This is a genomic window from Maricaulis sp. (assembly GCF_034670125.1).
Taxonomy (GTDB): domain Bacteria; phylum Pseudomonadota; class Alphaproteobacteria; order Caulobacterales; family Maricaulaceae; genus Maricaulis.
In genome coordinates this window covers 111,043-222,347 of the sequence record NZ_JAXMOC010000005.1, presented here as the reverse complement: position 1 = coordinate 222,347, position 111,305 = coordinate 111,043, and the positions used below count along the sequence as shown (strand labels likewise).

General features: G+C 63.7%; 117 protein-coding genes and 2 tRNA genes (2 of these 119 only partly in view). 53 read left to right on the top strand and 66 right to left on the bottom strand.

Annotation, left to right across the window (positions count from 1 at the left end):
* The 5 genes in view from VOI18_RS11525 to VOI18_RS11505 are tightly spaced (at most 2 nt apart) and all read right to left on the bottom strand, a layout consistent with a single transcriptional unit that may run on beyond the window.
* On the bottom strand, positions 1-101 hold the 5' end (the start) of the coding sequence (locus tag VOI18_RS11525; RefSeq protein ID WP_323762563.1) for a Na(+)/H(+) antiporter subunit B. 358 nt of this gene lie to the left of the window's left edge; the window shows 101 of its 459 coding nt (coding positions 1-101); its start codon is at positions 99-101; its stop codon lies off the left edge, out of view.
* A gap of 2 nt (positions 102-103) precedes the next feature.
* A complete protein-coding gene (locus VOI18_RS11520; protein WP_323762562.1) occupies positions 104-673 on the bottom strand; it encodes a DUF4040 domain-containing protein in 570 nt (189 codons plus the stop codon).
* On the bottom strand, positions 670-1,041 hold the full coding sequence (gene mnhG, locus VOI18_RS11515; RefSeq protein WP_323762561.1) for a monovalent cation/H(+) antiporter subunit G: 372 nt from the start codon (positions 1,039-1,041) through the stop codon (positions 670-672). Before mnhG ends, VOI18_RS11520 begins: the two co-directional genes overlap by 4 nt.
* Positions 1,038-1,355, bottom strand: a complete 318-nt coding sequence (locus VOI18_RS11510; RefSeq protein WP_323762560.1) for a monovalent cation/H+ antiporter complex subunit F — start codon at positions 1,353-1,355, stop codon at positions 1,038-1,040. The genes mnhG and VOI18_RS11510 overlap by 4 nt, the downstream gene beginning before the upstream one ends.
* Complete coding sequence (locus VOI18_RS11505; RefSeq protein ID WP_323762559.1) at positions 1,355-1,861, bottom strand: Na+/H+ antiporter subunit E; 507 nt, start codon at positions 1,859-1,861, stop codon at positions 1,355-1,357. Before VOI18_RS11505 ends, VOI18_RS11510 begins: the two co-directional genes overlap by 1 nt.
* A gap of 407 nt (positions 1,862-2,268) precedes the next feature.
* Here VOI18_RS11505 and VOI18_RS11500 point away from each other — a divergent pair, with 407 nt between their 5' ends.
* Complete coding sequence (locus tag VOI18_RS11500) at positions 2,269-3,141, top strand: diacylglycerol/lipid kinase family protein (RefSeq protein WP_323762558.1); 873 nt, start codon at positions 2,269-2,271, stop codon at positions 3,139-3,141.
* Positions 3,138-3,923, top strand: coding sequence for a metallophosphoesterase (locus VOI18_RS11495; protein WP_323762557.1), 786 nt, complete (start codon positions 3,138-3,140; stop codon positions 3,921-3,923). Before VOI18_RS11500 ends, VOI18_RS11495 begins: the two co-directional genes overlap by 4 nt.
* Positions 3,924-4,079: 156 nt before the next feature.
* On the opposite strand, the gene VOI18_RS11490 is transcribed toward VOI18_RS11495, so the two are convergent.
* Together VOI18_RS11490 and VOI18_RS11485 are read right to left on the bottom strand one after the other, a co-directional pair.
* Complete coding sequence (locus tag VOI18_RS11490) at positions 4,080-5,171, bottom strand: DUF2336 domain-containing protein (RefSeq protein WP_323762556.1); 1,092 nt, start codon at positions 5,169-5,171, stop codon at positions 4,080-4,082.
* A gap of 76 nt (positions 5,172-5,247) precedes the next feature.
* Positions 5,248-5,679 carry a DoxX family protein gene (locus VOI18_RS11485; RefSeq protein WP_323762555.1) on the bottom strand — a complete coding sequence of 144 codons (432 nt, stop codon included), beginning with the start codon at positions 5,677-5,679 and terminating at the stop codon, positions 5,248-5,250.
* 135 nt (positions 5,680-5,814) lie between these two features.
* Here VOI18_RS11485 and VOI18_RS11480 point away from each other — a divergent pair, with 135 nt between their 5' ends.
* Genes VOI18_RS11480 through VOI18_RS11470 form a run of 3 tightly spaced genes read left to right on the top strand, consistent with a single transcriptional unit; the run spans position 5,815 to position 9,834 of the window.
* Complete coding sequence (locus VOI18_RS11480) at positions 5,815-7,128, top strand: MFS transporter (RefSeq protein ID WP_323762554.1); 1,314 nt, start codon at positions 5,815-5,817, stop codon at positions 7,126-7,128.
* A gap of 4 nt (positions 7,129-7,132) precedes the next feature.
* On the top strand, positions 7,133-7,540 hold the full coding sequence (gene msrB / locus VOI18_RS11475; RefSeq protein ID WP_323762553.1) for a peptide-methionine (R)-S-oxide reductase MsrB: 408 nt from the start codon (positions 7,133-7,135) through the stop codon (positions 7,538-7,540).
* 23 nt (positions 7,541-7,563) lie between these two features.
* The gene (locus VOI18_RS11470) at positions 7,564-9,834 is read left to right on the top strand and encodes a S9 family peptidase (RefSeq protein WP_416374881.1); all 2,271 of its coding nucleotides are present in this window, start codon (positions 7,564-7,566) and stop codon (positions 9,832-9,834) included.
* A gap of 203 nt (positions 9,835-10,037) precedes the next feature.
* Here VOI18_RS11470 and VOI18_RS11465 read toward each other — a convergent pair whose 3' ends face one another.
* The 11 genes from VOI18_RS11465 to VOI18_RS11415 all read right to left on the bottom strand — a co-directional run bounded on the left by VOI18_RS11465 (position 10,038) and on the right by VOI18_RS11415 (position 19,748).
* Positions 10,038-10,379 (bottom strand): GIY-YIG nuclease family protein, encoded by a 342-nt coding sequence (locus tag VOI18_RS11465; RefSeq protein ID WP_323762551.1) that lies wholly within the window; start codon positions 10,377-10,379, stop codon positions 10,038-10,040.
* A 196-nt stretch (positions 10,380-10,575) separates the two neighbouring features.
* On the bottom strand, positions 10,576-11,193 hold the full coding sequence (locus VOI18_RS11460; RefSeq protein ID WP_323762550.1) for an energy transducer TonB: 618 nt from the start codon (positions 11,191-11,193) through the stop codon (positions 10,576-10,578).
* 220 nt (positions 11,194-11,413) lie between these two features.
* Complete coding sequence (locus VOI18_RS11455; RefSeq protein WP_323762549.1) at positions 11,414-12,892, bottom strand: hypothetical protein; 1,479 nt, start codon at positions 12,890-12,892, stop codon at positions 11,414-11,416.
* A gap of 213 nt (positions 12,893-13,105) precedes the next feature.
* Entirely contained in the window at positions 13,106-14,623 is a 1,518-nt protein-coding gene (locus tag VOI18_RS11450) for a tetratricopeptide repeat protein (protein ID WP_323762548.1), read from the bottom strand.
* A 156-nt stretch (positions 14,624-14,779) separates the two neighbouring features.
* Positions 14,780-15,397: an energy transducer TonB gene (locus VOI18_RS11445; protein WP_323762547.1), complete on the bottom strand. Its 618-nt coding sequence runs from the start codon at positions 15,395-15,397 to the stop codon at positions 14,780-14,782.
* Between the two features lie 14 nt (positions 15,398-15,411).
* Complete coding sequence (locus tag VOI18_RS11440) at positions 15,412-15,813, bottom strand: biopolymer transporter ExbD (protein ID WP_323762546.1); 402 nt, start codon at positions 15,811-15,813, stop codon at positions 15,412-15,414.
* A gap of 11 nt (positions 15,814-15,824) precedes the next feature.
* Positions 15,825-16,232: a biopolymer transporter ExbD gene (locus VOI18_RS11435; protein WP_323762545.1), complete on the bottom strand. Its 408-nt coding sequence runs from the start codon at positions 16,230-16,232 to the stop codon at positions 15,825-15,827.
* Complete coding sequence (locus tag VOI18_RS11430; protein ID WP_416374880.1) at positions 16,229-16,765, bottom strand: MotA/TolQ/ExbB proton channel family protein; 537 nt, start codon at positions 16,763-16,765, stop codon at positions 16,229-16,231. The genes VOI18_RS11435 and VOI18_RS11430 overlap by 4 nt, the downstream gene beginning before the upstream one ends.
* 14 nt (positions 16,766-16,779) lie before the next feature.
* Positions 16,780-18,168 carry a MotA/TolQ/ExbB proton channel family protein gene (locus tag VOI18_RS11425; protein ID WP_323762543.1) on the bottom strand — a complete coding sequence of 463 codons (1,389 nt, stop codon included), beginning with the start codon at positions 18,166-18,168 and terminating at the stop codon, positions 16,780-16,782.
* A gap of 22 nt (positions 18,169-18,190) precedes the next feature.
* A complete protein-coding gene (locus tag VOI18_RS11420) occupies positions 18,191-18,973 on the bottom strand; it encodes a DUF3450 domain-containing protein (RefSeq protein ID WP_323762542.1) in 783 nt (260 codons plus the stop codon).
* 700 nt (positions 18,974-19,673) lie between these two features.
* Positions 19,674-19,748: transfer RNA gene (locus tag VOI18_RS11415), tRNA-Gln, on the bottom strand.
* 237 nt (positions 19,749-19,985) lie between these two features.
* On the opposite strand from VOI18_RS11415, the gene VOI18_RS11410 reads away from it, so the two are divergent.
* Together VOI18_RS11410 and sppA are read left to right on the top strand one after the other, a co-directional pair.
* A tRNA-Pro gene (locus VOI18_RS11410) sits at positions 19,986-20,062 on the top strand.
* A 201-nt stretch (positions 20,063-20,263) separates the two neighbouring features.
* Positions 20,264-22,051 carry a signal peptide peptidase SppA gene (sppA, locus tag VOI18_RS11405; protein WP_323762541.1) on the top strand — a complete coding sequence of 596 codons (1,788 nt, stop codon included), beginning with the start codon at positions 20,264-20,266 and terminating at the stop codon, positions 22,049-22,051.
* Positions 22,052-22,150: 99 nt separating this feature from the next.
* On the opposite strand, the gene VOI18_RS11400 is transcribed toward sppA, so the two are convergent.
* Both VOI18_RS11400 and VOI18_RS11395 read right to left on the bottom strand, forming a co-directional pair.
* Positions 22,151-23,377 (bottom strand): DUF3667 domain-containing protein, encoded by a 1,227-nt coding sequence (locus tag VOI18_RS11400; protein ID WP_323762540.1) that lies wholly within the window; start codon positions 23,375-23,377, stop codon positions 22,151-22,153.
* Between the two features lie 75 nt (positions 23,378-23,452).
* Positions 23,453-25,087 carry a peptide ABC transporter substrate-binding protein gene (locus VOI18_RS11395; RefSeq protein WP_323762539.1) on the bottom strand — a complete coding sequence of 545 codons (1,635 nt, stop codon included), beginning with the start codon at positions 25,085-25,087 and terminating at the stop codon, positions 23,453-23,455.
* 131 nt (positions 25,088-25,218) lie between these two features.
* Between VOI18_RS11395 and VOI18_RS11390 the strand changes: the two genes are divergently transcribed.
* Together VOI18_RS11390 and VOI18_RS11385 are read left to right on the top strand one after the other, a co-directional pair.
* On the top strand, positions 25,219-25,821 hold the full coding sequence (locus VOI18_RS11390) for a hypothetical protein (RefSeq protein WP_323762538.1): 603 nt from the start codon (positions 25,219-25,221) through the stop codon (positions 25,819-25,821).
* 15 nt (positions 25,822-25,836) lie between these two features.
* Positions 25,837-26,592, top strand: coding sequence for a hypothetical protein (locus tag VOI18_RS11385; RefSeq protein WP_323762537.1), 756 nt, complete (start codon positions 25,837-25,839; stop codon positions 26,590-26,592).
* Positions 26,593-26,826: 234 nt separating this feature from the next.
* Here VOI18_RS11385 and VOI18_RS11380 read toward each other — a convergent pair whose 3' ends face one another.
* Positions 26,827-27,732, bottom strand: coding sequence for an ABC transporter permease subunit (locus tag VOI18_RS11380; protein WP_323762536.1), 906 nt, complete (start codon positions 27,730-27,732; stop codon positions 26,827-26,829).
* Positions 27,729-28,664, bottom strand: coding sequence for an ABC transporter permease (locus VOI18_RS11375; protein ID WP_323762535.1), 936 nt, complete (start codon positions 28,662-28,664; stop codon positions 27,729-27,731). Before VOI18_RS11375 ends, VOI18_RS11380 begins: the two co-directional genes overlap by 4 nt.
* Positions 28,665-29,028: 364 nt before the next feature.
* On the opposite strand from VOI18_RS11375, the gene VOI18_RS11370 reads away from it, so the two are divergent.
* Together VOI18_RS11370 and VOI18_RS11365 are read left to right on the top strand one after the other, a co-directional pair.
* Complete coding sequence (locus tag VOI18_RS11370; RefSeq protein ID WP_323762534.1) at positions 29,029-29,979, top strand: hypothetical protein; 951 nt, start codon at positions 29,029-29,031, stop codon at positions 29,977-29,979.
* A complete protein-coding gene (locus VOI18_RS11365) occupies positions 29,976-30,890 on the top strand; it encodes an MBL fold metallo-hydrolase (RefSeq protein WP_323762533.1) in 915 nt (304 codons plus the stop codon). Before VOI18_RS11370 ends, VOI18_RS11365 begins: the two co-directional genes overlap by 4 nt.
* Before the next feature lie 7 nt (positions 30,891-30,897).
* Here the strand turns inward: VOI18_RS11365 and VOI18_RS11360 are convergent, their stop codons facing one another.
* The gene (locus VOI18_RS11360; protein WP_323762532.1) at positions 30,898-31,329 is read right to left on the bottom strand and encodes a helix-turn-helix domain-containing protein; all 432 of its coding nucleotides are present in this window, start codon (positions 31,327-31,329) and stop codon (positions 30,898-30,900) included.
* An 89-nt stretch (positions 31,330-31,418) separates the two neighbouring features.
* On the opposite strand from VOI18_RS11360, the gene VOI18_RS11355 reads away from it, so the two are divergent.
* The gene (locus VOI18_RS11355) at positions 31,419-32,069 is read left to right on the top strand and encodes a hypothetical protein (RefSeq protein WP_323762531.1); all 651 of its coding nucleotides are present in this window, start codon (positions 31,419-31,421) and stop codon (positions 32,067-32,069) included.
* A 367-nt stretch (positions 32,070-32,436) separates the two neighbouring features.
* On the opposite strand, the gene VOI18_RS11350 is transcribed toward VOI18_RS11355, so the two are convergent.
* From VOI18_RS11350 to pdxH, 3 genes are all read right to left on the bottom strand, one after another.
* Complete coding sequence (locus tag VOI18_RS11350; protein ID WP_323762530.1) at positions 32,437-33,144, bottom strand: hypothetical protein; 708 nt, start codon at positions 33,142-33,144, stop codon at positions 32,437-32,439.
* Between the two features lie 190 nt (positions 33,145-33,334).
* The gene (locus VOI18_RS11345) at positions 33,335-34,126 is read right to left on the bottom strand and encodes a DUF1499 domain-containing protein (RefSeq protein ID WP_323762529.1); all 792 of its coding nucleotides are present in this window, start codon (positions 34,124-34,126) and stop codon (positions 33,335-33,337) included.
* A gap of 25 nt (positions 34,127-34,151) precedes the next feature.
* Positions 34,152-34,820 (bottom strand): pyridoxamine 5'-phosphate oxidase, encoded by a 669-nt coding sequence (gene pdxH, locus VOI18_RS11340; protein WP_323762528.1) that lies wholly within the window; start codon positions 34,818-34,820, stop codon positions 34,152-34,154.
* 426 nt (positions 34,821-35,246) lie between these two features.
* On the opposite strand from pdxH, the gene VOI18_RS11335 reads away from it, so the two are divergent.
* The 6 genes from VOI18_RS11335 to VOI18_RS11310 all read left to right on the top strand — a co-directional run bounded on the left by VOI18_RS11335 (position 35,247) and on the right by VOI18_RS11310 (position 41,118).
* Entirely contained in the window at positions 35,247-36,719 is a 1,473-nt protein-coding gene (locus tag VOI18_RS11335) for a P-loop ATPase, Sll1717 family (RefSeq protein ID WP_323762527.1), read from the top strand.
* 201 nt (positions 36,720-36,920) lie between these two features.
* Positions 36,921-37,448, top strand: coding sequence for a hypothetical protein (locus VOI18_RS11330; RefSeq protein WP_323762526.1), 528 nt, complete (start codon positions 36,921-36,923; stop codon positions 37,446-37,448).
* Positions 37,449-37,497: 49 nt separating this feature from the next.
* Positions 37,498-38,589: a chorismate synthase gene (gene aroC / locus VOI18_RS11325; RefSeq protein WP_323762525.1), complete on the top strand. Its 1,092-nt coding sequence runs from the start codon at positions 37,498-37,500 to the stop codon at positions 38,587-38,589.
* A 210-nt stretch (positions 38,590-38,799) separates the two neighbouring features.
* Positions 38,800-39,612, top strand: coding sequence for a hypothetical protein (locus tag VOI18_RS11320; protein ID WP_323762524.1), 813 nt, complete (start codon positions 38,800-38,802; stop codon positions 39,610-39,612).
* A complete protein-coding gene (locus tag VOI18_RS11315; protein WP_323762523.1) occupies positions 39,609-40,139 on the top strand; it encodes a glycine zipper domain-containing protein in 531 nt (176 codons plus the stop codon). The genes VOI18_RS11320 and VOI18_RS11315 overlap by 4 nt, the downstream gene beginning before the upstream one ends.
* Positions 40,140-40,326: 187 nt before the next feature.
* Entirely contained in the window at positions 40,327-41,118 is a 792-nt protein-coding gene (locus tag VOI18_RS11310) for a hypothetical protein (protein ID WP_323762522.1), read from the top strand.
* A gap of 35 nt (positions 41,119-41,153) precedes the next feature.
* On the opposite strand, the gene VOI18_RS11305 is transcribed toward VOI18_RS11310, so the two are convergent.
* The 14 genes from VOI18_RS11305 to VOI18_RS11240 all read right to left on the bottom strand — a co-directional run bounded on the left by VOI18_RS11305 (position 41,154) and on the right by VOI18_RS11240 (position 53,343).
* Positions 41,154-41,888: a TlyA family RNA methyltransferase gene (locus tag VOI18_RS11305; protein ID WP_323762521.1), complete on the bottom strand. Its 735-nt coding sequence runs from the start codon at positions 41,886-41,888 to the stop codon at positions 41,154-41,156.
* A gap of 443 nt (positions 41,889-42,331) precedes the next feature.
* The gene (gene dxs / locus VOI18_RS11300) at positions 42,332-44,257 is read right to left on the bottom strand and encodes a 1-deoxy-D-xylulose-5-phosphate synthase (protein WP_323762520.1); all 1,926 of its coding nucleotides are present in this window, start codon (positions 44,255-44,257) and stop codon (positions 42,332-42,334) included.
* 14 nt (positions 44,258-44,271) lie between these two features.
* Positions 44,272-45,159, bottom strand: coding sequence for a farnesyl diphosphate synthase (locus tag VOI18_RS11295; RefSeq protein ID WP_323762519.1), 888 nt, complete (start codon positions 45,157-45,159; stop codon positions 44,272-44,274).
* Between the two features lie 60 nt (positions 45,160-45,219).
* A complete protein-coding gene (locus tag VOI18_RS11290) occupies positions 45,220-45,573 on the bottom strand; it encodes a tRNA-binding protein (RefSeq protein ID WP_323762518.1) in 354 nt (117 codons plus the stop codon).
* Positions 45,570-45,824 carry an exodeoxyribonuclease VII small subunit gene (locus VOI18_RS11285; RefSeq protein ID WP_323762517.1) on the bottom strand — a complete coding sequence of 85 codons (255 nt, stop codon included), beginning with the start codon at positions 45,822-45,824 and terminating at the stop codon, positions 45,570-45,572. Before VOI18_RS11285 ends, VOI18_RS11290 begins: the two co-directional genes overlap by 4 nt.
* A 102-nt stretch (positions 45,825-45,926) precedes the next feature.
* Positions 45,927-46,526: a histidine phosphatase family protein gene (locus tag VOI18_RS11280; RefSeq protein WP_323762516.1), complete on the bottom strand. Its 600-nt coding sequence runs from the start codon at positions 46,524-46,526 to the stop codon at positions 45,927-45,929.
* Positions 46,527-46,611: 85 nt separating this feature from the next.
* The gene (locus VOI18_RS11275; RefSeq protein ID WP_323762515.1) at positions 46,612-47,547 is read right to left on the bottom strand and encodes a histone deacetylase family protein; all 936 of its coding nucleotides are present in this window, start codon (positions 47,545-47,547) and stop codon (positions 46,612-46,614) included.
* 66 nt (positions 47,548-47,613) lie between these two features.
* Positions 47,614-48,021, bottom strand: coding sequence for an SET domain-containing protein (locus VOI18_RS11270; protein ID WP_323762514.1), 408 nt, complete (start codon positions 48,019-48,021; stop codon positions 47,614-47,616).
* Positions 48,022-48,429: 408 nt separating this feature from the next.
* Positions 48,430-49,167: a DUF4386 domain-containing protein gene (locus tag VOI18_RS11265; protein WP_323762513.1), complete on the bottom strand. Its 738-nt coding sequence runs from the start codon at positions 49,165-49,167 to the stop codon at positions 48,430-48,432.
* A gap of 120 nt (positions 49,168-49,287) precedes the next feature.
* Positions 49,288-50,466 carry a helix-turn-helix transcriptional regulator gene (locus tag VOI18_RS11260; protein ID WP_323762512.1) on the bottom strand — a complete coding sequence of 393 codons (1,179 nt, stop codon included), beginning with the start codon at positions 50,464-50,466 and terminating at the stop codon, positions 49,288-49,290.
* Positions 50,467-51,064: 598 nt separating this feature from the next.
* On the bottom strand, positions 51,065-51,937 hold the full coding sequence (locus tag VOI18_RS11255) for an NAD(P)-dependent oxidoreductase (protein WP_323762511.1): 873 nt from the start codon (positions 51,935-51,937) through the stop codon (positions 51,065-51,067).
* A gap of 106 nt (positions 51,938-52,043) precedes the next feature.
* A complete protein-coding gene (gene lepB / locus VOI18_RS11250; protein ID WP_323762510.1) occupies positions 52,044-52,796 on the bottom strand; it encodes a signal peptidase I in 753 nt (250 codons plus the stop codon).
* Positions 52,797-52,804: 8 nt separating this feature from the next.
* A complete protein-coding gene (locus tag VOI18_RS11245; protein ID WP_323762509.1) occupies positions 52,805-53,125 on the bottom strand; it encodes a YbjQ family protein in 321 nt (106 codons plus the stop codon).
* The gene (locus VOI18_RS11240; RefSeq protein ID WP_323762508.1) at positions 53,122-53,343 is read right to left on the bottom strand and encodes a hypothetical protein; all 222 of its coding nucleotides are present in this window, start codon (positions 53,341-53,343) and stop codon (positions 53,122-53,124) included. Before VOI18_RS11240 ends, VOI18_RS11245 begins: the two co-directional genes overlap by 4 nt.
* 198 nt (positions 53,344-53,541) lie before the next feature.
* Here VOI18_RS11240 and VOI18_RS11235 point away from each other — a divergent pair, with 198 nt between their 5' ends.
* Positions 53,542-53,925, top strand: coding sequence for a hypothetical protein (locus tag VOI18_RS11235; protein ID WP_323762507.1), 384 nt, complete (start codon positions 53,542-53,544; stop codon positions 53,923-53,925).
* A 106-nt stretch (positions 53,926-54,031) separates the two neighbouring features.
* Here VOI18_RS11235 and VOI18_RS11230 read toward each other — a convergent pair whose 3' ends face one another.
* Positions 54,032-55,789, bottom strand: coding sequence for an acyl-CoA dehydrogenase (locus VOI18_RS11230; protein ID WP_323762506.1), 1,758 nt, complete (start codon positions 55,787-55,789; stop codon positions 54,032-54,034).
* A 154-nt stretch (positions 55,790-55,943) separates the two neighbouring features.
* On the opposite strand from VOI18_RS11230, the gene VOI18_RS11225 reads away from it, so the two are divergent.
* The 5 genes from VOI18_RS11225 to VOI18_RS11205 are packed head-to-tail and all read left to right on the top strand — an operon-like array spanning position 55,944 to position 60,189.
* Positions 55,944-56,549, top strand: a complete 606-nt coding sequence (locus VOI18_RS11225) for a YceI family protein (RefSeq protein ID WP_323762505.1) — start codon at positions 55,944-55,946, stop codon at positions 56,547-56,549.
* Between the two features lies 1 nt (position 56,550).
* Positions 56,551-57,129, top strand: a complete 579-nt coding sequence (locus VOI18_RS11220) for a cytochrome b (protein ID WP_323762504.1) — start codon at positions 56,551-56,553, stop codon at positions 57,127-57,129.
* Between the two features lie 5 nt (positions 57,130-57,134).
* Positions 57,135-57,683: a YceI family protein gene (locus VOI18_RS11215; protein WP_323762503.1), complete on the top strand. Its 549-nt coding sequence runs from the start codon at positions 57,135-57,137 to the stop codon at positions 57,681-57,683.
* A 50-nt stretch (positions 57,684-57,733) separates the two neighbouring features.
* The gene (locus VOI18_RS11210) at positions 57,734-58,717 is read left to right on the top strand and encodes an L-threonylcarbamoyladenylate synthase (protein ID WP_416374879.1); all 984 of its coding nucleotides are present in this window, start codon (positions 57,734-57,736) and stop codon (positions 58,715-58,717) included.
* 26 nt (positions 58,718-58,743) lie between these two features.
* Entirely contained in the window at positions 58,744-60,189 is a 1,446-nt protein-coding gene (locus tag VOI18_RS11205; protein ID WP_323762501.1) for an FAD-binding oxidoreductase, read from the top strand.
* 142 nt (positions 60,190-60,331) lie between these two features.
* Here the strand turns inward: VOI18_RS11205 and VOI18_RS11200 are convergent, their stop codons facing one another.
* The gene (locus tag VOI18_RS11200; protein WP_323762500.1) at positions 60,332-60,814 is read right to left on the bottom strand and encodes a hypothetical protein; all 483 of its coding nucleotides are present in this window, start codon (positions 60,812-60,814) and stop codon (positions 60,332-60,334) included.
* Between the two features lie 491 nt (positions 60,815-61,305).
* On the opposite strand from VOI18_RS11200, the gene yaaA reads away from it, so the two are divergent.
* From yaaA to VOI18_RS11140, 12 genes are all read left to right on the top strand, one after another.
* Positions 61,306-62,097: a peroxide stress protein YaaA gene (gene yaaA / locus VOI18_RS11195; RefSeq protein ID WP_323762499.1), complete on the top strand. Its 792-nt coding sequence runs from the start codon at positions 61,306-61,308 to the stop codon at positions 62,095-62,097.
* 501 nt (positions 62,098-62,598) lie between these two features.
* Positions 62,599-63,399, top strand: coding sequence for a 3-hydroxybutyrate dehydrogenase (locus VOI18_RS11190; RefSeq protein ID WP_323762498.1), 801 nt, complete (start codon positions 62,599-62,601; stop codon positions 63,397-63,399).
* Positions 63,396-63,797, top strand: coding sequence for a VOC family protein (locus VOI18_RS11185; protein ID WP_323762497.1), 402 nt, complete (start codon positions 63,396-63,398; stop codon positions 63,795-63,797). The genes VOI18_RS11190 and VOI18_RS11185 overlap by 4 nt, the downstream gene beginning before the upstream one ends.
* The gene (locus VOI18_RS11180; RefSeq protein ID WP_323762496.1) at positions 63,794-64,264 is read left to right on the top strand and encodes an NUDIX hydrolase; all 471 of its coding nucleotides are present in this window, start codon (positions 63,794-63,796) and stop codon (positions 64,262-64,264) included. Before VOI18_RS11185 ends, VOI18_RS11180 begins: the two co-directional genes overlap by 4 nt.
* 8 nt (positions 64,265-64,272) lie before the next feature.
* A complete protein-coding gene (locus VOI18_RS11175; RefSeq protein WP_323762495.1) occupies positions 64,273-64,749 on the top strand; it encodes a TIGR02301 family protein in 477 nt (158 codons plus the stop codon).
* Between the two features lie 268 nt (positions 64,750-65,017).
* Positions 65,018-65,485 carry a hypothetical protein gene (locus VOI18_RS11170; RefSeq protein ID WP_323762494.1) on the top strand — a complete coding sequence of 156 codons (468 nt, stop codon included), beginning with the start codon at positions 65,018-65,020 and terminating at the stop codon, positions 65,483-65,485.
* Positions 65,482-65,694, top strand: a complete 213-nt coding sequence (locus tag VOI18_RS11165) for a helix-turn-helix transcriptional regulator (protein WP_323762493.1) — start codon at positions 65,482-65,484, stop codon at positions 65,692-65,694. Before VOI18_RS11170 ends, VOI18_RS11165 begins: the two co-directional genes overlap by 4 nt.
* A 109-nt stretch (positions 65,695-65,803) precedes the next feature.
* Positions 65,804-66,829, top strand: a complete 1,026-nt coding sequence (locus tag VOI18_RS11160; protein WP_323762492.1) for an efflux RND transporter periplasmic adaptor subunit — start codon at positions 65,804-65,806, stop codon at positions 66,827-66,829.
* Positions 66,830-66,930: 101 nt separating this feature from the next.
* Complete coding sequence (locus VOI18_RS11155) at positions 66,931-67,626, top strand: ABC transporter ATP-binding protein (protein ID WP_323762491.1); 696 nt, start codon at positions 66,931-66,933, stop codon at positions 67,624-67,626.
* Entirely contained in the window at positions 67,623-68,780 is a 1,158-nt protein-coding gene (locus tag VOI18_RS11150) for an ABC transporter permease (protein WP_323762490.1), read from the top strand. The genes VOI18_RS11155 and VOI18_RS11150 overlap by 4 nt, the downstream gene beginning before the upstream one ends.
* 10 nt (positions 68,781-68,790) lie before the next feature.
* On the top strand, positions 68,791-69,972 hold the full coding sequence (locus VOI18_RS11145) for an ABC transporter permease (protein ID WP_323762489.1): 1,182 nt from the start codon (positions 68,791-68,793) through the stop codon (positions 69,970-69,972).
* A gap of 127 nt (positions 69,973-70,099) precedes the next feature.
* Positions 70,100-70,507: a hypothetical protein gene (locus VOI18_RS11140; RefSeq protein ID WP_323762488.1), complete on the top strand. Its 408-nt coding sequence runs from the start codon at positions 70,100-70,102 to the stop codon at positions 70,505-70,507.
* Positions 70,508-70,559: 52 nt separating this feature from the next.
* Here the strand turns inward: VOI18_RS11140 and VOI18_RS11135 are convergent, their stop codons facing one another.
* From VOI18_RS11135 to VOI18_RS11120, 4 genes are all read right to left on the bottom strand, one after another.
* Positions 70,560-71,321, bottom strand: coding sequence for a hypothetical protein (locus VOI18_RS11135; RefSeq protein WP_323762487.1), 762 nt, complete (start codon positions 71,319-71,321; stop codon positions 70,560-70,562).
* A gap of 76 nt (positions 71,322-71,397) precedes the next feature.
* On the bottom strand, positions 71,398-71,790 hold the full coding sequence (locus VOI18_RS11130) for a DUF6165 family protein (protein WP_323762486.1): 393 nt from the start codon (positions 71,788-71,790) through the stop codon (positions 71,398-71,400).
* A gap of 38 nt (positions 71,791-71,828) precedes the next feature.
* Positions 71,829-73,166 (bottom strand): dihydroorotase, encoded by a 1,338-nt coding sequence (locus tag VOI18_RS11125; protein ID WP_323762485.1) that lies wholly within the window; start codon positions 73,164-73,166, stop codon positions 71,829-71,831.
* The gene (locus VOI18_RS11120; protein WP_323762484.1) at positions 73,163-74,119 is read right to left on the bottom strand and encodes a glycosyltransferase family 9 protein; all 957 of its coding nucleotides are present in this window, start codon (positions 74,117-74,119) and stop codon (positions 73,163-73,165) included. Before VOI18_RS11120 ends, VOI18_RS11125 begins: the two co-directional genes overlap by 4 nt.
* 65 nt (positions 74,120-74,184) lie before the next feature.
* Here VOI18_RS11120 and VOI18_RS11115 point away from each other — a divergent pair, with 65 nt between their 5' ends.
* Positions 74,185-75,006, top strand: a complete 822-nt coding sequence (locus VOI18_RS11115) for a hypothetical protein (protein ID WP_323762483.1) — start codon at positions 74,185-74,187, stop codon at positions 75,004-75,006.
* Between the two features lie 272 nt (positions 75,007-75,278).
* Complete coding sequence (locus VOI18_RS11110; protein ID WP_323762482.1) at positions 75,279-75,857, top strand: DNA-3-methyladenine glycosylase I; 579 nt, start codon at positions 75,279-75,281, stop codon at positions 75,855-75,857.
* A 414-nt stretch (positions 75,858-76,271) separates the two neighbouring features.
* Here the strand turns inward: VOI18_RS11110 and VOI18_RS11105 are convergent, their stop codons facing one another.
* Positions 76,272-76,544 carry a hypothetical protein gene (locus VOI18_RS11105; RefSeq protein ID WP_323762481.1) on the bottom strand — a complete coding sequence of 91 codons (273 nt, stop codon included), beginning with the start codon at positions 76,542-76,544 and terminating at the stop codon, positions 76,272-76,274.
* Between the two features lie 87 nt (positions 76,545-76,631).
* Between VOI18_RS11105 and VOI18_RS11100 the strand changes: the two genes are divergently transcribed.
* Positions 76,632-76,874: a hypothetical protein gene (locus tag VOI18_RS11100; RefSeq protein ID WP_323762480.1), complete on the top strand. Its 243-nt coding sequence runs from the start codon at positions 76,632-76,634 to the stop codon at positions 76,872-76,874.
* 166 nt (positions 76,875-77,040) lie between these two features.
* Here VOI18_RS11100 and fghA read toward each other — a convergent pair whose 3' ends face one another.
* A complete protein-coding gene (gene fghA, locus VOI18_RS11095) occupies positions 77,041-77,898 on the bottom strand; it encodes an S-formylglutathione hydrolase (protein ID WP_323762479.1) in 858 nt (285 codons plus the stop codon).
* 190 nt (positions 77,899-78,088) lie between these two features.
* Between fghA and VOI18_RS11090 the strand changes: the two genes are divergently transcribed.
* On the top strand, positions 78,089-79,279 hold the full coding sequence (locus tag VOI18_RS11090) for a DUF5694 domain-containing protein (RefSeq protein WP_323762478.1): 1,191 nt from the start codon (positions 78,089-78,091) through the stop codon (positions 79,277-79,279).
* 12 nt (positions 79,280-79,291) lie between these two features.
* Here the strand turns inward: VOI18_RS11090 and VOI18_RS11085 are convergent, their stop codons facing one another.
* From VOI18_RS11085 to VOI18_RS11075, 3 genes are all read right to left on the bottom strand, one after another.
* Positions 79,292-79,708 (bottom strand): type II toxin-antitoxin system VapC family toxin, encoded by a 417-nt coding sequence (locus VOI18_RS11085; RefSeq protein WP_323762477.1) that lies wholly within the window; start codon positions 79,706-79,708, stop codon positions 79,292-79,294.
* A gap of 8 nt (positions 79,709-79,716) precedes the next feature.
* Positions 79,717-79,944, bottom strand: a complete 228-nt coding sequence (locus tag VOI18_RS11080; RefSeq protein WP_323762476.1) for a FitA-like ribbon-helix-helix domain-containing protein — start codon at positions 79,942-79,944, stop codon at positions 79,717-79,719.
* A gap of 1,023 nt (positions 79,945-80,967) precedes the next feature.
* Positions 80,968-82,074 (bottom strand): S-(hydroxymethyl)glutathione dehydrogenase/class III alcohol dehydrogenase, encoded by a 1,107-nt coding sequence (locus VOI18_RS11075; RefSeq protein ID WP_323762475.1) that lies wholly within the window; start codon positions 82,072-82,074, stop codon positions 80,968-80,970.
* A 161-nt stretch (positions 82,075-82,235) separates the two neighbouring features.
* Between VOI18_RS11075 and VOI18_RS11070 the strand changes: the two genes are divergently transcribed.
* Complete coding sequence (locus tag VOI18_RS11070; protein WP_323762474.1) at positions 82,236-83,351, top strand: beta-ketoacyl-ACP synthase III; 1,116 nt, start codon at positions 82,236-82,238, stop codon at positions 83,349-83,351.
* Between the two features lie 510 nt (positions 83,352-83,861).
* Here VOI18_RS11070 and VOI18_RS11065 read toward each other — a convergent pair.
* Complete coding sequence (locus VOI18_RS11065; protein WP_323762473.1) at positions 83,862-85,070, bottom strand: ammonium transporter; 1,209 nt, start codon at positions 85,068-85,070, stop codon at positions 83,862-83,864.
* Between the two features lie 242 nt (positions 85,071-85,312).
* Here VOI18_RS11065 and VOI18_RS11060 point away from each other — a divergent pair, with 242 nt between their 5' ends.
* Genes VOI18_RS11060 through VOI18_RS11050 form a run of 3 tightly spaced genes read left to right on the top strand, consistent with a single transcriptional unit; the run spans position 85,313 to position 87,951 of the window.
* Positions 85,313-86,431, top strand: coding sequence for a beta-ketoacyl-ACP synthase III (locus VOI18_RS11060; RefSeq protein WP_323762472.1), 1,119 nt, complete (start codon positions 85,313-85,315; stop codon positions 86,429-86,431).
* On the top strand, positions 86,428-87,402 hold the full coding sequence (locus VOI18_RS11055; protein ID WP_323762471.1) for a hypothetical protein: 975 nt from the start codon (positions 86,428-86,430) through the stop codon (positions 87,400-87,402). Before VOI18_RS11060 ends, VOI18_RS11055 begins: the two co-directional genes overlap by 4 nt.
* Positions 87,403-87,432: 30 nt before the next feature.
* Complete coding sequence (locus VOI18_RS11050; protein WP_323762470.1) at positions 87,433-87,951, top strand: RDD family protein; 519 nt, start codon at positions 87,433-87,435, stop codon at positions 87,949-87,951.
* A 1,429-nt stretch (positions 87,952-89,380) separates the two neighbouring features.
* Here VOI18_RS11050 and VOI18_RS11045 read toward each other — a convergent pair.
* Positions 89,381-89,755, bottom strand: coding sequence for a hypothetical protein (locus VOI18_RS11045; RefSeq protein ID WP_323762469.1), 375 nt, complete (start codon positions 89,753-89,755; stop codon positions 89,381-89,383).
* A 174-nt stretch (positions 89,756-89,929) separates the two neighbouring features.
* On the opposite strand from VOI18_RS11045, the gene VOI18_RS11040 reads away from it, so the two are divergent.
* The 6 genes from VOI18_RS11040 to nadC all read left to right on the top strand — a co-directional run bounded on the left by VOI18_RS11040 (position 89,930) and on the right by nadC (position 95,949).
* Entirely contained in the window at positions 89,930-90,559 is a 630-nt protein-coding gene (locus VOI18_RS11040; RefSeq protein WP_416374883.1) for an HD domain-containing protein, read from the top strand.
* On the top strand, positions 90,556-91,524 hold the full coding sequence (locus VOI18_RS11035) for an NUDIX hydrolase (protein ID WP_323762467.1): 969 nt from the start codon (positions 90,556-90,558) through the stop codon (positions 91,522-91,524). The genes VOI18_RS11040 and VOI18_RS11035 overlap by 4 nt, the downstream gene beginning before the upstream one ends.
* 5 nt (positions 91,525-91,529) lie before the next feature.
* Positions 91,530-92,213 carry an RluA family pseudouridine synthase gene (locus VOI18_RS11030; RefSeq protein ID WP_323762466.1) on the top strand — a complete coding sequence of 228 codons (684 nt, stop codon included), beginning with the start codon at positions 91,530-91,532 and terminating at the stop codon, positions 92,211-92,213.
* Between the two features lie 133 nt (positions 92,214-92,346).
* On the top strand, positions 92,347-93,486 hold the full coding sequence (gene nadA, locus VOI18_RS11025) for a quinolinate synthase NadA (RefSeq protein WP_416374878.1): 1,140 nt from the start codon (positions 92,347-92,349) through the stop codon (positions 93,484-93,486).
* Positions 93,487-93,491: 5 nt separating this feature from the next.
* The gene (locus VOI18_RS11020; RefSeq protein WP_323762464.1) at positions 93,492-95,087 is read left to right on the top strand and encodes an L-aspartate oxidase; all 1,596 of its coding nucleotides are present in this window, start codon (positions 93,492-93,494) and stop codon (positions 95,085-95,087) included.
* Between the two features lie 10 nt (positions 95,088-95,097).
* A complete protein-coding gene (nadC, locus tag VOI18_RS11015; RefSeq protein ID WP_323762463.1) occupies positions 95,098-95,949 on the top strand; it encodes a carboxylating nicotinate-nucleotide diphosphorylase in 852 nt (283 codons plus the stop codon).
* Positions 95,950-95,968: 19 nt separating this feature from the next.
* Here the strand turns inward: nadC and VOI18_RS11010 are convergent, their stop codons facing one another.
* Both VOI18_RS11010 and VOI18_RS11005 read right to left on the bottom strand, forming a co-directional pair.
* Positions 95,969-96,382: a hypothetical protein gene (locus VOI18_RS11010; RefSeq protein WP_323762462.1), complete on the bottom strand. Its 414-nt coding sequence runs from the start codon at positions 96,380-96,382 to the stop codon at positions 95,969-95,971.
* Entirely contained in the window at positions 96,379-96,957 is a 579-nt protein-coding gene (locus VOI18_RS11005) for a phosphoribosyltransferase (RefSeq protein ID WP_323762461.1), read from the bottom strand. The genes VOI18_RS11010 and VOI18_RS11005 overlap by 4 nt, the downstream gene beginning before the upstream one ends.
* A gap of 97 nt (positions 96,958-97,054) precedes the next feature.
* Here VOI18_RS11005 and VOI18_RS11000 point away from each other — a divergent pair, with 97 nt between their 5' ends.
* A complete protein-coding gene (locus VOI18_RS11000) occupies positions 97,055-98,065 on the top strand; it encodes an alpha/beta hydrolase (protein ID WP_323762460.1) in 1,011 nt (336 codons plus the stop codon).
* Between the two features lie 7 nt (positions 98,066-98,072).
* On the opposite strand, the gene VOI18_RS10995 is transcribed toward VOI18_RS11000, so the two are convergent.
* The 6 genes from VOI18_RS10995 to VOI18_RS10970 form a co-directional block, all read right to left on the bottom strand.
* Positions 98,073-98,714, bottom strand: coding sequence for a hypothetical protein (locus VOI18_RS10995; protein WP_323762459.1), 642 nt, complete (start codon positions 98,712-98,714; stop codon positions 98,073-98,075).
* Between the two features lie 163 nt (positions 98,715-98,877).
* Positions 98,878-99,216 (bottom strand): hypothetical protein, encoded by a 339-nt coding sequence (locus tag VOI18_RS10990; RefSeq protein ID WP_323762458.1) that lies wholly within the window; start codon positions 99,214-99,216, stop codon positions 98,878-98,880.
* 102 nt (positions 99,217-99,318) lie between these two features.
* Complete coding sequence (locus tag VOI18_RS10985) at positions 99,319-99,789, bottom strand: response regulator (protein WP_323762457.1); 471 nt, start codon at positions 99,787-99,789, stop codon at positions 99,319-99,321.
* A 10-nt stretch (positions 99,790-99,799) separates the two neighbouring features.
* A complete protein-coding gene (locus tag VOI18_RS10980; protein WP_323762456.1) occupies positions 99,800-100,759 on the bottom strand; it encodes a sensor histidine kinase in 960 nt (319 codons plus the stop codon).
* A gap of 27 nt (positions 100,760-100,786) precedes the next feature.
* Positions 100,787-103,111 carry an ATP-binding protein gene (locus VOI18_RS10975; protein WP_323762455.1) on the bottom strand — a complete coding sequence of 775 codons (2,325 nt, stop codon included), beginning with the start codon at positions 103,109-103,111 and terminating at the stop codon, positions 100,787-100,789.
* 235 nt (positions 103,112-103,346) lie between these two features.
* Positions 103,347-103,817 (bottom strand): NUDIX domain-containing protein, encoded by a 471-nt coding sequence (locus VOI18_RS10970; protein ID WP_323762454.1) that lies wholly within the window; start codon positions 103,815-103,817, stop codon positions 103,347-103,349.
* A 185-nt stretch (positions 103,818-104,002) separates the two neighbouring features.
* On the opposite strand from VOI18_RS10970, the gene VOI18_RS10965 reads away from it, so the two are divergent.
* A complete protein-coding gene (locus VOI18_RS10965; protein ID WP_323762453.1) occupies positions 104,003-104,992 on the top strand; it encodes a calcium/sodium antiporter in 990 nt (329 codons plus the stop codon).
* 12 nt (positions 104,993-105,004) lie between these two features.
* Here VOI18_RS10965 and VOI18_RS10960 read toward each other — a convergent pair whose 3' ends face one another.
* From VOI18_RS10960 to VOI18_RS10945, 4 genes are all read right to left on the bottom strand, one after another.
* Positions 105,005-106,060: an SDH family Clp fold serine proteinase gene (locus VOI18_RS10960; protein WP_323762452.1), complete on the bottom strand. Its 1,056-nt coding sequence runs from the start codon at positions 106,058-106,060 to the stop codon at positions 105,005-105,007.
* Positions 106,029-107,555: a hypothetical protein gene (locus VOI18_RS10955; protein WP_323762451.1), complete on the bottom strand. Its 1,527-nt coding sequence runs from the start codon at positions 107,553-107,555 to the stop codon at positions 106,029-106,031. The genes VOI18_RS10960 and VOI18_RS10955 overlap by 32 nt, the downstream gene beginning before the upstream one ends.
* A gap of 169 nt (positions 107,556-107,724) precedes the next feature.
* Positions 107,725-108,738: a serine hydrolase gene (locus tag VOI18_RS10950; protein WP_323762450.1), complete on the bottom strand. Its 1,014-nt coding sequence runs from the start codon at positions 108,736-108,738 to the stop codon at positions 107,725-107,727.
* Positions 108,739-108,844: 106 nt separating this feature from the next.
* Complete coding sequence (locus VOI18_RS10945) at positions 108,845-109,558, bottom strand: DUF4197 domain-containing protein (RefSeq protein ID WP_323762449.1); 714 nt, start codon at positions 109,556-109,558, stop codon at positions 108,845-108,847.
* 148 nt (positions 109,559-109,706) lie between these two features.
* On the opposite strand from VOI18_RS10945, the gene VOI18_RS10940 reads away from it, so the two are divergent.
* Positions 109,707-110,912 carry a DUF418 domain-containing protein gene (locus VOI18_RS10940; RefSeq protein ID WP_323762448.1) on the top strand — a complete coding sequence of 402 codons (1,206 nt, stop codon included), beginning with the start codon at positions 109,707-109,709 and terminating at the stop codon, positions 110,910-110,912.
* A 162-nt stretch (positions 110,913-111,074) separates the two neighbouring features.
* Here VOI18_RS10940 and VOI18_RS10935 read toward each other — a convergent pair whose 3' ends face one another.
* Positions 111,075-111,305: the 3' portion of a dihydroneopterin aldolase gene (locus VOI18_RS10935; protein WP_323762447.1), read on the bottom strand. The gene runs 171 nt beyond the window's last position; only the last 231 of its 402 coding nucleotides appear in the window; its start codon lies off the right edge, out of view — the gene reads right to left on this strand; the stop codon is at positions 111,075-111,077.

Sequence of the window (111,305 nt, the reverse complement as noted above, 5' to 3'; positions counted from 1 at the left end):
CCCGGGCCGTATTCACCATGGAATTGCACATAAAAGCCGAACACTACGATCAGCGGGATCAGGAGCTTGGCGACAACCTGCAGGATAAGGTGCGGAGACATGATCAATCCTCCTCCTCTTCACGCCGGCGCGCGCCGGTACCGAAGCCCAGCAACAGCATCACGCCCAACGCCGCCGAGAAGACGACGACAACTTCGCCCAGCGTGTCGAAACCGCGATAGCTGGACAGCACCGCGGTGACCACGTTCGGGATCGAGATATCGTGCGGCACCTGCTCGAGATAGTCGCGGCCGACATAGGCGTTGGCCGGGCTGTCCGGGTCGCCATAGACCGGCATGTCCGGGATGGCGAAGAAGAGCGCCGCCCCGGCGGCGGCGACCACCACGAACGCCGCCCAGTGCCGACCGGCACCGGCCGGCTCGCTCTCGCGGGCGGTGAGCAGCATCGCGCCCAGCATCAGCACGGTGGAGATGCCGGCACCGACGGCGGCTTCGGTGAAGGCCACATCAACCGCGTCCAGCGAGACGAACCAGGCGGCGCAGAGCAGGGAATAGACCCCGGTCAGCATCACCACGGCGAAGAGATTGCGTAAACGGACAATGGCAAAACCGACCGCGAGCAGCATCGCGATCAGCAGATAGTCCAGATACTGGGTCAGGTCGGCATGGTTCATTTCTGCCCCTCCGACGCGCCGGCATCGGCCGGGTGTTTCGGTTTGAAGTGCGACAGGTCCGGCTTTTGCCCGGCCCGGTGCGCCGCATTGGCAATGGCGTGGGTGGCGGTCGGGCTGGTCAGGAACAGCAACAGGCCAACCAGCGCCAGCTTGGCCGCCGTCTGCCAGTCTCCCGCCTGGGCGATCAGGCCCAGAATGATAAGCTCGGCGCCGAGCGTATCGGTGACGCCGGCCGCATGCATCCGGGTGTAGAAATCGGGCAGGCGCATCACGCCGGTGGCGCCGGCGATCACGAACACCAGGCCGACGGCCATGGCACCGATCGCGAACACGTCACGGGCATGCTGGAAGATCTCGGCGGGGCTCATTTCTCGTACTCCCCATCCAGCGCCTTGCGCAGCGACATCTGCGCCAGGGCGATCTCCAGCGAGCGATAGCGGAAGAATTTCAGGATCGCGATGGTCGCCACGAAATTGATCAGCGCGTAGAGCAGCGCGATGTCGATGGCGTCCTGGCGGCCGACCAGGGCGGCGAAGACCAGCAGGAAGAGGACCGTCTTGGTGCCGAAGGAATTGGCCGCCAACACGCGGTCATACAGGGTCGGCCCGGCAAACAGGCGTGCCAGCATGATGGCCATGGCAACCGCCATTCCGATGGCGACGAGAAAGATCATGAAATGCATCAGTCCGTCCTCTTCTTCCTGCCATCCGAAGCCGTGTCCGAGCGGGCGCCCATCTCGGCAAAGCCGGCCGGGTCGGTAAAGGAGTTGTCCAGCGCGTGGACCAGGAAACCGTCATCCTCGACATCCACCGTCACGGTACCCGGGGTCAGGGTGATCGAATTGGCGAAGACACAGCGCCCGAGCTCGGAACGCTGGTCGGACGGAACCCGGATCAGGCGCGGTTCGACCTCGATTTCCGGCTTCATGACCAGGCGCAGGACAGCCAGGTTGGCCTTGACGATCTCACCGCCCAGCCAGCCCCAGTAGGCAAACAGGGGAACCGCCGGTGCCACCGGTACGGTCTCGCGGTCAACGATCCGCATGCGATAGGTCAGATAAACCGTTGCGATGATGCTGATCACGCCCAGCCCCATCACGATGGGATAATCCCCTGACAGGGTGAACGGGCCGGACAAGGTGAGCCAGAGCGCCACCAAAATGGCGGTCAGGCTGATGCCATAGAACATGGAAACTCCCCGCGCGATAACGCTTATGCTTCGGTAATTAGCCCGACAGGCGAGCCTTGACCAGATGAAGCGGCGGGGAAGATGCAGACAGAAACTGTGTGGGTATCGATCTGACCGCTCCGCGGTGTCGGGGCGCGGAACCGTGACACGCATTCTTGTCACCCCTGCCACCCGCCTGCGCGGGCGCAGGTTCCCGCCCGGCGCAGGCCGGGCGAAAGTCAGGGGCCTAACTTTTGGCCACATGTTGGTCCCCGCCTTGCGTCCGGCCTTCGCCGGACAACCAGCGGGGATGACAAGCGATGCGGCGGCCGCGCAGGGTCGAACAGTGCCGCTTGAATGGCCCACACGCACTGGACCCGACCCGCAACACGCCCCACCTTGTCGGCAGGCCTGACAGGAGTGCCCCTGTGAAACGCATTGCCATCGTCATGAACCCGCGCAGCGGCACGCTCGCCCGGTCCGGCGACGGGCTGGTCGAGGCGCTGCGCGATCATCCGTCCGTGTGCCGGATCGACGACCTCGTCGAGGGCGGTGACGGCGCGCTGACGGCGGCAATGGACAGCGAGGCCGATGCCATCGCCATTGCCGGTGGCGACGGGACGATCCGGGCGGTGACCGAACAGGCGCTGGACGCGAACTGCCGGCTGCCGCTCATCCCGCTGCCGCTGGGCACCGCCAACCTGCTGCCGCGGGCGCTCTATGGCGACCGTGACGCGCTGACCATACTCGATGAAGTCGACGGGTATGACCGCCACGACCTCGCCGCCGGATCGCTGGACGGCAACCTGTTTTTGATTGCGGCGGCCATCGGCTTTCCGACCGCCCTCGCCCGGGCCCGCGAAAGCCTGCGTGATGACAGCCGGCGACACCCCCTGTCCGGCGCCCTGCGCGGAACGGCGGCAGCGCTGGGTCAGGCCTTCCGGCCGCGGCTGAGCTGCCGGTTCGACGGCCGCAAGGTGTCCGGGCGCGCTTCCGGGCTCTATGTCACGCTGGCCACCGACCCGCTGCACGAAACCCTGACCGACACGCCCGATGCGCGCTTTGCTGCCGTGCTGACCAGCTGGCGCCATATCGGCGACATGGCAGCGGCCCCGGTCGACACGCTCACCCGTACCGACAATCCTGACGCCCGCACCCGCCCCGCCTGTTTCGACACCGCCGAGATCCGTTCGCGCAAGCCACTGGCGGCGATGGTGGACGGTGAGCCACTCACCCTGGGCCGCCTCGCCCGCATCACCCGCCTGCCAGACCCTGTCACAGTCCTGAAGCCGACCGCATGACCCGCATCATCCATATTGCCGATCTTCATTTCGGCGCCGAAGACGCCGAGCTGGTCGCCGGTTTCGAGGCGGCCTGCGCCGAGCTGGAACCGGAGCTGATCATCGCCGCCGGTGACTTCACCCAGGCCGCCCGCTGGCGTGAGCTTCAGGACGCCGCCGCCATGTTCGAGCGCATCGGCCGGCCCGTTGTCGGCCGTCCCGGCAATCACGACGTGCCCGTCTATTCACCGGGCGAACGGGCCTTCCGTCCCTGGCGGCGCTATGAAAAGGCGCTGGGCGAGCAGGTCCGACCAGGCTGGTCCGGCCCTTCGGTTCAGGTGGAAACACTGCACACGGCCCGCCGCGCCCAGTGGCGGCCGGACTGGTCACTGGGGCGTGCCGCGCCGCGCGATGTCGATGCGGCCCTCGACGCTTTTTCGGCCGCCGGTGCGAAAACCCGCATCCTCGCCTGCCACCACCCGCTGGTCGCGCCCGACCCGGCCGACGCCCGCGCCGCGACACATGGCGCCGCCGAAGCGGCCCGGCGCCTGTCGGCCGCCTGCGACCTGGTCCTGACCGGCCATCTGCACGAAACCTTCGTCCTGCCCTCTCCCGATCCCGACCAGACCTGCTGGTTCATCGGCACCGGCACCACGTTCTCGCGGCGGACAAGACAGGAAAGCGCCAGCTTCAACCTGATCGAGGTCGATCAGGATGGCATCCGCATGACCCGTCAGGAAAGTGATCCGGCGGGCCGGTTTGGCGCCGGGCGGGTCTGGGAGCTGGAGCGGGGGGAGCGGTAGCTCCAAACCTTGTCACCCCCGTCGGATGTCCGGCGAAGGCCGGATGCAGGACGGGGACCTAACGGATTGCAACATATAGGTCCCTGACTTGCGCCCCGCCTTCGCGGGGCGTCCATCCGGGATGACAACGTGCGGGTAACTCGGCACCGAAGCCGGCTATTTTCCGCCCTTGTCTTCCATCGACAGGTTCCAGTAACGCAGCACGGTCTGGGCCTTTTCAACGGACAGGCTGTCGAAGACCTTGCGGGCCTGGGGGACCGGCTCGCTGGTCAGGGAGCGGCCGAGTCCGCGCCAGACATGCTCGAAACTCGGCCATTTCAGGCCGGTCGCCTTGCACAGGACCGCGATCGGCTCTCCGGCCATGTCATCGAGCATTTGCAGGACCAAGCGGCGATCGACATTGGCGAGGGTCGAGATTTCGGTGACGATTTCCGGCAGCGCACCATCCATGGCCATCGCTTCCAGCGTGCCTTCCAGCGAGCCATAGGGGCTCAGCTCGGCCGCGTCCCGATTACGCTGGCGCCGGTCGATATAGCGCAGGATACGGGTGACCATCGGGTCGGCCCATTCCTCGGCGGCAGCCATCGGAAAAATATCCTCGGACGCGTCGATCAGGATGGTCCGGTCGACGGCGAAGCGTTCCAGTATCTGAGCGCGATCAACATGTTCACAGGCCCAGAACAGGCGGAAAGCCTGGGTCGGACGCAATTCCTCGCGCTTGATCAGAAGATGGGAGAGCTTGCCGACTTCGGCCGCCATGCCGACCAGATGGTCGACCGTCGGCAAAGCCAGGACACAGGTCTTGTTGCGCAGCAGGCGCTCGATCACCGGCGTTTCGCCGGCGGCCGCCAGCGAGGCCGAGACCGTCGCCGACAGGTTCTCGCGATTGGCGAGGGCCAGGCGGTGCTGCAGCTTGCCGACCCGGGCGATCTCCATCATGTCGAAATCCGACAGGGCAAGGCAGTCGGACAGGATCGGCTCGGCAACCTCGAACTCGTCGCAGGCCAGGGTCCGCAGCAGGCGACTGGGCGCATCGGTCAGGCCAGACAGGCGTTTGGCGCAACGCTTGCGCAGCTCGACATCGCTGGCCCGGATCACATCAAACAGCAGATCGCCCACGATCCAGCGCTCGCGCGGCGTGATGCGGCTGGACGGCAGGCCGACAATGTCGGCCAGCCGCTTGGCCAGCACGGCGCGGGTGCGCGTGGTGACGGGCTCGCTGAGCTCAAAGGGTTCGGCATTCGCCATGATGGGGCCTGTCAGATCCGGTCTGACCGACAGGATGACGCCTGCGCGTTAACGAATCGTGGGTGGGACGGCGCCCTCAGCCCTTGCCGATGACTGGCAGCTTTTCCCGGTCCATCCAGGTCAGAACGGCCGAGATAGCGCCAAAGACAACCGCCATGCCGAACAGCATCGGCGAGCGCTCATAGCCGCCATCGGCGGTAAAGGCGACGGGCGCATTGATGCCCAGCCACGGCGACAGGTGGAAGACAATCGCACCGCCGATGACGGCCAGCGACAGCGCCGCGCCAAGACCCTCCAGCCGTTTCAGGAAGACGCCGGCCAGCAGCAAGACCGCAGCCAGGATTTCCAGCACACCGGTCAGCATCCGCACCTGCGGCTCGAAAAAGCCCATCCCGGACGCCTCGGCGATATGGCTGAAGACCGGGTTGGCGGCGCCAAATTTCTGCAACCCCATGAAGACCAGGAAGGCAGCAAGAAGGAGGCCGAGGCCGGGTTTGATGAATGTCATGATGGGCACCATTTGGCTGTGTTTCGGGGCAGGCAGATTTGCTTAAGGCCAACATGTTGCTAGACAAGGCGCAATACAAATCACGCCGGATCACGTAAACGGCGATCCTCCATCCGCACGAGCCCAGATCACACCTTGCCCGTCTTTCGTCCCCTAGCCGGCAATCGCAAGCTTCGCATGCCGCCCTTCGGCGCCTATCTGGTGCTGGTGGCTGGCTGGTTCTTCGGCTTTGGCCTGCAAACCACCCTGTTTCCCGGTGTCATCACTTTCACCCTGCAGGAGAGCCCGGAACGCCTCGGCCTGGCGCAGGCGGCGCTGACCGCGCCGATGATGCTTCTGCTGCCCTTTGCCGGTGTGCTGGCCGAACGCAAGGACCGGCGCGGCATCGTCTTCTATTTCTACATCTTCGCCGGCCTGTCGGCGGCGGCGCTCGGCTTGATGCTGCTGACCGGTCACCTGACCTATTGGGTGATGGTCTGCTTTGCCTTGCTGATCGGGGTCGCCGGCGGTTTTGTCATGCCGGCCCGTGACAGCGCCATCAATCCGGTGGTGCGGATCTCGGCCCGCACGCGGCATGGCGGGATCGAGCTGCAGCGCGCCGTGGTGATGGCCTCGGCGGTGCAGTTCGGCGCCCAGATCGCCGGCATGGCGGTCGGCTATTTCGCCGCCTATACCGGCCCCGGCGCGCTCTTCCTGATGCAGGCGGCGGGCCTGTGCATTGGCGGCATTTCCGCCGCCTTCCTGCCGCGCCTGGGCTCGAAGCGGGACAAGTCCACCGCCCACCCGATGGCCGATCTGGCCGATGGCGTGAAGGCGGTCTTCACCTCGCCGGTGCTGATGCCGATGACGCTGATCATGATCGCCCTGGGCATCCTGGTCGTCGGCGGCTCCTTCCTGGTGCTGATCCCGCTGATCATCCGCGAGAGCTATGGCGGCGGCTTCCCGGAGATTGCCAGCCTGATGGTGGCGTTCTGGGTCGGTGCCCTGGTCGCCAATGTGGCGCTGGTGAAGTTTGGCCAGATCGAGCGGCCCGGGCGGGCGCTGATCCTGGCCCAGGCGGTGACCGTGATGGCGACGGGCGCCTTTTATTTCCACCTGCCCTTCTGGTCGCTCTACCTGCTGGTGTTCGGCTGGGGGCTGGGCGCCGGTGTGGCGATCTCGCTGTCGCGATCGGTGGTCCAGGAACAGGCCCCGCCGGACAAGCTGGCGCGGGTCATGTCGGTCTATCAGCTCGGTTTGTTCGGCGGCATGCCCGCGGGTGCCGTGCTGATGGGTGTGGTGGTCGGTCAGCTGGGGCCCAATGTCTCGGCGCTGATCCCGATGTTCGGACTGGGCGTGGTGTTGTTGGTCATCTGCCTGACCACCCCCATATTGTCGGTGAGGCGCGGCCAGCCCCATGCCCTGTCTTCGCCCGACACCGCCGCCACGCCCCCCGCCACGCCGGAGTGACAACATGCCGAGACTGAGCGCTGCCGAGATCGAGGCCCTCAAGGCCAAGCTCGACCCGAACACCCATGCCATCGCCTTCGAGGAAGGCACCGAGCACGCCTTCTCCCATCCGTTCAATGCGGAAAAGCGCGAAGGCCGCTATCACTGCAAGGTCTGCGACATTCCGTTGTTTGCATCGGACCACAAGTATGACAGCGGCTCCGGCTGGCCGTCCTTCTGGCAACCGGTCGAGGGCGACAACATCGAAACCAAGACCGACCACAAGCTGCGCCTGCCGCGCACCGAAATCCATTGCGCCAATTGCGGCGCCCATCTGGGTCATGTCTTTCCCGACGGACCCCGCCCGACCGGGCAACGCTTTTGCACCAATGGCGGCGTGCTGGACTTCCAGCCTGCGGCCAGCGAAGAATAGCCGGGAATCTTGAGGGGACATTTATGCGTAATTTACCGCTTGCCGGGCGGATCGGCGCGGGCCTCCTTGGCCTCGCCCTTGCCGCCTGTAGCCAGGAGACTGCCATGACGACCGACACTTCGGCCGCCAACACCCCATCCGTCACCACCCACGGTGCCCTGATCACCCGCGCCCAGGGCCTCGAGGCACCGCGCGCCGAGCAGCGCCCGGTGACCATCGAACAGGTCGGCTTTACCCGGGTCGACGAATATCAGTGGATCAAGGACGACAACTGGCAGCAGGTGATGCGCGAGCCCGACGTTCTGGACAGCGATGTCCGTGAACTCCTCGACGCAGAGAACGCCTATCTCGATGCCGTCATGGCGCCGACCGAGGCGCTGCAGGAACGGATTTTCCAGGAGATCCGCGGCCGCATCAAGGAAGATGACAGCTCGGTACCCGAGCGCGACGGCGACTATGCCTACTACACCCGCTACCGCGAAGGCGGCCAGTATCCGGTCTTCGCCCGCCGGCCGGTCAATCCGGAAACCGGCGAACCGATGGGTGACGAGGAAGTCCTGGTCGACGGTGACGCCGAAGCCGCCGATTTCGATTATCTCGACTTTTCCGACATGGAGCACTCGCCGGACCACCGCTATGTCGCCTTCGGCGTCGATGTGCGCGGTTCGGAGTATTATGAAATCCGGGTCAAGGACGTCGCTACCGGCGCCATCGTCGCGACCCTGACCGATGAAAGCTCGGGCGACTTCACCTGGGCCAATGACAGCGCCACCCTGTACTGGGTCTGGCGCGACGATAATGGCCGCTCCAAGCGCGTCTATCGCCAGCCGGCCAATGGCGGCCCGTCCGAACTGGTCTATGAGGAACCCGATGACGGCTTCTTCGTCTCGGTCGGCCTGAGCGACAATAACAACCACATCGTCATCAATGCCGGCGGTCACACCTCCAACGAGATGCGCCTGATCGACGCCAATGACCCGGCCGCCGAGCCGGTGCTGATCGCGGCGCGTGAGGATGATGTCGAATACTATCTCACCGAAGCCTCGGACCGCTTCTACTTCCGCACCAATATCGACGGCGCGGTCGACTACAAGATCATGTCGGCCCCGCTCGACAATCCGGCCCGCGAAAACTGGGAAGAGTTCGTTCCGCATCGCCCGGGCACGCTGATCAATGGCGTCATCGGCCTGGCCGACTGGCAGGTCCGCGTCGAGCGTGAGAACGCCCTGCCGCGCATTGTTGTGCACGAATACGCGACCGGTGAGGAATACAATATCGACTTCGACGAGGAGGCCTATTCACTCGGCGCCTCGGCCGGATACGAGTTCGCCACCGACATGCTGCGCTTCTCCTACGAGAGTCCGTCAACGCCGGAAGAGACCTATGACTTCAACCTGCGCAGCCAGGAGCGCACGGTCCTGAAACGCCAGGAAGTCCCGTCCGGTCACAATCCGGACGATTATGTGGTTCGCCGCATCATGGCGCCGGGTCATGACGGTGCCCAGATCCCGGTCACCATCCTGCATCACCGCGACACGCCGATCGACGGCACGGCCCCGCTGCTGCTCTATGGCTATGGCTCCTACGGCATCACCATTCCGGCCGCCTTCCGCGTCACCCCGCTATCCTTGGTCGATCGCGGCATGGTCTACGCCACCGCCCATATCCGCGGCGGCATGGCCAATGGTTATCAGTGGTATCTGGACGGCAAGCTGGAGCAGAAGATCAACACCTTCCGCGACTTCGTTTCGGCCGGTGAAGCGCTGTCCGAGCTGGGCTATACGTCGCGCGGCCAGATCGTCGCCTATGGCGGCTCGGCCGGCGGCCTGCTGGTCGGTGCCGCGATCAATCTCCAGCCCGACCTGTTCGCCGGTGCCATCGCCGCCGTTCCCTTTGTCGACGTGATCAACACCATGTCGGACCCGGAACTGCCGCTGACCCCGCCGGAATGGCCGGAATGGGGCAATCCGATCGAGAGCGCCGACGATTACCAGACGATGATCGAGTACTCGCCCTACGACCAGATCGAGGAGATGGCCTATCCGCACGTCCTCGCCACGGGCGGTCTCACCGATCCGCGGGTCACCTATTGGGAGCCGACCAAATATGTCGCCCGCCTGCGCGAGCGCCGTACCGATGACGGCCTCACCCTGCTCAAGATGAATATGGGTGCCGGCCATGGCGGCGCCTCCGGCCGCTTCGACAGCCTGCGCGAAACCGCCCTCAACTGGGCGTTTGCATTGATGGTCGTCGGCCTCGCCGATGATGAAGTGGACGCCATCGCGGCGGAGTAGCCGCGGCGCGTGTGAGTGAAATGGAAGAAGCCCGGGCCAAGGCCCGGGCTTTTTCTTTGCCACACCATCTAATACCCTTGTCATCCCCGCTGAATGTCCGGCGAAGGCCGGACGCAAGGCGGGGACCCAACTGGTTGCAATCACATAGGCCCCTGACTTTCGCCCCGCCTTTGCGGGGCGTCCATCAGGGATGACAGACGGGATCAGACCTTTTCGCTTTCCCATGCCCGCATGCCGTCCGGCACGACCTCGCGCGGATCAACGCCGCCCATCTCCCAGTAGATGTCACGCCAGCCGGGATTGGTCGTCTCGATCAGATTGACCTTCCAGGCCCGCCGCCAGCGCTTGATCCGCTTTTCCCGCGTGATCGCGTTATTGACGAGCTCATGGCTCTCGAACCAGACCAGCTGATCCACGCCGTAGCGGGCCGTGAACCCGCCCGCGTTCCGAACCTTGTGCGCATAGACCCGCGCCAGCAACTCGCGCGTGACCCCGCAATAGAGCGTGCCGTTCCTGTGGGAAGCGAGCAGGTATACGTGAAACATGAATGCAATTATAAATTGCAGTATGTGTTTTGTCATCCCTGATGGACGCCCGGCGCAGGCCGGGCGCAAGTCAGGGACCTAGATGTTCGACCAGTTAGGTCCCCGTCCTGCGTCCGGCCTTCGCCGGACATCCGACGGGGATGACAAAACCAGGAGGGGTGGCGTGGGGGGCTCAGCCGCCCGCGCGCCCTGTCATCTACCCATCAAGCCGATAGTCCAGCCGTGTTGTGGCGCCGCGATAGAGGATGGGTTCGCCATTCTCGATTTGCGGGTTGTAGTGCCAGCGGCTGACGGCGTTCATCGTTGCCTGCTCGAAAGCGCGACTATCGCAGTCGAGGGCCCGGATATTGGTGGTCCGGCCTTGCGGCGTGATGTCGAAGATCACGGTACAGCTGCCGGAATTGCCGCGCGAGGCTTCCCGGGCCGGATAGACCGGCTCGATCCGCAGGGTGGGAGACGGATTGCGGTCGATCCGGATCGGACCGTCTCCGCCTCCCACGACAGGAGGATCAACCGGCGGCAGGGCGTAGATGACGCCATCGCCCGGACCGGCGGGGACCGACCGGTCGACGGTCAGGCGCTGGACCGGTGGCGGCGGCTCGACGGGCGGGATTTCAGTGATCGGAATCCGGACTTCCGGATCGATCGGTGTCACCTCGACGTTGATTGCATAGCTTGGCGGATCTTCCACCGCCTCCCGCTCCACACCCGGAACGGCGATCAGGTCTTTCATCATCAGGAAGAGTCCGATGGTGACCGCGCCGGCTATCGGCAGCACCATCGGTGTACGCAAGTGTTGGATCATGGCTGTCATTGAACAGGCCTCCCCACGGGCGTGTTCTGCATGGCCTCACAGAGGTATGCCCCAAATCCCGGCCAGTGGCCCGGCGCCGTTCACCGGCGACGGGTTGGCCGGTGCGGGTCGGCCTCACAACACGAGGCCTCGCCGCACTGTCAGCCTCGGCCGGGGTCAGGGCAGAAGCGGGGCGCAATCGCGGTCAATTGGGGCGATTGCAGGGTTATCGCTTGGCGGTTCAGGTCGGCTGCGTCACCGGCAGGCGGTTCCCTTGACGGTCGAACCAGGGCTCGCAGCGCTCTGGAATGTCGAGGACTCGATTGCCCGCAATGTCATACCCGGCCGGCGAGACGACAATCTGCCGGCGGGCCCGTTCGACCTCGATCTCGCAGTCCTCGATGGTGATCTGGCGCTCCAGCTCCGCTGCAGCTGCGAGGATGGCGCGCTTGCTGGCGATGAATTCGAGCCAGCCTTGTGCGCCAGCGCGGGAATACTCCCACTCCAGGGCCCGGTGGAAGGCCCGCGCCGCCCCGCCCAGATCGTCCTGTTCCATGCGGGCATTGCCGATATAGGTCCAGATGTCGCCGGGCCGGGACAGGCCGCCGCGATTGAGGGCCTGGACGAAGATGGCTTCGGCCTCGGCAAAGCGCCCGGCCTGGTAGAGCGCTTCGCCATACGCCTCGAAATCGGTCCCGGCGCCGGATGTTGTGGCCACCCGCTCCAGCACCGGCAACGCCCGCTGCCACTCGCGCGCATGGCGCCAGAGATTGGCCAGCAATTGCATGTTGGCAGTCGAGCGTTCGACCCGACCGGCATTGAGCTCACGCTCCAGCATCACGGCTCCGCCATAGGGATAGTCATACCAGGAGTAATACTGGGCCAGACGGACCAGTTCGGCGCTGGAAGTCAGCATGCCACCCAGATACATGATCCGGTTGACCTCAAAAGCGTCGGCCTCGCGGCCGGCTTGGGCGAGCAGGCTGGCATAACTGGTCCAGTTGGCCTTCTCGGCCGGCCAGCGCGCCACCATGTCCTCGATCAGGGCGAGCTGGTCCGGCAGCATCGCCAGTTGCTGGTAATAGTAGAGCAGCAGGGAGAAGGTCTGGCGGTCCGCCCCGCCGGCCTCGGCCTCTTCGGCCCGCGCAAAGGCGAAACGGGCATAGGGCAGACCACCCTCATGGTCCTCGATGCGGGCATGGGCCTGGGCCAGGCGGGCGGCCAGATCGCCGTTCAGCGGCACGCCGCGGGCAATCGCCGCCTCGATCAGAGTGATGCCGCCCCGATAGTCGTCGACTACCATCAACAACTGGCCGGTATTGATGCGCAGCGCATTGGCATCCTCGTCGGGCAACGCGCCCAGGGCGATGACCGCGCGCCAGTCGGCAATGGCGCCGGTCAGGTCTTCCAGTTGATAGCGCGCGCGGCCGCGCTGGCGCAGCAGGATCGCGCGCTCATAGGGGGTCAGGGAGCCGGTGGCGATCAGGGCGGTGTAGCCGGCTTCGGCATCGCGCCAGGCACCCTCGCCTTCCAGATGGATCAACTCCAGCAAGCGGTTGCCGACCGCAGGCGACAAGATGCCGGGCGCTTCATTGCGAACGGTGGCGTGGGCTGTTGGCAGGGTCAGCGCGCACAGCGCCCCTGCCAGTACCAAGACAGGCCCGGCCTTCGAGATGCGCTGCCATCCGGCCACGAGGGCCGCTCTGATTGAAAACTCCATGTGCCTCTCCCCAATCCATGACGCGACCTCCCCAGCCCGCATGACCGTCATGTCATGAAAGCTTCGGCGCGGTTCGCGGCGGGAATGGGGCGATTTGGGGTTGTTTTGATGGCAGGGCGATCCGGGGATTGCGCGTCCGCGCGGCATGGGGCCAAAGAAAAACGCCCTGGCCGGTGGCCAGGGCGTTGATCACATCAGACCGGTTCGTCGGGATCAGCCGGCGTCGGTCTCGTTGGCTTGTGTTGCGGCAACTTCGCTCAGCCGCTCACCATGGATGTTGTACAGGTCGGAGCAACGCTCCGGCACATCGACAACAATCCGGCCACTCTCGTCGACATCACCCAGCAGGGTGGCGGTTTCGAGAAGGTCGCTGATCGAGAAGCGGCACTCGTCCTGACGGACCCGCTCGCGGATCTGCACGCGCTCGCGCGCCGCCCGCTGACGGTTGGTGATGAAGGTCGCCCAGCCATTGGCGGTGCGGCGGGAATACGGGTAGCGCGCACCTTCACGGAAGGCGGCCAGGGCCGACTCTTCGCGACCCAGCTCGGCCCGCACATTGCCCAGCAACGTCCACGCATCACCCGGACGGTCGAGACCACCGCGGTTGAGCGCTTCGGTGAAGGCATCCTCGGCCTCGTCGAGCTGACGACGCTGCCACAGGGCTTCGGCCAGCTTGAGGAAGTCATCGCCATCGCCGGTCAGCTGAGCCAGCTGACGCAGGACCGGGATCGCCCGCTCCCACTCACGCGACTGGCGCCACATGTTGGCGAGGAGGTTGAGGTTGTTGCGGGTCCGCTCGACAACACCGGCATTGAGCTCACGCTCCAGAATGATGGCGCCGCGATAGGGGTATTCATAGAAGGAATAGTACTGGGCCAGCGCCACGATCTCACGGCTCTCGGTGAGCATGCCGTTGATATACATGATCTTGTTGGCTTCAAACGCATCCTGCTCGCGACCCGTCTGGGCCAGCAGGGAGGCGTAGGAGCGCCAGTTGTTCTTCTCGGTCGGCCAGCGCCCCACCATCTCCTCGATGATGCGGAACTGGTCGGGAACGCGTTCGAGCTGCTGGTAGAAGAACAGCATCAGCGAGTAATCGCCGCGGACGCGTTCTGCACGCGGCTGGGCATTCCAGTAGCGTTCGGCCCAGACCACACCATCACGATAGCGTTCACCCTGGGCATAGGCCTGGGCGAGCATCCGCATGATGCGCGGGTTGAGACCTTCATTGCCGAGCACGGCAACCGCAGCTTCAAGCGCCTGGATGCCGCGGGTGTAGTTGCCTTCGGAAATGTAGAGCTGGCCGATATTGATGCGCAGATCGGCGATTTCCTGGGGCAGCATGGCACCGGTGGCGATGGCCGCTTCCCAATCCTGGATGGCCCGCATCACCTGTTCCATCTCGTAATAGGCACGGCCACGCATCTGCAGCGAGATCATGCTTTCATACGGGTTGATGCTGGAATTGCCCAAGGCCCGCGTCAGGGCCGTGACCGATTCCTGGAACTGGTCATTGGCCTGGAACTCCTGGGCTTCGAGCACGATCTGGCCGATCGCCGCCGAGAACACACGCTCGGCCTGGTTCTGCTCGGAGTCTTCCTCGTTATTGTTGTTCCGCCGGCGCTGGGCATCGGCGTCGGTAATCATCACCCCGGCCATGGTCACGGCGAGGGCAAGTGTCGCGACAGAGCGCAGCAGGCCCGATGTATCGAAACCGTTGAAACGGATCATCGATGGCTCCTTCATACCGCCCCCAACTCCCCGGGGTCGGCTTTCCAAAAACTCACGGGGATGCGGACCGGTGCGGTCCTGGTTCATCCCTGGCGACGGTTCAGCCCCGGCGGCCAGTGGAGCGCGGCAGACCTGCGGTCCGCCGCGCCCGGATCACTATTCGGCCAATCGGAAGTCGAAGCGGGTTTCCACGCCACGACGGGCGACGGGAACACCGTTCTCGACTTTCGGGTTGTACCGCCAACGTTCGACAGCCCGGGTCGATGCGCGCTCGAAGAACGAGCTGTCGCACTGATAGATGTCGATATTGGTCGGCGTACCGTCCGGCGTCACATCGAAGCGGACGTAACAGCTGCCCTCGATACCACGTTCCGCAGCGCGGAGCGGGTATTGCGGCTCGATCCGGACCAGCGGCTGGGCATCACGGTCAGAGACCGAGAAGCTGACGCTGTCCGAGTTCAGCTGCGGTGCCTCGAAGTCCGGAATGGCACCCATGACGGTGGCCAGGCCTTCGGACGGCTGCTCGGCACGCTGCCGCTCGATCTGCGGCGGCGGGGGTGGCGGGTCGACCTGTTGCACATCATCGATCGTGGTGTCGCGGACGCGGGCTTCCACCTCGGCCACTTCATCATTGATCGAGAAGGTGACGTCATCGACTTCATCGGGCTGATCAACTTCATCAACCTTGATGAGATCCTGCATCACATAGAACAGGAACACCGTGACGATGGCCGCAACCGGAACGCCGATAACGAGACGTATGAAACTTCCCATTTTCTTTCCTCCCGCTACTGCAACGTCGAAATCTTCACTTCGACTTCCATCTCCGAAAGGAGCTCCTGGACGTCGAGGATCAGACCGATATTGGCACCTTCATCACCCTGGATCATGGCCTTGCCCAGCGGGTTCTCTTGCAGCAATTGCTCGATAACCCCGCGGAGTTCGTTCATCTCATAGACCCGGCGGTTCACCCAGATCTCGTTGTCCGCGGTCACGGCAACAAGCATGGACGGGTTCTCGTCATCTTCGGTCACGGCGTCGGGGCGGACAGTGTCCACACCCGGCTCCTTGATGAAGACAGAGGTGACGATGAAAAAGATCAGCAGGATGAAAACAACGTCCAGCATGGGCGTCATGTTCAGCTCGACATCTTCCTCGTCGGTATTCACGCGGCTTGCACGTCTAGCCATGTCTACCTCCCCTATCCGTCGTTCTGACGCTGGATCGAAACCGGAACGCCATTGGCGCCCATTTCGTCCCAGATCTGAACGATGATGCCGTGATGGGCTTCGTCATAGACCTCGAGGAGGACCGCGGAGTTCGGCTCTTCCGCCCGGAAGCGGTTGACGGCCGAAAGCACGCGGTCGACATCGGTGCGGACCTGATTGACGAAGATCTCATTGTCCCCGTCGACCTGGATGACAATCGGCGGAGCCGCATCGGGTGGCGGATCGTTCGGATTGTCCTGCGGCGGCCTCATGTCGATGCCTTCTTCCGACAGGAAGGTGGCGGTGACGATGAAGAAGATGAGCAGGATGAACACGATGTCGAGCATCGGCGTCATGTTCACTTCGGCCTGGTCATCCTGGTGTTTTTGACGACGCCTCATTCCACTGCCCCCTGACCGATCTCGAGCTCATCAGCCAGCTTCGACACGCGACGCTTGGCGAGGATTTCGATCTGGTTGGCGAAGATGAGGCCCGAAAGGGACGCCACCATGCCAGCCATGGTCGGGATCGTGGCCCGGGACACACCGGCCGACATGGCCTGGGCGTCCGAGGAACCCGAAATCGACATGACGTCGAAAACCGAGACCATGCCGGTCACTGTTCCCAACAGTCCGAAGAGCGGAGCGACAGCGACGAGGGTTTTCACCAGCTCGACATTCTGATCGCAACGCGATTTGACCTCCGAGATGAGTTGGTCGCGGATGGCGTGGGCATACCAGCTGTTCCGGTCTGCCCGCGCATTCCACTCCCTCTTCGCCGATTTCGCAAAGCCCTCATGGGCCATGTAGAAATAGGCGAAGCGCTCGAGGATAAAGGCCCACATCACAAATGTTGTTGCCATGATGACAACCAGGACGGGGCCCCCGCGCTCGAGGAACTCCTGAAGGCCGGTTTGTACGGCCTGGAAATCCATAACGCTTCCTCCGATTAGCCTTGTGCGCGTTCTTCAGCGTGGCGGGCAATCATGCCTGCCGCCTGCTCTTCGAGCACCTGCTGAACGCCGCGCGCGAAGCTTTGCGCGAAGCTGTGGATGAACAGAAGCGGGATCGCCGCGATGAGACCCAGAACCGTGGTCATCAGGGCTTCGGAGATACCACCGGCCATGATGCGCGGATCGCCCGTACCGAACAGGGTGATCTGGGTGAAGGTCTTGATCATACCGGTCACGGTACCCAGAAGACCCAGCAGCGGTGCGATACCGGCAGCCAGCTTGAGGAAGTTGAGACCGAATTCAAGCTTCGGCGTCTCCTGCAGGATGGCTTCGTCGAGCTTCAGCTCCATGGTCTCGACGTCTTTGTCCTTGGCACCTTCATAGGCCAGCATGACGCGGCCCAGCGGGTTGCCCTTGGAACCGGACGACTTGCGCTTCTGGCCCGACACGGCGGCCTGGGTCATCAGCAGCGAGAACATGCGGAAGAAACCGAACAGGGCGGAGATGATCAGCAGGCCGATGATGACCTTACCGACATTGCCCGACTGCTCGATCCGCTCGTTGAGATCCGGAACGTCCTTGTAGATGTTCAGGAGCGCGCCGCGCGACGGGTCGACGACACCTTCAACGATTTCACCCGTGTCCGCATTGAACAGGGCCGAGGCGGCGGCGACGAAGTTGGCCGGCGGCTGGGCTGCCATGTCGGTCAGCGAGTAGGCACCGGTGTTTTCACTCTGGCTCCAGAGCGCGAAACGCTGGTTGTTGTTGTAGTTGGTGAAGGCAACAAACGGACCGACGCGGGTGATCGGCACGGCTGCGCCATCGCCCAGACCGGTAACCCGGCCGTTGAAGGTCACGACCTGCTGCTGCTGGATCATCTCTTCGATGACACGGCGCGGGATGAAGTCGAGTTCCGCACGGGTCGGCAGGGTCCGTGAGTTGGACAGGGTTTCCAGCGCATCGGCACGACCCGGGAACTGACCCGAGATCACCGACTGGTCGATGATGGCGGCAAATTCGCCGGCGGCCTGACGGGCGGCACCGAACAACTCACCAAACGCACCCTGGCGCTGGCGCAGCTCGGCATCGAGTTCGTCAATGCGGAGCTGGTTGTTCTCGAAATCAGCCGACAGCTGGGTCGCCTGACGCTCGAGCGAGGCCAGTTCGGCACGTGCGGTGTTCAGCTGGGCCTGCTGGTTGTTGGTGGAGGACTGGAACTCACGCAGGCGGGCGGCATTGTCGGCGCTCGCTTCACGGGCGTCGGAACGCACGCGGTTGAGGAGTTCGTTGAGGGAACCGGCGGGCTGGGTCTGGGCCACAGCACCGGCGGTAAGAGCCACGCCAAGAGAAACGGCAGCGGCGAGCATCTTCATTGTGGTTTTCATCTTAACTCTCCGTTCCAAGCCGTTACTGGGCGACCTGCGGGCCAGGCAGCGGCACGAGGAAGATCGACGGCGTCGTCACTTCGTCGGCGATGCGGATGGCACGCGTCACGTTGGCAAGATAGCTGTTCGGCAGGGCTTCCCAGTCAGACGAACCGTTGTGCAGGATCGTCATGGAGTTGTCCGGATAGCGGCGGATCATCGCGACACGACCGATCTGCAGGACTTTCACCTGAACCGGAATGCCGTCTTCCAGCACTTCCTCGTCATACGCGTTCACACCGCGGCCGTAGGAGGCTTCGATGTCATAGGCGTTGAGGATGACGCGGTAGCGTTCAGCCGGGGAGATATTCGGATTGTCGATCAGCTCGTAAAGACGCTCGATGCGCGCCAGACGGCCGGCTTCGCCTTCAAGGCGGAACGGCAGGTCGAGGGTCACGAACTCTTCGAGGAGCACAACCATTTCACGCATCATCGGCGCGAGATCACGCTCGATATTGTCAACGCGACCGATCTGCTGCTCGAGCGAGGCGATCTCGTTTTCCTGCGAGCGGAGGAATACCTGCTGCTGCTCGACGAACAGGCGCTGCGACTCGATCTGCTCGAGCAGTGCGCGATATTCCAGTTCGATGTCCGTGCGCTGGTCGTCCAGCTGTTCGATGCGGGTCTGGGTCTGCGCCCCGTTCGCCGTATCACCACGCGCGACTTCGAGCGTTTGGTTCAGCTGCGCAACGGCGGCCCCCCCAAAGGCGCCCGCCGCCACAGTCGCCATAAGCGACGCGCGAACCAAATTCTTCAAGTTCACCATTTCTCGCCTCACAATGGTCTATGCGGGTTTGTCCCGAAAGACTCCCCGCCCCAAAAAAACTTCGATGCTGAGCCAGCAAAACCTGCTGGCCTGGCCCCCTGCACTTCATTCAAGCGGCCTAGCCTGGTCGTTCAAGCGGCCTAGCCGGGTCACCGATAACAGCGACCTAACGTCCCAAGTCTGCACGAGTGGTTACCGCAACTGCGGTTCACCCGGTCCGTGACGGTTGCCCCGTCATCTCGTCGACGCAGATGCGCCGCTTGAAAATCCGTTGAACGCTAACACCAGCGTTACACTACGATCAATACATCTTTGTGGCTGGAATGCGGCCCGAACTGATAACAATAAGGCAAGATTCGCGTCTCACGATCATCCCCTCACCGCAGTTCGCGCAAGGATAGCAATGGCTACCCCATGAAGTTGCGTCCAAATACCGACTGTCGGGCGAAACTCACGCGCCATCGCCGCGCCCTCACAATCCGGTGATCGGTCCACCGCTGCACAGCGCACCACCGGGCGGGTCACGGACAGGTCACGGGGGGTGCGGGCCGCGGCGGCCCGGCCGGACCGCTCCTTCACCAAAGCGATTCGCGCAGGCCCGCCCCGCCGGACGGCGCATCGTGCGGGACCGGCCAAACAGCAGTCACCGGACCTGCCGGTTGCCGGTCTCACGCCGACAGGCGGATATTTCTGGAGAAGATGGCTGGGGCGCCAGGATTCGAACCTGGGAATGCCGATACCAAAAACCGGTGCCTTACCACTTGGCGACGCCCCAACCGGAGCCGTCTAAGACGGCGAGCGGCGTAAATACATAACCCCCGGGAGGGATGCAACGGCCCTGTGCGGTTCATCTCAGTTCGACCCGCACATTTTGCAGTGGGTGATGGCCGGGCGGACCGTATCGGCAAGGCTGCGCAAGCCATCCCGCAGGCCGGCGCGACACGCACTGTGCACGCCTGTCTTTGCCGCGTTGCACGGGACAGAAGAGTTGGCTATAAGCCGCGCCTCGGTTCGGAGTATAGCTCAGCCTGGTAGAGCACCGTCTTCGGGAGGCGGGGGTCGCAAGTTCGAATCTTGCTACTCCGACCATTCTCTTTCCCGCCTCATGAATCCCGTCACCCTGAAGCCCTTCGGGGCGACGCCAGGGCCGCGAGCAATTGCGGCACCGGGGATCAGGCAACTGCACATCCCTCGACCCATTCGCGCCAACGCCCTACATAATGGTCCAAACAGGACCGCAACTTGCAGGGCCTGCCACATGTCATGAAAGCGCGGGGCGAAAGGGCTCTAATGAAACAGTTCTGGATTACTTTCTTCGGATCCATCGTCGGCGTGGTTGTCGGATCGCTGCTGACCCTGGTGCTTGGCATCGTCCTCATCGGCGCCATGATCGGCGCCCTCGTGGAGGGCGCACAGACCGAAACCGCCCTGCCCCAGACCGCCATGGTTCTGGAACTGGACCTGAGGGATGGTCGCCTCGACAGCCCGTCGCGCTCGCCCTTCGGCTTTGCCGAACCGCTGTCCACCGTCGAGGTCGTCCGCACGCTTGAGCGGGCCGAGACCGACAACCGGGTCGCCGGCCTGTTCATCCGCGCCAATGAGTTCGGCATGTCGCCAGGTGCGGCGGAAGAATTGCGCGGTGCAATCGAGGATTTCCGCGCTGCCGGAAAATTCGTCATCACCCACGCCCAGGGCTTTGAAGGCACGAGCGTGACCGGCTATTTCGCCGTTGCCGGTTCCGACCAGATCTGGCTGCAGGACACGACCAGCTTCACCGCGGCCGGCCTCGCCTCTGAAACCATGTTCCTGGGCGGTCTGTTCGCTCATTTCGACGCCGTCCCGCAATTCGAGCAGTTCCACGAATACAAGGGCGCCGCCAACACCTACACGCAAAGCGACTTCACCGAGGCGCACCGTGAAGCGACCGAATCCTTCCTGGGGTCGATCTATGACACCGCTGTCCGCCGCATCGCAGAGGATCGCGGTCTCGATGAGGCCGCACTGCGCGCCATGTTCGAGTCGGCGCCGCATTCGGCCGAGGAAGCCCGGACACTGGGCCTGGTCGATCAGCTGGGCCAGGTCATCGAAGCCCGCGAAGCCGTCCGCGCCCGCCTCGACGGCGAGGCCAGCTTTGTCGAGATCGCCCAATACCACGCCCAGTCGGCACCGGCCTGGAACAATGGTCCCGTCATCGCCCTGATCGAGGGCCAGGGCGCCATCGTCACCGGCACGCCCACCGGCAGCCCGTTCGGTGGAGAGGAAATGATCGGCGGCGACTTCATGTCAGAAGCGATCCTGGCAGCCGCCGACGACGCGTCGGTCCGGGCCATCGTGATCCGGGTTGATTCGCCCGGCGGCTCGGCGATCGCCTCCGACCAGGTGTGGCACGCTATCACCCGGGCCCGCGAGGCCGGCAAGCCGGTCGTCGTGTCGATGGCCTCGATGGCGGCTTCGGGCGGCTACTATATCGCCGCACCGGCCGATTATGTGCTGGCCCACGAAACCACGCTGACCGGTTCAATCGGCGTGCTCGGCGGCAAGATCGTGCTCGACGGCACCTTTGACCTGGTCGGCCTGAATGCCGAAACGATCGCGGTCGGCGGCGAATTCGCCACCGCCTTTTCGGCCCAGCAGGAATGGACCGACAGCCAGCGCGCAGCCTACCGCTCGCAAATGTCGGACATTTACGACGACTTCACCCAGCGCGTGGCCGATGGTCGCGACCTGCCGCTCGAGCGGGTGCTGGAAATCGCCCGCGGTCGGGTCTGGACCGGAGCCCAGGCGCTGGACCTGGGGCTGGTCGACGAGATCGGTGGCCTGCGCGACGCCATTGGTGCCGCACGCGAGTTCGCCGGTATCGATGCCGAACAGCGCATCCGCCTGCGCCGTTACCCGGCCCAGCGTTCGCCGATGGAAGCGTTCCAGGAGCTGTTCGGCGTCTCTGCCGAGACCGCCCAGTCCGCGGCGCGCCTCAACGCGCTGATGGACATGCCGGAAGTGCGCGCCGCCCTGCAGGCGCGCCAGGAGATGAACCAGCCGGGCGTGCAGATGCGCTCGCGCACCGCCGTGCCGAACTGACACGCGGCCACACCCGAAACGACAAAAGGGCCCGCGCCAGCGGGCCCTTTTTTTTGTGTCTGGAATGGACGCATCGCGACCCGGTCCGAACACGCCATCTCAGGTGTTCATGACACTCACGATGAGCAGGCCCAGCAAGGCGAAACTCAGCAGGATGAGATAGGCAAAATCGAGCGTGACCAGACGCAGGATCGAACTGAAGCGACCGTGCGAATAGACCGTCCGGTGCAGGCGGTAGAGATACCAGTTCGACCAGACCAGCCCGATCATCACCGCGATCCAGCCCGGGATTACATGCGCCGCCAGTGACAGGCCGGTGATCAGGAAGAACATGAAAGCGTGGAAGTGCAGCGACACCACCAGGTGGTCGTAGAAGAAATAGCCCTTCTTGTAGAAGTGCATGGCGGCCAGCATCAGCGCATAGAGCGGTAGCAGGCAGAACATCATGGTCGGCGCCCAGCGCTGCATCTCCGCCGCCAGGGTCGCACCGCCGCTGTCGATGATGCGGTCCGCCCGGTCGGCCAGGTCCCGGCGGACCGGCAAGGGCAGGTCTTCCAGACCGTTCGGGTCGACCATCACCCCATCACCCACAGTGATGGGCCCGTCCTCGCCAGCGTCTTCGCCGGCAGTCTCGGCCGGAAAGTCCTCAGGGAGGATCGCTCGGCGCAAGGACAGTTTGATCTCGTCGCGATTGGCCTGCTCCTGCAGCGTCCGGACCTCCGGTGGCAGGTCCGGCGGGGCTTGCGCCTGATCGATTCCGGCCTCGGCCATGCGGGCGATATTGGCGCGCTGTTCCGGCGATATTCCGGCCTCGGCCAGCTGCGCATCCAGGTCGGCGAGGCCCGTTTCGACGCTCGCGACTTCGTCCGGGGTCGCCACCTCGGGCGTGCCGGAGTCGCCGCCGATACCGTCCAGGGCAAAGACGAGGAGGAAAAACAGCACGCTCGCCGTCAGATAGAGACGGAAGGGCATCACATAACGGGCGCGCACGCCGCTGAGATAGTTCTGGGTGATCTTGCCGGGCTTCAGCATCAGCGGCGGGATGGTGCGCCACAGGCGTCCTTCGAGACCGAACAGCCCGTCGAGGATATCGGTCAGCAAGTCCCAGATCGGTCGGTGATAGGTGTCGGCAGTCTGGCCACAACTGTGGCAGACCGGTCCGGACAGCTGGGTCGCGCAATTGGAACAGACGCCGGCCGGCGTCGGTGCCTGGAACACCGAGTAGCGATCGCGCTTCTTGCGCTTGGACGCCTGGATCGCGTCGCCGAGCTCGCCGGCGCCGCTGCCGGCCACGACGGCCTCACTGATGGGATCACTTCCGGTCATGAAAAAGCCCTGCCCCCTGGCGTTGTGCGAACACAAGCTAGGTCGGCAGGGCCTCTTCTGACAAGCGCGTCAGCCTTATTCGGCTGTGGCGCCACCGTCTTCCAGGTCCGCAAAGCACAGATAGCGCGAGCGGTGGATATTGGTGAGATTGTCTTCCCAGCCAGTGACCCGCGGGTTCACCAGGCTCTTGTTGACGTAGAAGACGATCGGGATGATCGGCATGTCATCGATCAGCATCTGTTCGGCATCCGCCATCATCTGCCCGCGCAACTCCTGGTTCAGTTCGCGGTTGGCCTCGGTAACGAGGCTGTCGAACTCCGGATTGTTGTAGCGGGCATAATTCATCGGCACCGACCGGTACTCCCCGAGGAACAGGAAGTTGTAGGGATCGTTATAGTCGGCGATCCAGCCACCATCGGCGACCTGGAAGTCGGAGGCGCGCAGATTGTCATAGTGGATCTGCGTGTCATTGACGATCAGCTCGGGCTGGACCCATTCGGCGATCGCCGACCAGTCGTTCTGCACGACCGGCGCAATCCGCGGGTTATCGCCGGTGGCGCGGTAGGTGTACTCGAACGCGAACGGATTGTCCGGACCATAACCGGCCGCCTCCAGCAGCGCGCGGGCGTTCTCGCGGCGCTGCTCGACCGGCAGCTCGGCCCAGTCCGCCTCGACGCCGCCCGGATAATTGGCCACGCCCGGCGGGATCATCGAATAGGCCGGCACCTGACCGGCCCGCAGGATCTCGTTGGCAATGAAGTCGCGATCGATTGCCATGCCCAGCGCATTGCGGACATTGGGGTCGTCGAACTGTTCCAGCGTCGTGTTCACCGAGAAATAAATGGTGCCCATGAAGGGGTGGACGCGGACATAATCGGGAATTTCGCGGCGCAGGAACTCCATCTGCTGGCCGGGGAATTCCATGTTCAGGTCAAGCTCGCCATTGCGCACCCGGCGTCCGGCCGCCGAATTGTCGACGGTCGGAAAGAAGTACACATCGTCGATGCAGACATTGGAATTGTCGTAGAAATTCTCGTTGCGGACCAGATGGACATAATTGTTCGTCCGCCAGTCCTCGAGCGTATAGGCACCGTTCGAGACCATGTTGCCCGGACGCACCCATTCATCACCATAGACCTCGACCACATGCTGCGGCAGCGGGAAGGTCGTGTAATGGGTCAAAAGGCCCTGCAGATAGGGCGCCGGATTGACCAGCTGCACCTCCAGGGTGCGGTCGTCGATGGCTCGCACGCCGATCGAGGACGGGTCGGCCGCGCCGGTCGCCGCTTCTTCCACGCCCGCAATCGGGTACAGCAAGGAGACGTATTGCGCGCCGGTGGTCGGCGTCGCAATGCGACGCCAGGCGAAGACGAAATCGCTGGCCTTGACCGGCTCGCCATCAGACCAGACGGCTTCGCGCAGGGTAAAGGTCCAGGTCAGGCCGTCCTCGGACACGTCCCAGCTTTCGGCCATGCCGGGAATCGGAGCGCCATCCGGGGCATCTGTGAACAGCCCCAGGAACATGTCGCCGATGATATTGTTTTCCCAGGTGCCGGACGCCTTGTGCGGGTCCAGCGACAGCGGCTCCGCATTATTGCCGCGGTTCAGCATGACCCGGCCTGAGTCTGCAGCATCATTGGCGCCACAACTGGCCAGGGCCAGCGCCGAGGCTGACATGAGGACGGTATTGAGAATTCTGGTGCGGATCACGGTTTCGGTCTCCCCTCCGAAGCAGCACGACGAGTCACTGATTGATGTTCTAGCTGAACATCATCGGCCGGTCGACACTGGCCGACCGGTCGCGCATAGTCGATTGAACAATGAGATTTACACGAGTGACCATGAACGCGCGATTACTGATTCTTCTGCCCGCCGCCCTGATGGCCGCCCCGGTGTTCGCACAGGGCGCCGGATCGCCGCTGGACCCCTTGTTCACCTGCCGCGACATCGCCGATGACGGCGCCCGCCTGGCCTGCCTGGATGCGGCCGTCGACGCCTTGCGCGGCGAGACCGAGCGCGGCGATGTCGTCGCCGTCGATCGCCAGCAGATCGAAGCCGCCGAGGAAGCCACCTACGGTCTGAGCATCCCGCAGCTGCGCCTGCCGGGCTTCTCCCTGCCTGGCGGCGGTGAGGATGTCGAGCTGGCCGCCCTCGAGGCGGAAGCGGCCTCGCCGGAGCGGACAATTATTCGTGATGAGCGCGGCCAGATCGAACGCATTGAAGGCCTGCGCGTGGTCGAGATTTCAGAGAATCGCTCGGGCGACCTGCGCATCCGTCTCGCCAATGGCCAGGTCTGGCAACAGACCGACAACACCCATGTCCAGCTGTCGCGCCGACGGGCCGACACCGACTATACGGCCACAATCTCCAACGGGGCCCTGGGCTCCCATTTCATGCGTCTGGACAATGGTGGCCGCCGTTTCCGGGCCGAACGTGTCGAGTAACCAATCGAGGGTCTCATGACAGTCTCACGTCACGCGGTGATCGCCGCGCTTCTTCTCTCCACAGCGCTGCCCGCCAGCGCCTTCGCCCGGCAGGATGATGATGCGGTGGACGGCATCCTGGCCTGCCGCGGCGTCACCGAGACCGCCGCCCGGCTGGCCTGTTTCGACAGCGCCGCCGAGCGCCTGGCCGGCGACCGCGACAGCGGTGAGCTGATGATGGTCACCCGCAGCGATGTCGCTGCCGTGGAAGGCGACAGCTTCGGCTTCTCGATGCCGTCCCTGCCGCGTCTGCGCCTGCCGCGCCTCGCGCTCGCCGCCGCGGACCGTCAGCACGACGCCCTCGAAGGCGCGACCAACACCGTCGACATGACCGATCAGGCTCCTGCGGCAACCGCCGAAGCGACCGCGCCGGTTCCCGCAACTGACACGGCCACGGCCGCCTCCACGGCCGCGACCGCGCCCGCTTCGCCCGCTACGGCTGCTACGACGAGTTCAGACGCCGCCGAAACCTCGGTCGCCATCCTCGAGCGTGATCATGACGGCGATGTCTTCCGCGTCGAGATGGAGATCGAGCGCACCCGCACAGTCGGCTACAACACGACCGTCTTTTACATGACAAACGGTCAGGTCTGGCGCCAGACCGACACGACCCGCGTGCGCATGCCGCGCGGCGAAGGACACACGGCCGAGATCCGCCGCGGCGCCATGACCAGCTATCTGCTGCGTATCAACGGTTCTGGCCGGGCCATCCGCGTCGAGCGCCAGCGCTAGGGCGAGCCCGCAAGACAAAATGCAAGGCCGTCGGAGCGATCCGGCGGCCTTTCTTGTTGTGTGCCGACCCAATGATTGTCATCCCTGTTGGACGCCCCGCGAAGGCGGGGCGCAAGTCAGGGACCTGGCTGGTGGCGACCCCATAGGTCCCCGCCCTGCGTCCGGCCTTCGCCGGACATCCCGCGGGGATGACAAGAGAGCGTAGGGGCCCTTTGATATCGCTGTCCGGCGCGCCTACCGATCCTTCGGATCGATCGCGTCGCGCAGGCCGTCGCCAATGAAGTTGAGGCAGAACAGGGTCACCATCATGGTCACGGCAGGCCCGATCAGCGTCCATGGCGCCGGTTCCATGTCCTGCGCGCCCGCCGAGATCAGGCGGCCGAGCGAGGTCAGCGGCTCCTGCACACCCAGTCCGAGGAAGGACAGGAAGCTTTCGGCCAGGATCACCACCGGGATCATCAGCGTGACATAGACCACGACCGGGCCGAGCACGTTGGGGATGATGTGGCGCTGGATGATGTTGGGCCGCGAGACACCGGCGGCATGGGCCGCCTCGACAAATTCCATGCCCTTCAGGGCGATGGTCTGGCCACGTACGATCCGCGCCATGGTCAGCCATTCGACGGCGCCGATGGCAACGAAGATCAGCACGATATTGCGCCCGAAGGTGACCATCAAAATGATCACGAAGAAGATGAAGGGCAGCGAATAGAGGATGTCGACAAAGCGCATCATCAACTGGTCGACGCGACCACCGATGAAGCCCGCCGTCGCGCCCCAGGTCACACCGATCACCAGCGACACGAAGGTCGCGACGATGCCGACCATCAGCGACACGCCCAGTCCGACCAGGATGCGCGCAACCATGTCACGGCCCTGGGCGTCGGTGCCGAGGAGATGCCAGTTGTCCAGGGTCGGCCCGATCCACACGCGGTCGCGGTAGATGGTGTCGTAGTCATGCACCCAGAGCAGCTGGCCGATCGTGGCCAGGAAGACCAGGGTCCCCAGAACGATCATCGACACCACGGCGGCGCGGTTGCGCATCAGGCGTGCCCGCGCATCATCCCAGAGCGACCGGCCCTTGACGGCGGCTTTTTCGAGCAGCTCGGCTTTTTCCTGAGGTGTGGTGAGCATGGTCATGACTCGTATTTCACCTTCGGATTGAGCACGCCGTAAAGCAGGTCAGCGAGCAGGTTCAAAACGATGATCAGGGTCGCATAGACGATGACCACGCCCATCACGACGGTATAGTCACGCTGCAGGGCGGCATCGACGAAATGCTTGCCGATGCCCGGCAGCTGGAAGACGCGTTCGATGACCAGCGAGCCGGAAATCACGGCTGCCGAGGCCGGTCCCAGGTAGGACACCAGCGGCAGGATGGCCGAGCGCAGGGCATGACGGACAATGACCGCCGGCGCCGACAGGCCCTTGGCCCGGGCGGTGCGGATATAGTTGGAGCGAACGACCTCGATCATCGAGGCGCGCATCAGTCGGGCGATGATTGCGATCTGCGGCAGGGCCAGCGTGATGACCGGCAGGATCAGACGGTCCGGCGTCATCCCGAAACGTGGATCAAGCCCGCCGGTCGGCACCAGTCCCAGATAGAGACCGAAAACCAGCGCCAGAATGGGACCCATGACAAAGGGCGGGATCGATATGCCCACCATGGCAAAGGTCATGACGGAAAAGTCGGTACCGGAATTCTGTTTCAGCGCGGCGATGGAACCGAGCAGGGTTCCAAGTCCGATCGCCAGCAACATCGAGAACAGGCCGATGGTGGCGGAAACCGGGAAACCTTCCGCGATAATCTCGGCGACATTCTTGTCGCGCAGCTTGAGCGACGGGCCCAGATCCCCCTGGAAGAGGTTCCCCATATAGTCAAAATATTGAAAAATCAGCGGCTTATCGAGGCCGTAGCTAGCCATGATGACCTGACGCGTCTCTTCCGGCATCGGACGTTCGAGATCGAACGGTCCGCCCGGAGCGACACGCATCATGAAAAAGGCGACCGTGATGATCACCAGAATCGTCGGGATGGCGACGCTGAAGCGTCTGAGGACAAATCCAAGCATAAATTGTACGGCTCAGTTCAAGGTTCGCGCAGTTTCTATGCGACGCGCCTGATGTCAATGAAGGGTCTGTTGCTGTAATGCAGCATCATCCGCCGCCAACGGGGGCAAGGGAGCCGTCCGCGACAGTGTAGGCTCGACTGTTGCCTCACTGATAAAAAACTGGGTCATGATCAGCGCCAGCAGGAGCCAGCCCAGCCGCAAGATGCGCTTGCCTAGAAATCGACCGGCGTTCACATTCCCCTCCCGTGACCAAGACGACATAACCCGGTTACGCAAAATCCGCGCCGCCCGTGATCCGGAGTGAATTGCAAGTGTCCGGCGAATGCCTAGGATGCGGCGCGGTTACGAGTAGAAAGGCCTATCCATGCACAGTGCGCTGTGGTGGCGAGATTTCGAGTTCCAGGACGGTGTCGTCACCGTCAAGAAGACGGGTGCCCGTCTTCCGCTCAAACTGGGACTGATCAGCGAGGTCCTGTCCTGGTTCCCGTTCTACTTCATCGTCGAGGGCTGGCGCATCAAGTCGGCCTTGCGGACCGACGGGCCGAAAATCTGGTTCGCGCCGGACCGGCCGCGCCCCTGGTATCTGATCTGGTCCGTCCTGCACGCCGCCGGCGCGCGCATCGCGCGGCAGCCCAGCGAGGCCGATGCGGTTTTCGTGTTTGACGATTCGACCACCTGCCAGCCCTGCCATGTTCCGCCCGGTGCACGGGTCATCAATCGTGACTGCCAGAGCATCGAAAAAAGCCATGTGGCGCGGGTGTTCGAGCAGTCTTTCGGCTATTCCCTGTCGGTCGACCCGACCCGCTGGACCGGTCCAATGGTGGAAAAGTCCGAGCTCAACGGTGCCCATGACGGGCGTGTCATCCAGGGCCCGATCGAGGCCGCCCGACCCGGCCGTGTCTATCAGCGGGTGATCGACAACACCGTGCCCGGCGGCATGGTCGAGGACCTGCGCTGCGCCACCATGGACGGTCATATCCCCCTGGTCATCCGCAAGCGCCGCAAGCTGGTTTCCCGCTTTTCCAATTCCAATGACGAGATCGAGTGCGCCGAGACCAATGATGTCTTCACCGCCCGCGAGCGCGAACAACTGGCTGCTTTCACCCACGCCATGGGGCTGGACTGGGGCGGGCTGGACGTGCTGCGCAATCGCGAGGATGGACGGCTCTATGTCGTGGATGTGAACAAGACTGATATGGGTCCTCCGGTCGCCATGCAGTTGGATGACAAGATCAAGGTCACCAGGCGTCTGGCTGCGGCATTTCTGGAATTCCTCGGCCACCCCAAACCGGAACCGATCAAGCAAGTCTCATGAGTTCAATTCCCTTCGTACGCGATTTCGACTTCGAATACGGGCGTTGTGACACGCTCTCCCCGCTGATCCGGCGCGTCGTGGCGCCCAATCCCGGCCCCTTCACCTACACCGGCACCGGCGTCTACATCATCGGGCATGGCTCGGTCGCGGTGATCGATCCCGGCCCCGTCGACCCGGCCCATATCGAGGCGCTCGACGCGGCACTGGCGGGCGAAACCGTCAGCCACGTCTTCGTCACCCACCACCATCTCGACCATTCACCGCTCGCCCACCCGCTGGCCGAGCGGCATGGCGCGAAAGTCTATGGCTTCGGCCCGCAACAGACAGCGCCGGCCGGCGGCGAGGTCCGTCTCGAGGCCGGCGACGATGTCGGCTTCCAGCCGGACATCCAGATCGTCGACGGGCAGACCTTCCAGGGCGACGGCTGGTCGCTGCAGGCCCTGCACACGCCCGGCCACACCTCCAACCATGTCTGCTATGCGCTGCTGGAGGAGAACACGCTGTTTTCCGGCGACCATGTGATGGCCTGGTCGACCAGCGTGATCAGCCCGCCGGACGGGCATATGGGCGACTATCTTTACCAGCTCGGCCGCATGCGCGACCGTGACTTTGACCGCGTCTGGCCGACCCATGGCCCCGCCATCGAAGCGCCGAGCGCCTTCATCCAGGCCTATATCGATCACCGCCTGGCCCGCGAGGACCAGATCCTGGCCTGCCTCGCCGATGGCCACACGACCATCCGCGAGATGGTCGAGGTGATGTATGCCGATATCGACAAGCGCCTTCACCCGGCCGCCGCCCATTCCGTGCTGGCACATGTGATTCACCTGGTCGAACTGGGCAAGGTTGCCAGCGACACGGTCGACCAGATCGATCTGACCGCGACTTTCAAGCTGGCCGAGGCCGCGTAGCCAGGGCTCAATCCGGACCCGGGCCGCTTTCATCCCCATCGAGTTGGGCCAGGATCGCCGCCTTCACACCGTCCGGGTTAACCTCATAAGCTTGCAAAAACCCGGGCGGCGTATTGGTCGCGGCGTCGTGGCGGGCGCTCCAGGCCGTGATTTCGAGCATGACCGGCAGCAGGTCCCGGCCTTTCGATGTCAACGCATAGACCTGGCGCTGCCCTTTCGGCCCGTGCCGCTCGATGATGCCGTGGGCTTCCAGCCGCTTCAGCCGCTCGGCCAGGATATTGGTCGATATCCCCTCGTCGGACTCCAGAAAGCCGCCATAGGTCTGCTTTTGCTTGAACATCAGGTCGCGCACGATCAACAGCGTCCATCGGTCGCCGAAGGTCTCGAGGACGAAGTTGATCGGGCAGTGCGAGCGGCAGGCGTCTGACGTGCGGGACATGTCTCTGCCTATCATTTCACTTGCTTTTTGCAAGTATATGATGCCTTGTCCGACTAAACTTGCATTTTGCAAGCAAAATGAGGATCGACATGCGCAGACCCCCTATCCGATTGATCGCCCTGGCCGCGATTGCCGTGCTGACGCTGGCCGCTTTCTGGAGCTATCAGTGGCAGGCCAACCCGTTGAGCCAGGCAGAAATCGACGCCTATATGGAGCAAATCGAGGCCCAGACCCGGCAACCCGGCGGCCGCCACGACCTGGCAGCCCTGCGCGGTTTACTGGAAAGCGATGACGGTCGCCCGGTCTATACGGTGAACCTCTACGAATTCCACGACCAGGCCGACTATCCGCCCGCATCGGGCTTTGGCGGCACCGGGGAAGAGGCCTATGCCCGCTTTGCTCAGGTGATGGTCCCGCTGATGCTGGAACGCGGCTCCCACCCCGTCTTCTCCAGCCAGTGGGCCGACCCGTCCAGCAATGGCTGGGACCGCTTCGTGATCGTTCGCTATCGTGATCGCCGCGCCCTGGTCGACCTGTTTGCGACCGACGCCTTCGCCGAAGGATCCTTGCACAAATGGGCGAGCATCCGCCGGCATGAGCGCCTTCTGGTGCAGGGCATCCACATTCCCGGTGGCGGCTGGGTGATCGCGCTGATCAGCCTTCTTCTGACAGCACTGATCGGATGGAGCCTGGCGTGGTCTTCCGGCAGGACAGCGCGCCCGACCCGCCAACGCGCCTGAAGCAACCCTTGTCATCCCCGCTGGATGTCCGGCGCAGGCCGGACGCAAGGCGGGGACCTAACTGATTGCAGGCACATTTGTCATCCCCGCTGGATGTCCGGCGCAGGCCGGACGCAAGGCGGGGACCTAACTGATTGCAACCACATAGGTCCCTGACTTGCGCCCCGCCTTTGCGGGGCGTCCATCAGGGATGAAAAGCGCCAGCTACCCGGCCTCACCCTCGCCACCCATCACCGCGAGAAACTGTTCGACGCGGCGGGCGTTGCGGCCGAGATCATGGACCGATGGCTGGGCTGGGAATGGATGTCGACGTAGCGGACAGCCTAAATTCTCGCGTGGCGGGAATTCCTGACAACTGTGGTCGAGCCTATGTCCGGCGTCTCTGACTGATGTGAACCCATGGGGTGGACGGAAAGAAGCCAGCGCTGCCCGGCATCTGCTCCCGGGTCTCACTGGGCCGAGGGAAGACAATACGCTCGGGCTCCCGACGGGGAATCTGCACATGTACACCTGTTCTTTGATAGACGTAGCGAGCGATCTCCTCATTGGGACCGTTCTCGACAACCTGAATGAAACGAACAGCGTACATTCCGTCATTGCGGCGATTGAAATTCATCCGAATTTCAGCGCCTGTCGCGGGATTCACATTGGTATAGATTGCAGTCTGCCAATGGCGCTCGATGAGACATCCGTCTTCGTCCCGAACTTCCTCGAAAGTCACGTCACCGAAAAATTGGTCTGAGCGCGGGAGATGGAAGCTCATCCCGTCTGCTTGGGGCTTTCCGACCAGCATTGGCGGCGCATTTCCAACATCACCACGCGACCTCGCGGCAACGAGATCGAAGCGACCCAGGTCCTGGAACACAAAAGACCAGTGGCAGCTATCGCCCTCCAATGCCTCGTCAACAACCTGATTGGTGTCTGGGGATATGCGCGGGCGTCGCTGCACGCTGGCGGTGGCTGCGCCCGTTTGCGCGGCAGCACTAAAGGTTTCGAGCAGACCCACAGACGGCGCGACCATCATTCCGCTAACGCCCACCATCAACGCAATCGCTGCATGCTTCAATGAAGTCATTGAACTCCCCTCAAATTACTTGAGCGAAATGCTAAAACACGAACTTATCCATGTCCATTCCGTTTCATTTCATTTTCGCCCACGCTGATTGATTGCCTCCTGTCGGGTCCAAGAAAACGCAATCATTCATTGCAAATCTGGCAAGAAAAGCGGCCGAACCCGCCCAAACCGGAGCAGGGTCCCTCGGGTCCTACCCGGCCTCACCCTCGCCACCCATCACCGCGAGAAACTGTTCGACGCGGCGGGCGTTGCGGCCGAGATCATGGACCGGCTGCTGCGCGAGGGAGCGGATGTCGATCTGCGTGCGTCCGTCCTCCAGCGCGCGCACACGCACCGAGATGTCGTCGCGGAAACCGTACATCAGGCTCTCGGCGCCAGCTTCGAACATGCCGGCGGAATCCGAGGCCGTGCCGATCCGCCAGCCGCTGTCGCGAGCATAGAGCAGGGCCTCGCGAAAGGCGCTGCTTGCGTCCTGCTCGATAACCAGGCTGGTGAGATGGGGATAATGCTCGGCCTGTGCAGCGGCGAAGGACGGGTCATAGTCAAGAGATCGTCGGGCATCGCCGCGACGCGACGCATAGGCGGCGGTGAAGTGCGGCGGCTCGGCGGCATCGGTTGTCACATCCAGGACCACCGGTCGGCTGGCGGAAAGGCCGTCATAGACATAGCGCCCGGCAAAACCGGCGCCCGCCACCACCAGGGCCAGGACCGGCAGGCTGACCATGCCGATCCAGCGGCGGGCCACAAATCGGTGGGTGATGAGCAGGGTCGTCATCAACAGGCCGGCGACCGCACAGGCCAGAACCAGCTTGGGGCCGGTCTCCAGCGTCATCCAGTCGAGACCGAACTCATAGCCCCAGAAACCCAGCTTGGTCCCCAGTGCAGCCACCAGAAACCACAGCGGCGTCACCAGCACCAACGGGGCCAGAATCCAGCCAAGCGTCTGGATCGCCAGGCGCAGGATGTTCGTCAAAGTGTCCACAGCTCGGCCCCCTCAGGCATCCTGTTCAGGGATACAACCGGGTCACCGTCCAAGTCGACCCCAAATCCGGCCTGTCAAAAAACATTCTGTCATGGAGACGGAAGGGCCGGTCGCGCCAGAATTCCAGGCTCAGCGGACGGATCCGGAAGCCCGACCAGTGCGCCGGCCGCGGCACCTCACCCAGACCGAAGCGCGCCGCCTCGCGGGCCACCGATTTTTCAAGCGCGAACCGGCTTTCCAGCGGCCGCGACTGTTTCGAGGCCCAGGCGCCGATCCGGCTGTCCCGCGCCCGGGAGGCGAAATAGGCATCGGCCTCGGCGGCGCTGACCGGCTCGACCGCCCCCCTCACCCGCACCTGGCGACGCAGGGATTTCCAGTGAAAACAGAGCGCTGCCTGCGGATTGTCGGCCAACTGCCCGCCCTTGCCGCTGTCCAGATTGGTGTAGAAGACGAAACCGTCGGCATCGAGCTCCTTCAAAAGCACCATGCGCACATCCGGCAGGCCGGACGCGTCCGCCGTCGCCAGCGCCATGGCGTTGGGATCATTGGGCTCTTTCTTCTTCGCCTCGGTCAGCCAGTCGGCAAAGAGGGCGAACGGCTCGTCACGATCAAAGATCTCCGCCGCATTTGCCTCGGCCGTCTTGGCATAGGCGTCGGCATCGGGGCTGGCGGGGATGAGTTTGTCGTCGGACATGAAGGGCGCTCCAGAAACACGTGCGCCTAGGTAAGCCCATGGCACGCCGCGTCAAGCTTTCCCGGTGTGTCGATGAACAAACCCTCGATCTGCAAACCGGGGCCTGAAGCATCAGATTGAGCCGGAGACCGGCGCGGCCCCGGTCGCGCTCGGCTATCCATGGATCGCTTGTCAGCCAGCAGGCCGTATCCGGTTCTTCAGCTCAAGGGTAAAACCGCGAAGCGGCCGCTCTGCGGCCCTTGACCTGAAGAACCGGATACGGCGATCTCTCGGCAAGCGAATTATGGTGGGGTTTGCGCCGGAGGGGCGGACGCCGGGGATTAATTGTGTCTGTCCCGATCCCACCAGGGCCGCACAAACCAGAGTGCATTGCTTCAACGCTCAAACCGCTTTAGGTTGTGATCCGCTAAACTAATCGAGATTGCTATGCCGCGCTTTGATGATGCCACCATCGAGAAACTTTTTGGCGCCGAAGATGCTGAGAATGAAGACGTTGAACGATTCAAAGAATACTTCGTCTCGAATCGAGCCTTTGAGAACCTTCAGAGCGATCTCCCAATCCGGGTCGTTGTCGGTCACAAAGGTGTAGGGAAGAGTGCGTTGTTGAAACGTGCATTTCTGAGCGACGGTGACACCGATCAACTTGCAGTGTGGATTCAGCCAAACGACATTGCCGGCCTAGGTGGATCCAAAGAAATTGAATTCAATCAAAGAATAGAAAATTGGAAAAATGGAATACTTAAAATTATCGCCGAAAAGGCGACTAATAAATTTATAGATAAAAATAGCGAAAAATATTTCGATAACATTGATCTAGCCAGAAATCCTATTAGGGCCATTACTGGTATTCTAAAAAGGATAAAGTCCGAAGAATTACAAATTACAAATGAAATTGTATTGGACAATTTTTTTGAGGAACAGGTCATATCGGTTTATATAGACGATGTTGATCGTGGATGGTCCGCTTCCTATACTGATATTCAAAATATTTCTGCGTTACTAAATGCAATTCGTGATTTGGCCGGGCAAGATAAGCGGCTCATGTTTCGTGTTGGCCTGCGGAGTGACGTTTATTTCCTCGTTCGGACGTCCGATGAATCCACAGACAAAATCGAACGGCAAATAATTTGGGTGGAATGGACCAACAATGAAATTCTCCGGCTCATTGCTAAAAGGATCGAAACTTTTTTTGATCCGGATGCAGATACCCAGCACATCGAAACTATGTCGCAAAAAGCGATTTCGAGTGAAATTTTGTCGAAAATTATGACGCCAAAGTTTGAGGGGCTAGGACATTGGAGCGACCGTTACATCCACCATGTTCTTCTTTCGCTTTGCCGAAAACGACCTAGAGATTTGGTGAAGCTTTTACATGCAGCGGCGAGAAATGCTTTTAAAGAAGATCAGGTAACAATAAGTTCAAATAATTTCGAGAAAGCCTTTGAGCCGTATTCGCATGAAAGAATGCAAGATGTGATAAATGAATTTAAGAGCGAACTTCCAAGTATTAAGTCATTATTGTTGTCCATGCGCCCAACGAAAAAGGGTCGAAAAACGGCTGAATCATTTTTATTTTCTAATGACTCGATGGTTATAAAAATCAAGGAAATTATTTCTCATAACAATCTATTTTTTAAGAACGGGAGCGCTGCCACGCCTAAAAGTATAATTCATTTTTTGTATAAAATAGATTTCATTACTGCGAGGCGCGATATTAAGGGTGAGGCTGACGCACTTGGGCCTCGAACCGGAAGAATTGACAGAAAATACTTTGACCAAAGCAGGTTCTTGGCGAATGAGTCCGTTGAATTCGGATATGGTTGGGAAATCCATCCCGCTTATCGATGGGCGCTCCAGCCCCAGGATGTTCACCAGGTTCTCGATTCACTCGGTGTGTAATATGCGCATTGTGAGCGGCGTGTACCTCCGATGCGCCGCGGTAAACTGTGCGATTGCGGAATAACCGGGGACACGTACCGTTTTCCCGACGCGTGCAAGTTGGACAAGTCCACACCTGCCGTCAACGAGCGCCTCGGGCGGAATAAGCCCCTCCCCCGCCGCGTCAACCTTTCAGGAATCTTCTCGTGCTAGATCAACCTCATGACATCGCGTGTTGTGAGTTTGGATGCGGCTTTCGCTGTCCTGGGGGTGGCCCCGGTGGACGGTGTTGCGGCGGCGCGTGCGGCGTTTCGGTCCCGCGTCAAACGCCTGCATCCCGACGTCACGCCACCGACTGCCGCGACGCTGGCCGAACTCGCCCACATTGTCGCCGCCATGGACTATATCCGCGCTTCGGCGCCGGTCTGCCTGGAAATCGAGATCACGGCGGCGCAGGCAGAACGTGGTCTGACCCGCACCCTGCGCCACGGCGACAAATCCCTGCTGGTTCGCATTCCGCCCGGCACACATGACGGGGCTGACCTGGCTGCCGTCGGAGAAGACCGTATCAGCGTGACGATCCGCGTGCAGTCCGCCGAGGAGGCGCCGGTCGATCCGCGATCCGACTTCTCCGATTGCCCCGATTTTCCCGATGCGGCAGACCTCGACGCCTTCATGCACGAATTCTCGCGCCCCTCGGTGACCACCCGCCTCGCCCGCTGGGTCCGCAAAGCGCAGTCGGCGGCGTGACCTGACGCCAAGCTGTGTCTAATCTGCCCGCACTCAAGGCGGATACACCATGTCACACAACACGTTCGGACATCTCTTCCGGGTCACCACCTGGGGCGAAAGCCATGGGCCTTCGATCGGCGCCGTCGTCGATGGCTGCCCGGCCGGCATTCCGCTGACCGAGGCCGACCTTCAGCCCTTCCTCGACCTGCGCCGTCCGGGCACTTCGCGCCATGTCACGCCGCGCCAGGAGCCCGACCAGGTCCGCATCCTGTCGGGCACTTTCGAGGATGACCGCACGGACGGGCCGGTGACGACGGGCGCGCCGATCAGCCTGATGATCGAGAATACCGATCAGCGCTCGAAGGATTACAACGCCATCCGCGACAAATGGCGGCCCGGCCATGCCGACTACACCTATGACATGAAGTACGGCATCCGGGATTATCGCGGCGGCGGTCGCTCCTCGGCCCGTGAAACCGCGATGCGGGTCGCCGCCGGCGGCATTGCCCGCAAGGTGCTGGGCGATGGCATCTCGATCCGCGCCGCCCTGGTGCAGGTGGGTGATCGCGCCATCGACCGCACCTGCTGGGACTGGGACGAGGTGAGCAACAACCCGTTCTTCTGCCCCGACGCGACAACCGCCGCCCTGTGGGAAGCCGACATGGACGCCCTTCGCCGGGCCGGTTCCTCCACGGGCGCCATTGTCGAAGTCGTCGTCTCCGGCGTTCCGGTCGGCTGGGGCGCGCCCGTCTATGCCAAGCTCGACAGTGAACTGGCCGCCGCGATGATGACCATCAATGCGGTCAAGGGCGTCGAGATCGGCGCGGGTTTCGGCTCTGCCGCCATGCGCGGCGAGGACGCCGCCGACGAAATGCGCATGGGCGAGGATGGTCCGGTGTTCGGCTCCAACCATAATGGCGGCGTGCTGGGTGGTATTTCCACAGGGCAGGACCTGGTGGTCCGCTTTGCCGTCAAACCGACCTCCTCGATCACCGTCGAGCGCAACACGCTGGACCGCAATTTCGAGGAAACCGTGATCGAGACCCGCGGTCGCCACGACCCGTGCGTCGGCATCCGCGCCGTGCCGGTCGGCGAGGCGATGGCGGCGCTGGTGCTGGCCGACCAGAAGCTGCGCCATGCGGGCCAATCCGCCTGGTGATCACAAAGGTGAACCCGGCGTTCATGTTCGGCTCATACGCGAATCTCTAGGTTCGGCGCAGATTGGCCGGGTCTGCCCGGCGACACCCGGAGACCGCCCGCATGCAGTTGCTCAAGCACAAATGGCTTTGCGCCTCACTCGCCAGCCTCATCCTTCTGCCCACAGCGTTCGTCACCGCGCCGGCCGAGGCCCAGCGACGCGGCGGTGGGGATGAAGTCCGAAGCTCGGATGGCAATGAGACCGGGCGCGGAGCCCGACGTGGCGGCAATCCGCAACGCCGTGAAGCCCGCAATGAACGTCCGCGCCGCGATGCAGCACCGGCCACCCGGCCTACATCGCGCGACCGCCCGGCTCCGACATCCCGCCCGGATCGGCCACGACGCCCTGACAGCCGCCCTGGTGGCCGCAGCCCGGACGCCCGTCCCGGCGGACGTGGTCCTGAATCACGGCCCGGCGGTCGAGGCCCGGACACCCGGCCTGACCGGCCCCGTCGTCCCGACTCGCGTCCGGACCGTCCCCGTCGTCCGGACTCCGGACCACGCGGTCGGGGACCGGACAGTCGTCCTGACCGGCCCCGCCGTCCCGACTCGCGTCCGGACCGTCCCCGTCGTCCGGACTCCGGACCACGCGGTCGGGGACCGGACAGCCGTCCTGATCGGCCCCGCCGTCCCGACACAGGTCCTGTTGGTCGCCGTCCCGATACCCGGCCTGACCGCCCTCGTCGGCCGGACAGTCGTCCCGGTGGACGTGGCCCCGACAGCCGGCCGGATCGCCGTCGCCGCCCGGATGGTGGCTGGGATCGCGACCGTCGTCGCCCCGATGGTGGCTGGGATCGCGACCGTCGCCGTCCCGACGTCCGTGGACCCGGCTCTCACCGACCTGGCGGCCGGCATGACTGGCGGCAATGGCGTGACCGCGACGATCGTCGCGACCGCCGGCGCTGGGAGCGGGCGCAACGGCGCTACAATTTCTATCGCGACCAACGCCGGCACCAGGCCCAGCGTCGCTGGATCCGCCACATGAATCACGGCTGGTCGAACTCGCGCTATTACGGCAGCTGGGGACCGTCGAGCCGCTGGCGCTACAACACGCGCTATTACGACTACGGTTATTCCAACCGTCAGTTCGCCTATTATGACGGTATCTGCCGCTACAATAACAATGGCGACGGCGCCGTGGTCGGAGCCCTGCTGGGCGCCATCATCGGTGGTGCCGCGGCTGGCGATGACAATGTCGGTGCGGGTATCCTGCTCGGCGCGGGCTTTGGTGCCGCCCTGGGCAGCTCGGTCAGCCGGTTCGATGATTGTGACCGCGCGCAGTATCACTACGCGATGAACTATGCCTTCGAATACGGACAGCCTTATTACTGGGGCAATCCCTATTCCGGCGTGCGCGGTGCGGTCATCATCCGCGAGACCTATTACAATGCCGGCGTCGAATGTCGCTGGGGTGATGCCGAGATCTACATGCCGGACGGGACCTATAATTACGACCGTGTGCGCATGTGCCGGGATGCCTATGGCGACTGGCAGGTCTCGCAATACCAGTAGGCCACTGGCCGAAAGACCCGTGACCCTGTGTGCGTGGGGTCACAAAGGAGAAAGGCCGATCCAGCCGGGTCGGCCTTTTTCTTGCGTATTGTTCATCGGGCCGTTCATGTGCGGCTCATCGACGGCGCGCTAGAACCGGCATCAACACCGGCGACATCCGTCGCGCAGCCCCAAGTCGGAGGTAGAGATGAAACTGCTGACCCCCACGCTTCTCGCCGCAACGGCACTGAGTGTCGCCCTGCCGTCCATGGCCCAGGCCCAGAGCTATCAGGCCCAGAATTATCAGGACTGCGAGTCCGAACGCCAGGGCCGTCAGGTCGCCGGCGCCATCATCGGTGGCCTGCTCGGCGCCGTGATCGGCAATGAATTGGCCGATGACAGCAACAACAACCGCCACAGCCGCGACAGTCATTATGGTCGCGGTGGACGCGGCGGACATGGCAGCTGGGGCCGCGGCCGTGGCCATCGCTACCAGCACCGCGATCGCGGCAATGCCGAGGAAGTCGGCACCATTGCCGGGCTGGGTGTCGGCGCGGTGATCGGGGCCGGCATCGCCGGCGGTGGCGACTGCAACACGGTCCGCGCCACTCCGCAAAACCCTTATCCGGGCAAGCCAGGCGGCTATTACGACAACAGCGCCTACAACCAGAATGACGCCTACTATGACGACCCGTACCAGGCCGGTTATGACGACAGCGCCTATTACGACGACAACGCCTACTACGCCGACAGCTATGGCTCGTCGGGCGAGCTGCTCGGTGGCGCCGAACGCGCTGACCACGCCCGCACCTACAATGCCTCGGCCTATGACGGCCAGTCGCAGAGCAGCGCCAGCTATCAGGTAAACTCGGCCACCGGTGCCTGTCACTGGTCGCAGACCCGCCGCATGGACGCTTACGGCCAGACGGTCACCGACCAGGTCTATATGTGCCAGGGCAGTGACGGCATCTGGCGTCCGGCCGACACCTACGGTCAATAGGGTCCATCCGACCCGGGACACGCGTCTCAGGGGATTCAGGTTTGAAGCGAACGGCTGGCGGCGATAAGGTATTCCCTGTTGCCGTCGCCGCCTTCGATCGGACTGTCCATGACCGCGCGTACCGAAAAGTTTTCCAGGCCCTCAAGGCCTGCCCGAACGGTTGCGACCGCATTGTCGCGCGCCTCATCGCTTTTCACCAGGCCGCCCTTGCCGATCAAGGCCTTGCCGACCTCGAACTGGGGTTTGATGAGCGCGATCAGGTCGCTGGTCGCAGCGCTCAGCGCCAGGGGCCGGGCGATGACCTTGAGCATCGAGATGAAGCTGGCATCGCAGACCACCAGCGAGGGTGGCTCGGACAACATCTCCGCCGCCAATGACCTGGCATCGGTCGACTCCAGTGACGTGACCCGCCGGTCAGCCTGAAGCGAGGCGTGCAACTGGTCGCGCCCGACATCCACCGCATAGACATGCCGCGCCCCGCGCGCCAGTAGGACCTCGGTGAAGCCGCCGGTCGAAGAGCCGACGTCGAGACAAACCCGATCCGCCGGATCCACCGCGAAAGCATCCAGCCCCGCTACCAGTTTGAGCGCTGCCCGCGACACCCAGGGATGCGCCGCCTCGGCCACGATCTCGGCCCCGTCCGGGATCTTCTGCGACGGTTTGGACACGGCCACCCCGTTCACCGAAACCTTCCCCGCCGCAATCGCCGCCTGCGCCCGCGCGCGGGTGTCGAAATGACCGTGTTCGACGAGGTAGAGGTCTGCGCGCATGGGTGGGGTCCGGTTGAGGGTTGGGGAGGATAGGAGTCAGTTTAGCGGGGGCTGCAGGGTGGGCCAGCTTGCGCTGCATGAAGGCCCCCACCAACAGGTCCTTCCCCTAACAAGGGAAGGTGGGCCGAGGCGCAGCCTCGGGTCGGATCGGGTGAAACGCGCAGCGTTCCGGAACTGACCGCCCGTCACCCACTCCGTCTCGCCGCTGTCGCGACGATCCACCTCGCCCATCAAGGGCGAGGACCTGTGAAACAAAGCGCACGGGCAACAGAGACAGGTGTGTTGTCCTGCTTTACGGATACACAACGCTTGTCATCCCCGTTGGATGTCCGGCGAAGTCCGGACGCAGGACGCGGACCTAACTGCCTGCAAAAACAGGTCCGGGACTTGCGCTCCGCCTGCGCGGGTCGTCCATCCGGGATGACAACTTGGACAGCCCGTCCCTACCCCGCGATCAGCGCCGCAGCCACACGCTCCGCCGCCGCATCATCCTTGCCCATGGCCTCCAGCGCCTTGGCAGCGATGTGGCGGGCGTTGAGGCCGGCGGTTTCGTACATGTCGAAGGGGGCTTCCTGATCCTGGAAGATGTCCGGCAGGGTCAGGGTGCGCACGCGCAGACCGCGGTCCAGCGCGCCCTTGTCAGCCAGCAGGTGCAGGACGAAGGCGCCAAAGCCGCCGACAGCGCCCTCTTCCACCGTGATCAGGACCTCATGCTCGCGGGCCAGGCGCAGGATGAGGTCTTCATCGAGCGGTTTGGCGAAGCGGGCGTCGGCGACCGTGGTCGAGAAACCCTGGGCGGCCAGCGCGTCGGCGGCCTTGAGGCTTTCCTCGAGACGGGTGCCCAGCGACAGGATGGCTATGCGCGAGCCTTCGCGCACGATGCGGCCCTTGCCGATCTCCAGCGGCTCGATCACCTCGGGCATCTCGACGCCGGTGCCATTGCCGCGCGGGTAGCGGAAGGCCGACGGGGTATCGTCGATCAGGGCTGCCGTCTTGACCATGCGCGACAATTCCAGCTCGTCGGCGGCGGCCATCACAACCATGCCCGGCAGCGCGCCGAGATAGCCGACGTCGAAACTGCCGGCATGGGTGGCCCCGTCGGCACCGACCAGACCGGCCCGGTCTATCGCAAAGCGCACGGGCAGCTTCTGGATCGCCACATCATGGACGACCTGGTCATAGCCGCGCTGCAGGAAGGTTGAATAGATCGCGGCGAACGGCTTCATGCCATCGGCAGCGAGGCCAGCCGCGAAGGTCACGGCGTGCTGTTCGGCGATGCCGACATCAAACATCCGGTCCGGGAAGCGCTCCCCGAACAGGTCGAGCCCGGTGCCGCCCGGCATGGCGGCGGTGACGCCGACGACGCGACTGTCGGCCTCGGCCTCGCGGATCAGTTGCTGGGCGAAGACCTTGGTATAGGACGGCGCGGCCGCCTTGGATTTTTGTTGCTCGCCGGTGATGACGTTGAACTTGGCGACGCCGTGATACTTGTCGTCGGCGGCTTCGGCGGGGGCATAGCCCTTGCCTTTCTGGGTCACGACATGGATCAGGACCGGACCATTGTCGCCGTCGCGCACATTGCGCAGCACCGGCACCAGCTGGTCGAGATCATGGCCGTCGATCGGGCCGACATAGCGAAAGCCCATCTCCTCGAACAGCGTACCGCCCATGGCCATGCCGCGCATGTACTCCTCGGCCCGGCGCGCGGCTTCCTCGACCCGAAGCGCTTTGGCGACGCCCTTGCCGAGCTTGCGGATGGAGCGATAGCCCTGCGAGGAGACCAGGCGGGCGAAATAATGGCTCATCGCGCCGACCGGCGGGGCGATGGACATGTCATTGTCGTTGAGGATGACGATCAGGCGGCCACCGATATGGCCGGCATTGTTCATCGCCTCATAGGCCATGCCTGCCGACATCGAGCCATCGCCGATGACCGCGATCACATTGCGCTGCTCGTCCTTGAGATCGCGACCGACGGCAAAGCCGAGCGCCGCCGAGATCGAGGTCGAGGCGTGGGCAGCGCCAAACGGGTCGTATTCGCTTTCCGAGCGCTTGGTGAAGCCGGACAGGCCGCCGGGCTGGCGCAGCGTGCGGATGCGGTCACGGCGACCGGTCAGGATCTTGTGCGGATAACATTGGTGGCCGACATCCCAGATCAGCGTGTCGGTCGGCGTGTCGAAGACGTGGTGGAGCGCGGTCGTCAGCTCGACCACGCCCAGACCGGCGCCCAGATGCCCGCCGGTGACGGAGACCGCGTCGATGGTCTCGGCCCGCACTTCGTCAGCCAGCGTCTTGAGCCGGTCGATCGGCAGATTCTTCAGATCTGCCGGTGAGTTGACGGTGTCGAGGATCGGGGTTTTCGGTACCATTGGCCTACAGCCTTTCACGAGCGCCGCGCCAGAATGAAGTCGACGGCCTCTCTCAAAACATCTGCCCGCGCACCAAAGGGATCAAGGTGTTCCTTGGCCTGTGCGGCCAAGTGCCGCGAGCGGTCACGCGCGCCCTCGATGCCCAGAATGGTGACAAAGGTGGCTTTTCCTTGACCGGCATCCTTGCCGAGCGCCTTGCCCGCCTCATCCTCATCACCCGTGGCATCCAGGAGATCATCGGTGATCTGATAGGCCAAGCCGAGATCGTGGGCAAACCCTTCCAGCGCCCGCCGGACCGGATCATCAACATCCTTGAGGATGGTGACAGCCTCCACGGCGTAGGAAATCAGTGCCCCGGTCTTCATCCGGTGCATGCGGGTGACGACGGAAATGTCGAACTGTTCGGTCTCGGCGCGGATATCGATCATCTGCCCGCCGACCATGCCATAGGGCCCGGACGCCCGGGACAGGCGCTCGACCAGGCGGGCGCGGACGCTGCCGCGCTGATGGGTATCGGGATGGGCCAGGATTTCGTAGGCGATCGACTGCAGTCCATCTCCGGCGAGGACCGCGGTCGCCTCGTCATAGGCCTTGTGGACGGTCGGGCGGCCCCGACGCATGTCGTCATCATCCATGCAGGGCAGGTCGTCATGGATGAGTGAATAGGCGTGGACGCATTCCAGCGCGCAGGCGGCGCGCAGGGCACCGCGCTCGTCGGCATGGACGAGATGCCCGGCCTCGATGGTCAGGAAGGGACGCAGGCGCTTGCCCGGTCCGAGGGCCGCATAACGCATGGCCGAATTGAGATGGGCTTCCGGCCCTTCAGCGCGCGGCAGCAACGCATCCAGCGCAACCGTCACGCGGTCGGCATGCTCGTTGAGTCGCTGTTCGAAATTCTCCATCTGCCCTGCCTGTCCTGTCCTTTGCGTCGCGTCATCGCAGACGCGGACCTGCTGCGATGCCTAGTGCAGACGAGCGCCGTCCGGCACCGACTGGTCCGGTGCCATCAGCACGATCTCTCCCATGCCATCAGAAACGCCGAGAGTCAGCACTTCAGAGCGCATCGGGCCGATCTGGCGTGGCGGAAAATTCACCACAGCCAACACCTGTCGGCCGATCAGCGCGTCGGGTGTGTAGTGCGTGGTGATCTGCGCCGACGACTTTTTCGTCCCCAGCTCGCCGCCAAAATCGATCCACAGGCGGATAGCCGGCTTGCGGGCCTCGGGGAAAGGCTCGGCGCGCACAACCGAGCCGACCCGGATGTCGAGCTTGAGGAAGTCCTCGATCGACGCGAGGCCGGACGAAAGGTCCGTCATGCCGGGTCGAGTCCGGCCGGTTCGGTTGCCGGCTGGCCATCCTCGCCGCGGACGATCTTCTCGACCTTCAGCTCGGCGCTTTTCAGCTTGCTGTCACAATAGGCGCGCAGCGCGGCACCACGCTCATAGATCTCGATCGAGCGTTCCAGTTCAACCTCGCCGGATTCCAGCTGGCGCACGATGCCTTCGAGTTCGGCGAGCGCCGCCTCGAAGCTCAGGGTCGCGATGTCGGCATGCGGTTCGGCGGCCATGCTCTCTCTCCGTATCCGGTTCGTTACGATCCCGGTCAGCCCGGTCATGATCTCAATGCGCGGTCACCATAGGAAGCCCGTGGCAGGGCCGCAATCGGCGCGTCAGTCGCCGCGATACTCATAGCGGCGCCAGGACCAGTAACTGTCCCCGCCATCACGGACACAGACCCAGCCGGAGGCCTTGAGATGCGGCCGCATCATGCGGTTGAACCAGCCATGGGCACAGCACACGACCGGGCCGGTCTCGGCGGCCTCGATCAGTCGGTTAACGGCGCGGGCGGCGCGCTGGTCGGCCTCGACACGGCTCTCGCGGCCACGCGACTGACCCAGCCACCAGGTACAGCGGGCAAAAACGCCCCAGGTCTTGGCCATGAATCGACCGGGCCAGGGCGGTGGCGGCAGTTCGGCTTCAACGAAATCATCCTCGATCACCAGCTCGCGCCCCGGTGCCACAGCCTGGGCGGTCTCGATCGCCCGGCGCAGGGTCGAGGCAAAGATCGTACGGGCACCGACCGCCTGGTCCTTCAGCGGCTCCGGTGCGACCTGGCCTGCGACCAGCGGCGCCGGCTGATAGGTATTGTCCCACCAGTCCTCATAACCGCGCCAGTCCATCATCGCCTCGCGATTGGCGAGCGGCTGGCCGTGGCGGGCGATGGTGATGTAGCCGGGCCGCCTGGCAGCCGTGGTGTCAATCTCGGTCATGCAATGTCACGGTCACGCGCGGGGGCCAGCGCGGGGCAAGCTCGGCAGCCGGCACGCCCCGTCGCAGCCTGGCAGAATTCGGATGTCACGCCTGCGACAGCGCGTCGACATAAGCCGACGCCGACCGCCCCAGGGCCGGACAGTCGTAGCCACCCTCCAGCACGGAAACAAGCCGGGAACCGGCAAATTCTCGGGCAATCCCAGCCAGCTGCCCGGCGGCCCAGGCATAGTCATTGCTGCGCAGGCCCCAGCCACCGACCGGATCATCCGCATGCGCATCAAATCCGGCCGAGACCAGGACCAGTTGCGGTCGCGCCCGACGCAGGGCCGGCAGTACCCGGTCCCCGAACCGTTGTCGCCATTGCGGACCGGTCACGCCATCGGGCATCGGGCAGTTGAGGACATTGCCGTTGAGGCCGGTCTCACCCTTCCCGCCCGTGCCCGGATAGAGCGGCGCCTGGTGCAGGGACGCGAAAAACACCCGTGCCTCCCGCTCAGCCAGGCATTGCGTGCCATTGCCGTGATGGACGTCGATATCGACGATGGCGACCGAGGTCAGGTCGTGCACGTCCAGGGCATGGGCCGCCGCAATGGCGATGGTGTTGAACAGGCAAAACCCCATCGGACGGTCCGGCTCGGCGTGATGACCCGGCGGACGGGCCAGCACGAAGGCCGCGCCTCCGGCCTCATCCGCGATCACCTGGTCCACTGCCGCGACCGCACCACCGACGGCGCCCAGCGCGGCCGCCACCGAGCGATCGCAGACCAGAGTGTCCGGGTCCAGTGCCTGCCACTCGCCGGCCGGAGCCTGCGCGCAGGCAGTCAGGACACGGTCGGCATGGGCGGCGCTGTGAAAGCGCGCCACATCGGTCATTGCCCCGGTCGGCGCCTCCCTCCAGTCGCAGCCCGGCAGGGCCAGCAAGGCCTCGCGGACCGCCTCATATCGCCCGACATGCTCGGGATGGCCGGGCGGGACGGCGTGGAGGCGGCTTGCGGGACTGTCGAAGATCGTGGTTTTCATGCCACCCACCTTGCGGCCAACGCGGCGCGCTTTCCAGCCCCGGCCGTGCGTTCCGACCGGGAATTCTCAGGCCGGCGCCGCGACCAAGCCGGGCCGGGCCGAGCTCGGCAGGAGCACGACATCCTCCATGAACTGGCTGTAGTCACACAGGATTTCCTCACCGAAATGGATATCGCGACGGGCCTCGCCATTGCCGTCGGCACGGAAATCGATATTCGGCTCGGCACAATGATTGAGAAACCGGGCATGGTCGCCATCGAGCAGATAGCCGTTCAGCCCGCGATCGAAATAGGCATAGCGCTGCATGTATTGACGATAGATCTGCGGCCGCTCGGCCAGCTGGGCCTCGGTCAGGATCAGGTCGACTGCCGGGTCGAGCACCCAGACCAGGGTCCCGGCCGGAATGAATTCAGACGCAAAGACGCCCAGCCCTTCCAGGGGGCTGGGAGCCAGATAGGTGTCCACGAGAAGCATGGATGGGTCACTCCGGCCGGCCGCGTCGACGGCTGGCGAAGGGTCAGCGGCGGTCCGCTTGTGGGCGACCGGCCGCAGAGTGCGACGCTCCAACTCCCATAGTGGCGAATTTTGAAAAAGCGCAAGCGGGATTTTGGGCTGCGCCCGTGGGCCTGACCGAAAGGGTCAGAAATTGTAGGGCGAGCCGCCCTGGATCCAGGCGATCGCGAAACCAATGGCCACGCCTGCTATCACCACCACACTGATCCACCCGCCACCTGATCGCGTCCTCATCGTCCCGCCCCTCATCGCATGGTCCCGAGAGACAGACCCTAATGGTAAATGCGATTCACCCAACCTCTAAGTTGTTAGAAATGACAACGAGTTACACAGGGTGTGACGGCCATCACACCCTGTGTTCGACGCCCGTCAGGGGGCCGCGGCACCGCGGACGGCCAGCGGAGACTGGCCGGTCCGGCGCTTCGTGTTGATCCCCGCAAAGAGCAACCACAACGCCACAACCCATTCAAACAGGGCACCCGGCATGAAGAATAGCATGACGTGCGATTGCACCGACGGGAACAAGATGATGGTCGCGGCCACGGTCCCGACGACCAGATAGGTGATCATGCCCCAGACCGCGAGCCAACGCGGGAGGAAGCGCGAGCGGAAGAACAGGGCGAAGAAAACAACGCCGCCCACGGCCATCGGGATCAGCAGGAAATAGATCGCCGACCCGTAGACATCGCGCAGGAGCGTCACCAGGGCGGAGCGTTCCTCACCCGAAAAGCCGGGACTCAGATCGGGGTTCACGATGGCGGCGAAGGCGGCATATTTGAAGATGATGAAGGTCGCCCCCATGGCGCTTTCGATCAGCCGGCAGAAGGCACCGACCAAGGCGCCGCCCTGGCTCACCGGCCTCAGCACCGCATACATGGCAGCTGCCGATATGACGACGAAGGTATACATCACCGCCTCGGCCAGAAGCCCCGTGCGAAAGAGAAATTCCAGCGACTGCGACGCCGCCTCCCCACCCGCCAGCGCACCAAGGCCCGGTATCGGTCCGAAAGTGATGTAGATCCCGGTGGCGGAATAGATGACGTAGGACAGGCCGGCCAGCCGGGCCATGCGGCGGGCGGACTGATCGGAATAGTGTATTGCGGACATGGCGTAAGCGCTCCCGTCGACCAAGCAGTGAACCAAGCCGGTGCGGTCACCGGCCCCCCGGTCATGCGGAATATCGGCCTGCCTGTCGTCCGAATGGGGCCATTCGGACATCGACGCGTGTCAGTGGAGGGCGTTTTCCATGTCCGGCGGCCCGGCGCTGCGCACCTCGGCCCGATACTGGCTCGGCGGTGCGCCGACATGTTTCTTGAACGCCGCGTTGAAGGTCGAACGGGAGTTGAACCCGACCTCGAGGGCGACTTCCAGCGTATTGAGCTCGGTCTCGCTCAAGAGCCGCTTGGCCTCGTCGGCGCGATGACTGTTCACAAAGTCAAAGAAATTGACGCCAAGATGCTGGGACAGCGTCTCGGAGATATGGTTCTTGGTGACGCCGGTGATGTCGGACAGCTTGCGCAGCGACAGCTCGCTGTCGGCGTAAAGCCTGTCGGCCTCCAGCGCGCCGACCAGCTTGGCGGCGGTCCGGCTCATGCGCTGCTCGGTCAGGATCGGGCGTCTGGCTGACGCGTCGGCTGTGCTCGCCCTGTCCTTGGTCTTCCGCTCGGAGGGCAGCTCGGGCTGGTGCACACCGAAATAGGCAAAGGCCGCGATTGCCAGGGTCTCCGTGAATGCCAGGACGACATTGAAGGCGGGTAGCGACGTGCCGGTGATCCAGAGCACCTGCTTGATGGCAAAAAACGTCCAGGCGCCCGCGAACACCAAAAGCACGGTGCGCAGCCAGTCCAGCGTCTTGCGTTCGACGTTGGAGTACTCCTCCATCATCTGCCGCCTGTGCCGCGCCTGCAGCCTCAAAGCGGCAACAAGATAGGCGCCGGTAAAGGTCAGGAAGACGACCAGTGTCGCCGTGCAGGTAAAGAGCGCGATCCGGAAATGATCCGGATTGCGGGTCGCCGGGTCGGCCAGGGCGAGCTTCTGTTCGGCGCTCAGGCTGGCAAAGGGCAATGTCGCGACAAGGACCAGCACCGGGCCGAGCAGCACCAACCAGTCCAAGCCGCCAAAACGCGGCTTTTCCGTCGACATCAGGGCGCGGGCGAAGAAGTAGACGGCCGGCCCCAGCACCATCTTGACCGCCAGGTCAGCCCCGACCAGATGCGGCGCATAGCGGTAGGCGCCCGAGACAATGACCAGCTGGCCGAGCACATGTGCCAGCAGCGCGATAAGCGCCAGACAAAAATACAAGGACCGGTCGCCCCGCTGACCACGATTGGCCAGCGCCATGGCGAGTGCAAAGCCGATCGATCCGGCTGCGATGGCGTAGGCAATGGTGAGGAAAGTGTCGGTCATCGCGTCCGTTTTGCGCCAAATCGGGGCCCGGAGCAATGACCGGAACAATCACCCGGGCACTGCGGCCGCAGCCTTAAACAATTGGGCCAGACGCATTCAATTTGTCCCTGCCTACCTGATAATTGTGTCTGTCCCATTTAATGCGGCCACCGCCAAGGCCTCTGGCATAAGCACCGGCGCACCCCGCGCCTGTTGCGCCATAAATCCCTTGCCGGGAGTACGCCGTATCCGGTTCTTGAGCTCAAGGGGGAACCCGCAAAGCGGCGGCTGCGCCGCCCTTGACCTCAAGAACCGGATACGGCCCGCTGGCTGTCATGGGATGTATGGACGGCTCCGCGCGGGGCGCGCGCGAAAACGGTACATGTCCCCGTTTATCCCCGGCTCAACAGACCGCGAAGACAACCACGACCCCGGCAGTGACATCAAATGTGAAGACCAGGAGCTTGACCAAGACAGCCGCGATTAGACAACACACACCAATTTGCCTGACGATTAACCAATGAAATCAGTCAGGAAACTCTCAAAAAGGTGCGCGCTACTATTTCGTGTACCTGTTCCTTCCAGGCCGCCATGATCGCAGGCTTGCCCCCCTCTCCGATCAGTGCGCCGCCGGGATCGCCATGATCTTCACGCCGGGAGGCGCGGCCGGCTCTTCCGGGACGAAGAAGTCCGGCAGGAGCTCGATCGACGGGTCGTAGGAATACTGGTCGAGATCGCGCTCGCCCTCATCCCACAAAAAGCTGTCATCGATGATGAAATTGCCGGTGAACGTGGCCGCCGGCTTGTTGAGGACCGCATAGGCGGTATCGGCGAGAATCTCCGGCTTGCGGCAGCTCTTCATCGCCTCTTCGCCGGCCAGCACGTTGGAGATCGCGGCGGTGGCGACAGCGGTACGCGGCCAGATCGCATTGGCGCCGATCTTGCCCTTGAACTCCTCGCCCCAACCCAGGATGCACAGGCTCATCTGGTATTTTGCCGAGGTGTAGGCAACGTGCGGACCAAACCACATCCCGCGCATGTCGAGCGGCGGCGCCAGGGCGATGATGTGCGGGTTTTCGGACTTCATCAGATGCGGCAGGCATTTCTGCGTGGTCAGGAAAGTGCCGCGACCATTGACCTGGTGCATCAGGTCATAGCGCTTCATCGGAACATCGCCGGTGCCACGCGGATAGATGGCGGAGGCATTGTTGATCACGGCATCGATGCCGCCAAAGCGGTCGACCCCGGCTTCGACCGCGGCTTCAACCTGGGCTTCGTCGCGGATATCGCACTTGACCGCCAGCGCCTGTCCGCCCGCATTCTCGATGGCCTTGGCCGCCGTGTGGATGGTGCCTTCAAGGCGCGGATCAACCGTGTCGGACTTGGCCGCGATGATGATATTGGCGCCATCGCGGGCACAGCGCTCACCGATCGCCAGACCGATACCGCGCGATGCGCCGGTGATGAAGATCGTCTTTCCCTTGAGGCTCATGCGCCCTCTCCCCGATTGAGTGATTTGGGGAGAGACTAGAGCGGTGCCCAAGCCCGCGCCAGACTAGTCGCTGACACGGCCGCCCCTCTGATCGGCAGACGCGATCTTACAGCCCGCCCCAGACCCGGCCGGTCGGGCAGTGCAGGCCCTGTTCCCGGCGGCAGCGTTCCAGCGTGAACAACACGGTCTCGGCGCGGCCGACGACATTCTCCAGCGGCACAAAGCCTGGCCCGCCGGAGGCGCGGCTGTCACTGGAGGCGTCACGATTGTCGCCCATCACGAAGACGGTGCCGGGACGCACGGTCACCGGTCCGAAATCATCAAGCGGATAGTCATCAATGCGCTCATAGATCGGATGATCGCGGTCACCGGGCAGGATCTCGGTATAATGGCTCACCGTGACCGGCTGGCCCGAGCGGTCCTCGCGATAGGTGCGAATGTCTTCAAACATGCGCGGTGCGACTTCGCCATTGATGTAGAGACGGCCTGCGCGCACTTCGATCACGTCACCGGCCACACCGGTGACCCTCTTGATCAGATTGCGCGGCGGGGTCTGGTTCTCGTCGCGGAATACCACGACATCACCACGGCGCGGCTGCGACCAGGCGATGCGTCCGTCCCAGCTGTCGGGCAGGACATAGCCCAGCCCCAGCGGCAGGGAATGCACCGAATAGCCATAGGCCCATTTCGACACCAGCACCCGGTCGCCGACTTCCAGCGAGGGCTGCATGCTTTCCGACGGGATGTGGAAAGCGGCAAAGCCGAAGGTCACCAGACCCAGCCACACCGCCACAACACCGCCGATGAACCGGACGGTTTCCATGATTTCATCGGCCGCACGGCCGGCAAGACGCTTCATCAGGGGACTCATTTCAGTTTCACAGCCGTTCCGTAGGCAAGGATTTCCGCCGCGCCTTCCATGACCGATGAGGTGGTCAGGCGCACCGAGATGATGGCGTCGGCGCCGAGCTCTTCGGCATGTTTCGCCATGCGGTCGAGCGCCTGTTCACGTGATTCCGAGAGAAGATTGGTATATTCAGGGACTTCGCCGCCCACCAGATTGCGCAGGCCGGCGATGAAATCACGGCCGAAAAAGCGGGCCCGCACGACATTGCCGCGCGCCAGCCCGACCACCTGGTCAATCTCGCGACCCGGAACGGTCTCACCCATGGTGACGATCAGGCTCATGTCTCTTCCCCTTCCAGGACAGGTCCATCCGACTGGCCCCGCCAATAAATCAATGCCACGCCCAATGCCGGGCACCCGGTCGCCGCGAGCCACCAGAAACTGGCCGGATAGGGCAGATGCCACCCGGTCAGCAAGCCGATTGCCAGCAAGGCCAGATAGGCCAGCAGGCCTCCCAGCAACAGGACCGGGATCAAGATATCGAGTATTCTGCCTAACATGAGCTGAACAGGACCTGACCTGGCTAACAGGACACTTCGATACGTCGAATTCGCCGCATAACCAAGAAGTCCGCCTGCCCATGACAGCATTTTAAGCCGCCAGCGTGGCCCGCGGGACGCAGGGGATTGATGCCAGCGCCTTCCCGCTTGGCCCGGCAGGCCCGGTCTGGCAGCCTTGGCAGCAAGGAGACCTGTCCCATGTCAGAGACCATCATCGAACCCGGCAACAGCCACGCTTCAGACCGCGACGACAAGCTGTTCGCCGGGCTGAACTATGTCCTGTTCCTCGTCGGCAACATCATCGGCATCTCCACCATCCTGGCGGTGATCATCGCCTATGCCCGCCGCGAGCGGGCACCGCACTGGCTGCAATCGCACTACACCTATCAGATCAAGTCCTTCTGGACGGCGGTGCTGGGCATCATCGTGTGCACCTTCATGATCATGACCGTGATCCTGATGCCGTTCGGCTTTTTCGGCCTGGCCCTGATCTGGCTGTGGATGCTGATCCGCGGCGTGGTCGGCCTGATCCGCCTGCTCGACGGTCGCGGTCACCCCAATGCCGACGCGATGTGGGTCTGAAAAAGGGGACAGGTCTAATTAACGCGCGGCACTGTCAGCAAGGCGGCAACAGGATCGACGCGTTAATTAGACCTGTCCCCTTTTTGCACCGCCGCAGCCCTTCGCCCTAAAGCCCGAAGCCAACCTCGTCGATCATGTCGGCGCCCATGGTGATGTCGTCGACACGGGAATGGCCGAGGGTCATCACGGCTTCGGCGTAGAAATTGGCCAGGGCGATGCGCTGGGCGGCGAAGGCGGGATCACCGACATTTTCCTTCTGGCGGCGACGGGCGGCGACAGCACCGACACAGAGCAACCATCCGCCAACCGTTTCACCAGCCAGGGTCAGGAAAGGCGTGGCACCGGCCAGACGGTCCTTCATGTCGGCTTCGGCGAGCCAGTCGGCGGCCTCCTGCAGGGCTTCCAGACTGTCGCGAAGACGCTCGCCGAGCGGCGGCAGATCGGGATGCGAGGAGGTCAGGCAGCTTTCGATGGTCTGGTCGATGTCGGCATAGAGCTCGTCAAAGGCCGCGCCATCGCCCATGGACAGTTTGCGGCCCACCAGGTCGATGGCCTGGATCGCATTGGTGCCTTCATAGATCGGCGTGATGCGGGCATCGCGCAGATGCTGGGCGGCGCCGGTTTCCTCGATATAGCCCATTCCGCCATGGACCTGGATATTGGCCGAAGCGACTTCGACACCGATATCGGTCGACCAGGCCTTGGCGATCGGGGTGAGCAATTCCTCGCGTCGTTTGGCGGCGGCCTTCTCATCGTCCTCATCGCCGTGATGCGCCATGTCGGCGGCAACCGCACAAGACACGCAAATGGCGCGGGCGGCGGCGATCTTCGCTTTCATCAGGGACAGGGTCCGCTTGATGTCAGGATGATGGATGATGGCGTGCGGCGCCGGGCCGTCCGCATCGACGGCACGGCCCTGCTTGCGGTCGGTGGCATAGGCGAGCGCCTGCTGGTAGGCGCGTTCGGCAATACCGACGCCCTGGACGCCGACATTGAGACGAGCCGAGTTCATCATCGTGAACATGCAGCGCATGCCAGCATTCTCGCCGCCGATCAGCCAGCCGGTCGCGCCGGCATATTCCATGGTGCAGGTCGGCGAGCCGTGAATGCCCAGCTTGTGCTCGAGACCGATGGCCTTGAGCGAATTGGCCGAGCCGTCGGGCAGCACCTTGGGAACAATGAACAGCGAAATGCCCTTGGTACCTTCAGGCGAGCCCGGCGTCCGCGCCAGAACAAGATGGATGATGTTCTCGGCGCAATCATGATCACCCCAGGTGATGTAGATCTTCTGGCCCGAGATGGCCCAGCTGCCGTCGGGATTGGGCTCGGCCTTGGTGCGCAGGGCCCCGACGTCGGAGCCGGCCGACGGCTCGGTCAGGTTCATCGTGCCGGACCATTCGCCGGTGATCAGCTTGGGCAGATACATTGCCTTTTGCTCGTCCGTGCCATGCTCGATCAGCGCCTCGATGGCGCCATAGGTCAGCATCGGACCGAGGCCGAAGGACAGGTTGGCGCCCTGGATCATTTCCAGCACGGTCACGCCCAGCGCCCGCGGCAGGCCCATACCGCCATCGTCGGTGGAGAATTGCAGGCCCTGCCAGCCACCTTCGACGAATTGCGCGTAGGCCTCGGGAAAGCCGGTCGGCGTGGTCACCGCGTCATTGGCCAGCTTGCAATGCTCGGCATCGCCGACCTTGTTGAGCGGTGCGAGCACGTTCTCGGCCAGCTTGGCGGCCTCGTCGAGGATCGCAGCCGTCAGGTCCGAGGAGAAATCCGGAAAGGCGCCGGTCGCCTTCAGCCCTTCAACAGCAGCCACTTCTTCCAGTGTGAAACGCATCTCATCGAGCGGGGCGCGATAGGACATGACCAACCTCCTTGTGACTGCCTGTTCGGCATTTCTTGTGCGGGGGCGAACATAGCGTTTCGCCCGCGTGAAGCGAATCCGGAAACAGTGAATTGCCGATCCCGGCGCAAGGTGTGGCTTTATCGCGACGGCCAATACCCTCATATGAGGTATGATGACACGTCTGCCCCGCCTCCTGACACCGATGGCCTGCCTGCTGATGGCCGGCTGCCTGACCCCGACCACCGACCCGCAACGCCTGCCAGCCGGGCAATGGTCGCTCGATCCGGCCCATGCCAGCGTGACCTGGCAGGTCCAGCACATGGGGTTGAGCTGGTATACGGGCCGCTTCGACGCGGTTGACGCGTCCCTGGATTTTGATCCGGCGTTGCCCGCGACTGCCCGGCTGACGGCGATCATCGAGGCGGCGTCCGTCTCCACCGGCGATCCGGACTTCGACGCCGCCCTGGCCGCAGACTGGCTGCAGGCCGACCGGCACCCGCAAATCGTGTTCCGCTCGACCGCGATCGATGTGACCGGCGCGAGCACCGGCCAGGTCACCGGAGAGTTGACCCTGAACGGGGTCACAAGGCCGGTGACGCTGGACGTGATCTTCAATGGCGGGCTGACCAACTGGCTGGAAGGGCGCCCGGCGATCGGGTTCAGCGCCAACGGAATACTGGACCGTGATGCGTTCAATGTCGGCAATTTGCCACACAGCATTGTCGGCCCGACCGTGCGTATCCTGATCGAAGCCGAGTTCCTGACAGAGGATGACTGAGATGAGCCCCACCACGCGCTATACCGGCGTCGCCATCGCCCTGCACTGGGTCATCGCCGCCATGCTGATCGGCATGGTTTTCTATGCCTGGCACATGGAAGACCTGAAACACGCCCTGTTTGCGGGCGAGAACGTGACGCTGGACGAAGTCCAGTTCGCCTATAACGCCCACAAGACAACCGGGCTGTTGGTCCTGCTGCTGTCACTGGTCCGCCTCGCCTGGCGGCTCACCCATCCGGGACCCGGCCTGCCCGACGGCATGGCTTCCTGGGAACGACTGGCCGCGACGGCGACCCACTGGGCCTTCTACGCCATCATGATCGGCATGCCGCTGGGCGGTCTGATCGCCGCTTCGGCCGCCGAACCGCCGACCCTGTTGTTCAACAATCCCGATCTCGTCCTGCCGAAACTCCCGGTGCCGCAGACCGAAGGCTTCCAAGACCTGTCCGCCAGCCTGCACGGCGCCGGTGGCTGGGCCATTTTCACGCTGACCGGCCTGCATGTCGCCGCAGCCCTTAAGCACCAGTTCATCAACAAGGACGGATTGATGGCCCGCATGATCCCCTTCCTGAAAGGATAGTTTCCATGTTGCGTACGTCCCTGATCGCCCTCTCCGCCCTGACCGTCCTGACCGTTCCGGCGCAGGCCCAGGACTGGTCCGTCGATCATGATGCCTCGTCGGTCGCGTTCGAGACCACGGTCTCCGGCGGCACGGTGACCGGTGCCTTCGACACCTGGACCGCCGCGATCACGCTCGACCCGGCCAACCTCGACGCCGCCCGCATTGAGGCCAGCGTGACGACGGCCAGCGGCTCGACCGGCAATCGCCAGATGGATGACAGCATGCTGTCCAATGCCGGCCTCAACCCGATAGATCATCAGACCGCGCGCTTCGTCTCCGACGACATCCGTGCCACCGATACCGGCTATGAAGCGCACGGCGTGATGACCATTCGCGGGACGGAACGCGAGCTGGTGATGCCCTTCACCCTGGACATCGCCGACGGCCGCGCCGTCGCCGATGCCAGTTTCGTCATCGCCCGCACCGAGTTTGGCGTTGGCGGATCCAGCTGGGGCTCGGCCGCTGCGGACGTGACCCTGCAGCTCCACATCGAGGCCGATGCGGCGAATTGACTTGCGCCTTGCGCTTGCATGACAGGCGAGTTGGGGGCTAGCTCCCGGCCATGAGCGCCCCCACGCAACCCGCCTTGAGCAAACCCGCCCCGATCAAACCGGCCAGCGATCCCGCCGTGATCGAGGAGGCTGCCGCCATTCTCAAGGCGGGCGGTCTGGTCGCCATGCCGACCGAGACGGTCTATGGCCTCGCCGCCGATGCCGGCAATGCCGACGCCGTGGCGCGCCTCTACGCGGCGAAGGGACGACCGCGCTTCAACCCGCTGATCGCCCATGTCGCCGGTCCCACCATGGCCTGGCGACTGGCAGGATGGCCGGATCTGGCGGATCAGCTGGCCGAGACCTTCTGGCCCGGCCCGCTGACCCTGGTCCTGCCCAAGCGCCCCGACGCGCCGATCGCCGATATTGCCAATGCCGGTCTCGACTCGATTGCCCTGCGGGCGCCACGTCACACCGCCGCCCAGGCCCTGATCCGGGCCTTTGACGGCCCGCTGGTCGCCCCCAGCGCCAACCCGTCCGGTGCCGTCAGCCCGACCACCGCCGCCCATGTCGCGGAAGGTCTGGGCGACCGGATCGACCTCATCCTCGATGGCGGCCCCTGCCCGGTGGGACTCGAATCGACCGTCATCGCCCTGCTCGGCGGCACGCCGACCCTGCTGCGGCCGGGCGGTCTGGCCCGGCGCCAGATCGAGGCGATCACCGGACGCTTGGCCGATGCCGGCGATGCCGAGGCCCTGCTCGCTCCCGGCATGATGAAAAGCCACTACGCACCCGACGCGGCCATGCGGCTCAACGCCGAAACGGCACGGCCCGGTGAAGTCCTGCTGGGCTTTGGTGCCATTGGCGGCGACCTCAACCTGTCCGAAACCGGCGACCTGGCCGAAGCCGCAACCGGCCTGTTCTCGGCCCTGCGAGCGCTCGACGCCCGCGGTGCGGGACGAATTGCGGTTGCGCCCATCCCCGATGAGGGCTTGGGTGAGGCCATCAATGACCGCCTGCAACGCGCCGCCGCGCCCAAGGACGACCTGCTCTGACCCTCGACCCACCGGACCCGCCCGCCATGCCTGTTTCCAAAACCGTCAACGAGACCCCCGCCGTCACCGCCCACGCCCTGCCCGACAGCCTCACCGCAGGGCTCAAGGATATCCTGGGTCCCAAGGGCTGGTCGCAGGACGAGCAGGAGCTCGCCCCGCATGTCGCGGACTGGCGCGGTCGCTATCAGGGTTCCACCCCGATCCTCCTGAAACCCGCCAGTACAGACGAAGTCGCGGCCTGTGTCCGCCTGTGCCACGAGGCCGGCATCGCCATCACCCCGCAGGGCGGCAATACATCCCTGTGCGGCGCGGCAACTCCGCAGGGCGAGGTGTTGATGAGCCTCAAACGCATGACCGGTGTGCGCGAGGTTGATGCCGACAATGACTCGATGACGGTCGAGGCTGGCTGCGTACTGGAGGCCCTGCAAAATCTCGCCGCCGACCATGACCGGCTTTTCCCGCTCTCCCTGGGGTCGCAAGGCTCGGCGATGATCGGCGGGTTGATCTCGACCAATGCCGGCGGCGTGCATGTGCTGCGCTATGGCATGACCCGCGAACTGGTCCTGGGCCTGGAAGCGGTGCTGCCCGACGGCACGATCTGGTCCGGGCTGACCGGCCTGCGCAAGGACAATACCGGCTACGATCTCAAGCAATTGCTGATCGGTGCCGAAGGCACGCTGGGCATCATCACCGCGGCGACCCTGAAACTCTTCCCGCGCCCTTCGCGCATGGAAGTCGCCTTTTGCGGCTTGGACAGTGTCGACGACGCCGTGAAATTCCTCGGCCTTGCCAAACAGGTCTCCGGCGGTGCCGTCACGGCTTTCGAGATCATGCCGCGCATGGCGCTGGAGATGGTCCTGGAGCACGTCCCCGGCACCCGCGATCCGCTGTCCGGTGAACATGCCTGGTATGTGGTGTGTGAAATGAGTTTCGGCCGCGCCGACGGCGCCCGCGCAACCCTGGAAGACGCGCTGGGCCAGGGTTTTGAGGCCGGGCTCATCGCCGACGCCGCCATCGCCGAAAACGACAGCCAGATCCATGACTTCTGGCGCCTGCGCGAAACCATCGCCGAGGCCGAACGCGCCCATGGCAAGGCGGTCAAGCACGACATTTCCATCCCGGTCTCGAAAATGCCGGCCTTCATGCGCCAGGCCACCCAAGCCGTGGAAGCCAAATTCCCCGGCGCCCTCGTCATCGCCTTTGGCCATGTCGGCGACGGCAATGTCCACTTCAACGTCGCCGCCCGCGAGACCGGCGCCGACGATGATTTCATCGCCCAGGCCGCCCCGCTCTCACGCCTTGTCTACGACATGGTCGACAAATTCGGCGGCTCGATCTCGGCCGAGCACGGCATCGGTATCCTGAAGCGCACCGAACTCGCCAGCCGAAAGCCGGTCGATGTGGCTGTGATGCGAGCGATCAAGACCGCGCTCGACCCCAAGGGCATCATGAATCCGCGGGTCTTGCTGTAGCGCATGTTCGGGCTGGCCCTACCGGTATCAGTCGCGTTCGAGCCACCATTTGTTCGGCCATGACCTCCGCACCACCGCGCAGCGCAATCCATAGATCGCTTGTCAGTGGGCAGGTCGTATCCGCTTCCCATTGATGGGGAAGTTACTGCGCAACCCGGCAGGGTTCAAAGTCGCTTCCAAAAAAGCTCAACTTCGTGATGGCGCCTGTGTGGTCAAACTCAAAGTCGCTGTGGATCTCATACTCAGAGTGCCACGAAGACACTAAATTGTTTTCGCCGGTCATGTTGCTTGAAACATTGCCACGAACCAATTGGAAACAAACCTGCCCCTCGCACCAATTACCGTTCAAGGAATTTTCCAATGCGTCAAAATCTACAATTACCGGGTCAGCAATACAGCGAGACGAATCCCCGCAGAATTCAATTTGATAGGTAAGGTCATACTCTTGCACAACAGGCACATCTGAGAACGGGCTTTCGCCGAGATAGATTTCGATCTCGCCATCGCCGCTTACCTGGCACCAAGAAACATCAAGGCCAGAATTCCCGCCCTGCCGATCCGGCAGACAAGCAGATAACACCAACGAAGCGATGCATAGCGAAATATATACCTGATTACTGGGCACCTAATACCCTCGTTAATTCACCACTATGAAACAATCACACACCGCTGCTACTCGACTCATAACTTGGCCGAACGTTCTTGCGGCCCGGTTGTCCGCGGCCAAAAGAAAACGGGGATACGTACCGTTTTCCCGACACGTGCAAGTTCAACAAGTCCACACCTCCCGTCAACGCGGTGCGGAGCCATCCATACATCGCTTGTCAGCCAGCTGGCCGTATCCGGGTCTTCAGCTCAAGGGTGAAACCGCGAAGCGGCGGCTGCGCCGCCCTTGACCTGAAGACCCGGATACGGCGGTCTCTCGGCAAGCGGTCTATGGCGGGGTTTGCGCCGGAGGCGCGGACGTGGCGGGGCACTAATTGGGCCTGCCCCGATTTTGTACCCACTCATAGCCCCGCTCTATCGCGGCCATAAATCATTTCAGCACGCGACACCGCGTCCGCATCTGGAAAGCGGGCGCGGCGATCCCTATCCTTGAGGGCAAGGAGATTGCCCATGCTGATTCTGCTCTCGCCCGCCAAGAACATGAACTTCGACGCCGTCGGGCGCGACCTGCCGACGACAACGCCGGACCTGATCGACGAGACGCGGATCCTGTCGAAGACGACGCGTCAGCTGACGGCGCCCAAGATCAAGGCGATGATGAAGATCAATGATGATCTCGCCCGCCTCAATCGCGAACGTTTTCAGGCCTTTGATGCCGACCAGCCGGGTGTGAAACAGGCCGCCTTCGCCTTCAATGGCGAGGTCTATCGCGGGCTTGAGGCGGACACGCTGTCGGCCGATGATCTCGACTGGGCGCAGAATCATCTGCGCATCCTGTCAGGCATGTATGGCGCCCTGAAACCGCTCGACGCCATCCATCCCTATCGCCTGGAAATGGGCCGCAAACTGCACACAAGGCGCGGCGAGAGCCTGTATGATTTCTGGGGTGACAGGATCGCCAAAGAGCTCAACAGCCTGCAAACAGACGACGCCGAGCCGGTCATCCTGAACCTGGCCTCGAACGAGTATTTCAAGGCCGTCGATCGCAAGGCGCTGAAGGGCCGCGTGGTCACCGCCACCTTCAAGGAAGAAAAAGACGGCCAGCTGCGCGCCCTCATGGTCTTCGCCAAGAAGGCCCGCGGCATGATGGCCCGCTGGGCCATCGAAAACCGCATCACCGACCCGGCCGACCTGGTGAAGTTCGACCTCGGCGGCTACCGCTTCGAGGCGGAGGGTTCGAGCGAGGGCGATCTGCTGTTCACCCGGCCTCAGCCTGCGGCGGCGGGGAAGAAGGCGGCTTAGGGTCCCTATTTCACGCGCCTGCAAGATATGATACAACCCAAGGGCCGCCGGGGATGGATGTGACCCACCCCCTTTGGCCGCCCTTTAGGCGAGAGAGAGCCGGATCAACAGGGTCCACCCGCCGATCCGTCTTCTCTTCACCCAGAGGACGAGAGAGCATTTCGGAAACCGAAACATGTCTCCCTCCTTGGATTGCGCCGGCCCTGGTGGCCGGCGTTTTCATGTTGATATCTGCGGCGGCAGATCAGGTCCTCGCCCTTGATGGGCGAGGTGGATCGCCCGGCAGGGCGAGACGGAGTGGGTGATCGGCGGCAGATGTCGGAACGCTGGCGCGTTTCACCCGATCCGACCCGGCCCTTCGCGCCGGCCCACCTTCCCCATCACGGGGAAGGACCTGTGTGAGCTTTTCTGCCCGACAGCGTGGGGAAGAGGAAACCGTGCCCTTGACCTCCCCGCCCCCTTCCCGTCTCTTGCGCTCAGCTCAAACTTGACAGGTGGTTCATGTCTTCCATTCGCACTGATCTCACGGGCCAGGTGGCCATCATTACCGGCTCGACCAGCGGGATTGGCGCGGCGATGGCGGAGGCGTTGGCTCAGAATGGCTGCAACATCATCCTCAACGGGTTGGGGGATGCGCAAGAGATCGAGGCGCTGCGGGCGAAAATCGCGGCGGATCACGGGGTCGAGGCTCGCTACCATCCGGCCAACATGCTCAAGCCGGACGAGATTGCCGACATGGTTGCCTCGGCGGAGCGTGAGTTCGGGCGGCTGGACATCCTCCTGTCCAATGCCGGCATCCAGCATGTCTCGCCGGTCGAGGATTTCCCGGCCGAGAAATGGGACGCCATCATCGCCATCAATCTGACTTCGGTCTTCCTTGCCGCCAAGGCCGCGATCCCGATCATGAAGCGTCAGGGCAAGGGCCGGATCGTCAATCTCGCCTCGGCCCACGGCCTGGTCGCCTCACCGTTCAAGTCGGCCTATGTGGCGGCCAAGCATGGCGTGATGGGTTTCACCAAGACTTTGGGTCTGGAGCTGGCCGAGGACGGCATCACCTGCAATGCGATCTGCCCGGGCTATGTGAAGACGCCGCTGGTGGAAAACCAGATCGCCGACACGGCCAAGGCGCGCGGGATTACCGAGGATGAAGTCGTGCGCGACGTCATGCTGGCGGCGCAGCCGACCAAGAAATTTGTCACCTATGAGCAGCTCGCCGGTGCTTTGCTCTATCTTGTCTCCGATGCCGGGGCCAATATGAATGGATCCTGGATCAGCGTAGACGGCGGATGGACAGCCAAGTGAACGATAACGAAGCCATTCTCAAGATCGATTACAACGAGATACCGGTCACCGACCTGGAAGCCGCCAAGGCCTTCTACGCTGGCGCCTTCGGCTGGAGCTTCATCGATTTCGGGCCGACCTATGCGGCATTCGAAAACGCTGGCCTCGATGGCGGCTTGCGCCTCGAGGAAACCGCCTTTCCAGCCGGTTGCCTGATCATCCTCAAGGCCAAGGATATCCTGGCCGCGGAAGTGCGGGTTGAAGAGGCTGGCGGCACGATCACCAAACGCGAGGATTTTCCCGGCGGTCGCCGTTTCCATTTCACCGATCCCAGCGGCAATGAGCTGGCGATCTGGTCACCCAATGGCAAGTACGACCCGGCCGCAGACCTCGACGCGGCCAATGATCCCGACCAATGAGCCCGTCGGCCACTGACACACCGCGCCGCCAGCCCGTGCCCGGTGCCGGCATGGTGGTCTTTCGCGGCGATGACGTCCTGCTGATCAAGCGCGGCAAGCCGCCCTATGAGGGACAATGGTCGCTGCCCGGCGGCAAGATCGAGTATGGCGAGACCGCCGCTGAAGCGGCCCTGCGTGAGCTGGCCGAGGAAACCGGCACCACGGCGCGCATTGTCGGCCTGATCGATGTTATCGACAGTATCGGCCTGCGCGAGTCTGGCCAGCCGGGTGATTGGCACTTTTTGCTGGTCGATTTCGCCGGGGTGTGGACCGGTGGCGAACCGGTCGCGGCGGATGACGTCACCGAGGCGCAATTCTTCCCCTTTGACGAGGCCATCAAGCGGACCAAATGGGACCGTACCCGCGATGTGATCGGGCGGGCCCGCGAGATCGTCACCGCCTTGAGCGCGCCACAATCCGTGCCATGATGCGCCTCATGCGCGCCCTCGTGATCCTTCCGGCCTTGCTGGCCCTTGCCGTCGGCCCGGCCCTGGCCCAAAAGCCGCGAAGTTTTACCCGCCCGGAACCGGTAGCGGTCAGCGAGACACGCGAAGCGACGCGCGCACCATCCAGCCAGGATGACGCCATCAGTGACGAGATCCGCGAGGAACTCGATCTCGAGCGCACCCTGCCCTATCTCGCCTATACGCTGGGCGAGCTGCACTATCTGGCCTTTGCCTGCAGTGGTCCCGATGACCAGCAATGGCGCGAACAGATGGTCGAACTGCTGGCCATGGAGGCCGCCGACGACCGCCGCTGGCGCGACCGTCTGATCGAGGGATTCAATGACGGCTACCGCGCCCAGCAACGCTATCGCACCCGTTGCGGCCTGGAAGCCGACGCCGAACGCCGTGCGCTGGCGCACCGCGGCCGCGACCTGTCGGACATGATGCGGGCCGCCTATTTCGACTGACCGCGAACAAGGGGACAGGTGTCATTAACGCGTGGCTCAATCGCTGCGCATGAGCGCCGCCATGACGCGTTAATGACACCTGTCCCCATTCCGCCGCATCACCGCTCCATTCATCCTGCCACGACGGCTCCCGCGTCTCGCATCACACGACGACGCAGCAGATCACGCTGCGCTGACCGTGCATGTCACCTTGACTACCCTCTGTGTAACGCGTAGGTAACTTTCAATGTAACGTGTAGGTAACACCAACAAAGAACGGGAGTTCATCATGGACACCATCAACAAGCTGATCCGACAACGCGACCGGACCCTCGGTCTGGCCGCCCTTTCCTTCCTGCTGTGGCAGGGTGCGCAACTGGCCCAGGACATTGTTCGCGACCAGGGGTGGAGTGGCGAGCCGCAGGACCTGATCATCCAGATCACCCTGCTGGTCGGTGCCGTCGGCTGGGCGGTGGCCTCGTTCCTGTTTCTCCTCTACGCCAGCAAGGTCAGCCGGACCAAGAGCCAGTCGGTGATTCAGGACGAGCTGTTCTGTCACAATCAGCGCATCGCCATCCGCACCGGCTTCATGGTGCTGATCGGGGCGATCTCGCTGCTGCTGGCGGCCGATCTGTTGATCGATTTTTCGGCCACGATCGCCATTCGGGCCCTGCTCATCATCGGTATCTTCACCCCGCTGGCGACGTTCGTACTGCTGGGCCGCGGCGGCGACGGCGATGAGGAGGAGGCGGCGTGAGCCCCTCTGCCCTCGGCAACCGACTGAAGGAGATGCGGGCCCGCCACGGCCTGACCCAGGCACAACTGGCGCAAGCGGTCGGGGTCACGCGCAAGTCGATCAACACGGTGGAAAACCGGGTCTTCATCCCCTCGACCGTCCTCGCCCTCAAACTGGCAGCCGCCCTGAAAGTCAGCGTGGAGGAGCTGTTCTATCTGGACGGGGCGTGAAGCCGAACGGTCTGATCCGGCCCGTGGCGGGATTGGCTGACCACCCGTCCCGTTCCCATTGTCATGAAGTCGCGCTAAGGATGAATGGCGGGATGCATGAGGGGACGAAATGTCGGATCGAAGGTCACAACTGGAATCATTGAGTATTGACCGTGACGAGGGCGACAGCTCCGGCGGGGTGTCGATCCTTGCCACGCTGGTGATCGCCCTGGTGGTGGCGGCCCTGTCGGCCGGTGTCACCTGGTATCTGACCCGCTCCGACGCGCCGGCACCGCAACCGGTTGCGGCCGTCGAGACACCCGCTCCGGCGAGCGAAGCGCCGGCCGAGGCGGCGACCCCGCCGGCCCGCGCCACACCGCGCAGTTCCGGCCTCGTCGCCACCGGCTATGTGGTCGCCCGGCGCCAGGCGACGGTCTCGGCCGAGATAACCGGCCGGATTTCCGAGCTTCTGGTCGAGGAAGGCGCCCGCGTCGAGGAAGGCCAGGTCCTGGCCCGCCTGGACGACACACGGGCCCGGATCCAGCTTGAGCTCCTGATTGCGCAGCGCAATGCCGCCGCGGCCCGGCCGCTGGCCCTGATCGCCCAGCTATCCGAGGCCCAGCGCGTGATGGAGCGCGCGACCACGCTGGCCGAGCGGGAGATCGGCTCGCAGGCTGCTGTCACCGCCGCCCGCACCCAGTTTGAAAGCCTGACCGCCCAGATCGAGGCCTCCCGCGCCGACTATCAGGCCGTCGCCGCCCAGGTCCGCTCGCAGGAAGACCTGATCGACCGCCATGTCGTGCGCGCGCCCTTCACCGGCATTGTCATCGCCAAAAATGCCCAGGTCGGCGAAATCCTCTCCCCGGCCTCGGCCGGCGGCGGTTTCACCCGGACCGGTGTCGCCACGCTCGTCGACATGGAATCACTGGAGATCGAAGTCGACGTGAACGAGGGCCAGATCGGCCGGGTCACTCCGGGCCAGCGGGTCGAAGCCCGGCTGGACGCCTATCCGGACTGGCGCATACCGGCCCATGTCGAGGCCATCATCCCGACCGCCGACCGGGCCCGCGCCACAATCACCGTCCGCGTCGCCTTTGACGAACGCGACGGACGCATCCTCCCGGACATGGCGTCTCGCGTCATTTTCGTTGAGTAGAAGCACTTTGATTTACAAAGCGGCGAATTTGCTGCACGCTTGAACGATACCGCCGACGCCCGACCGGGCGCGCGACGGCCAGCCTGAACGAGGAACTGCCGATGACATCGCTCTACACCCTCTCCGACCTGTCCAAACGCTACACCCGGGGCAAGGAGTCGATCACCATCTTCGAAGAGCTGACCATGTCGATCCCGCAGGGCGATTTCATCGCCATCATGGGTCCGTCCGGTTCCGGCAAGACCACCCTGCTCAACCTGCTGGGCGGCATCGACCGGCCCTCCTCCGGCTCGGTCGATTGCGAGGGCGTGCGGGTCGACAAGCTGTCGGAGGGCAAGCTGGCCAAATGGCGCTCGCAGAATGTCGGCTTCATCTTCCAGTTCTACAACCTTATGCCGACGCTAACCGCGGCGCAGAATGTCGAGCTGCCGCTGTTGCTGACCAGCCTGTCCGGCAAGGCCCGCAAGGACCGCGTCGCCACGGCGCTGGACATTGTCGGCCTGGCCGACCGCAAGGGGCACCGGCCGCGCCAGCTCTCCGGCGGCCAGCAACAGCGCGTCGCCATCGCCCGCGCCATCGTCGCCGACCCCAAGGTCCTCCTGTGTGACGAACCGACCGGTGATCTCGACCGCAAATCGGCCGACGAAATCCTGGAAACCCTGCAGCTGCTCAACAAGGAACTCGGCAAGACCATCGTCATGGTCACGCACGACCCCTCGGCGGCCAAATATGCCCGCCGCGAACTGCATCTCGACAAGGGCCGCTTTGTCGAACAGGCGCAGGAGCCGGCCCAATGAATGATCTCACGCTGATCCGGAAGAACCTCTTCCGCAAAAAGCTGAGGGCGATCCTGCTGACCCTGTCGATCCTGATCGCCTTTCTGATCTTCGGGGTGCTTGGTGCCTTCTATTCGGTCTGGACCTCGGGCGGCGCACTGGCAGCCGACAATCGCCTTATCACCGTCAACCGCATCAATTTCACCGTCTCGATGCCCTATGCTTACTGGACCCGGGTCTCGGCCATTGAAGGGGTCGACAATGTCGCCCATGCCAGCTGGTTCGGCGGCTATTTCCAGGAGCAGACGCAACAGGTCCAGACCTTTGCCGTCGACCCGGAGACCTATCTGGCCGCCTATGCCGAACTGACCATGCCGGCCGAACAACGCCAGGCCTTCCTCGACACGCGGGATTGCCTGCTGGTCGGGGCTGATCTGGCGGGCCAATATGGCTGGTCGGTCGGTGACACCATCCCGCTCCTGTCCAACATCTGGCAGAAGACCGATGGCACGGCGAGCTGGACCTTCAACATCTGCGCCATTTTCGACGCCGAAGACGACAAGGTCCCGGCCAATTACGCCCTGTTCCACTACGACTATTACAACGAGGCGCTGGCCTTCAACACCGACCAGGTCGGCTGGCTGATCATCAATACCTCCGACGCGTCCCTGAACGACCAGGTGTCGCGCGCCATCGACGAGCTGTTCGCCAACTCGCCCTCCGAAACCGAAACGACAACCGAGGCCGCCTTCAACGAGGCCTTCGCCAACCAGTTCGGCAATATCGCCCTGATCCTCTTGTTCGTGGTCGGCTCGGCCTTCACCACCATCCTGATCATTGTCGGCTTCACAATGGTGACCGCGATCAATGAGCGGACCGGCGAGATCGCCGTCATGAAAACGCTCGGCTTTCCGGCCCCGCGCATCTTCCGCATGGTGCTCTCGGAGTCCGTCATGCTGAGCCTGGTCGGTGGCCTGCTCGGCCTCGGACTGGCCCACCTGATGATCTCGGGCGTTGCCGAGGCGGCTGCGGCCTTCCTTCCGGGACTGGCCATGTCAGCCACGGTCTTCTGGGTCGGAGTGGGACTGGCTGTCCTGCTCGGCCTGCTCACCGGGATTGTCCCGGCCATCAATGCCCAGCGCGTGAAAATCGTCACCGCGCTCGGCAAGCAATAGGGGACGCGTCATGTTCAACCAAATCGGCGCCGTCACCCTTTTGAACCTGCGCTCCATCCCCCAGCGGGCGGGCCTGTCCCTCGCGACGGTGATCTCCATCGCGCTGGTCACCGGCGTGCTGCTGGGCTTCCTCGCCATGTCGAACGGTTTCAGGGCCACGCTGCAGGGAACCGGATCGGAGAGTGTCGCGGTCATGCTGCGGGCCGGATCGCAAGCGGAACTCAACTCGGGCCTCGCCTCCAGCCAGGTTCGCCTGATCGAGGAAGCGCCCGGTGTCGCCCGCGATGCTGACGGTGTTCCGCTGGTTTCCGGCGAGCTCTTCGTCATCGTTGATGGCATCAAGCGGTCCTCGCAGACCGAGGCCAACCTGCCCCTGCGCGGCGTCGGAGAGCAGGCCCTGCGCCTGCGTCAGGGCTTTGAAATGGTGGAAGGCCGCATGTTCGAGACCGGCACCAATGAACTGGTGGTCGGCGAAGCGGTGCTGCGGGAATTCTCCGGTTTCGATCTCGGCGAGACGATCCGCCTTGGCCCCAACGAATGGGTCATCGTCGGAATCTTCTCGACCGGTGGCTCGGTCTTTGACAGCGAAATCTGGGCCGACATCGCGGTGATCCAGAACCTCTATAATCGCGGCACTGGCGTCCAGTCGATCCGTGCCCGCCTGACCTCGCCCGAGGCCATTGAAGAGCTGCGCGCCTTTGAGGAGAACGAGCCGCGCCTCAATCTCGACATCCAGAGCGAAACCGACTTCTTCGCCGGTCAGGCCGGCGGCACGGCGGTGCTGATCGAGTTCATCGGCTGGCCGCTGGCGATCGTGATGGCCATCGGTGCCCTCGCCGGGGCCTGGAACACCATGTATTCCTCGGTCGACACCCGCATGCGCGAGATCGCGACCCTGCGCGCCATCGGCTTTTCCGGCTTTGCCGCGGCCGTCGGCACCATGGTGGAATCGCTGGTCCTGGCCGCGATCGGCGGACTGGTCGGCGCCGGCGCCGTCTATCTCCTGTTCAACGGGATATCGGCATCGACGCTGGGCTCCGGCTTCACCCAGGTGGTGTTCTCCTTCGCCGTGACCGGCGGCTCCGTGCTGGCCGGCATGATCATGGCCGTCATCATCGGCTTCCTCGGCGGCCTCGTCCCGGCCATCCGCTCGGCTTATGTGCCATTGCTGACGGTTCACCGCAGCGAATAGGCAAGCGGGGGACAGGTAAAATTAGCGCGCGGCGCGACCGGTGCGATGAGGCGCAAGCGAGACGGGTTAGTTCCACCTGCCCCCTCTTAACTCACGAAGTCGATATGTGAAAAATCGGGACTATGTAATGCAAATAGCCAGAAAATGCCTCTGGCCACTAAAGTGGGCACTAGGACTGGAGGGCACACGATTTGCCTTAGTGCGAAAATTAACAACACAAGAGGCAGCATCTATAGAATTCGAACTTTCAAATTCAGCTTACAATGCGAAAGTCTATTTTTCCGGAAAAACGATAGAAATAAATTGGGTAATGAAGTCAATTTCGCTAATTTTCCTTTCGGCAGGCATTTCTTTCTTCTTTATCGTTGGGTCTATTATTGCTATATATGGAATCATGACGATTAGTATATTCAACGCAATGTTAGGGGCCTTTATGAGTCTTGGTGTTGTGCTTGTGTCGCGACTTCTAATCGCAAGCTATCGAGAAACCCCCAAAAAGGTGCTTTCCGATTTGCTGTTTGAGCGACGAGAGTAGGTTGTGATTAGTAGTCGGGGGCATCGCTGTAATAGCGGCGGCCCCCGTTCACTCACCCGTACCAGTCATCTTCCGCCGCGCGGAGTTTTTCCTCGTCCTTGTGGGGCGGCAGGATTTCCATCTTCACATGGCGGCGACGATTGGTGGAGATGACGAAGAAGCGCTTGTCGGGATAGTCCAGCTTGGCTTCCAGCATGGCCGAGGTGATCAGGTCGACATTTTTCAGATCATCATCCGACATGCCGAAGGAATGCGGCAGGTCCCGGCCATACTCGTCCAGCCCCTTCTCCACGCACTGGCGGATGGCGCGGCGCTTGAGCCCGGCCGTGGTCAGGTGAGCGCCCAGCTCGTCACGGATTTCCGGGTTGGAGCAGGGATAGATGGCAAGAAAGTTCGGCGTCTCGGGCAGGTGTCCGGCATCGACGATCAGCTGCAGCGCCGCCTCGATGATCTCGCGCGAATGCTGGCGCGCCGTGACAATGGCGACAGGGCGACGCTTGAGCACGGCGTATTTGAAAATCTCCCAGGACGGGCCTTTCCAGCCGGAGGAATCCATCGCCCGGCGCACGTCCCGCAGCAGGTATTCCTCGCCATTGCGATCCTTGCCATCGGCAAATTCGCGATAGGCGCGGGCCGGCGGATCGGCCCAGTCTTCCCACAGGCCGGGCACGCCGAGATAGGCCTTGATGTCCTCATACTCGTGCTGGCGCATGGCGCGCTCCTCACCGGTCATGGTGTTGAGCAGGTGGATGCGGGTCGGCAAATGGAGGATGTTTTCGTCGATATCGAAGAAATAGAAGCTCTGGCGTTCCACGGGCAGTCCTTGTGCGGTGTCGGCGGAGCACAGGTCCACCGGATGCCCGCCCGCTTACAGACCCGGGCGGCGCAACTCAATAGGCAGCGTAGGATTTCTCTTCGACGATATTGGAGCCGAGCAGGAGATTGATCTCCTTTTTCAACGCCGCGCGCTTGTCATTGGTGACATAGACGGCGCGGGCCAGACGGATGAACTCCGGACCGAAATCACCGGCCCGCTCGCAATCGCGGATATCATCCTCGATCACCCAGAGCTCTTCATTGACCGCCTGCAGCGCGGCGTCGAGGCGGGACAGCTCGTCGCTGGCCGGCACGTCTTTCGCCAGCGTCTCATTGAGAATGCCCAGCTCGGTCCGGACATTCTTCAGCTTGGCCTCATCCCCGATACGCTCGGACTTGATACGCAGGATGGTGATCTTGTCGATCAACTCGCCCGGGGCGATGGCGGTGAGAATGGTCGTGGTCATGAGTGTTGTCCTTCCAAAGGGCTTTCCGGCACAGGCTATCAGTCGTGCGGCAGGGCTTCCATGAAGCGCACCGGCTGCCCGCTGCCCGAGGCCACAAGCTCGCCATCGCGCATCACCGAGCGGCCGCGGATGATGGTGCCGACCGGCCAGCCGGTGACCGACATGCCGTCAAACGGCGTCCAGCCGGACTTCGAGGCCGACCAGGCATCGGTGATGGTCTCTTTGCGTTTCATGTCGACCAGGGTGAAATCGGCATCCCAGCCGACCGCCATGCGGCCTTTGCCGGCAATGCCGAAAATGCGCTGGGCCCCGGCCGAGGTCAGGTCGACAAAGCGTTCAATGGTCAGGCGTCCGGCGTTGACGTGGTCCAGCATCACCGGGACCAGCGTCTGAACGCCCGGCATGCCGGACGGGCTTTGCGGATAGGGTTTGGCTTTTTCTTCCAGCGTGTGCGGCGCATGGTCCGATCCGATCACATCGACAATGCCACGCTGGATGCCGCGCCACAGGCCGGCCCGGTGACGGGCATCACGCATGGGCGGGTTCATCTGGGCGCGCCCCTTGATGCGCTCATAGATCTCCGGCCCTTCCAGGGTGAGGTGCTGGGGCGTCGCCTCGACCGAGGCGATGTCGCGATGCCCGGCGAGGAAATCCATTTCCTCGGCGGTCGAGATATGCAGCACATGGATGCGCTTGCCGGTCTTGCGGGCCAGCCGCACCAGGCGCTTGGTCGACATGATGGCGGCTTCGGCGTCGCGCACATGCGGGTGGCTGGTCCAGTCGCCCTCGACCGCCAGCCCACGGCGCTCGGCGAGGCGGTATTCGTCTTCCGAGTGAAAGGCGGCGCGGCGCTTGATGGCGCGCAGGACGCGTTCCACACCCTCATCATCAGCCACCAGCAAGGATCCGGTCGAGGCGCCCATGAAGACCTTCACGCCGCAACAGCCCAGCATCCGCTCCATCTCGGGCAGGATGTCGGCATTTTCATTGGTGGCGCCGGCATAAAAGGCGTGGTCGCAATGCATGCGGTTTTGCGCCCGGGCCAGCTTGTCGGTCAGCATGTCCGGCACGGTGGTCGTCGGATTGGTGTTCGGCATTTCGAACACCGCCGTGACGCCACCCATCACCGCGCAGAGCGACCCCGATTGCAGGTCTTCCTTCCATTCCATGCCCGGCTCGCGGAAATGGACCTGGGTGTCGATCACGCCCGGCAGCACCATCAGGCCGGAACAATCGACCACTTCACCAGCGGAGGCCTGCGACAGGTCGCCGATCGCCGCGGTCTTGCCGTCAATGATGCCGATATCGGCATGGCCGCGCCCGTCATGATTGACGATCTCGCCGCCCTTGAGGATCACATCGAATGTCTGGGTCATGGTTTCGCAGTCCTCTCGTAAAGCGCCTTGGCCGCATCATACACGGTCTCGACCGTCAGGTCCGCCAGCAGGCTGGTCGACGCCTTGCGCCGGTCATCATGGGCGCTGTCGATTTCCTCGAATGTCGCCGGTCCGCGCACCGCATCGGTGTGGTCGCCCCACGGCGCATAGCAGCGATCATCGGACGGGCCGAACAGGCCCAGCGTCGGCGTGCCCACAGCCGCCGACATGTGCATCAGCCCGCTATCATTGCCGACATAGAGCCGGCACCGTTCCAGACAGGCCGCAGTCTCGGGCAGGCCGAGGCCGAGAAGGTCGATGAACTCGATCTCCGGCAGGGCGTCAAAGATGGGTTGGGCATAAAGCTCGTCACCCGGCCCTCCTAGCATCACCACAGGCGCGCCCGGCATCACCCCGTCCGGCCCGGTGAAGCGCAGGATGAATTCGGCAAACTTCTCGGCCGGCCAGACCTTGAAGATCCACGAGGCCGATGGGCAGATCGCGAGGTATGGCCCCTCACCGGGCACGCGTGTCGCCGCTTCGGCGCGCACGGCCTCGGACAAATGCAGCTTGGGGTCGGGCGCCGGGACCAGCTTCAACACGCTGGCGGCTTCCTCGACCTTGGGCACTGGCACGACGCTCTGGCTGAGAATGCGGCGCTCCTTGGCGCGCAGGAACCAGGCGGTGCCGGAACAGCGCAGATCGACGACCAGGTCCCATTCCACATCGACCGTCTCGCGCCACAAATCCCACCAGTGCAGGCCGGCCTTCTTCTTGCGCATCACGATGATGCGTTCGAGGCGCGGCGTTTCGGTGAACAGCGAGGCGGCGAGCGGGCCGCAGGCGATCGTGAAATGCGCCTCCGGACGGGTCTGCACGAGATGGTCGAGTACGCCGGAATTGATGATGGCGTCACCGATCCGGGTCGATGTGATGAAGAGGACGCGTTGCATGGGCACCGCAGATAGCGCGACGCGAAGGGCTTGGCCAGAGACGGACGCAATGCCATATCGGGGCCATGAACCAGCCCGCCTCCCTGCCCTTCGCCCTGCCCGACCGCCGGATCATCTCGGTCGCCGGCCCCGATGCCCGTGACCTGCTGCAACGCCTGATCACCGCCGATGTCCTGACCCTGACCGCCGGCACCTGTCGGCCCGGCGCCCTGTTGACCCCGCAAGGCAAGATCCTCGTCGATTTCATGATGTTTGCCGACGGCGACACGGTCTGGCTGGACGTGCCGGCCGGCGCCGCCGACGGCCTCTTGAAGCGGCTGACACTGTTCAAGCTGCGCGCCAGGGCCGAGATCGTGTTCAACACCGATATCCTTGCCCTGTGGTCGACCACGCCCTTCCCGGGCAGCTGTGAGGACCCGCGCCTGGGCGGCCGGGTCCATCGCGGTCTGGGCGCGGCGGCCAGCGAGACCCGTCCCATCGACACGATCGAGATCGAGGCCGGCATCCCGGCCTTCGGTCGCGACTATGGCGAGGCCGATGTCTTTCCCACCGACGTCAATCTGGACGCTTTCGGCGGCGTCGGCTGGAAGAAGGGCTGTTTCATCGGCCAGGAAGTCGTCTCGCGCATGAAGCGCCGCGGCACCATCCGCAAGCGCTCCCTGCCCGCTACCTTCGCCGCCGAAGCCCCGCCGCCCGGCACCGCCGTGATGGCAGGTCCCACGACCGTCGGCGCCATCTCCTCGTCCAGTGGCCACCACGCCGTCATCCTCGCCCGCCTCGACCGCTTGCGCGCCGCCGAGCATTATTGTGAAGCCGACGGCCAGGAAGCCAATATCGTCGTCCCGGACGAGTTCTGGGCCGATCTGGAAGCCGCACCGAAGGTGTGATCTGGCGATTTGGGTCCTTCCCCTTGATGGGGAAGGTGGGCCCAGGCGCGGCCTCGGGTCGGAAGGGGTGAAACGCGTAGCGATCCGGCTCCGGCCGCCCATCACCCACTCCGTCTTGCCGCTTTGCGGCAATCCACCTCGCCCATCAAGGGCGAGGACCGGAGCCCGTTTTTCACCCTCCTGCCATGATACTGTCAGCAGGGCCTGCCGCGACAGCTTGGCAAGCAGGCCGGTTCGCGGTCGAGTGCAGGGATTGTGACAAGGACCCGTCCATGAACCAGCGCTGCGCCTGGGTGAATACGCCCGACCCGATCTATGCCCACTACCACGACACCGAATGGGGCGTGCCGGAATACAATCCCCGCGCCCTGTGGGAAAAACTGATGCTGGACGGCTTCCAGGCCGGCCTCGCCTGGATCACCATATTGCGCAAGCGCGACACCATGCGTCTCGCCTTCGACGGTTTCGACCCGGACCGGATCGCCGCCTATACCGATACCGACCGCGAACGCCTGCTGGCCGATCCCGGCATCATCCGCTCGAAGTCCAAGATCGACGCCGCCATCGGCAATGCGAAGGCCTATATCGCCATGCGCGAAAACGGCGAGGATTTCGCGGATTATCTCTGGGCTTTCGTCGGCGGCGAGCCGATCCAGAACAGCTATGCCAGCCTGGCGGACGTGCCGACCAAGACGGCGCTGTCAGAAACGATCTCGAAAGACCTGAAAAAGCGCGGCTTCAAGTTCGTCGGCCCGACGATTGTCTACGCCTTCATGGAAGCGGTCGGCATGGTCAATGACCATGAAGTGACCTGCCCGCGGCATGACGCGGTGAAAGCGCTGGTGCGGTAGGAGCGCTCCGGATCCGCGCAGAGCCTGAGCCGCCCTTTTTCAATCGTCATCCCACCGTCACGGCAGGGCCGTGATCCGGGGGGGACCTCGTCCACCCGGTCGACGTCATTGTCGAGGCCCCCCGAATGTCCGCTGCGCGGCCACCGGGGGATGACGGTGGTGAGGCGTGCCTGAAATCACCACCCGCCTGAACCCTACCCGCTCGAGCCACAGGCGCACTTTCCACCTTAATCCCCTTGCCGGGAGTTAGCCGTATCCGCTTCTTGAGCTCAAGGGGACACCCGCGAAGCGGCGGCTGCGCCGCCCTTGACCTCAAGAACCGGATACGGCCCGCTGGCTGACAAGGGTTTTATGGGTCAAGCTGCGCGCGTGGGCGCCTGTCTTTCGGCTTTTCCGGCATCCCCCCGGACGCCCCTACCAACTCTCCAGCACGGCCTCGCTCCCGCAGACAACCAGGCACTCCGTCCGCGAGGCGTCACAGGACTGGCCGCCGACCTGGCTGTCATGGTGCCAGATCATGGTGCCGGGTTGCGCTTCGCAGTCGCGACGGTTGATGGGGATGGTAGCCGTTGCGTTGCGGCCATCGGTGCGGCCGTCAATGCGCGTGTCAGCATGATTTCCCCTTTGATGGCGGGCCGTTCCTGCCTGCCCGCGCCGATTAGAGCCATTGCCCCGCCGCTTGTCCATGCCGGATCAGGCCGGTCTTGCCCGCCCGCGCGGACCGGATAAACTCAACCCATGCGTCGGCTGGGGAGCCCGCATCGGAGCGTTGTCATGCGCATCATCCTGCTACTTCTGTCCGCCTCATTCCTGCCCGGCTGCGCCTGGCTGGAAAAGGGGCGCGATCCCAATCTGCCCTCCGCCGCCGAGATGGGCGCCGGCGAGTGTCGTCCCGCCGGACCGCACGACCCGGCCGCGCCCGGTGAATGGATCTGCGATGACGGCGATGGTGATGTGGAGATGCGGCCGCGTCACCGGGTCGAAAATCCGGATGATTACCGCCGCGATCCGCTCTAGGGGAGAGCGTCAGGTCCTTCCCCAGACAAGGGAAGGTGGGCCGAGGCGCAGCCTCGGGTCGGATCGGGTGAAACGCGCCAGCGCTCCGGCACCAACCACCCGCACCCACTCCGTCTGGCCGCTACGCGTCCAGCCACCTCGCCCATCAAGGGCGAGGACCTCTCGCTCAGTCGCCGACGCCCAGCGCCTTGGCGTGATGGCGCAGATGATCCTCGATGAAGCTGGCGATGAACCAGTAGGAATGGTCATAGCCGGGATGGCGGCGGACGGTGACCGGCTGGCCGGCTTCCCGGCAGGCTGCCTCGAACAGGTCCGGGCGCAATTGCTCGTCGAGGAATTGGTCGGCCTCGCCTTGGTCGATCAGGATCATCTGGTCGGTCGGCTGGCGCTTCACCAGCTCGCAGGCATCATGCTCACCCCAGGCCGGGCACTCATCACCGAGATAGGCTTTCAGCGCCTTTTGCCCCCAGGGCACTTGCGTCGGCGCGACGATGGGCGCGAAGGCCGAGACCGAGGCAAAGCGGCCGGGCAGACGCAAATTGAGCGTCAGCGCGCCATGCCCGCCCATGGAATGGCCCATGATGCCCTGACGCTCCATGTCGGCCGGAAATTGCGAGCCGACCAGGGCCGGCAGCTCGTGTGCGATATAGGTCTCCATCTGGAAATGCGGCGCCCACGGATGGGTCGTTGCGTCGACATAGAAGCCGGCGCCCTGCCCCAGATCATACCCCGCATCATCGGCCACATCCTCGCCGCGCGGTGAGGTATCCGGCGCCACAACCATCAGACCCAACTCGCTTGCGACACGCTGGAGGCCGGATTTTTCCATCACATTCGACCAGTTGCAGGTCAGCCCGGAGAGGAACCAGACCACCGGCACCGGACCATCCTTGGCCTGGGGCGGCGTATAGACCGCGAAACGCATCGGCCCGCGGCAGGCCTCACTGTCATGGTCATGGACGGACAGCGTGCCGCCGAAGGAGGTCCAGGTGGACACCATCGTGATATCGGGGGTCAGGGTCATGAGGCGGGGCAATCCTTCCTGTCTGCTTGGCAGAAGACATACGCCACTCCGCCGTCCCGGCAAATATCGCGCAACCCGCGTTCAAGTTTTCGCGATCTGCCCCGGTTTTCCCTCACCCGAGATTGCGTTGGCGGACGCGTTCAGCTTGGCTGTCGAGGGCTCACACAAATGTCTGACGAGGGGGGACAGCATGAGACTGACCGTGACACTACTGGCCGCGACCGCGCTGACCGTTGGCGCCCTGTATGCCTATTCCAACGGCACCCGGCAGGTTGACTTGCCTGCCAGCGCCGAGACCACGCCATCCCTGGCCGGATCGCCGGTCTTTGCCCGCACCGGGGCGGCGCCATTGATCGATTTTTCAGGCGTGCAGGCCAGGCTGGGCGGGGAGCCGACGCGGGTGCTGGTGCTGGGCACGCCCCATCTCGACGCGCTGCCTGAAGCCGCATTCACGCCAGACCATCTCGACCTGCTGGTCCGCCGCCTCGGCGACTGGTCGCCGGACATCATTGCGATCGAGGCCGTGGGCGGGCGGACCTGCGACACGCTGCGCCGCTATGGCAATCTCTATCCGGGCGTCGCCGACGGCTATTGCCATGACCCTGCCCCGGCGCTCGACAGCCTGCAGATGGGACAGCCGGACGCCGCCCTCGCCGTCCTGACCACACTGTCGGAATGGCCGGACCAGCCGACCGCCGGCGACCGGCGGCAACTGGCCCTGCGTTTCTTCGGCGCCGGCGAGCCCTGGTCTGCCGCTTTGCAATGGTCCCGGCTGGACCCCGACGAGCGGATCGCGGCCGACGGCGTCACTGACGCCTTGCGCGAGCGGCTCGATTCCATGCTGACCTCGCGCAACGAGAACAACCTGATTGCCCTGCGCCTGGCCCGCGTCCTGGATCTGGAACAGCTGGCCGCCATGGACGACCATTCCGCCGACTTCATCCAGGTGCTGGCGCCGCCGGAGCTGGGCCCGGTCATCCAGTCGGTCTGGCAGGCCGACCACCCGCTTGATGCCGACATGGCGGCGGCCCGCGAGACCTATATCGGTTCCGCAGGAGCCGTGCTGGACGGCTATCGCTTCCTAAACAGCGAGCCCTATCAGCGCTATGTCATCGAGGGCGATTTCGGGCGGGCCGCTGCGACACCCGACGAGCAGGCCGTCGCGCGGCAATACGTGGCCTGGTGGCAGGTGCGCGGCCTGCGCATGGCGGCCAATGTCGTCGAAGCCGCCGGCAACCAGCCCGGCGCCCGCGTCCTGGTCATCGTCGGCGCCTCCCACAAGGCCTATTTCGACGCCTATCTCGACCAGATGCACGATATCGAACTGGTCAGCGTCGAGGCTGTGTTGGCGGATCCGGAAACCGGTGAGGACGCGCCCTGACCGGCAGCTGCGTCACGGCGCAGGCTGCGGATTCATGTTGTCGAGCGGAATGGTTTCAAGGCCCAGGCGGTCGCGAGCGAGGGTGAGCATGCGCGTGTCAGCGGAGATCAGCGGCAAACACTTGTCCCGCGCCAGGGCAAGGTAGAGGCAATCATAGACCGGGTGCTCAAACCGGGTCGCAAGGGAGATGGCCTCGACATGCAAGCCTGTATCGGGGCGCAGATCCGGATATCCGGAGAAATTGCGGACCACATCAAGGCTTGTGGCAAGGTCTATGTCGCCGCGCCGAAAATACTTCCAGATCACATTGGCGACTTCAGTCACGATAAACGCCGGCGCCACCATGGCGTAGCGCCCGATGGCTATCAGCGCCGCGTCGTGACCGGGGACCGCCAAAAGGGCCTTCACCGCGACGCTTGCGTCGAACACGGCCGGCTTCAACGGTCCCGGTCCTCGCGGATCAGGTCCGTTGGGTCGATATCAGACGGGCGCGACCGCTCACTGACACCCCGCGCGAATTCAAGAAAGCTCTCCCGCGGCCGGTTGCTGCGCTCGGCCAGCACCTCGCGCAGAAATTGCTCCAGCGACTTGCCATCCCGCGCCGCCATGCGCTTGAGATTGGCGATAACCGCATCGTCGAGATTGCGAATGATGACCTGGCCCATGGGCGCCTCCTGATAGCAGAATGATATCATGATGGGGCGGAGTGGTGAATATAGGTCCTCGCCCTTGATGGGCGAGGTGGATCGCCCGGCAGGGCGAGACGGAGTGGGTGATGGGCAGTCGGTGCAGGAATGCTGGCGCATTTCACCCCTTCCGACCCGTCGCTCCGCGCCGGCCCACCTTCCCCATCAAGGGGAAGGACCCGGTCAGGCGCCCATCGTGAGGTCGTGCGACGCTCGCCCGCGCCACGGGCGCACAGAACTGTCCATAATTCGCTTGTCAGCCAGCGGGCCGTCTCCGTTTCTTCAGCTCAAGGGTGAAACCGCGAAGCGGCGCCTGCGGCGCCCTTGACCTGAAGAAGCGGAGCCGGCGAACCCCCGGCAAGCGGTTTATGGCGGGGTGTGCGCCGGAGCGCGAGTATCGTCGGACACTGCCCGCCTCAAATGACAAATCAGGCCGACGTGATTTCAACAACCCGGTCGTCTTGCCAGTAGAGACGCGCCCTTTGCGGCGCCTCAAATAGTCAGTGAAGGCCGCTGGCCCGGAAGGACGTGCATCCCGCCCAGCCCGGATCATCGATCCAATCGCCAAAAGCACAACGGTCCTCAAAATACGCAATCTCTAAACTGCGCTCGCCAGCCGTCACACGAGCCTCGACTTGCATCACACCGCCATCCGAATCGAACCTAACGGATGGCCTCGCGCCAACACATTCCGCCGCAAGCCAGGCAAATTCGCCGAGAGAAAGGCTATGCGTATAACGACTTAGGCTCGCATACATGGTTCGATCCATCTCATCGATGGTACAACTCTCTGGCGAACACACTGACATTTTCGCCCTCATAGCGATCACGTCTCCCGGATAGTCCCAGTCCCAATTCGCTACTCGCTCTACGCGACTTTGCTCTTCTGTCCATGCGAGGAGAGCCCCACAATCCACGTCGGCAATGTCTATCGTCGGGTGTCGCAACGACTGGCAACCGATCAAAACAAGACTGGTCAACACCGGAGCGAAAGCGCGCACCCTAATACTCCACAACAGCCCGGATACTTTCCCCGGCATGCATCAAATCGAACCCCTTGTTGATGTCGTCCAGCTTGAGCTTGTGGGTGATCAGGCTGTCGATATCGATGCGGCCTTCCATGTACATGTCGACGATCTTGGGCACATCGGTGCGGCCCCTGGCGCCGCCGAAGGCGGAGCCGCGCCAGACGCGGCCGGTGACCAGCTGGAAGGGGCGGGTCTGGATTTCGGCGCCGGCGGGGGCGACGCCGATGATGATGCTCTCGCCCCAGCCCTTGTGGCAGCATTCCAGCGCCGCCCGCATGACCTCGACATTGCCGATGCACTCGAAGGAATAATCCGCGCCGCCGCCGGTCAGCTCGACGAGGTGGCCGACCAGGTCGGTGTGGTCCTTGGGATTGACGAAATCGGTCATGCCGAACTGGCGGGCAATCGCCTGCTTGGCCGGATTGGTGTCGACGCCGACGATCTGCTTCGCGCCGATCAGCTTGAGGCCCTGGATGACATTGAGCCCGATCCCGCCCAGGCCGAAGACGACGGCGGTGGAATTGGGCTCGACCTTGGCGGTGAACATCACCGCGCCAATGCCGGTGGTGACGCCGCAGCCGATATAGCAGATCTTGTCGAAGGGCGCGTCCTGGCGGACCTTGGCGAGGGAGATCTCCGGCAGGACGGTGAAGTTCGAGAAGGTCGAACAGCCCATATAGTGCAGGATTTTCTCGCCCTTGTAGGAAAAGCGCGAGGTGCCGTCCGGCATCACGCCCTGGCCCTGGGTGGCGCGCACGCGCTGGCACAGATTGGTCTTGGGATTGAGGCAGTATTCACAGGTCCGGCACTCGGCCGTGTAGAGCGGGATGACATGGTCGCCGACCTTCAGGTCGGTCACGCCCGGCCCGATCTCACGGACAATGCCGGCACCCTCATGGCCCAGAATGGCCGGGAAGGCGCCTTCCGGATCGGCACCGGAGCGGGTGAACTCATCCGTGTGACAAATCCCGGTCGCCTTGATCTCGACCAGGACCTCGCCGGCCTTCGGGCCCTCCAGGTCAACCTCGACGATTTCAAGCGGCTTGCCCGCTTCAAAGGCAACGGCGGCGCGTGTCTTCATGGATCAATCTCCCCGAACCAATGACTTGAAACCAAGGTCTCGCATTGCTCCGCCCCGTCGTCAAAGCCCCGCAGGGCAGGCATGCGCAGCTGTGCAGGTGACGGGCCTTGGTGCAGCCACTAAGTTGCGCGCCCTGACATGCCCGTTTCGGAGTGAAGTTTATGAGCGCGGTAATCCGGTCGACCGGTCTTTGGACGCCAGACGAGTCCATCTCCAACGACGAACTCGTCGCCTGCTACAACGCCTATGTTGAGCACTTCAACGCCGAACATGCCGACGCCATCGAGCGCGGCGCCGTCGAGGCAAAAAACCCCTCCTCCTCCGGCTTCATCGAAAAAGCCTCGGGCATCAAGTCGCGCTATTCGATCGACAAGGCGGGCGTGCTGGACATCACCCGCATGCGCCCGCGCGCCGAACCGCGCCCCAATGACGCCCTGTCGGTGATGGCAGAGGCCGGTGTCGCCGCCGCGAAGGACGCCCTGAAAGCCGCCGGTCGCGAGGCTGCCGATGTCGACGCGGTGATCTGCTCGGCGACCTCGATGCAGCGCACCTACCCCTCGATGGCGATCGAGATCCAGGACGCGTTGGGCATTGAGGGCTTCGGCTTTGACATGACAGTGGCCTGTTCCTCGGGCACGTTCGGCATCATCAATGCGGTCAACATGATCGAGACCGGCATGGCCAAGTCGGTTCTGGTGGTGACACCGGAAATCACCACGCCGCAACTCAATTTCCGCGATCGCGACAGCCATTTCATCTTCGGCGATGTCGCCGTGGCCATGCTGATCGAGCATGAGGATGTTGCCGGCGGCGATGGCTGGAAGATCATCGGTCGCAATCTGATGACCAGGTTCTCCAACAATATCCGCTCGAATTTCGGTTTCCTCAATGCGTCAGAGGAGCCGGAGCCGGCCTTTGAAGACCGCTATTTCGTGCAGGAGGGCCGCAAGGTCTTCAAAGAAGTCTGCCCGATGGTCGCCGAGATGATCCTCACCGACCTGGGCAATTTCGGCCTCAGGCCGGACCAGATGAAACGCCTCTGGCTGCACCAGGCCAATATCAACATGAACATGATGGTGGCCAAGAAGGTCTTCGGACGCGACTTCACCGAAGACGAAGCGCCGGTCATCCTGGACGAGTTCGCCAATACGGCGGGCGCTGGCTCACTGGTCGCCTTCCATCGCCATCACGACGGTTTCGAGACCGGCGAGAAGGGCCTGATCTGCTCTTTCGGAGCGGGTTATTCGGCCGGTACGGTGTTTGTCGAGAAGCTGTAGGCGTTCAGGCGCCCTCACCGACACATCCTCCCCATTGTCATCGCCCCGGCATGGCCGGGACCCTTGTGCCTGCGCGCGGCATTTGACCCACGACAGTTTCTGTCACCCCGCCGGGCCATCCTGTGTATCAACACAGGGCAGACATCATGCGGCACGCCTCATTATTCGAATTTGCATCCATTGCACTCGACACGGTGGTATGGGTCGGTTTCGTTGTCATGCTGAGCGGGCTTTAACCCGCACACACAGGCAAATACGGCCCATGCAATTTTGAAAAATCAGATAAAAAGAGGCCCGGCCCGCCAACCCCTGCGGACAGGGGCGACGGGCCGGGCCCAGTATACGCCACAGGCCGGGGAGGACAGGCCAGGACGAAAAATGTGGGGGACAGGTATATTTAACGCGTCTCGCTGGAATCCCTAAAAATGTGGGGGACAGGTATATTTAACGCGTCTCGCTGGAATCCCTGCTTACGGACCGTGCCGCGCGTTAATTATACCTGTCCCCAATTCAGCCAACCGACTCGCCGTGCAGCGTCGTGTCGAGGCCGGTGATCTCGCCGTCCTCGTCGACGCGCAGGGGCATGATCCTGGATTGCACGAACAGTATGACAGTCGTGACCACGCCGCAGTAGATGGCCGCGGCCAGCGCACCCCAGGTCTGGGTCCAGACCTGCATCCAGTTGCCTTCAATCGCGCCGCCCGTCCCGCCAATCGCTTCGGAAGCGAAGACGCCGGTCAGGATGGCGCCGACCAGACCGCCAATACCGTGCAGGCCGAACGCGTCGAGCGTATCGTCGACCTTGAGGACCTTTTTCAGCGCGGTCACGCCCCAATAGGCCCCGAAGGCACCGCCAGCGCCGATAATGAAGGCCGACCAGGTCGGCACGAAGCCGGCCGCCGGGGTGATCGCGACCAGCCCGGCAATGGCACCGGATGCCGCCCCGAGGACGCTGGCCTTGCCCCGCAGGATCCACTCCAGCCCGATCCAGACCAGCACCGCACTGGCAGCCGCGATCTGGGTGGTCACGAAGGCATGCGCTGCGGCCCCGTCTGCTGCCAGCGCCGAGCCGCCATTGAAGCCGAACCAGCCAACCCACAGCAGGCCCGCCCCGATCACGGTAAGGACCAGATTGTCCGGCGCCATGTTGGTGCCCGGATAGCCCTTGCGGGGACCGAGGAATTTGGCCAGCACCAGACCGGCGACGCCGGCATTGATATGCACCACTGCCCCGCCGGCAAAGTCGAGCACACCCGCTTCACCGAGGAAGCCGCCGCCCCACACCCAGTGACAGATCGGGGCATAGACCAGGATCAGCCAGGCGGCGCCAAAGACCATGAAGGCCGAGAACCTGATCCGCTCGACTGCCGCACCGGCGATGATCGCGACGGTGATGATGGCAAAGGTGAGCTGGAACATCAGGAAGAGGTTTTCCGGCAGATCACCGGACATCGTGTCGGGAAGGATACCGGCCAGGCCCAGCCGCCCGAGCCCGCCGACAAAGCCGTTCGCGGCGCCGCCATCGGAAAAGGCCAGCGAATAGCCGATCAACGCCCACAAGACGGTCACGACAGCCGCCGCGCCCAGGCTTTGCATCAGCGTGGAGAGCACATTCTTGCGCCGGACCATGCCGCCATAGAACAGCGCCAGTCCGGGCAATGTCATCAGCAGGACGAGGGCGGTGGATGTCAGGATCCAGGCATTGTTACCACTATCCATGGGACTCTCCCGAAACGGCGCTTGGCGTTTGTTGCAGTTGCGAAGAGCTAGGCCGGGGAATCGCCGGAAGTCGACTTTGCAGAGAAGATTTGCCGCGTTTGACAGCAGCGCGCCTCGAAATTGTGCACGCCTGCCCGTTTTCGTGGCGACAACGCATCATCCTTGCAATGTCAGGGCGGATTGATCGCTGGCGTCCATGCTTTAGGCTGAGCCCATCAGGGACAAGCACAGAGTCCGACGCCGTGAAAAACAGCCTCATTCGATCAACGGGATACTGGGTCCCGTCCGACGTCATCACCAATGACGAGCTCGTCGCCAGCTACAATGCCTGGGCGACCCGCTTCAACACCGAGCACGCAGACGCCATTGCCAGAGGCGACGCCGAGGAAGTCCCGCTGTCCTCCAGCGAATTCATCAAGGGCGCGTCCGGCATCGAACGCCGACATGTCTATGAGAAGAGCGGCATTCTCGACATCGACGCGATGACACCGCGCATCCCGCCGCGCCCGATCGACCAGGTCTCGACCCAGGCCGAGTTTGCACTCAAGTCGGTCCGCATCGCGCTCGACAAGGCCGGCTATGACGGCTCGGACATTGACGGCGTGATCGTCGCCTCCTCTGCCCAGCAACGCAATTTCCCGGCCGTCGCCTGCGAAATCCAGGAGGCCATCGGGTCGACCGGCTTCTCCTTCGACATGACCATGGCCTGCGCCTCGGCCCTTTACGGCCTGCACATGGCAAACGGCATGATCATGTCCGGCCAGGCCCGGCGCATCCTGGTCTGCTCGCCCGAACTGATGACCTGCATCAATGTCCATTCGCGCCGCGAAGTACACTTCATCTTCGGCGACGCCTCGGCGGCGATGATTGTCGAGGCCGATGACGGCAAGCCAGGTGGCTGGGACGTGATCGGCACCCATGCCGAGAACAAATGGTCTTCCGCCCTGCGCTCCGATTATGGCTTCATCAATATCGCCGAACAGACGGTCGATCCCGATTTCGCCCCGCATCTCGACCAGGACGGCCACCGGGTCTTCAAGGACGTGGTCGGCTTCGCCCCGCAAGTGGCGCGGCGGATGATGGACAGTATTGATCTGGCACCAGAAGACGTGCGCCGGACCTGGCTGCACCAGGCCAATATCCGCATGGTCGACATGATCGCCAAACGCATCCTCGAGCGCGACCGCACCGAGGACAATGCGCCGGCCATCCTGCACGAATACGGCAATACCTCCTCGTCCTCGGTGGTGATGAATTTCGAGATGCACTCCGACGACATGGCCGTCGGTGAAACCGGCGTGATGTGCGCCTTCGGAGCCGGCTACGGGGTTGGCGCCGCAGCGGTAAGGAAACGCCCATGAAAACCTGGCTCAGCCTGATTTCGATCGCCGCCGTCGCGGCCTGTTCCCCCGCTGCGCAAAACGAGGCGGCGCCGGACGAGACGCCCGTCACGCCGGACGAGACCGCACAGGTCGACACCACCGGGGACGAGGCCGGCGAGGAGGACGTCGCGGGACTGCCCGGCACGGACATCCATCTGTTCGCGCTTGACTGGTCGGGCGACGCGCCGGTTCTTGGCGCCAGCTTGGGCGGGGTCACCCGTGCCGGCTATGACAACCAGCCCTTCTTCACCGGCGATGGCGGACTGCTCTACACGGCCGGCGACGAGAGCGGCGAGACCGATATCTGGCGGCTCGACCTGGCCACCGGTGAGACCATGCCGGTCACACAGACGCCCGGCGAGAGCGAGTATTCGCCTCGCATCGCCCCGGATGGCCGTCTCAGCTATATCTACCAGCCGCCCAGCGGCTATGCCGGCAATGCCTATCTGGCCAATCCCGACAATAGCGCCCGCGAACCTGCCGAGGCACTGGCGCCGGTCGGCTATTACGGTTTTTCCGGTGACATGAGTGCCGTCGCGGTCTTCCATCTGGGTGAACCGATGACGCTGCAGCTGATCGACCGCACGACCACGCCGGAAACCGTCACCCACATTGCCGACAATCCCGGTCGCAGCTTCTTCCGCGCCGGTCGCGGCCCGGCGCTCTATGTGACGCTGGCCGATGACGCCGGAATTCACACGGTCCATGCGCTCAACACGCAGACCGGCGAGCTGCGCGAGATGTTCGCCCTGCCCGGCACCAGCCAGGATTTCGCTGTCGCCATCCTGCCGGACGACCGCATTACCTTCATCGCCATGCATGATGACCGACTGGTCTGGCGTGCCTGGGGCGGCTGGGAACCGATCGGCTCGATCGACTGGCTGACCGGCGTCACCCGCCTGGCCATCAGCCCGGACCTGTCGACCCTGGCGGTCGTGGCGGAGGAGTAGGCGGCGCGACCAACACCCGGAGACCCTGCCATGGCCATCAAGCGGATCCTGGCCTTTCTCGCCGACTACATCGTGATCGCGGCCTATATCGGCCTGCTGATCCTGGTGAATTATTCCAACGCGCCGTCAGACCTCGCCGTGCCAACCGAAGCGAGCGGCAAGATAGCCGGTCACGCGATCGGTTTCGTGACCCTGACCTTGCCGGTCTTTCTCTATTTCACGGTCTTTGAAGCCAGCCCCTGGGCCGCGACTCCCGGCAAGAAACTGCTGGGCGTCAGGATTGTCGCGACCAACGGCGAGCGCCTGTCGCGCGGCCGGGTGGCGATCCGCAATGCGATCAAACTCCTGCCCTGGGAGCTGGCGCACGCGGCGATCTGGCATGTGCCCGGGCGTCCCCTTCTCGACCCCATGCCGATGCCGAACCTGACACTGGCCATGGCTTCGAACCTTGCCGTCGCACTCTTCATCCTGATGCTGTTCTTCGGCGGCGGGCGGACCCTCTACGACCGGATTTCCGGCACCCATGTCATCAGCGCCCGCCGCCCATGAGCCCCGCCTGCCAGTAACGCCGATTTGCCGCACCGATCAGAGCGCCTGGCGTGCCCTCCTGAACGCCACTTGTCCCCGTTGCGCACGCCTTTCCTTCTCCCCTGGGAGAAGGTGGCCGGAGGCCGGATGAGGGGGAATTTTCCTGCTTTCACCGGGATTTACCCCTCACCCTGACCCTCTCCCGAGGGAGAGGGAAAGTGCGTGTCAGCTAAAATCCGCGAAAACTTATCCCCACCCATCTCCCGCCAACCCATAATGGCTTTGGTTTTCGGGACGGGAGGCACGAGCTCAGTCACTTGTGCCCGGAAGCGAGCGGAGCCTGTCCGCGCCTTGGATGTGACAGTCCAAAGCTCCGGCAGGGCGTGCGACCAGGTCGCGGGGCACTAAACGACCGACCCCATCTACCTGTCGCATTGGAATCGGGGTGGAGACAGCCCGGGAAAACTCCGAGAACGGGATGTCGAGGACATCACGGACACCGCAGACCACCAACAGGACACCCCGGTGTCCGCCGACATCCCGTTCCCTCCCACTTCCGGCGCGAAAGCGTGCGGAGACGAGACGCCGTGGACGTTACCAAGGGACATGTCCCCATCCTGCGTCACACCCGTCGCCGCGCGCAGGGCGGCCCCCGTTTTTCACGCTTGCTCCACTGCTCATCCTACTGGAATGGATCGGACGTGGTCTCCTGCAAGTGTTCGAGTGCGTTGACGGCGCGTTCCGCCTGACGGCAAGGCAGCATAGCAACCGCCAGGCTTCCGGTGCTCACTTGACCGTCATATCGATCCACGTAGCTGACGCATCCGCCTCCATCGCTACAGCTGACCTTGACGACATCAACGTCATACCTACTGGAGTACCCATTCTCGTTTACGCTGAACGTCACTCCGCGCCCAACCATGGAAAACTGCACCTCTGAAAGCGGAATACTGAAGCTCACATTGTCGGCCGTCGTGGCTTCAAGTATGCCGAAATTCTCATCTAGAAATGTAAATGAACGCGGGTCGTGAGTCCGCGTTTCCCCTCGGGCGGTAGTCCCCGTGCGCGCAAATGGATAGCTGACGCACTGCCTGACAAGGTACTCAATTGTGTCTGCGCGAGATTGCGATTGCGCAGCGGCAGGAATAGCCAGGGAAACCAAGAAGGCGCTCAATACAAAGTTTCGGCTCGAAAGCTTCATGTACACAGGTTCCCTTTCTGGGATGGCCCCAAATTGCGGTGCTGGTAACCCACCCCCCTGATCCGGGCCGATCGATAGCAAATTCTGTTCGTTTTTCTGGCAGAATTGGGTAGTGAATTCAAGGTCCAGCGAGACAAACGGGGGTCGTGAGCGTCACGCCTCGGCCTCTTGGTAGAACACGTGGAGGGCCGAGAGCACCCGTTCATAAACCAGGCGCTGATGGAGTTGTGGTCGCGGGACTGACGCGGCCTAAACCGACACGGTCTCGGTCACCCGATAGGTCAAATCATCGCCATCGGCTTCGTGGATGGTGAGGTATTCGCCGACCCGCATGGTGTGATCACCAAGCCGGTACACCGGCTCATCCGGCCCTTCATCCTCTTCGTCATAGCGGAAGAACCAGTGGCTGCCACGATGTGACAGCCAGCCATCGGCCTTGTCGTCCGGGTCGGGCGAGAAGCGGTCGACCGTGCAGGCGGCCTTGTTGGCGCGCCAGAGCTCAAGGTCGAGCCGGCCATCCCTGTCCAGCGGCGCCACCACGACATAGCCATGCGCGTCATCGCCTTCCGGGAAACCGGCTTTGGGGTTGCGGCCCAGCCGCAGGACCACGCGTGTCAGACCCATGTCCTATCTCCTTATATTTGATAAGGCTATTTCGCGCCCCATTTCCGGCCACGTCAATCCGGAGCGGTGCGGCATGGCCGCGCAGGAGGTGTGGACAATGCGGTGCCAGGATTGGTCCCGGCGGCGCTTCTCTGCTATTTCCCCTGCCCGCAAGACGCTGACGAGATGGATGACATGCCTGCTGCTGCCAAGACGAGCAAAGCCAAAGAAGCCCCGCGTGCCTGGCAGCGGATGATCTCCGGTCGGCGGCTGGACCTGCTCGATCCGTCCCCCTTTGATGTCGAGATCGAGGACATTGCCCATGGTCTGGCACGGGTGGCGCGCTGGAACGGACAGACCGCCGGCGATCACGCCTTTTCCGTTGCCGAGCATTCGGTCGTGGTGCTGGAGATTCTCGACTTTCTCTACCCGGGCATCGAGGACAAATGGCGTGTCGCCGCCCTTCTGCATGATGCTTCGGAATACGTCATCGGTGACATGATCAGCCCGTTCAAGGCGGCGCTGGGTGTCAATTACCGCGCCTTCGAGGACCGGCTCGAGGCGGCGATCCAGCTGCGCTTCGGCCTGCCCGCGAAACTCCCCGTCGAGGTCAAGCGCAAGATCAAGCGGGCCGATGTGATCTGTGCCTATTTCGAAGCGACCCAGATCGCCGGTTTCAGCCATGGCGAATCCGTGAAATTCTTCGGCCGTCCCCCGGCCGGACTGGAGATCGCCATCAAGCCGCTGCCCGTCAAACAAGCCCAGATCCTGTTCCTGGATCGGTTCGAGACCGTGCTGGCGGCCTTCGAGGCTGGCCGCAAGTGACAGCGGGCCTCGCCCTCTCGGTCGGCCTCAACGCGGTCATCCTGGCGGTCGATGGCGATGTGCCACAGGTCCTGATCGTGCCCCAGCCGGGCGGAGGTGAAGCCCTGCCCTTCGGTCCCTTCGACCCGACCGAGCACCGCACGCTGGAGATCGGGCTGAGGCGCTGGGTCGACGAGCAGGCCCGCTTCCAGCTGGGCTATGTCGAACAGCTCTATACGTTCGGCGATCGTGGCCGCGAGGCGCCGGTCGCGGCGATGACCGGCTCGGAAGACGACCGCATCATCTCGATCGGCTATCTGGCGCTGACGCCCAATGTCTCCGATCCGCCCGAAGGCGGCGGCCAGTGGCGCGGCTGGTATCGCTTCTTCCCGTGGGAAGACTGGCGCGACGGCCGCCCCGGCATCATCGACAGCCAGATCCTGCCGCGCCTGTCGGCCTGGGCCGATGAAGCCGGCGGGCCAGGGCGCCGCGCCTCCTGCCATGACCGGATCAAACAATGCTTCGGCCTCAATCCCGGCGGTTGGCAGGAAGGCCGGGCGCTGGATCGCTATGAACTGCTCTACGAAGCCGGGCTGGTCGAGGAGGCCGCCCGTGACGGCCAGACCGAGCCAAACCTGGTGGCGCCGGGTCTGGGTCAGGCGATGGCGTCGGACCATCGCCGCATCCTGGCGACCGCCATTTCGCGCCTGCGCGGCAAGATCAAATACCGCCCGGTGGTGTTCGAGTTGATGGACGAAGTCTTCACCCTGTCGGCGCTGCAACAGGTGGTCGAAGCGGTCGTCGGCTATCGCCTGCACAAGCAGAATTTCCGCCGCGCGCTGGACCGGACCGGCTTTGTCGAAGGCACCGGCAAGGTGGAGAGCGCCACCGGTGGCCGTCCAGCCGAACTGTTCCGCTATCGCCGCGAAGCGCTCGCCGGCCTGCCCTCGCTGGGCCTGTCGACACCGCGTCTGAAAGAGGGTTGAGACCGGTGTCTGACGCCGCAAGCGCCGCCGCACCGCGCCCGTTCGAATACAAGCCGCCGCCTGCCGGCCCGCTGCCCATCATCCATGCCGACGCGCACATCCTGGTCATCGACAAGCCGACCGGCCTGCTCACCGTGCCCGGCAACCGGCCGGAGCGGGCCGACTGTCTGGAGGCGCGGGCCCGGGCCGATTTCCCGTCTGCCCGCATCATCCACCGGCTCGACATGGACACGTCCGGCGTCATCGTGCTGGCCCTGACCGGCCACGCCCAGGCGCATATCGGCAAGCAATTCGAAAAGCGGATGACGACGAAATCCTATATCGCGATCGTCCAGGGCGAGATGTCGCAAGCCACCGGACGCGTCGACCAGCCGATCATCACTGACTGGCCCAACCGTCCGCGCCAGATGATCTGCCATGAGCGCGGTCGCAATGCCGTCACCGACTGGGACGTGCTGGAGGTCGCCGACGGCGTGAGCCGGATCCGCCTGACCCCCCTGACCGGGCGCAGTCACCAGCTGCGCGTCCACATGCTGCATCTGGGTCACCCGATCCTGGGCGACAATCTCTATGCCCCGGCCGACGCCCTCGCTGCCAGCGACCGGCTCTGCCTGCATGCCGAACGCCTCGGCTTTCGCCATCCCGACGGCGGCGCGCCGGTCAGCTTTGAAAGTCCCGCTCCTTTCTGACCGCCATTCACGCTTTGACCTTGCGCAATGCTCATAGTGAGCATATACCGGTGTCACGGTTAAGCTCATTTCGAGCATAAGCCGCGTTCCGGGTGATGGCCCTCCAGCCATCGCCTCTTTTCAGACCCTGGATATGCTCGATTTGAGCAAAAGTGAGGGAAAAATGGACCGGATGAACTTTGACGGCACGCTTGTGGCCTTTGATCAGGATCGGCCTGAACTCGCCTATACCGACGAGGTCAAGGCCGCGACGGACCATCTCTACGCCAAGGTCAGCCATGTCGTGACGCCGATGGAGTGGCCGGCCAAGGCCCCGCTCATCCACGCCATCAACCAGCTGAAAAAAGAAAAGAACGCGGTCATCCTCGCCCACAATTACATGACGGCGGACATTTTCCACTGCGTTGGCGACCTGATGGGCGACAGCCTGGCGCTGGCCCGCATGGCGGCACAGAGCGACGCCGACATCATCGTCCAGGCCGGCGTCCACTTCATGGCCGAAACCGCCAAGGTCCTGGCCCCGGAAAAGACCGTCCTCATCCCCGACACCCGCGCCGGCTGTTCGCTGGCGAGCTCGATCACGGGCGAGGATGTGCGCCGCATCAAGGCCGCCTATCCCGGCGTGCCGGTGGTGACTTATGTGAACACCTCGGCGGACGTCAAAGCGGAATGCGATATCTGCTGCACCAGCTCCAACGCCGTGCAGGTGGTCGAGAGCCTGGGCAGTGACACCGTCATCCTCCTGCCCGACCAATATCTGGCCAAGAATGTCGCCGCCCAGACCGATGTCAAAATCCTGACCTGGGCCGGCGCTTGTGAAGTCCATGAGCAATTCACGGCCCAGGACATCCAGGACCTGCGCGACGCCCATCCCGGCGTGGTCATCATCACCCATCCGGAAAGCCCGCTGGAAGTCGTTCAGGCCGCCGATTTCGCCGGCTCGACCGCCGCCATGGCCGACTGGGCCAAGGATAGCGGTGCGAAAAAGGCCGTCCTTCTGACCGAATGCTCGATGAGCGACAATGTCGCCGCCGACGTGCCCGAGGTCGAGTTCATCCGCCCCTGCAATCTGTGCCCGCACATGAAGCGGATCACGCTGGAAAACATCTATGACTGCCTGCGTCTGGAACAGCACGAAGTGACTGTCCCCGACGACGTCATCGAAGGCGCCCGCGCCTCCGTCCAGGCCATGCTGGACCTGCCCAAGCCGGCCAAGCCTGCCAGCTTTGACCCGACCAAGCCGGAAAAGCGTGTAGATCTGGTTGTGATCTGAACCCGATGACCCGCCCCACCCTTATTTGCGGCGCCGGCATCGCCGGTCTTTGGGCGGCACTGAAGCTTACCCCGCGGCCGGTGATCCTGTTGACCGGTGCGCCGCTGGGTGAAGGCGCGGCGTCGGGTTGGGCGCAAGGCGGGGTGTCGGCGGCGCTGGCTGGCGATGACACGCCGCACCTGCATGCGCGGGACACGATTGCGGCGGGCGCCGGACTGGTGGATCGCAACGCGGCGCTGGCTCTGGCGACGGGGGCGGCGGCAGAAGTCGCAGAGCTGGCAGCGCTGGGCGCGCCGTTCGAGCGGGATGGTTCTGACTGGTCGCTGTCGCGCGAAGCGGCTCACTCCCGGCACCGGGTCGCACGGGTGAAGGGCGATGGCGCGGGCGCCGCGATCATGGCGACCCTGATCGAGGCGGTTCGCACCGCTGATCATATCGTGATCCGCGATGGCTGGAAGGCGGTCTCCCTGCTGGGTGACGTGAACGCCTGCACCGGTGCCATTGCGCAAGGCCCGGATGGCCAGATTCAATCCCTCGAGGCTGACACCACCCTGCTCGCCATGGGCGGCGCCGGCGGCCTGTTCGCGCTGACCACCACACCGGCGATCGCGCAAGGCCAGGCCATGGCCATGGCAGCCCGTCTGGGCGCCGTGATCCGCGACCCGGAATTCGTGCAATTCCATCCGACCGCGCTCAATGCCGGTCTCGATCCGGCGCCCCTGTGCACCGAAGCCCTGCGCGGCGAGGGGGCGATCCTGGTCGACAAGACCGGCCACCGCTTCATGAAGGCCATCCACGCCGACGCCGAGCTGGCCCCGCGCGATGTCGTCGCTCGCGCCGTGCATCGCCAGAACGCGGCGGGAAAAGGCGCTTTCCTCGATTGCCGCGAGGCTGTGGGCGAGGCCTTCCCGGAGCGTTTCCCGGCGGTCTTCGCCGCCTGCCAGCGAGCCGGCATCGATCCGCTTATAGAGCCGATCCCGGTTGCCCCGACGGCGCATTATCATATGGGCGGTGTTGCGACCGATGTTGATGGTCGCACCTCAGTCCCCGGCCTGTTTGCGATCGGCGAGTGCGCCGCCACCGGCCTGCACGGCGCGAACAGGCTGGCGTCGAACTCGCTGGCTGAGGGGCTGGTGAGTGCGGCGCGGTTTGCCCGTGTTGCGCCTCCCCTGCCTGCGGGGGAGGTGGCGGGCGGCAGCCCGACGGAAGGGGGCTTGGTCGTGGCGGACTCCCCCCCATCGACCTCGCTGCGCTGGCCCACTTCCCCCGCAGGCGGGGGAAGCCCCAGCTTGCCACCCCTCGCTCTCCTGCGTCTGCGCCAGGCCATGTCGCGCCATTGCGGGGTAGAGCGGAGCGCGGCCGGGCTGAGCGAACTGGCGGTGCTGATCGACAGGATGCGGCGCGAGCATGGCGAGGCGGATGCGCTGGTCGCGGCGCGCTTCATCGTGACGGGTGCGCTGAACCGGCGTGAAAGCCGGGGTGGTCATTTCCGCACGGATTGCCCACAAACACTCGAGGAGGCGCGCCATAGCGCGCTGCGCCTCGACGATCTTGCCGCGCCGGAGCTGGCGCCCGCGGCCCTCACCGGTCCGGCTGAATAGGACGACCGCCATGCCCGCCATCCTGCCCCTGCCCCGCCATGTGGTGAACGACGCCGTGGCTCGTGCGATTGCCGAAGACCAGGGCGGGCGCGGTGATGTCACCTCGCTGGCCTGTATTCCGGCCAAGGCCGAGGCCAAATTCTATTTCAACGCCCGCGAAGCCGGTGTGGTCTGCGGCTTCCAGCCAGCGCTGGCGGCGATCTGGCAATGTGATCCCGAAGCCCTGGTCAGCCCGCAGATGGAAGACGGCGATACGGTCAAGCCAGGCGATGTGCTGATCTCGGTGACCGGCCGGGCCCGCGGCCTCCTCGCGGCGGAGCGCATCGCCCTCAACTTCATGGGGCGGATGAGCGGTGTCGCCACCCTGACCCGCGCCTATGTCGATGTGGTGAAAGGCACCGGCACCCGCATCGCCCATACCCGCAAAACCACGCCGGGCTTTCGTGCCTTCGAGCTGCAGGCGGTGCAAGCCGGCGGCGGTGCTCTGCATCGCTTCGGCCTGGATGACGCCATCCTGATCAAGGACAATCATGTCGCTGTTTGCGGCGGCGTGCGTCAGGCGGTCGAGGCCGCCCGCAAAAGTGCTGGCCACATGACGCGGATCGCCGTCGAGGTGGACCGGCTCGACCAGCTCGACGCCGCGATTTCAGCCGGCGCAGAAAGCGTCCTGCTCGACAATTTCTCTCTGGATGACCTGCGCGCCGCCGTCGCGGCGGCCAAGGGCAAGGTCACGCTGGAAGCCTCTGGCGGGGTCAATCTGGATACGGTGCGCGGCATTGCCGAAACCGGGGTCGACGTGATCTCGGTCGGCGCGCTGACCCATTCGGCGCCAAACTTCGATATCGGTCTCGACGAGGACTGATCGGGCTCGCGGCGGTCGCTCAGTCCAGCGTTTCTCGATAGGACAGCCAGATCAACAGGCCCATCACCACGGTCTGGTAAGTCAGGCTGATATAGCCTTGGGTCGTAAACATCTCGACGCCGTTGAAACCGGACATGAGCCAATCGGCCTTGGACAGGAATACCTGGGCACCATAGGCCGCCAGCACCCAGACTGAACGCCCCAGGAACAACCAGACGGCCACACAGGCCGCCGCGGCGGCGAGGAAGAAAACCGTGTCCTGAAACCAGCTGACCGAACGGATGAACGCGACCAGGTCCGGGTCGAGATATTGATGGCTGGAGGGCAGGATGCGGATGATCAGGTCGAGCGCCACATTCCACAGCACATAGCCTGTCTCCAACACCATCAGGCCCAGGGCCAGCCAGTAGGGCAGCGGCACGGTTGGCTTCATGAGGCGGTCACCCTTGCGCCACCCCCTGGGAGCAGGTCTTCCGGCAAGCCCTTGGCGGCCAGCTCGTCCGGGGACAGACCGCAAATCTCGTGCGGGAAGACCAGCCACTCGTCACTTTCGTGGACAAAATAATCCGGCGTCAGGTCGGTCGTATTGCGCAGCGGCTTGTAATAGACCGTGGCGATACGGGCATCGTCGGGAAAATTGCGCCGGCATTTGGCCCGCAACACCCTCAGCACGGCCGCGATCGAGCGCCCGCTGTCGTAGACGTCATCGACAATCAGCAAGCGGTGATCCGCATCCAGCGTGTCGACCAGATAACCCTCTCCATAGACCCGCACATTGCGTTCCTGCTGGTCGATGCCGGTGTAGGAGGCGGTCCGGATGGCGATATGGTCGGTCTCGAGGCCACAACGGGCGAGGTATTCCTGCACGGCAATGCCGACAGGCGCCCCGCCGCGCCAGACGCCGACGATATGGGTCGGACGAAAGCCGCTGTCGAGGATCTGGCGGGCCAGACGGAAGCTGTCTTCAAGGAGGCCATTGGCCGAGATGTAGTGTTTGGTATCGCTCATGGGGCAGAGACTTGCCCGCTTTGCCGCCGCAGCTCAACCATTTGCCACGGGCGCGACACATCCTAACCTGACCGCCTACCGACCGGGGAACCTGATCATGCACAGCGACCACACCCTGCCCAAAGGGCAGATGCACACGATATTCGTCGACAGCGAGGCGATTGCCAACAACCGGCTGGGAGATCCCCTGCGGCGCCGGGTCGATGTCTTTGTACCCGCCGGGCATGACGGGCAAGGCCTGCCCCTGCTGGTCGACCTGGTCGGCTTTACCGGTTCGGGCCTGGGCCATGTCGCGTGGAAGAATTTCGGAGAGAACGTGCCCGAGCGGGCGGACCGCCTGATTGCGACCGGCGTCATGAAGCCGGCGGTGATCGCCTTCCCCGACTGTTTCACCCGGCTGGGCGGGAACCAGTATGTCAACTCGGCGGCGATGGGCAATTGGGACGATTTCCTGATCGAGGAAATGCTGCCGGCCATCGAGAGCCGCTTCGGCTGTGGCGGCACCGGTCATCGCGGCGTGTTCGGCAAATCATCCGGCGGTTATGGCGCCATCATGCACGCCATGATGCATCCGGATATCTGGGCCGGCGCGGTGTGCCATTCCGGCGATATGGGCTTTGAGCTCTCCTTTGCCTCCGATTTCGCCCACACCCTGCGCCGCATCGACAAGCATGGCGGTACGATCCGCAGCTTCATGGAGGCCTTTGAAGCGGCCCCGAAAGTCTCCGGCGACGACCTGCATGCGCTGATGACCTTGGCGATGGGGGCCACCTATGACCCGGACCCGCGCGGTTATCTGGGCATGAGCCTGCCGGTCACCATGGACACGTGCGAGATCATCCCTGAACGCTGGGCGGAATGGATGAAATGGGATCCGCTGGAGATGGCCGACCGTCATGGCGAGCGTCTCAAACAGCTCAAGGCGCTGATGATCGATTGCGGCGATGTCGACCAGTACAACCTGCTCTATGGCGCCCGCCGCATGACCCGCAAGCTGACCGCCCTGGGTGTCGAACACCGCTATGAGGAATTCCCCGACACCCATTCCTCCATCGACTACCGGATGGATGTGTCGCTGCCCTTCCTGGCGGAGCGCCTGTCGCGCTAGCCCGGACCTACGCCTTGGGTCCGACGATCTCCGGCTGGCCGCCGCCGATCGCCCGGCTGAAACCGGTTGCCACGACCGCAATCAGCAAGCGGGCGATGATGGTGAAGAACAACAGCACGATCTTGTCGTCGGAGACGGCAAAGCGGACACCGGCGCGCCAGCGACCACCGATTGGCAGGCGGGCCAGCTGGTCTTCAACCCAATCGGCCGCGTCCAACAGGCTGTGCAACACGCCCTCCGCCGCGATCGAGATCACGGCCAGCATGATGATGGCCACGATGAAGGACAGGAAGAGCGTCGCCATCATCGACGAAACCTGACTGATCAGACCGGGTTCCTTGACCTTGTAGCGGTCATTGCCACCGGTCAGTGCCGTGAAGCTGCTGCCGACGAGCGCCAGCAGGATGCGGGCGATGACGGTGAAGATCAGCAGCACGATCTTGTCGTCGCTGGCGAACAGGCGGACGAAATTATTGTACCGGTCTTCCAGCGGGATGGAGGCGATCAGGTCCTCGATCAGGTCGGCCCCGTCCTGCACCCAGCTCAGCCAGTCCGCTGCGTAGAACCACAGCATGACCAGCATGACCATGGCCATGATCATCGACACGAAAAGTGTCGCGGAAATCTTGGACAGACGCGCAAGCAACATGATCTTCCCCTCGCCACCGCCCCGGACCGGCGACCTGTGGGCGGGATGTTAGCCGGAAACCGCGGCGCCGTCGCCTGCGGTCGCTTGAGGCGCGAAACAGCCGGGGTCGGAGTCGCGCATCACGACCGCTACCCCGGACTGTTCGAGTTGACGCTTCCGGTGTTTATCCGGCGATGATCTGGACGGTCAGCGCGCTGCCGTCGGCCGACCAGCCGTCGGTGACCCAGCTTTCGCCCGCCGTGAGGCTCTCATTCCACGGGCCGCAATTCTCGTTCGGACCGGTCTCGGTCATGACCTGGATGCACAGCTGACCCTCATAGGTCCATGTGCCGGTCAGGCCACGGCTGTCGCTATAGCTGCCATCGGCATTGAACCAGGCGTCAAAGGATTGCTCGCCGGCGGTCACGCGCACGGAGTGCCCGATGGCGTTGCTCATGCCCTCGGCCAGGGCCGGCGACGCCAACAGCGTACAGGCCAGACCGGCCACAAGAAGATGTTTCATGGTAATTCCCCGAATTGCGGATCACACAGACCCGACTTCGCCCCCCGGCAGAACCGGAGGCTAGCAAATTCGCCTGCACGGGGAAACCCGAATCAGATCCGGTCAGATATCGTCGGTATCGCCCTCGGTCGACGGTACTTCGACAATCTGCACCCAGTACTCGCCGATCGAATTGACCACCCGCATCAGCCGGTCGAGAGAAATCGGTTTGACGATATAGGAGGAAGCCCCCAGCCCGTAGCTGGACAGGATGTCATCCTCGTCCTTGGACGTGGTCAGCACGATCACCGGAATGTGGCGCAGCTCGGCATCGGCCTTGATTTCCTCAAGCGCCTCGCGGCCATCCTTCAGCGGCATGTTCAGGTCAAGCAGGATGATCCCCGGGAAGGGCGTTCCGGCGAGATCGGCATAGGAGCCGCGCCGTTTGAGATAATCGACCAGCTGCTCGCCATTCTCGAGAAAGTCGAGCGGGTTGCGCAAGCGCACTTCCTCGCACGCTTCCTTGAACAGCAACCTGTCATCCGGGTCGTCATCGACCATCAGGATGGTGAAAAGCCGGTTTTCGTCGCTCATGATGACAGCCTCAACCCGGTTGGAGCGTTGATTTGGGATCGTCTTGATACAAACTCGCCTTTTGGCGCGGCAAGATCAAGGTGAAGGTCGCGCCAATTCCGGATTCTCCGTGCGCAATCAACTGTCCACCGTGTCGGTGGGCAATCTTCCGCGCGATTGCCAGGCCGATACCGGTGCCCGGATAGGCATCGCGTGCATGCAGCCGCACCAGTGGCGCGAAAATGCGTTCGTTGTTGGCGGGATCGAAGCCGATCCCATTGTCCTTGAACCGGATTTGGGTGGTTCCGTCCGGTCCGGTCTCACGGTCCACCGACACCGCGAGCGGCCGGTCCTTGGCGGCATACTGGATCGCATTGCCAAGCAGGATCCGGCACAAGGCAGAAAACTGCGCCCGGTTCGCCCGGATGTCGCCCAGCTCGCCAAGCGCGACCTGACCACCACACGCCTCCAGCTCGGCTGCGAGGCCGTCCAGAACACCGGCGAGCTCCGTCCGGACCGGAAAAGCTTCGGTGACCAGCGCGCCATCATGGATGCGACTGTGCGCCGTCAACTCGTCGAGCAGGCCCTGCATGCGTTCGGCGGCATCGGCCATACGCTCGGCATAGCGGTCCTGGCGGGCATCGGCTGTCGACCCCAGGCTTTCGCGCAGCCGCTCGCCGAAGGTGATGATCTTGCGCAGGGGCTCGCGCAAATCGTGTCGTGACGCCACGACAAACAGGTTGAGGTCATCGACCCGCAATGCCAGCGCCTTGGCCGATTTTTGACGCTGCACGGACCGGCGGATCGCCACCACCGCGATTGCCACAAGACAGACCACCGCCATCGCACCCAGACCGAGCAGGACAAGGTCCGCCAGCTGCGGTCCGGGCGAAGCCAGAAGTGGCACAAGCAGGACCAGCCCGAGCAATCCGGCCGCGATACCGATACCGATCGGCGCATATCGCTCAAAGGCGGGGTCGGGGTCACTCATGGCCTGTCCTGGGTCGGCATGATCGCACTACATCACGCTGCCCTGCCGCACCGGCAGCAACAGTGTGAATACGGCGCCGGCATCCGGCTCACCCCAAGCGGTCAGTTCGCCGGCATGGCGTTCGGCGATCTTGCGACAGGTCGCCAGGCCGACACCGGTTCCGTCGAACTCGTCACGGCCATGCAGACGCTCGAACATGCCGAAAATCCGCTCCGCATGGCGCGGCTCGAAGCCGACGCCATTGTCAGCCACAGCGATGCGCGCCATGGCCCCGTTCTCGCCCACCTCGACGCTGCCTTCGATGGAGATGGAGGGCTGCACGCCCGGCCGGCGGAACTTCAGGGCATTGGCCAGCAGGTTGAGGAAGAGCTGGTGCATCTGCCCCGGATCCGCTTCGATTGCAGGCAGATCGCTGACCCGGATCCTCGCATCCTCGGCATTGATTCGCGGCTCGAGGTCGGACAGCACATCGGCAACAACCGCCGACAGGTCGACGGCGAGGAAATTGGTGGTCTTCGAATTGACCCGCGAATAGCTCAACAGGTCATCGATCAGCCGGCGCATCCGGGTCGAGGCATCGACCATGCGTTCCAGATAATGCCGCCCGGTTTCATCCAGCGCGTCATAGCACTTGTTGTTCAGGCGCTCGCCAAAGGCCTGGATCTTGCGCAGGGGCTCCTGCAGGTCATGCGATGCCGCGTAGGCGAATTCCTGCAATTCCGAGTTCGAGCGCTTCAGCTCCTGGGCGTAGCGGCGCAGGGCCAGCTCGTCACGCTTGCGGTTGGTGACGTCGCGGAAGGTGACGACCGCACCAATGGACTTGTCTTCGGGGTCGATCGGCGACGAGGCCGACTCGATCGGAATGGGCTGGCCGCTCTTTGTCCAGAACACGTCGCCATCCGGCGATTCCGCCGGCACGCCGGCGCAATGGATCGGACATTCCTCCCGCGGAAACAGCGACCCGTCGCGGCGAGAATGATGGACGATGGCGTGCATGTCCTTGCCGATCAGTTCGGCTTCGCGATAGCCCAGCATCGAACAGGCCCGCGGATTGATGAAGGTGATCACGCCGTCGCCATCGATGCCGTAAATCCCTTCGGCCGCGGTCATCAGGATCTGGGACAGCCGCTGATTGGCCTCGTGGGTGTCCTGGGCGCGGCGGCGGGTAATCGAGCGGTGGGCACTGAACAGGACAGCCAGCAGGATGAAGGACAGCGCCATCGCGACCGCGAACACCCGCAAGACGGCCCGCGCCTGGTTGGCACCGGCCATGGCCTCGGCCAGTTCCACTTCGGTGATAATGCCGAAATCACGGGCTGGATCCCAGTCCCAGGCCCCCATGACAAGAACACCGCGCACATCGCGATAGCCTTGCAGGTTGTGCCCCTGCCCCTCGGTCGTGACCCCCCGGGCTGCAACTGTCAGCGGCCAGTCGGCATAGGGACGGGCGGGAATGCCCCCCATCGTGACGTCGACGCCCGGATCGCGGACCTCGACATGCAGTATGGATGGATGGCCAGCGACCAGAAGGTCGGCCTCGACCAGTTCCTCGCCATAGCGGGTTTCGGTGAGCAGTCGGCCGTCCCGGTCAATGGCGAAGGTCTCGCCGGAGACGCCGGTCCGCCCGACGCCGAAGGTTGCGGTGTATTCCGAAAGGGGGTCAATCCGCAGCGCCAGATACCCGAGCAGCGCGTCGCCCTCACGCACGGCTGCGACGGCATACATGAGGATTTCCTCGGCAACCGCGCCCTCGATCGAATCGGTGACGTCCACCAGGTCGACGATATGCGGCCGCGTCAGAACCACGCCGGTCGAGGCCAGCCGGTCGGCATTGACCAGATCGAGCACCAGTGACGGTTGGCCCAGATCGTCATCCCGCATCGAGGCCAGGGTGGTCCCGTTCGGCGCGATCACGATGAAGCCGCGATACCCGTATTCCGTCAGCCAGGGCCCCAGCGTGTCGCGCAACCATTCCTGGTCCGGCGAGGCCGCCAGGGCGGCCGGGACGGGTGCGCTGGACAGTCCTTCCAGAGCGGAGCGCAAACGCCCGGTCTCGGCCCAGACGCGGGCATCATTTTCCCGCGATTGCGCCCACAATTCGAAGCGCTGCCGCGTGTTTCGCAGAACGGTTTCCAGTGTCCGCAAATTGGTTTCGCGGGCCGAGGACATCAACCGTCCTTCGCCGGCCATGACCGCCAGGGCAACGACGAATATGCAGGTCACGGCGACCAGGCCGGGCAGGACCTGACCCACCCAGCCATCGGTATCGGTCAGACGCTGAAGCGCCGATTTCGGCTCGTCATCGCCCGTCGAGGTTCGAAGATAGGTATCGCCACCTGGCGTCGTTTTCATTCGAATCGGTCCGGATAGAGGCTCCTGTCTCCCTTATCCTAGGGATTTTGCCGCACTTGTCCCCAATTGAAGCCACATTCAAGGCAAAATCTGGTCGACGGGTGTCAGCTGGCGTTCACACCGGGCCACCTAATGTCGTCAGCGTGCGCCCCGCGGTGTACCGGACTGACCGGCCCGATTCCCCTCGCTTCGTGTCAGTCAGATCCGGTACACCGCAACTCTCCGGATCGCGGGCCTACCAGGTGTCGGCAATCCCGGCCTCACCCAGAAATTCCGCGATCCGGGCGCGGGTCGCGGCTGTGGTGCCGGACGGCAGAGCCGCCGGGTCGAACCAGCCAGTTTCGGCAATCTCGCCGGCCGCGTCGCTCTCGCACGCCGCCCACTCCCGCACCACACAGACAACGACATGATCACCGCGAAACCGTTTGTGATTGGCATGGATGCCCTGGATCACGTCGACACCGTGCACCGCGACACCCGCCTCATCCCGCAACTCATGGATCAGTGCATCGCGAACGCTTTCCCCCCTTTCGACACCGCCGCCAGGCAGATGCCAACCGCCGACATAGGTGTGGCGGACCAGCACAATGTGTCCGTCTGCGCGCACCACAATGCCACGGACACCCAGCGTCGTACCGCGCGACAGGCGCCAGAACGCCTGCATGAATGGCCGCACAACGGGCTCGAAACGCTGTCGCCAGTTCATGCCGCAACACCCGCTAGCCAGTCCCGCGTCGGCGGGTTATGTACGGGGCCAATGCAAGCCGTTTTGGGGAATTTTCTCATGTACGCTCTGATCGCTATCGGCCTCGTGGCCGGCCTGTTCGGCCTTCTCAATCTCATCGAATACCGCCGCCTCGACTAGTCCGCGAACCGACGGTCCGCCAAGGCATGGGTGCTCCCGCTTATATCGCGCTGATTCTGGTCGGCATCATCTTCCTGCTGTTTGGCGGGGATTTGCTGGTCCGCGGCGGTGCGGCCCTGGCCCGCCTGTGGCGCCTGCCGCCCTTGCTGGTCGGACTGACGATCATCGCTTTCGGCACTTCGGCGCCGGAACTGGTGGTGTCGATCCAGTCCGCCCTGTCCGGCGCACCGGGACTGGCGCTTGGCAATATCGTCGGCTCCAACATTGCCAATTTCCTGCTGATACTCGGCCTGCCGGCGATGTTCGGCGCCATCGCGACGACCACGCCAGGCGTGCGGCGCAATGCGATCTTCGCGCTCGGCGCGGCGGTCATCATAATCGCCTTCAGCTGGGATCGCAGCATCTCGGCGACCGAGGGCTACATCCTGTTCGCCCTGATCATCGGATACGTTGTATTGCTGGCGGTCCTGGCCGGCGGCAAGACCGACGATCCGGCCATCGCGGAACTGACCGACCTGGAACACATGGACGGTCTGCCCAAATCCCTGCCAACCATTCTCGGCTCCCTGCTGATCGGCCTCGTGGGACTGCCGATCGGTGCCCAGATGATCGTCACCGGCGGCACCGCCGCTGCCGCCGACCTGGGCGTTGATGACGCAATCATCGGGCTGACCGCGGTCGCCTTCGGCACCTCGCTGCCGGAGTTGGCCACAGTGGTCATGGCCTCGGTCCGTCGCCAGGCGGATCTGGCCATCGGCAATGTGCTTGGCTCGAACATCTTCAACGTCTTCGCGGTCGGGGGTGCGACCGGCATTGCGACCTCGATGGCCGGCGCCGACCTGCCGGTACCGGAGTCCTTCTTCGGACTCGACTTCTGGGTGATGCTGGGTGCCAGCGTCGTGATTGCCGGCATCATCCTCGCCAAGCAACCGATCAGCCGCCTCCTCGGCGCGCTGCTGTTCGCCGGCTATGTCGGCTACATCGTGGTCCTCGCCCGGACATCGATGGGCGGTTAGTCCGATCCGCTGCTAGGCGGTCACCCTGAGTTTCAGTGCGCTGTCGCTCGACGCCGGACCATCGTCAGGCGTGGCCACAGCCGAAGCAGGAGGCGCTTTCGCCTCCCGTTCGATTTGCGTGTCGATCATCCGGATTCGGGCGTCCACATAGCCGAGCACCGATGCCGGACAGGGAGAGACCGCATTCAGCCCCAGCGCATCGATCGCTTCGGACATGTAGATCGGTCGGCTGTGGGACCACTCGCCCGATGCCAGGAAACGCGCCACATCCGGCTTTTTGCCACTTCGCGTGTGATTGGGGTGGATGATCTTTTCCGCGTGATCGAGCGCGAAACTATCGAATTTTTCGGCCTCATACATCGCCACCAGAAAGTTGGGCGGGATCGCAGGCAGTTTTTCATCGCCGCGCAGGGCTTGGAGATTTCGATTGGAAATTCCGCCATGTTGCGTATCGATCGGGCCGAGACACGCGGTCGGTCCCATCACGATCTTCTCGGCTGCCAGGGCGATTTTCGTTCCGCCCGACATCGCTATGTACGGAACATAGGCGACCTTCGGGCCTTCATAGGCATGGACTGCAGAGGCAATCAGCTGGGCCGCGAGCGAATAGCCTCCGAAGGTATGGAGGATAATGACCAGGGTCGGGAGCCGTTTCCGGCTTTTTAGCGCCATCAACGGGTGCAGGCTTTGTTGGGCCTGAATTGCCTGCTCGTGGGTGATGTACCGCGGCGCAGCCCGATCCTCCCATTGATCACCCAAATCACACACCAGATCGATGATGACCGCACCATTGCGATGGGATTTGCGGATATCTCGGCGAAAGGAGGCCAGGTCCTTTTCGGCTTGATGATAGCTGCGTTCGCGGGCCCGTCGGGTCTTGTCGAGGACGTCCGTCGGCAAGGTTCTGCCCCGTCGCATGGCGACCACGACAGCTAAGGCGACAGCAATGACCAGCACTGCCATGGCAGCCAACCCCATCGCCGCCAGTTCAATCCCATTGAAGTCCATGAGCCCTATTTCCCTCCGTGCGCCAAGCCTACCCGCCCCCGAACCAATGATGCCGATCACCGAGATAGAGCAGGTATCCGCCCATGGCGGACACCGTCATCAACAAGGTACCCGTCGCCGGAATGGCCCGCCCGAAACGACCGCTGAACACGTTGTAGAAAACCGTGGCGATCAGCTTCATCAGGATGAGCAAGACCAAACCGAGAAGGTACATCGCAGTCGGGATGAAAGCGGTATGCATGACCCAGAAATAGGGACCGAACTCAAGGCCCTCGCCATTCGGCGCTTGCCCCACCAGGACCCGCAAGGCTTCCACCGCGCTGACCTGGAACTCCGATCCGAACAATCCGATATACAGGCTGAGGAATGCGAGCCCGGCCGCGATGCCGATGTCAACGACAATGGCGACCAACACTTTCAACGAGGCCACGATATCTGAAGAACCGCGCCTGAAAGCGCCCCGGGTGGCAAACTGCAGGACCCGAATGGTCAGCATGAGTGTGAGGCCATCAAAAATCGCGTTGCACACAACCAGCTGAAGCATTTGTGGCAGAGGGGCCATCGGCTCCAGAAAGCTCCCCAGCGCAAGGGCGGAAAAAGTCAGGGCGAGCGACAGGCAGATGCCCAGCAGAAACAGAAAGACGGATGTCTGGTTGAGCGGGTCTGCGGTCTCGTCCTGATCGGAAAGCTCGTTGCTCGACAGGATTTGCGTTGTCGGGATGAGGGTTTGCAGGAACAGAAACATGAACAGCAGGATCGGAATCATCAACACAATGGTCTGCAGGGCATCCATGATCGGGATATCAAAGACACCCGCCACGAGAGGCAGGTAACTCTGCCACCACAACCACCCGAGAGCCCCGACAACCATGGACGTCACGACAAACACCCGGAACGTTCCGGCCCGACTGCTGGCGACCAGTGTCGGGACGTCGCCCAGCTCGTTCTGTCGCCGTTCGGCAAGTTCGATCCGCGCCTGGGTGTCCTGCTTCCGGCGCCTCAGAGTCCTCCGCTCTGCATTGATGTAATTCCGGCCATCTGCATCCAGGTCCCCGCGCGCGGCAAAGCTGTCCACCCGCTCTTTCCGGCGCTCGAGAAACCCAAGGTGCCGGACAAATCCAGCGTGCCGCGTGTCAAGCCTCACGCGCTCGATGAGGCGGTGGAGATTGCGGGCAAAAACCTGATTGAGAAACAGTGCGAGAACACCCAGACCGACAATCACGATCAACGGCACCATGTGGTCCCAGACGGCCTCGCTTCCGTATCCGATCCGGAAAATCAGATAACCGGTGCCAAATACGCTGATCACGATCCACGCGACGCTCTGGAAACTGCGGGCCCGTGCGGCCGTCCCTTCCGAGGCATTGCGTGTTGAATCGATAAAATTCTGCACGGCAGTGACCGGGATCCGAAAGAGCGACTCGGCGCTGGCATCGGCCCACCGGATTTCGATCCCGTCAGCAGCAGCCAGCCTTGGCATGGCGATTCCAACCAGGGTCAGAACGCATCCCATTACGCCAATGATGGCGAGCACATAGGTGATCAAGTCGGCCATGCCCCCCCCCGAACCGTCCGATCGTCGGCCCGCGACCGACAGCGGCGCAAAGGTTAACGCTGACAAGCGCGTAAGGCGAGTCGCTAAAATCTATCGTTGCGTTCGCAATGCAAACTATTGATTTTAATACAGGCGAAAGGCGTTACACCTCGCGTCAGCCTGACCCTGCTTATTCGCCACGCCCCTCACGTCGCACCCCGATCAGACGCCTCAGGAAGTCGCGGTCCGACCATGGCTCGTCTCGTGTCGCCCGGTCGTCGATGACGCCGCGGGTCATCCGTACGACCACCAGATCCATGGCCGGAATGACGTAAAGACGCTGGCCGCCAGCCCCGGCCGCAACGGCGACGAACGGGCGGGACCAGCCATCCGCCTCCGGGTCGATCAGCCACCAGCCGAGCCCGTATCCGGGATTGGCAGTACCGGGCTCGAACATTGCCGCCCAGACCCCTTCATCGCCCAGCGCGACATCGCCAAAGCGACCCTGTGCCAGCACGGCCTGGCCAAAACGCCCCCAGTCCAGCGCGGACATCCGCGCGCCTTCCGACATCGCCGGCTGCCCATCGACCGCCCGCCAGGCGTCGATCCCGATCCCCAGCGGACGCAGGAAACGGCGCAATAGATAGTCGGCCGGAGTCGGGTCAAGATCATTGACGGCGAGTTGCCGTCGCAGCACCTCTCCCAGCACTTCGAAATGGGCGGCGCCATACCGGAACCGCTCACCCGGGTCGAATTCCTGCCGGGTGGCAATGGCCCGCTGATAGCTGGGCAGGCGCCGGTTTCGAACGTTGACCGCAAGACCGCTCGATTGGTCGAGCAGGTGGCGGATCGTGACCGCAGACCGGTCCGGGTCGTCCGCCCACTCGCCCAGCAAGTCAGAAACGGGTTGGTCCAGCTCCAGCAATCCGTCCTGGACCGCCAAGGCAACCATCACAGGCGCAAAGCTCTTGGTGCCGCTGGCCAGCCACCAGCTGTCGTCGGGCTCAACCCCGCGGTCGTAGCGCTCACACACCAGGGCACCGCGATGGATGACAAGGAAGGCGACCCCGCGCGCGGCCACATGGTGGGCCCACCCGGCTTCACAATCGACTTCCAGGCGCGACTGCGCTCCAGCCTGCGGCAAGGCGAGTACGGCAAAGATGAACAGACCGGCCAGTCCGGCCGACAGGTGGCGCAACAACATCGACAGGCCCTCCCTCCAGACCGAGCCGGATCAGTCTGCCCGATCCGGCTCACGGCACCAGCCGGGTGCCGGTCAATTGAGTGTGAGGTCGCCGTGTCCCCGCGCGTCAGCCAAAGACCCGGCGCAGGATGGAGGTGGTCCGGTTGACCGGATCGCTGCGGATCGCGCGCTCTTCTTCACCGACATAGTGGAAGACACCGGCCATGGCGCGCCGGGACGCATCATCCGTCACCTGTTCTCGCAGGGACCCGCCACCTGACTGGCTCCGCATCAGTCGGCCCAGAAAGCCGCCCTGGCGGCCCAGCCTGTCCTCGATCGGCTGCAGCGTCCGGTAGGCCCCCGACGCCTCCAGCGTATCAGCCATGCGGGGGCGAATCAGACCATAGAGCGCGTCCGATGTCTGGCGTTCCAGGAAATCCGTCGCCGAACGGTCACCGCCGCGCACGATGCCGATCGCATCGTCCAGTGTGATCGAGCGGACGGCATCAACGAAGATTGTCTGCACCGCCGGCATGGCAGCCTCCGCCGCACGATTGAGCTGGCGCTCCAGATCGTCGAGCTCACGCGACAGGCCGACCCGGCGCAACATGCGCTGGACATCACGAACCCGGGACGGCAGCGGAATGCGGACCCGGGGATCACCGAAAAAGCCGTCGGTCTGGCCCAGGCGTGTCGTGGCGAGTCGGGCCGCCTGGCTGAGCGCCGCCCGGACGCCCTCGCCGGCCTGGCGTTCATTCAGACGGAACTGCCCGGCCAGGGCCGTCGACGGGGCCAGCAGGGCCAGTGAGCCAAGGCCCAGGATCAGGGAACGTCGGTGCATGGTAATCTCCGGTCAAGGTGACAGAGTGTTGCACAAGGATGCGCAAGCGAACACTTTGTCGGTAAGGGGGAATTGCACATGGCGGCGTCCCCGCGACAAACATGGCCCGGACCGCTAGTCTGCGCGCCATATTCCGAGGGGGAACACAATGTCAGCTCCGAGAATCGACCGTCTGGTCTCGATCGACGCACTGCGCGGCATCGCCGTGCTGGGCATATTGATGATGAATGTCCAGGGCTTCGCGATGACGCCCATGGCCTATGACGACCCGACCATGCAGATGGACCTGACCGGTGCCAACCTGGATGTCTGGGCGTTCGCGCACACCTTCTTCGCCTTCAAGTTTGTCACGATTTTCTCGACCCTGTTCGGGGCCGGCATCATCTTGATGGCCGGCGATGGCGAGAATACCGGCAAGCATTATCCGCGCATGCTGTGGCTGCTCGCGATCGGTGCCATCCACGCCTACCTGCTCTGGTGGGGCGATATTCTGGTCCACTATGCCCTGCTGGGCATGCTGGCCGTGATGGCCCGCCGCATGTCGCCGCTGAAGCTGGTCATCTGGGGCATCGTCCTGATCGGGGTCACCGCCTTGTTGATGGTCGGCGGCGGCTATCTTGGCGTGATGTTCGCCTCACCCGAAAGCGCCGCACAGGAGGCCGAGATGATGTCCGGCTTCCAGACCGGCATGACCGAGGCCTACCAGGCCGGTTATGTCGAACGCCTGCCCTGGAATGCCGGTTTCGCCGCCATCGGCCAGATCTTCTCGATGATCGCGCTTGGCCCTCGCACGCTCGGCCTGATGTTCATCGGCATGGCGCTGTTCAAGAGCGGCTTCCTGTCCGCCAGCTGGGGCCATGTCCGCTACGGCATCCTCGCCCTGATCGCCCTGCCGGTCGGCTGGTGGCTCTGCCACACCTCTACGACGACCATGATCGCCGGCGAGTTCGACACCCAGGCCATGGCTGACGGCAATGCCCTGACCTATGTCGGCAGCCTTGTCCTCGCCTTCGGTTATGCCTCGGCGGTGATGCTGATCGCCAAGATCGGCATCTTCAGCCTGATCGTGAAACTGTTCGCGGCGACCGGCCGGATGGCCTTCACCAATTATCTGTCGCAAACCCTGATCATGACCTTCATCTTCGTCGGCACGCCGGGTCTTGGACTGTTCGGTACGGTCGAACGGGTCGACCAGTTCAAGCTGGTCCTGATTGTGTGGGCAATCCAGCTGATCTGGTCGCCGATCTGGCTCCACTTCTTCCGCTTCGGTCCGCTGGAATGGCTGTGGCGCTCGCTCACCTATGGCGGGTTCCAGCCGCTGCTGAAAGGCAAGCCGACCGAGGCGACCGGGTAAGTTTCGCCGGACAATCCAAGTTGTCTTCCCTGATGGACGCCCCGCGAAAGCGGGGCGAAAGTCAGGGACCTATGTGGTCGCGACCACCTGGGTCCCCGCCCTGCGTCCCGCATACGCGGGACATCCGGCGGGGATGACAAAAACGGCGGGAAAACCCCCGCCTCAAACCTTCCGCCGGAACCGCGTCAGTCCGACAGCCGCCGCATCCGCATAGGCATCCACCTTGCGCGTCGTGACCTGGGCGGCGGTGACGACGGCGGGTTGCAGGGCGATATCCAGAACTGTCCCGCACAGGGTTTCCTGGAGGTCGAACTGGCGGGTCTCCAGCGCCTTGATGCCGTGCAGGATATAGTCGTAATCGACCACCGTGCCGATATCGTCCGACCCGCACCA

Bases quoted from the DNA above. Each gene is read 5' to 3' on its own strand.
- VOI18_RS11520 (WP_323762562.1), bottom strand. From the start codon at position 673: ATGAACCATGCCGACCTGACCCAGTATCTGGACTATCTGCTGATCGCG.
- mnhG (WP_323762561.1), bottom strand. From the start codon at position 1,041: ATGAGCCCCGCCGAGATCTTCCAGCATGCCCGTGACGTGTTCGCGATC.
- VOI18_RS11510 (WP_323762560.1), bottom strand. From the start codon at position 1,355: ATGCATTTCATGATCTTTCTCGTCGCCATCGGAATGGCGGTTGCCATG.
- VOI18_RS11505 (WP_323762559.1), bottom strand. From the start codon at position 1,861: ATGTTCTATGGCATCAGCCTGACCGCCATTTTGGTGGCGCTCTGGCTC.
- VOI18_RS11495 (WP_323762557.1), top strand. From the start codon at position 3,138: ATGACCCGCATCATCCATATTGCCGATCTTCATTTCGGCGCCGAAGAC.
- VOI18_RS11490 (WP_323762556.1), bottom strand. From the start codon at position 5,171: ATGGCGAATGCCGAACCCTTTGAGCTCAGCGAGCCCGTCACCACGCGC.
- VOI18_RS11485 (WP_323762555.1), bottom strand. From the start codon at position 5,679: ATGACATTCATCAAACCCGGCCTCGGCCTCCTTCTTGCTGCCTTCCTG.
- msrB (WP_323762553.1), top strand. From the start codon at position 7,133: ATGCCGAGACTGAGCGCTGCCGAGATCGAGGCCCTCAAGGCCAAGCTC.
- VOI18_RS11470 (WP_416374881.1), top strand. From the start codon at position 7,564: ATGCGTAATTTACCGCTTGCCGGGCGGATCGGCGCGGGCCTCCTTGGC.
- VOI18_RS11465 (WP_323762551.1), bottom strand. From the start codon at position 10,379: ATGTTTCACGTATACCTGCTCGCTTCCCACAGGAACGGCACGCTCTAT.
- VOI18_RS11460 (WP_323762550.1), bottom strand. From the start codon at position 11,193: ATGACAGCCATGATCCAACACTTGCGTACACCGATGGTGCTGCCGATA.
- VOI18_RS11455 (WP_323762549.1), bottom strand. From the start codon at position 12,892: ATGGAGTTTTCAATCAGAGCGGCCCTCGTGGCCGGATGGCAGCGCATC.
- VOI18_RS11450 (WP_323762548.1), bottom strand. From the start codon at position 14,623: ATGATCCGTTTCAACGGTTTCGATACATCGGGCCTGCTGCGCTCTGTC.
- VOI18_RS11445 (WP_323762547.1), bottom strand. From the start codon at position 15,397: ATGGGAAGTTTCATACGTCTCGTTATCGGCGTTCCGGTTGCGGCCATC.
- VOI18_RS11440 (WP_323762546.1), bottom strand. From the start codon at position 15,813: ATGGCTAGACGTGCAAGCCGCGTGAATACCGACGAGGAAGATGTCGAG.
- VOI18_RS11435 (WP_323762545.1), bottom strand. From the start codon at position 16,232: ATGAGGCGTCGTCAAAAACACCAGGATGACCAGGCCGAAGTGAACATG.
- VOI18_RS11430 (WP_416374880.1), bottom strand. From the start codon at position 16,765: ATGGATTTCCAGGCCGTACAAACCGGCCTTCAGGAGTTCCTCGAGCGC.
- VOI18_RS11425 (WP_323762543.1), bottom strand. From the start codon at position 18,168: ATGAAAACCACAATGAAGATGCTCGCCGCTGCCGTTTCTCTTGGCGTG.
- VOI18_RS11420 (WP_323762542.1), bottom strand. From the start codon at position 18,973: ATGGTGAACTTGAAGAATTTGGTTCGCGCGTCGCTTATGGCGACTGTG.
- sppA (WP_323762541.1), top strand. From the start codon at position 20,264: ATGAAACAGTTCTGGATTACTTTCTTCGGATCCATCGTCGGCGTGGTT.
- VOI18_RS11400 (WP_323762540.1), bottom strand. From the start codon at position 23,377: ATGACCGGAAGTGATCCCATCAGTGAGGCCGTCGTGGCCGGCAGCGGC.
- VOI18_RS11390 (WP_323762538.1), top strand. From the start codon at position 25,219: ATGAACGCGCGATTACTGATTCTTCTGCCCGCCGCCCTGATGGCCGCC.
- VOI18_RS11385 (WP_323762537.1), top strand. From the start codon at position 25,837: ATGACAGTCTCACGTCACGCGGTGATCGCCGCGCTTCTTCTCTCCACA.
- VOI18_RS11380 (WP_323762536.1), bottom strand. From the start codon at position 27,732: ATGACCATGCTCACCACACCTCAGGAAAAAGCCGAGCTGCTCGAAAAA.
- VOI18_RS11375 (WP_323762535.1), bottom strand. From the start codon at position 28,664: ATGCTTGGATTTGTCCTCAGACGCTTCAGCGTCGCCATCCCGACGATT.
- VOI18_RS11370 (WP_323762534.1), top strand. From the start codon at position 29,029: ATGCACAGTGCGCTGTGGTGGCGAGATTTCGAGTTCCAGGACGGTGTC.
- VOI18_RS11365 (WP_323762533.1), top strand. From the start codon at position 29,976: ATGAGTTCAATTCCCTTCGTACGCGATTTCGACTTCGAATACGGGCGT.
- VOI18_RS11360 (WP_323762532.1), bottom strand. From the start codon at position 31,329: ATGTCCCGCACGTCAGACGCCTGCCGCTCGCACTGCCCGATCAACTTC.
- VOI18_RS11355 (WP_323762531.1), top strand. From the start codon at position 31,419: ATGCGCAGACCCCCTATCCGATTGATCGCCCTGGCCGCGATTGCCGTG.
- VOI18_RS11350 (WP_323762530.1), bottom strand. From the start codon at position 33,144: ATGACTTCATTGAAGCATGCAGCGATTGCGTTGATGGTGGGCGTTAGC.
- pdxH (WP_323762528.1), bottom strand. From the start codon at position 34,820: ATGTCCGACGACAAACTCATCCCCGCCAGCCCCGATGCCGACGCCTAT.
- VOI18_RS11335 (WP_323762527.1), top strand. From the start codon at position 35,247: ATGCCGCGCTTTGATGATGCCACCATCGAGAAACTTTTTGGCGCCGAA.
- VOI18_RS11330 (WP_323762526.1), top strand. From the start codon at position 36,921: ATGACATCGCGTGTTGTGAGTTTGGATGCGGCTTTCGCTGTCCTGGGG.
- aroC (WP_323762525.1), top strand. From the start codon at position 37,498: ATGTCACACAACACGTTCGGACATCTCTTCCGGGTCACCACCTGGGGC.
- VOI18_RS11320 (WP_323762524.1), top strand. From the start codon at position 38,800: ATGAAGTCCGAAGCTCGGATGGCAATGAGACCGGGCGCGGAGCCCGAC.
- VOI18_RS11315 (WP_323762523.1), top strand. From the start codon at position 39,609: ATGAATCACGGCTGGTCGAACTCGCGCTATTACGGCAGCTGGGGACCG.
- VOI18_RS11310 (WP_323762522.1), top strand. From the start codon at position 40,327: ATGAAACTGCTGACCCCCACGCTTCTCGCCGCAACGGCACTGAGTGTC.
- VOI18_RS11305 (WP_323762521.1), bottom strand. From the start codon at position 41,888: ATGCGCGCAGACCTCTACCTCGTCGAACACGGTCATTTCGACACCCGC.
- dxs (WP_323762520.1), bottom strand. From the start codon at position 44,257: ATGGTACCGAAAACCCCGATCCTCGACACCGTCAACTCACCGGCAGAT.
- VOI18_RS11295 (WP_323762519.1), bottom strand. From the start codon at position 45,159: ATGGAGAATTTCGAACAGCGACTCAACGAGCATGCCGACCGCGTGACG.
- VOI18_RS11290 (WP_323762518.1), bottom strand. From the start codon at position 45,573: ATGACGGACCTTTCGTCCGGCCTCGCGTCGATCGAGGACTTCCTCAAG.
- VOI18_RS11285 (WP_323762517.1), bottom strand. From the start codon at position 45,824: ATGGCCGCCGAACCGCATGCCGACATCGCGACCCTGAGCTTCGAGGCG.
- VOI18_RS11280 (WP_323762516.1), bottom strand. From the start codon at position 46,526: ATGACCGAGATTGACACCACGGCTGCCAGGCGGCCCGGCTACATCACC.
- VOI18_RS11275 (WP_323762515.1), bottom strand. From the start codon at position 47,547: ATGAAAACCACGATCTTCGACAGTCCCGCAAGCCGCCTCCACGCCGTC.
- VOI18_RS11270 (WP_323762514.1), bottom strand. From the start codon at position 48,021: ATGCTTCTCGTGGACACCTATCTGGCTCCCAGCCCCCTGGAAGGGCTG.
- VOI18_RS11265 (WP_323762513.1), bottom strand. From the start codon at position 49,167: ATGTCCGCAATACACTATTCCGATCAGTCCGCCCGCCGCATGGCCCGG.
- VOI18_RS11260 (WP_323762512.1), bottom strand. From the start codon at position 50,466: ATGACCGACACTTTCCTCACCATTGCCTACGCCATCGCAGCCGGATCG.
- VOI18_RS11255 (WP_323762511.1), bottom strand. From the start codon at position 51,937: ATGAGCCTCAAGGGAAAGACGATCTTCATCACCGGCGCATCGCGCGGT.
- lepB (WP_323762510.1), bottom strand. From the start codon at position 52,796: ATGAAGCGTCTTGCCGGCCGTGCGGCCGATGAAATCATGGAAACCGTC.
- VOI18_RS11245 (WP_323762509.1), bottom strand. From the start codon at position 53,125: ATGAGCCTGATCGTCACCATGGGTGAGACCGTTCCGGGTCGCGAGATT.
- VOI18_RS11240 (WP_323762508.1), bottom strand. From the start codon at position 53,343: ATGTTAGGCAGAATACTCGATATCTTGATCCCGGTCCTGTTGCTGGGA.
- VOI18_RS11235 (WP_323762507.1), top strand. From the start codon at position 53,542: ATGTCAGAGACCATCATCGAACCCGGCAACAGCCACGCTTCAGACCGC.
- VOI18_RS11230 (WP_323762506.1), bottom strand. From the start codon at position 55,789: ATGTCCTATCGCGCCCCGCTCGATGAGATGCGTTTCACACTGGAAGAA.
- VOI18_RS11225 (WP_323762505.1), top strand. From the start codon at position 55,944: ATGACACGTCTGCCCCGCCTCCTGACACCGATGGCCTGCCTGCTGATG.
- VOI18_RS11220 (WP_323762504.1), top strand. From the start codon at position 56,551: ATGAGCCCCACCACGCGCTATACCGGCGTCGCCATCGCCCTGCACTGG.
- VOI18_RS11215 (WP_323762503.1), top strand. From the start codon at position 57,135: ATGTTGCGTACGTCCCTGATCGCCCTCTCCGCCCTGACCGTCCTGACC.
- VOI18_RS11210 (WP_416374879.1), top strand. From the start codon at position 57,734: ATGAGCGCCCCCACGCAACCCGCCTTGAGCAAACCCGCCCCGATCAAA.
- VOI18_RS11205 (WP_323762501.1), top strand. From the start codon at position 58,744: ATGCCTGTTTCCAAAACCGTCAACGAGACCCCCGCCGTCACCGCCCAC.
- yaaA (WP_323762499.1), top strand. From the start codon at position 61,306: ATGCTGATTCTGCTCTCGCCCGCCAAGAACATGAACTTCGACGCCGTC.
- VOI18_RS11190 (WP_323762498.1), top strand. From the start codon at position 62,599: ATGTCTTCCATTCGCACTGATCTCACGGGCCAGGTGGCCATCATTACC.
- VOI18_RS11180 (WP_323762496.1), top strand. From the start codon at position 63,794: ATGAGCCCGTCGGCCACTGACACACCGCGCCGCCAGCCCGTGCCCGGT.
- VOI18_RS11175 (WP_323762495.1), top strand. From the start codon at position 64,273: ATGCGCGCCCTCGTGATCCTTCCGGCCTTGCTGGCCCTTGCCGTCGGC.
- VOI18_RS11170 (WP_323762494.1), top strand. From the start codon at position 65,018: ATGGACACCATCAACAAGCTGATCCGACAACGCGACCGGACCCTCGGT.
- VOI18_RS11160 (WP_323762492.1), top strand. From the start codon at position 65,804: ATGTCGGATCGAAGGTCACAACTGGAATCATTGAGTATTGACCGTGAC.
- VOI18_RS11155 (WP_323762491.1), top strand. From the start codon at position 66,931: ATGACATCGCTCTACACCCTCTCCGACCTGTCCAAACGCTACACCCGG.
- VOI18_RS11150 (WP_323762490.1), top strand. From the start codon at position 67,623: ATGAATGATCTCACGCTGATCCGGAAGAACCTCTTCCGCAAAAAGCTG.
- VOI18_RS11145 (WP_323762489.1), top strand. From the start codon at position 68,791: ATGTTCAACCAAATCGGCGCCGTCACCCTTTTGAACCTGCGCTCCATC.
- VOI18_RS11140 (WP_323762488.1), top strand. From the start codon at position 70,100: ATGCAAATAGCCAGAAAATGCCTCTGGCCACTAAAGTGGGCACTAGGA.
- VOI18_RS11130 (WP_323762486.1), bottom strand. From the start codon at position 71,790: ATGACCACGACCATTCTCACCGCCATCGCCCCGGGCGAGTTGATCGAC.
- VOI18_RS11125 (WP_323762485.1), bottom strand. From the start codon at position 73,166: ATGACCCAGACATTCGATGTGATCCTCAAGGGCGGCGAGATCGTCAAT.
- VOI18_RS11120 (WP_323762484.1), bottom strand. From the start codon at position 74,119: ATGCAACGCGTCCTCTTCATCACATCGACCCGGATCGGTGACGCCATC.
- VOI18_RS11115 (WP_323762483.1), top strand. From the start codon at position 74,185: ATGAACCAGCCCGCCTCCCTGCCCTTCGCCCTGCCCGACCGCCGGATC.
- VOI18_RS11110 (WP_323762482.1), top strand. From the start codon at position 75,279: ATGAACCAGCGCTGCGCCTGGGTGAATACGCCCGACCCGATCTATGCC.
- VOI18_RS11105 (WP_323762481.1), bottom strand. From the start codon at position 76,544: ATGGACAAGCGGCGGGGCAATGGCTCTAATCGGCGCGGGCAGGCAGGA.
- VOI18_RS11100 (WP_323762480.1), top strand. From the start codon at position 76,632: ATGCGCATCATCCTGCTACTTCTGTCCGCCTCATTCCTGCCCGGCTGC.
- fghA (WP_323762479.1), bottom strand. From the start codon at position 77,898: ATGACCCTGACCCCCGATATCACGATGGTGTCCACCTGGACCTCCTTC.
- VOI18_RS11090 (WP_323762478.1), top strand. From the start codon at position 78,089: ATGAGACTGACCGTGACACTACTGGCCGCGACCGCGCTGACCGTTGGC.
- VOI18_RS11080 (WP_323762476.1), bottom strand. From the start codon at position 79,944: ATGGGCCAGGTCATCATTCGCAATCTCGACGATGCGGTTATCGCCAAT.
- VOI18_RS11075 (WP_323762475.1), bottom strand. From the start codon at position 82,074: ATGAAGACACGCGCCGCCGTTGCCTTTGAAGCGGGCAAGCCGCTTGAA.
- VOI18_RS11070 (WP_323762474.1), top strand. From the start codon at position 82,236: ATGAGCGCGGTAATCCGGTCGACCGGTCTTTGGACGCCAGACGAGTCC.
- VOI18_RS11065 (WP_323762473.1), bottom strand. From the start codon at position 85,070: ATGGATAGTGGTAACAATGCCTGGATCCTGACATCCACCGCCCTCGTC.
- VOI18_RS11055 (WP_323762471.1), top strand. From the start codon at position 86,428: ATGAAAACCTGGCTCAGCCTGATTTCGATCGCCGCCGTCGCGGCCTGT.
- VOI18_RS11050 (WP_323762470.1), top strand. From the start codon at position 87,433: ATGGCCATCAAGCGGATCCTGGCCTTTCTCGCCGACTACATCGTGATC.
- VOI18_RS11045 (WP_323762469.1), bottom strand. From the start codon at position 89,755: ATGGGTCTGACACGCGTGGTCCTGCGGCTGGGCCGCAACCCCAAAGCC.
- VOI18_RS11040 (WP_416374883.1), top strand. From the start codon at position 89,930: ATGCCTGCTGCTGCCAAGACGAGCAAAGCCAAAGAAGCCCCGCGTGCC.
- nadA (WP_416374878.1), top strand. From the start codon at position 92,347: ATGCTCGATTTGAGCAAAAGTGAGGGAAAAATGGACCGGATGAACTTT.
- VOI18_RS11020 (WP_323762464.1), top strand. From the start codon at position 93,492: ATGACCCGCCCCACCCTTATTTGCGGCGCCGGCATCGCCGGTCTTTGG.
- nadC (WP_323762463.1), top strand. From the start codon at position 95,098: ATGCCCGCCATCCTGCCCCTGCCCCGCCATGTGGTGAACGACGCCGTG.
- VOI18_RS11010 (WP_323762462.1), bottom strand. From the start codon at position 96,382: ATGAAGCCAACCGTGCCGCTGCCCTACTGGCTGGCCCTGGGCCTGATG.
- VOI18_RS11005 (WP_323762461.1), bottom strand. From the start codon at position 96,957: ATGAGCGATACCAAACACTACATCTCGGCCAATGGCCTCCTTGAAGAC.
- VOI18_RS11000 (WP_323762460.1), top strand. From the start codon at position 97,055: ATGCACAGCGACCACACCCTGCCCAAAGGGCAGATGCACACGATATTC.
- VOI18_RS10995 (WP_323762459.1), bottom strand. From the start codon at position 98,714: ATGTTGCTTGCGCGTCTGTCCAAGATTTCCGCGACACTTTTCGTGTCG.
- VOI18_RS10990 (WP_323762458.1), bottom strand. From the start codon at position 99,216: ATGAAACATCTTCTTGTGGCCGGTCTGGCCTGTACGCTGTTGGCGTCG.
- VOI18_RS10985 (WP_323762457.1), bottom strand. From the start codon at position 99,789: ATGAGCGACGAAAACCGGCTTTTCACCATCCTGATGGTCGATGACGAC.
- VOI18_RS10980 (WP_323762456.1), bottom strand. From the start codon at position 100,759: ATGAGTGACCCCGACCCCGCCTTTGAGCGATATGCGCCGATCGGTATC.
- VOI18_RS10975 (WP_323762455.1), bottom strand. From the start codon at position 103,111: ATGAAAACGACGCCAGGTGGCGATACCTATCTTCGAACCTCGACGGGC.
- VOI18_RS10970 (WP_323762454.1), bottom strand. From the start codon at position 103,817: ATGAACTGGCGACAGCGTTTCGAGCCCGTTGTGCGGCCATTCATGCAG.
- VOI18_RS10965 (WP_323762453.1), top strand. From the start codon at position 104,003: ATGGGTGCTCCCGCTTATATCGCGCTGATTCTGGTCGGCATCATCTTC.
- VOI18_RS10955 (WP_323762451.1), bottom strand. From the start codon at position 107,555: ATGGCCGACTTGATCACCTATGTGCTCGCCATCATTGGCGTAATGGGA.
- VOI18_RS10950 (WP_323762450.1), bottom strand. From the start codon at position 108,738: ATGTTGTTGCGCCACCTGTCGGCCGGACTGGCCGGTCTGTTCATCTTT.
- VOI18_RS10945 (WP_323762449.1), bottom strand. From the start codon at position 109,558: ATGCACCGACGTTCCCTGATCCTGGGCCTTGGCTCACTGGCCCTGCTG.
- VOI18_RS10940 (WP_323762448.1), top strand. From the start codon at position 109,707: ATGTCAGCTCCGAGAATCGACCGTCTGGTCTCGATCGACGCACTGCGC.